General features: G+C 71.6%; 86 protein-coding genes, 2 tRNA genes and 3 pseudogenes (2 of these 91 cut by a window edge). 48 read left to right on the top strand and 43 right to left on the bottom strand.

Annotation, left to right across the window (positions count from 1 at the left end):
• The 14 genes from ACFV5H_RS13450 to ACFV5H_RS13385 all read left to right on the top strand — a co-directional run.
• A protein-coding gene (locus ACFV5H_RS13450) for a sugar ABC transporter ATP-binding protein (protein ID WP_385044676.1) crosses the window boundary here: on the top strand, positions 1 to 1,480 show its 3' portion. 38 nt of this gene lie to the left of the window's left edge; 1,480 of the gene's 1,518 nt are visible here — the last part of the coding sequence; its start codon lies off the left edge, out of view; its stop codon occupies positions 1,478 to 1,480.
• Positions 1,477 to 2,496 (top strand): ABC transporter permease, encoded by a 1,020-nt coding sequence (locus tag ACFV5H_RS13445; protein WP_385044674.1) that lies wholly within the window; start codon positions 1,477 to 1,479, stop codon positions 2,494 to 2,496. Before ACFV5H_RS13450 ends, ACFV5H_RS13445 begins: the two co-directional genes overlap by 4 nt.
• A 17-nt stretch (positions 2,497 to 2,513) precedes the next feature.
• A complete protein-coding gene (locus tag ACFV5H_RS13440) occupies positions 2,514 to 3,560 on the top strand; it encodes a substrate-binding domain-containing protein (protein WP_385044671.1) in 1,047 nt (348 codons plus the stop codon).
• 80 nt (positions 3,561 to 3,640) lie between these two features.
• Positions 3,641 to 4,849 carry a Gfo/Idh/MocA family protein gene (locus ACFV5H_RS13435; protein ID WP_385194692.1) on the top strand — a complete coding sequence of 403 codons (1,209 nt, stop codon included), beginning with the start codon at positions 3,641 to 3,643 and terminating at the stop codon, positions 4,847 to 4,849.
• Between the two features lie 14 nt (positions 4,850 to 4,863).
• Positions 4,864 to 5,862, top strand: coding sequence for a sugar phosphate isomerase/epimerase family protein (locus ACFV5H_RS13430; protein WP_385044666.1), 999 nt, complete (start codon positions 4,864 to 4,866; stop codon positions 5,860 to 5,862).
• A gap of 267 nt (positions 5,863 to 6,129) precedes the next feature.
• Positions 6,130 to 9,843, top strand: a complete 3,714-nt coding sequence (locus tag ACFV5H_RS13425) for a ThuA domain-containing protein (RefSeq protein ID WP_385194690.1) — start codon at positions 6,130 to 6,132, stop codon at positions 9,841 to 9,843.
• Positions 9,844 to 9,999: 156 nt separating this feature from the next.
• Complete coding sequence (locus tag ACFV5H_RS13420; protein ID WP_385194687.1) at positions 10,000 to 11,160, top strand: inositol-3-phosphate synthase; 1,161 nt, start codon at positions 10,000 to 10,002, stop codon at positions 11,158 to 11,160.
• A 149-nt stretch (positions 11,161 to 11,309) separates the two neighbouring features.
• Positions 11,310 to 12,341: an SCO3242 family prenyltransferase gene (locus ACFV5H_RS13415; protein ID WP_385194685.1), complete on the top strand. Its 1,032-nt coding sequence runs from the start codon at positions 11,310 to 11,312 to the stop codon at positions 12,339 to 12,341.
• A gap of 239 nt (positions 12,342 to 12,580) precedes the next feature.
• Positions 12,581 to 13,591: a sugar phosphate isomerase/epimerase family protein gene (locus ACFV5H_RS13410; protein ID WP_385194682.1), complete on the top strand. Its 1,011-nt coding sequence runs from the start codon at positions 12,581 to 12,583 to the stop codon at positions 13,589 to 13,591.
• Positions 13,588 to 14,328: an EboA domain-containing protein gene (locus ACFV5H_RS13405; RefSeq protein WP_385194679.1), complete on the top strand. Its 741-nt coding sequence runs from the start codon at positions 13,588 to 13,590 to the stop codon at positions 14,326 to 14,328. The genes ACFV5H_RS13410 and ACFV5H_RS13405 overlap by 4 nt, the downstream gene beginning before the upstream one ends.
• Entirely contained in the window at positions 14,328 to 15,218 is an 891-nt protein-coding gene (locus tag ACFV5H_RS13400) for a TatD family hydrolase (protein WP_385059465.1), read from the top strand. The genes ACFV5H_RS13405 and ACFV5H_RS13400 overlap by 1 nt, the downstream gene beginning before the upstream one ends.
• 3 nt (positions 15,219 to 15,221) lie before the next feature.
• Positions 15,222 to 16,391: a metabolite traffic protein EboE gene (eboE, locus tag ACFV5H_RS13395; protein ID WP_385194677.1), complete on the top strand. Its 1,170-nt coding sequence runs from the start codon at positions 15,222 to 15,224 to the stop codon at positions 16,389 to 16,391.
• On the top strand, positions 16,388 to 17,767 hold the full coding sequence (locus ACFV5H_RS13390) for an alkaline phosphatase family protein (RefSeq protein ID WP_385044329.1): 1,380 nt from the start codon (positions 16,388 to 16,390) through the stop codon (positions 17,765 to 17,767). The genes eboE and ACFV5H_RS13390 overlap by 4 nt, the downstream gene beginning before the upstream one ends.
• A 115-nt stretch (positions 17,768 to 17,882) precedes the next feature.
• The gene (locus ACFV5H_RS13385) at positions 17,883 to 19,070 is read left to right on the top strand and encodes a sugar phosphate isomerase/epimerase family protein (RefSeq protein ID WP_385044332.1); all 1,188 of its coding nucleotides are present in this window, start codon (positions 17,883 to 17,885) and stop codon (positions 19,068 to 19,070) included.
• Positions 19,071 to 19,148: 78 nt separating this feature from the next.
• Here the strand turns inward: ACFV5H_RS13385 and ACFV5H_RS13380 are convergent, their stop codons facing one another.
• The 4 genes from ACFV5H_RS13380 to ACFV5H_RS13365 form a co-directional block, all read right to left on the bottom strand.
• Complete coding sequence (locus tag ACFV5H_RS13380; protein WP_385044335.1) at positions 19,149 to 20,528, bottom strand: OFA family MFS transporter; 1,380 nt, start codon at positions 20,526 to 20,528, stop codon at positions 19,149 to 19,151.
• A 117-nt stretch (positions 20,529 to 20,645) separates the two neighbouring features.
• On the bottom strand, positions 20,646 to 22,847 hold the full coding sequence (locus ACFV5H_RS13375) for an acetate--CoA ligase family protein (protein WP_385194675.1): 2,202 nt from the start codon (positions 22,845 to 22,847) through the stop codon (positions 20,646 to 20,648).
• Positions 22,848 to 22,851: 4 nt separating this feature from the next.
• Positions 22,852 to 24,084, bottom strand: a complete 1,233-nt coding sequence (gene frc / locus ACFV5H_RS13370; RefSeq protein ID WP_385194673.1) for a formyl-CoA transferase — start codon at positions 24,082 to 24,084, stop codon at positions 22,852 to 22,854.
• An 11-nt stretch (positions 24,085 to 24,095) separates the two neighbouring features.
• The gene (locus tag ACFV5H_RS13365) at positions 24,096 to 25,778 is read right to left on the bottom strand and encodes a thiamine pyrophosphate-binding protein (RefSeq protein ID WP_385044345.1); all 1,683 of its coding nucleotides are present in this window, start codon (positions 25,776 to 25,778) and stop codon (positions 24,096 to 24,098) included.
• Positions 25,779 to 25,969: 191 nt separating this feature from the next.
• Here ACFV5H_RS13365 and sucC point away from each other — a divergent pair, with 191 nt between their 5' ends.
• The 6 genes from sucC to ACFV5H_RS13335 all read left to right on the top strand — a co-directional run bounded on the left by sucC (position 25,970) and on the right by ACFV5H_RS13335 (position 35,782).
• On the top strand, positions 25,970 to 27,100 hold the full coding sequence (sucC, locus tag ACFV5H_RS13360) for an ADP-forming succinate--CoA ligase subunit beta (protein WP_385194671.1): 1,131 nt from the start codon (positions 25,970 to 25,972) through the stop codon (positions 27,098 to 27,100).
• Positions 27,101 to 27,114: 14 nt separating this feature from the next.
• A complete protein-coding gene (gene sucD, locus ACFV5H_RS13355; protein WP_385044351.1) occupies positions 27,115 to 28,032 on the top strand; it encodes a succinate--CoA ligase subunit alpha in 918 nt (305 codons plus the stop codon).
• Positions 28,033 to 28,089: 57 nt separating this feature from the next.
• Positions 28,090 to 29,631 (top strand): aldehyde dehydrogenase family protein, encoded by a 1,542-nt coding sequence (locus ACFV5H_RS13350; RefSeq protein WP_385194668.1) that lies wholly within the window; start codon positions 28,090 to 28,092, stop codon positions 29,629 to 29,631.
• Between the two features lie 147 nt (positions 29,632 to 29,778).
• Positions 29,779 to 29,863 (top strand) — tRNA-Leu (locus ACFV5H_RS13345).
• Between the two features lie 491 nt (positions 29,864 to 30,354).
• Entirely contained in the window at positions 30,355 to 35,022 is a 4,668-nt protein-coding gene (locus tag ACFV5H_RS13340) for an RHS repeat-associated core domain-containing protein (protein ID WP_385194666.1), read from the top strand.
• Between the two features lie 28 nt (positions 35,023 to 35,050).
• Positions 35,051 to 35,782: a hypothetical protein gene (locus tag ACFV5H_RS13335; RefSeq protein ID WP_385044362.1), complete on the top strand. Its 732-nt coding sequence runs from the start codon at positions 35,051 to 35,053 to the stop codon at positions 35,780 to 35,782.
• 128 nt (positions 35,783 to 35,910) lie between these two features.
• Here the strand turns inward: ACFV5H_RS13335 and ACFV5H_RS13330 are convergent, their stop codons facing one another.
• Together ACFV5H_RS13330 and ACFV5H_RS13325 are read right to left on the bottom strand one after the other, a co-directional pair.
• Complete coding sequence (locus tag ACFV5H_RS13330) at positions 35,911 to 36,744, bottom strand: SAM-dependent methyltransferase (RefSeq protein ID WP_385194664.1); 834 nt, start codon at positions 36,742 to 36,744, stop codon at positions 35,911 to 35,913.
• A gap of 352 nt (positions 36,745 to 37,096) precedes the next feature.
• Positions 37,097 to 37,465 (bottom strand): VOC family protein, encoded by a 369-nt coding sequence (locus ACFV5H_RS13325; protein WP_385044368.1) that lies wholly within the window; start codon positions 37,463 to 37,465, stop codon positions 37,097 to 37,099.
• 63 nt (positions 37,466 to 37,528) lie between these two features.
• Here ACFV5H_RS13325 and ACFV5H_RS13320 point away from each other — a divergent pair, with 63 nt between their 5' ends.
• Entirely contained in the window at positions 37,529 to 37,987 is a 459-nt protein-coding gene (locus ACFV5H_RS13320) for a MarR family winged helix-turn-helix transcriptional regulator (RefSeq protein ID WP_385194661.1), read from the top strand.
• 5 nt (positions 37,988 to 37,992) lie between these two features.
• Here ACFV5H_RS13320 and ACFV5H_RS13315 read toward each other — a convergent pair.
• Positions 37,993 to 38,229: pseudogene (locus ACFV5H_RS13315) on the bottom strand (SAM-dependent methyltransferase); the annotation flags it as partial.
• A gap of 91 nt (positions 38,230 to 38,320) precedes the next feature.
• Between ACFV5H_RS13315 and ACFV5H_RS13310 the strand changes: the two are divergent.
• Positions 38,321 to 39,847 carry a hypothetical protein gene (locus tag ACFV5H_RS13310; protein WP_385194659.1) on the top strand — a complete coding sequence of 509 codons (1,527 nt, stop codon included), beginning with the start codon at positions 38,321 to 38,323 and terminating at the stop codon, positions 39,845 to 39,847.
• Positions 39,848 to 39,961: 114 nt separating this feature from the next.
• Here the strand turns inward: ACFV5H_RS13310 and ACFV5H_RS13305 are convergent, their stop codons facing one another.
• The 4 genes from ACFV5H_RS13305 to ACFV5H_RS13290 all read right to left on the bottom strand — a co-directional run bounded on the left by ACFV5H_RS13305 (position 39,962) and on the right by ACFV5H_RS13290 (position 46,598).
• Positions 39,962 to 40,141 carry a hypothetical protein gene (locus tag ACFV5H_RS13305; RefSeq protein ID WP_385044379.1) on the bottom strand — a complete coding sequence of 60 codons (180 nt, stop codon included), beginning with the start codon at positions 40,139 to 40,141 and terminating at the stop codon, positions 39,962 to 39,964.
• Complete coding sequence (locus tag ACFV5H_RS13300; protein ID WP_385044381.1) at positions 40,138 to 42,438, bottom strand: protein kinase; 2,301 nt, start codon at positions 42,436 to 42,438, stop codon at positions 40,138 to 40,140. The genes ACFV5H_RS13305 and ACFV5H_RS13300 overlap by 4 nt, the downstream gene beginning before the upstream one ends.
• Positions 42,435 to 44,864 (bottom strand): protein kinase, encoded by a 2,430-nt coding sequence (locus ACFV5H_RS13295; RefSeq protein WP_385194657.1) that lies wholly within the window; start codon positions 44,862 to 44,864, stop codon positions 42,435 to 42,437. The genes ACFV5H_RS13300 and ACFV5H_RS13295 overlap by 4 nt, the downstream gene beginning before the upstream one ends.
• A 327-nt stretch (positions 44,865 to 45,191) precedes the next feature.
• Entirely contained in the window at positions 45,192 to 46,598 is a 1,407-nt protein-coding gene (locus tag ACFV5H_RS13290; protein ID WP_385044387.1) for an MFS transporter, read from the bottom strand.
• Between the two features lie 369 nt (positions 46,599 to 46,967).
• Between ACFV5H_RS13290 and ACFV5H_RS13285 the strand changes: the two genes are divergently transcribed.
• Positions 46,968 to 47,951 carry a ParB N-terminal domain-containing protein gene (locus ACFV5H_RS13285; RefSeq protein ID WP_385194654.1) on the top strand — a complete coding sequence of 328 codons (984 nt, stop codon included), beginning with the start codon at positions 46,968 to 46,970 and terminating at the stop codon, positions 47,949 to 47,951.
• A gap of 109 nt (positions 47,952 to 48,060) precedes the next feature.
• Here the strand turns inward: ACFV5H_RS13285 and ACFV5H_RS13280 are convergent, their stop codons facing one another.
• A complete protein-coding gene (locus tag ACFV5H_RS13280) occupies positions 48,061 to 48,591 on the bottom strand; it encodes a peptidoglycan-binding protein (RefSeq protein WP_385194651.1) in 531 nt (176 codons plus the stop codon).
• A gap of 428 nt (positions 48,592 to 49,019) precedes the next feature.
• Between ACFV5H_RS13280 and ACFV5H_RS13275 the strand changes: the two genes are divergently transcribed.
• Together ACFV5H_RS13275 and ACFV5H_RS13270 are read left to right on the top strand one after the other, a co-directional pair.
• A complete protein-coding gene (locus ACFV5H_RS13275) occupies positions 49,020 to 49,481 on the top strand; it encodes a peptidoglycan-binding domain-containing protein (RefSeq protein WP_385194649.1) in 462 nt (153 codons plus the stop codon).
• A 192-nt stretch (positions 49,482 to 49,673) separates the two neighbouring features.
• Entirely contained in the window at positions 49,674 to 49,892 is a 219-nt protein-coding gene (locus ACFV5H_RS13270) for a hypothetical protein (RefSeq protein WP_385044398.1), read from the top strand.
• A gap of 37 nt (positions 49,893 to 49,929) precedes the next feature.
• Here ACFV5H_RS13270 and ACFV5H_RS13265 read toward each other — a convergent pair whose 3' ends face one another.
• The gene (locus ACFV5H_RS13265) at positions 49,930 to 50,925 is read right to left on the bottom strand and encodes a helix-turn-helix transcriptional regulator (protein WP_385044400.1); all 996 of its coding nucleotides are present in this window, start codon (positions 50,923 to 50,925) and stop codon (positions 49,930 to 49,932) included.
• A gap of 489 nt (positions 50,926 to 51,414) precedes the next feature.
• On the opposite strand from ACFV5H_RS13265, the gene fusA reads away from it, so the two are divergent.
• Complete coding sequence (gene fusA / locus ACFV5H_RS13260) at positions 51,415 to 53,466, top strand: elongation factor G (protein WP_385044402.1); 2,052 nt, start codon at positions 51,415 to 51,417, stop codon at positions 53,464 to 53,466.
• Positions 53,467 to 53,584: 118 nt separating this feature from the next.
• Here fusA and ACFV5H_RS13255 read toward each other — a convergent pair whose 3' ends face one another.
• Complete coding sequence (locus ACFV5H_RS13255; protein ID WP_385194646.1) at positions 53,585 to 55,378, bottom strand: coagulation factor 5/8 type domain-containing protein; 1,794 nt, start codon at positions 55,376 to 55,378, stop codon at positions 53,585 to 53,587.
• 261 nt (positions 55,379 to 55,639) lie between these two features.
• Here ACFV5H_RS13255 and ACFV5H_RS13250 point away from each other — a divergent pair, with 261 nt between their 5' ends.
• Genes ACFV5H_RS13250 through ACFV5H_RS13235 form a run of 4 tightly spaced genes read left to right on the top strand, consistent with a single transcriptional unit; the run spans position 55,640 to position 60,205 of the window.
• Positions 55,640 to 56,956, top strand: a complete 1,317-nt coding sequence (locus tag ACFV5H_RS13250; RefSeq protein ID WP_385044407.1) for an ABC transporter substrate-binding protein — start codon at positions 55,640 to 55,642, stop codon at positions 56,954 to 56,956.
• Between the two features lie 14 nt (positions 56,957 to 56,970).
• Positions 56,971 to 57,960 (top strand): carbohydrate ABC transporter permease, encoded by a 990-nt coding sequence (locus ACFV5H_RS13245; protein ID WP_385194644.1) that lies wholly within the window; start codon positions 56,971 to 56,973, stop codon positions 57,958 to 57,960.
• A 17-nt stretch (positions 57,961 to 57,977) separates the two neighbouring features.
• Positions 57,978 to 58,817, top strand: coding sequence for a carbohydrate ABC transporter permease (locus ACFV5H_RS13240; protein WP_385194738.1), 840 nt, complete (start codon positions 57,978 to 57,980; stop codon positions 58,815 to 58,817).
• Positions 58,818 to 58,846: 29 nt separating this feature from the next.
• Positions 58,847 to 60,205, top strand: coding sequence for a GH1 family beta-glucosidase (locus ACFV5H_RS13235; protein WP_385194642.1), 1,359 nt, complete (start codon positions 58,847 to 58,849; stop codon positions 60,203 to 60,205).
• Between the two features lie 217 nt (positions 60,206 to 60,422).
• Here ACFV5H_RS13235 and ACFV5H_RS13230 read toward each other — a convergent pair whose 3' ends face one another.
• On the bottom strand, positions 60,423 to 61,046 hold the full coding sequence (locus tag ACFV5H_RS13230) for a TetR/AcrR family transcriptional regulator (protein ID WP_385044415.1): 624 nt from the start codon (positions 61,044 to 61,046) through the stop codon (positions 60,423 to 60,425).
• A gap of 96 nt (positions 61,047 to 61,142) precedes the next feature.
• On the opposite strand from ACFV5H_RS13230, the gene ACFV5H_RS13225 reads away from it, so the two are divergent.
• The 8 genes from ACFV5H_RS13225 to ACFV5H_RS13190 all read left to right on the top strand — a co-directional run bounded on the left by ACFV5H_RS13225 (position 61,143) and on the right by ACFV5H_RS13190 (position 69,683).
• Positions 61,143 to 61,763 carry an NADPH-dependent FMN reductase gene (locus ACFV5H_RS13225; protein WP_385044417.1) on the top strand — a complete coding sequence of 207 codons (621 nt, stop codon included), beginning with the start codon at positions 61,143 to 61,145 and terminating at the stop codon, positions 61,761 to 61,763.
• Positions 61,760 to 63,163 carry a DHA2 family efflux MFS transporter permease subunit gene (locus ACFV5H_RS13220; RefSeq protein ID WP_385044420.1) on the top strand — a complete coding sequence of 468 codons (1,404 nt, stop codon included), beginning with the start codon at positions 61,760 to 61,762 and terminating at the stop codon, positions 63,161 to 63,163. The genes ACFV5H_RS13225 and ACFV5H_RS13220 overlap by 4 nt, the downstream gene beginning before the upstream one ends.
• A 279-nt stretch (positions 63,164 to 63,442) precedes the next feature.
• A complete protein-coding gene (locus tag ACFV5H_RS13215; RefSeq protein ID WP_385044422.1) occupies positions 63,443 to 64,411 on the top strand; it encodes an ABC transporter ATP-binding protein in 969 nt (322 codons plus the stop codon).
• A gap of 32 nt (positions 64,412 to 64,443) precedes the next feature.
• Positions 64,444 to 65,262 carry an ABC transporter permease gene (locus ACFV5H_RS13210; RefSeq protein WP_385194735.1) on the top strand — a complete coding sequence of 273 codons (819 nt, stop codon included), beginning with the start codon at positions 64,444 to 64,446 and terminating at the stop codon, positions 65,260 to 65,262.
• Positions 65,263 to 65,431: 169 nt separating this feature from the next.
• Positions 65,432 to 65,596, top strand: coding sequence for a hypothetical protein (locus ACFV5H_RS13205; protein WP_385044425.1), 165 nt, complete (start codon positions 65,432 to 65,434; stop codon positions 65,594 to 65,596).
• 323 nt (positions 65,597 to 65,919) lie between these two features.
• Positions 65,920 to 66,390 (top strand): MarR family winged helix-turn-helix transcriptional regulator, encoded by a 471-nt coding sequence (locus ACFV5H_RS13200; protein WP_385044427.1) that lies wholly within the window; start codon positions 65,920 to 65,922, stop codon positions 66,388 to 66,390.
• An 82-nt stretch (positions 66,391 to 66,472) separates the two neighbouring features.
• Positions 66,473 to 68,062 carry an MFS transporter gene (locus ACFV5H_RS13195; protein WP_385044430.1) on the top strand — a complete coding sequence of 530 codons (1,590 nt, stop codon included), beginning with the start codon at positions 66,473 to 66,475 and terminating at the stop codon, positions 68,060 to 68,062.
• A gap of 349 nt (positions 68,063 to 68,411) precedes the next feature.
• The gene (locus ACFV5H_RS13190) at positions 68,412 to 69,683 is read left to right on the top strand and encodes an MFS transporter (RefSeq protein WP_385194639.1); all 1,272 of its coding nucleotides are present in this window, start codon (positions 68,412 to 68,414) and stop codon (positions 69,681 to 69,683) included.
• A 98-nt stretch (positions 69,684 to 69,781) separates the two neighbouring features.
• Here the strand turns inward: ACFV5H_RS13190 and ACFV5H_RS13185 are convergent, their stop codons facing one another.
• The 6 genes from ACFV5H_RS13185 to ACFV5H_RS13160 form a co-directional block, all read right to left on the bottom strand.
• Complete coding sequence (locus ACFV5H_RS13185) at positions 69,782 to 70,000, bottom strand: hypothetical protein (protein WP_385194637.1); 219 nt, start codon at positions 69,998 to 70,000, stop codon at positions 69,782 to 69,784.
• Positions 70,001 to 70,465: 465 nt separating this feature from the next.
• Positions 70,466 to 73,363, bottom strand: coding sequence for a hypothetical protein (locus tag ACFV5H_RS13180; RefSeq protein WP_385194634.1), 2,898 nt, complete (start codon positions 73,361 to 73,363; stop codon positions 70,466 to 70,468).
• The gene (locus ACFV5H_RS13175; RefSeq protein ID WP_385194631.1) at positions 73,360 to 74,484 is read right to left on the bottom strand and encodes an AAA family ATPase; all 1,125 of its coding nucleotides are present in this window, start codon (positions 74,482 to 74,484) and stop codon (positions 73,360 to 73,362) included. The genes ACFV5H_RS13180 and ACFV5H_RS13175 overlap by 4 nt, the downstream gene beginning before the upstream one ends.
• Before the next feature lie 51 nt (positions 74,485 to 74,535).
• On the bottom strand, positions 74,536 to 75,960 hold the full coding sequence (locus ACFV5H_RS13170) for a VWA domain-containing protein (RefSeq protein ID WP_385194629.1): 1,425 nt from the start codon (positions 75,958 to 75,960) through the stop codon (positions 74,536 to 74,538).
• Positions 75,957 to 77,351 (bottom strand): hypothetical protein, encoded by a 1,395-nt coding sequence (locus ACFV5H_RS13165; RefSeq protein WP_385194626.1) that lies wholly within the window; start codon positions 77,349 to 77,351, stop codon positions 75,957 to 75,959. The genes ACFV5H_RS13170 and ACFV5H_RS13165 overlap by 4 nt, the downstream gene beginning before the upstream one ends.
• A complete protein-coding gene (locus tag ACFV5H_RS13160) occupies positions 77,351 to 77,869 on the bottom strand; it encodes a hypothetical protein (protein ID WP_385194623.1) in 519 nt (172 codons plus the stop codon). The genes ACFV5H_RS13165 and ACFV5H_RS13160 overlap by 1 nt, the downstream gene beginning before the upstream one ends.
• A 360-nt stretch (positions 77,870 to 78,229) precedes the next feature.
• Here ACFV5H_RS13160 and ACFV5H_RS13155 point away from each other — a divergent pair, with 360 nt between their 5' ends.
• The 4 genes from ACFV5H_RS13155 to ACFV5H_RS13140 all read left to right on the top strand — a co-directional run bounded on the left by ACFV5H_RS13155 (position 78,230) and on the right by ACFV5H_RS13140 (position 81,949).
• Entirely contained in the window at positions 78,230 to 78,406 is a 177-nt protein-coding gene (locus ACFV5H_RS13155) for a hypothetical protein (protein ID WP_385194620.1), read from the top strand.
• A gap of 107 nt (positions 78,407 to 78,513) precedes the next feature.
• A complete protein-coding gene (locus ACFV5H_RS13150) occupies positions 78,514 to 80,172 on the top strand; it encodes an N-6 DNA methylase (protein ID WP_385044454.1) in 1,659 nt (552 codons plus the stop codon).
• Positions 80,173 to 80,278: 106 nt separating this feature from the next.
• Positions 80,279 to 80,677 (top strand): hypothetical protein, encoded by a 399-nt coding sequence (locus tag ACFV5H_RS13145; RefSeq protein ID WP_385044457.1) that lies wholly within the window; start codon positions 80,279 to 80,281, stop codon positions 80,675 to 80,677.
• Positions 80,678 to 80,926: 249 nt separating this feature from the next.
• The gene (locus ACFV5H_RS13140; RefSeq protein WP_385044646.1) at positions 80,927 to 81,949 is read left to right on the top strand and encodes an alpha/beta hydrolase; all 1,023 of its coding nucleotides are present in this window, start codon (positions 80,927 to 80,929) and stop codon (positions 81,947 to 81,949) included.
• A 122-nt stretch (positions 81,950 to 82,071) separates the two neighbouring features.
• Here the strand turns inward: ACFV5H_RS13140 and ACFV5H_RS13135 are convergent, their stop codons facing one another.
• From ACFV5H_RS13135 to ACFV5H_RS13090, 10 genes and pseudogenes are all read right to left on the bottom strand, one after another.
• Positions 82,072 to 82,725, bottom strand: a complete 654-nt coding sequence (locus ACFV5H_RS13135) for a class I SAM-dependent methyltransferase (RefSeq protein WP_385194618.1) — start codon at positions 82,723 to 82,725, stop codon at positions 82,072 to 82,074.
• Between the two features lie 65 nt (positions 82,726 to 82,790).
• Entirely contained in the window at positions 82,791 to 83,576 is a 786-nt protein-coding gene (locus ACFV5H_RS13130) for a hypothetical protein (protein WP_385194615.1), read from the bottom strand.
• Positions 83,577 to 83,651: 75 nt separating this feature from the next.
• Entirely contained in the window at positions 83,652 to 84,824 is a 1,173-nt protein-coding gene (locus tag ACFV5H_RS13125; protein WP_385194732.1) for a prenyltransferase/squalene oxidase repeat-containing protein, read from the bottom strand.
• Positions 84,825 to 85,325: 501 nt separating this feature from the next.
• Positions 85,326 to 85,546 (bottom strand): annotated as a pseudogene (locus tag ACFV5H_RS13120) (transposase); the annotation flags it as partial.
• A 74-nt stretch (positions 85,547 to 85,620) separates the two neighbouring features.
• Positions 85,621 to 85,694 (bottom strand) — tRNA-Met (locus ACFV5H_RS13115).
• A gap of 46 nt (positions 85,695 to 85,740) precedes the next feature.
• On the bottom strand, positions 85,741 to 85,944 hold the full coding sequence (locus ACFV5H_RS13110) for a cold-shock protein (protein WP_009192932.1): 204 nt from the start codon (positions 85,942 to 85,944) through the stop codon (positions 85,741 to 85,743).
• 373 nt (positions 85,945 to 86,317) lie between these two features.
• Entirely contained in the window at positions 86,318 to 86,818 is a 501-nt protein-coding gene (locus ACFV5H_RS13105) for a hypothetical protein (protein ID WP_385044468.1), read from the bottom strand.
• A 140-nt stretch (positions 86,819 to 86,958) separates the two neighbouring features.
• Complete coding sequence (locus ACFV5H_RS13100; RefSeq protein WP_385194612.1) at positions 86,959 to 87,333, bottom strand: hypothetical protein; 375 nt, start codon at positions 87,331 to 87,333, stop codon at positions 86,959 to 86,961.
• Positions 87,334 to 87,549: 216 nt separating this feature from the next.
• Positions 87,550 to 88,617, bottom strand: coding sequence for a hypothetical protein (locus ACFV5H_RS13095; protein ID WP_385194610.1), 1,068 nt, complete (start codon positions 88,615 to 88,617; stop codon positions 87,550 to 87,552).
• 323 nt (positions 88,618 to 88,940) lie between these two features.
• Positions 88,941 to 89,912: a helix-turn-helix transcriptional regulator gene (locus tag ACFV5H_RS13090; RefSeq protein WP_385194608.1), complete on the bottom strand. Its 972-nt coding sequence runs from the start codon at positions 89,910 to 89,912 to the stop codon at positions 88,941 to 88,943.
• Positions 89,913 to 90,044: 132 nt separating this feature from the next.
• On the opposite strand from ACFV5H_RS13090, the gene ACFV5H_RS13085 reads away from it, so the two are divergent.
• The gene (locus ACFV5H_RS13085) at positions 90,045 to 90,440 is read left to right on the top strand and encodes a RidA family protein (RefSeq protein ID WP_385044649.1); all 396 of its coding nucleotides are present in this window, start codon (positions 90,045 to 90,047) and stop codon (positions 90,438 to 90,440) included.
• A 71-nt stretch (positions 90,441 to 90,511) separates the two neighbouring features.
• Here the strand turns inward: ACFV5H_RS13085 and ACFV5H_RS13080 are convergent, their stop codons facing one another.
• Positions 90,512 to 93,289, bottom strand: coding sequence for a glycosyl hydrolase (locus ACFV5H_RS13080; protein WP_385194606.1), 2,778 nt, complete (start codon positions 93,287 to 93,289; stop codon positions 90,512 to 90,514).
• Between the two features lie 356 nt (positions 93,290 to 93,645).
• On the opposite strand from ACFV5H_RS13080, the gene ACFV5H_RS13075 reads away from it, so the two are divergent.
• The 4 genes from ACFV5H_RS13075 to ACFV5H_RS13060 all read left to right on the top strand — a co-directional run bounded on the left by ACFV5H_RS13075 (position 93,646) and on the right by ACFV5H_RS13060 (position 100,246).
• Positions 93,646 to 94,566, top strand: a complete 921-nt coding sequence (locus tag ACFV5H_RS13075; protein WP_385194604.1) for a hypothetical protein — start codon at positions 93,646 to 93,648, stop codon at positions 94,564 to 94,566.
• A gap of 98 nt (positions 94,567 to 94,664) precedes the next feature.
• Positions 94,665 to 95,114, top strand: a complete 450-nt coding sequence (locus ACFV5H_RS13070; RefSeq protein ID WP_385044483.1) for a peptidase inhibitor family I36 protein — start codon at positions 94,665 to 94,667, stop codon at positions 95,112 to 95,114.
• 179 nt (positions 95,115 to 95,293) lie between these two features.
• The gene (locus ACFV5H_RS13065; RefSeq protein ID WP_385194601.1) at positions 95,294 to 99,202 is read left to right on the top strand and encodes a helix-turn-helix domain-containing protein; all 3,909 of its coding nucleotides are present in this window, start codon (positions 95,294 to 95,296) and stop codon (positions 99,200 to 99,202) included.
• A 153-nt stretch (positions 99,203 to 99,355) separates the two neighbouring features.
• Positions 99,356 to 100,246, top strand: coding sequence for a C40 family peptidase (locus ACFV5H_RS13060; RefSeq protein WP_385194598.1), 891 nt, complete (start codon positions 99,356 to 99,358; stop codon positions 100,244 to 100,246).
• Positions 100,247 to 100,374: 128 nt separating this feature from the next.
• On the opposite strand, the pseudogene ACFV5H_RS13055 reads toward ACFV5H_RS13060, so the two are convergent.
• The 8 genes and pseudogenes from ACFV5H_RS13055 to ACFV5H_RS13020 all read right to left on the bottom strand — a co-directional run.
• Positions 100,375 to 101,839: pseudogene (locus ACFV5H_RS13055) on the bottom strand (UvrD-helicase domain-containing protein); the annotation flags it as partial.
• A gap of 48 nt (positions 101,840 to 101,887) precedes the next feature.
• Positions 101,888 to 103,096 (bottom strand): McrC family protein, encoded by a 1,209-nt coding sequence (locus ACFV5H_RS13050; protein ID WP_385194596.1) that lies wholly within the window; start codon positions 103,094 to 103,096, stop codon positions 101,888 to 101,890.
• Positions 103,093 to 104,907: a DUF4357 domain-containing protein gene (locus ACFV5H_RS13045; protein WP_385194594.1), complete on the bottom strand. Its 1,815-nt coding sequence runs from the start codon at positions 104,905 to 104,907 to the stop codon at positions 103,093 to 103,095. The genes ACFV5H_RS13050 and ACFV5H_RS13045 overlap by 4 nt, the downstream gene beginning before the upstream one ends.
• A 155-nt stretch (positions 104,908 to 105,062) precedes the next feature.
• Entirely contained in the window at positions 105,063 to 106,709 is a 1,647-nt protein-coding gene (locus ACFV5H_RS13040; RefSeq protein WP_385194591.1) for a hypothetical protein, read from the bottom strand.
• 49 nt (positions 106,710 to 106,758) lie between these two features.
• Positions 106,759 to 107,136, bottom strand: a complete 378-nt coding sequence (locus tag ACFV5H_RS13035) for a hypothetical protein (protein ID WP_385044498.1) — start codon at positions 107,134 to 107,136, stop codon at positions 106,759 to 106,761.
• A complete protein-coding gene (locus tag ACFV5H_RS13030; RefSeq protein ID WP_385194589.1) occupies positions 107,133 to 109,568 on the bottom strand; it encodes an AAA family ATPase in 2,436 nt (811 codons plus the stop codon). The genes ACFV5H_RS13035 and ACFV5H_RS13030 overlap by 4 nt, the downstream gene beginning before the upstream one ends.
• Positions 109,569 to 109,798: 230 nt before the next feature.
• The gene (locus ACFV5H_RS13025; protein WP_385194586.1) at positions 109,799 to 110,995 is read right to left on the bottom strand and encodes an McrC family protein; all 1,197 of its coding nucleotides are present in this window, start codon (positions 110,993 to 110,995) and stop codon (positions 109,799 to 109,801) included.
• A gap of 40 nt (positions 110,996 to 111,035) precedes the next feature.
• Positions 111,036 to 113,156 (bottom strand): McrB family protein, encoded by a 2,121-nt coding sequence (locus tag ACFV5H_RS13020; RefSeq protein WP_385044508.1) that lies wholly within the window; start codon positions 113,154 to 113,156, stop codon positions 111,036 to 111,038.
• A 148-nt stretch (positions 113,157 to 113,304) separates the two neighbouring features.
• On the opposite strand from ACFV5H_RS13020, the gene ACFV5H_RS13015 reads away from it, so the two are divergent.
• Positions 113,305 to 113,805 (top strand): hypothetical protein, encoded by a 501-nt coding sequence (locus ACFV5H_RS13015; RefSeq protein ID WP_385044511.1) that lies wholly within the window; start codon positions 113,305 to 113,307, stop codon positions 113,803 to 113,805.
• Between the two features lie 35 nt (positions 113,806 to 113,840).
• On the opposite strand, the gene ACFV5H_RS13010 is transcribed toward ACFV5H_RS13015, so the two are convergent.
• From ACFV5H_RS13010 to ACFV5H_RS13000, 3 genes are all read right to left on the bottom strand, one after another.
• A complete protein-coding gene (locus tag ACFV5H_RS13010; RefSeq protein WP_385194583.1) occupies positions 113,841 to 114,326 on the bottom strand; it encodes a hypothetical protein in 486 nt (161 codons plus the stop codon).
• A gap of 440 nt (positions 114,327 to 114,766) precedes the next feature.
• Positions 114,767 to 115,267: a hypothetical protein gene (locus tag ACFV5H_RS13005; RefSeq protein WP_385194581.1), complete on the bottom strand. Its 501-nt coding sequence runs from the start codon at positions 115,265 to 115,267 to the stop codon at positions 114,767 to 114,769.
• A protein-coding gene (locus ACFV5H_RS13000) for an RHS repeat-associated core domain-containing protein (RefSeq protein WP_385194578.1) crosses the window boundary here: on the bottom strand, positions 115,264 to 115,343 show its 3' end. 4,585 nt of this gene lie beyond the right edge of the window; the window shows 80 of its 4,665 coding nt (coding positions 4,586–4,665); its start codon lies off the right edge, out of view; its stop codon occupies positions 115,264 to 115,266. Before ACFV5H_RS13000 ends, ACFV5H_RS13005 begins: the two co-directional genes overlap by 4 nt.

Below are 115,343 nucleotides of genomic sequence, written 5' to 3'. Positions count from 1 at the left end.
CACCAAGTCGTTCCCCGGAGTCCGGGCCCTGGACGGCGTCGACCTCGACGTCCAGGCCGGCGAGGTGCACTGCCTGCTCGGCCAGAACGGCGCCGGCAAGTCCACCCTGATCAAGGTGCTGGCCGGCGCCCACCAGCCGGACACCGGCACCATCCGCTGGCGCGGCGAGGACGTCACCCTGCGCTCGCCGATCGCCGCCATGCGCCTCGGCATCGCCACCATCTACCAGGAACTCGACCTGGTGGAACACCTGTCGGTCGCCGAGAACGTCCACCTCGGCCATGAACCCACGGCCGCCGGTTTCGTCGTGCGGGGAAGGGCCGCCAGGTCGTCGACCGCCGAACTCCTCAAGCGGCTCGGCCACCCCGAGGTCGACCCGGCCCGGCTGGTCGGCGAACTCTCGGCGGCGCAGCAGCAGATCGTGTCGATGGCGCGGGCGCTCTCCCACGACGTACGGCTCATCGTGATGGACGAGCCGTCCGCGGCCCTCGACCCGGACGAGGTCGACAACCTCTTCCGCATCGTCGGCGACCTCACCGCCGACGGCGTCGCCGTCGTCTACATCTCGCACCGCCTGGAGGAGATCCGGCGCATCGGCGACCGGGTGACCGTGCTGAAGGACGGCCGGGCCGTCGCCGGCGGGCTGCCCGCGAAGTCGACGCCGACCCGCGAGGTCGTCGCGCTGATGACGGGACGCAACGTCGAGTACGTCTTCCCGGAGCGGCCCACCACCGCCCCGCGGGGCGAACCGGTGCTCACCGTCGAAGGACTTTCCCGCAAGGGCGAGTTCGCCCCGCTCGACCTCCAGGTGCGACCCGGGGAGATCGTCGGGCTCGCCGGACTCGTCGGCTCCGGGCGCTCCGAGATCCTGGAGACCGTCTACGGCGCCCGCAAGCCGGACACCGGCCGGGTCCTCGTCGACGGGCGCCCCCTGAGGCCGGGCAGCGTACGGGCCGCCGTGCGCGCCGGACTCGGGCTCGCCCCCGAGGAACGCAAGGCGCAGGCCCTGCTGATGCTGGAGTCCGTCACCCGCAACGTGTCGGTCTCCTCCATGTCCCGCTTCGCGAAGGCCGGCTGGATCGACCGCGGCGCCGAACTGGGGGCGGCGCGCGCGGCGGTACGCGAACTGTCGCTGCGGCCCGACAACCCGGACGTGCCCGTGCGCACCCTGTCCGGCGGCAACCAGCAGAAAGCCGTGCTCGCGCGCTGGCTGCTGCGCGGCTGCCGGGTGCTGCTGCTCGACGAACCCACCCGCGGCGTCGACGTCGGCGCCCGCGCCGAGCTCTACGCGGTCGTCCGCCGGCTGGCCGACGAGGGCCTCGCCGTGCTGCTGGTCTCCAGCGAGGTGCCCGAGGTCCTCGGCCTCGCCGACCGCGTCCTGGTGCTCCGCGAGGGCAGCGTCGTCCACACGGCGCCCGCCCGCGAGCTCGACGAACACCGTGTACTCGACCTGGTCATGGAAGGAAGCCCGGCGTCATGACGCAGCCCGTCTCCCCGCCGCGGGACAGCGCCCCCAAGGCGCCGTCGGCCGGCGAAACGCCCGCCTGGCGCGCCGTGTTGTTCCGCGCCGACGTCCGCACGCTGTCGCTGCTCGGCGTGCTCGCCGTACTGATCCTCATCGGAGGCATCACCAAACCGGACCAGTTCCTGGACACCCGCAACCTCCAGCTGGTCCTCACCCAGGCATCCGTCATCGGTGTCGTCACCGTCGGCATGACCTTCGTCATCATCTCCGGCGGCATCGACCTGTCGGTCGGTGCGATCGTCGCCCTCGCCTCGGTGTGGGCGACCACGGTCGCCACCCAGGAGTTCGGCTTCGCGGGCATCCTCTTCACCGCCGTCCTCGTCGGACTGGGATGCGGACTGGTCAACGGGGTGCTCATCGCGTACGGCGGGATGGTCCCGTTCATCGCCACCCTCGCCATGCTCGCCTCGGCCCGCGGTCTCGCCCTGCAGATCACCGACGGGCGGACGCAGATCGTCACCGTCGACGGCGTCCTCGACCTCGGCGAGCGCGACTCCTACGTGCTCGGCATCCCGCCGCTGGTCCTGGTGTTCGCCGCGGTCACCGTCGTCGGCTGGCTGCTCCTCAACCGGACCACCTTCGGCCGCCGCTCCGTCGCCGTCGGCGGCAACGCGGAGGCCGCCCGGCTCGCCGGCATCGACGTACGCCGCCAGCGGCTCTACCTCTACCTGCTGTCCGGGCTGTGCTGCGGCATCGCCGCCTTCCTGCTGATCGTGCTGGCCGGATCCGGCCAGAACACCAACGGCAACCTCTACGAACTCGACGCCATCGCCGCCGCGATCATCGGCGGCACCCTGCTCACCGGAGGCCGCGGCACCATCGTCGGCTCCGTCCTCGGCGTCCTGATCTTCACCACCATCACCAACATCTTCGCCCTGAACAACCTGCAGAGCGACGTCCAGCAGATCGCCAAGGGCGCGATCATCGTCGCCGCCGTGCTGGTCCAGCGCCGTACCGCGAGCACGACCTGAGGAAAGGGTTCACCGCCATGCCAGAGACACCTTTCGCAAGCCGCAGAGGACTGCTCTTCGGAGCGGCCGCCGTATCCGCCGGCGTGTTCGTCACCGGCTGTACGAGCAACGAGTCCGGTGACGACGAGCCGGCCGCCAACGACCAGCCGGCCGCCGACGACAAGCCCGGCAAGCAGGTCACCATCGGCTTCGCCGGACCGCAGGCCGACCACGGCTGGCTCAACGCCATCAACGACAACGCCAAGAAGCGGGCGGAGAAGTACTCCGACGTCACCCTGGAGATCACCGAGGGCTCCAACGACACCGCCCAGCAGATCGGCCAGATCGAGACCCTCATCAACAAGAAGGTCGACGTCCTGGTCATCCTGCCCGCCGACGGCAAGGCCCTCACCCAGGTCGGACTGAAGGCGATGCGCGCCGGCATCCCCGTCGTCAACCTCGACCGGATCTTCAACACCCCGCAGGCGTACCGCTGCTGGGTCGGCGGGGACAACTACGGCATGGGCCTCAACGCCGGTCACTACATCGGCGAGAAGCTCAAGGACAAGCAGGGCGCCAAGGTCGTCGAGCTGGCCGGGCTGGACAACCTGGAGCTGACCAAGCAGCGCACCCAGGGCTTCGACGACGCGCTGAAGAACTACCCCAACATCCAGAAGGTGGCCCGCCAGGCCGCCGAGTTCACCGTCGAGTCCGGCCAGGCCAAGACGGCCCAGCTGCTCCAGGCGCAGTCGCAGATCGACGCGCTGTGGAACCACGACGACGACCAGGGCGTGGGCGCGCTGCGCGCCATCGAACAGGCCGGGCGCGACGAGTTCCTGATGGTGGGCGGCGCGGGCGCGCTCGCCGCGTTCGAGGCCATCAAGGCCGACAACGGTGTCCTGAAGGCCACCGTCCTGTACCCGCCGACGATGGCCGCCTCCGCGATCGACCTCGCCCGCGCCCTCGGCCAGGGCAAGGGCGTGAGCGGCCTCGCCGAGTTCGAGATCCCCTCGTCGGTGACCTGCTACTCGGCCGTCGTCGACAAGGAGAACGTGGACCAGTACATGTCCACGGGCTTCAAGTGAGGAGCCCCGCCCCACGGGCCTGACCAGCCCCCCGGGCGGGGTCCACCCCCGCCCGCCACGACGACGAGGAGGACATCCGAATGGCACAGCCGCAAGCGTCCGACGGGGCGGAGACGGGGAAGCCACCGCTGCGCATCGGCATGGTCGGTTACGCCTTCATGGGCGCCGCCCACTCCCAGGGCTGGCGCACCGCGCCACGCGTCTTCGACCTGCCGCTGAGCCCCGAGCTGGCCGTGATCTGCGGCCGGGACGCCGACGCCGTGCGCGCGGCGGCCGACCGGCACGGCTGGGCGGAGACCGAGACGGACTGGCGCGCCCTGGTCGAACGGGACGACGTCGACCTCGTCGACATCTGCACCCCCGGCGACAGCCACGCCGAGATCGCCCTCGCCGCGCTCGCCGCGGGCAAGCACGTGCTGTGCGAAAAGCCCCTCGCCAACACCGTCGCGGAGGCCGAGGCGATGACCCGCGCCGCCGAAGAGGCGGCGGCACGCGGTCAGTCGGCGATGGTCGGCTTCAACTACCGCCGGGTCCCCGCGGCCGCGCTGGCCCGGCGGACGGTGGCCGAGGGCCGGATCGGGAAACTGCGGCACGTGCGGGTCGCGTATCTGCAGGACTGGCTGGTGGACCCGGAGTTCCCGCTGACCTGGCGGCTGCGCCGCGAGCAGGCCGGCTCCGGTTCGCTCGGCGACCTCGGCGCGCACATCGTCGACCTGGCGCAGTACCTGTCCGGCGAGCGGCTCGCGGGGGTCTCCGCGCTCACCGAGACGTTCGTACGGGAGCGGCCGCTGCCCACCGCGCCCAGCAGCGGCCTGGCCGCCGTCACCGCCGCCGGCACCGGACAGGTCACCGTCGACGACGCCGCCCTGTTCACCGGCCGCTTCACCTCCGGGGCCCTCGCCTCCTTCGAGGCCACCCGGTACGCCACCGGACGCAAGAACGCCCTGCGCATCGAACTCAACGGTGAACGCGGGTCGCTGGCCTTCGACCTGGAGCGGCTCAACGAGCTGGAGTTCCACGACGGCACCGAGCCCGGGACGCACGCGGGATTCCGCCGCATCCTGGTCACCGAACCCGACCACCCCTACCTCGAGGCCTGGTGGCCGCCGGGACACGGCCTCGGCTACGAGCACACCTTCGTGCACCAGGCCCGCGACCTGGTCCACGCGGTCGCCGAGGGCCGCAGTCCCGAACCCTCCTTCGCCGACGGGCTCCAGGTGCAGCGCGTCCTGGCCGCGGTGGAGGAGAGCGCCGAGAAGAACTCCGTCTACACACCGATCGCCGCCTGAGAGGACGGATACGGATGCCGCGCAACTTCACGCTGTTCACCGGCCAGTGGGCGGACCTGCCGCTGGAGGAGGTCTGCCGACTCGCCCGCGACTTCGGCTACGACGGCCTCGAACTCGCCTGCTGGGGCGACCACTTCGAGGTGGACAAGGCGCTCGCCGACCCGTCCTACGTCGCCGGCCGCCACCAGCTCCTGGAGAAGTACGGCCTCAAGTGCTGGGCCGTCTCCAACCACCTGGTCGGGCAGGCGGTGTGCGACGCCATCATCGACGAACGCCACCAGGCGATCCTGCCCGCCCGCATCTGGGGCGACGGCGAGGCCGAGGGCGTACGGCAGCGGGCCGCCGCCGAGATCAAGGACACCGCGCGCGCCGCGGCCCTCTTCGGCGTCGACACCGTCATCGGCTTCACCGGCTCCGCCATCTGGCACCTGGTCGCCATGTTCCCGCCCGCCCCCGAGTCGATGATCGAGCGCGGCTACGAGGACTTCGCCGAGCGGTGGAACCCGATCCTGGACGTCTTCGACGCCGAGGGCGTGCGGTTCGCGCACGAGGTCCACCCCAGCGAGATCGCCTACGACTACTGGACGACCGTACGCGCCCTGGAGGCGGTCGACCGCCGGCCGGCCTTCGGCCTCAACTTCGACCCCTCCCACTTCGTGTGGCAGGACCTCGACCCGGTCGGCTTCCTCCTGGACTTCCGCGACCGGATCTACCACGTCGACTGCAAGGAGGCCCGCAGGCGCCTCGACGGCCGCAACGGCCGCCTCGGCTCCCACCTGCCGTGGGGCGACCCGCGGCGCGGCTGGGACTTCGTCTCCGCCGGCCACGGCGACGTCCCCTGGGAGGACGTCTTCCGCATGCTGCGCTCCATCGACTACCGGGGCCCCGTCTCCGTCGAGTGGGAGGACGCCGGCATGGACCGGCTCCAGGGCGCCCCCGAGGCGCTCACCCGCCTCAAGGCGTTCGACTTCGAGCCGCCCAGCGCGTCCTTCGACGCCGCGTTCAACAGCTGATCCGCGCGCCCGACGACAGGTCGGGGACGGGGACCGGAACATCCGCCGGTCCCCGGTCCGACCTGCCCGGATCCCGCTTTGTCCTGAGTTGGGAAAAAGTTCGACCGGTCCTGTTCCAAGGGGTGTTCGCCCCGGAAGAACGCGGTTACCGTCCCTGAAGTGTCCAGGACACCCACGCCTCCGGGGTGACGGCGCACCCCGGCGCCCGCACGCACCGCACGTCTTCGCACCCGTTCCGTACGGCCCACCCGTTCCCGGAGGGACTTCGTGCACAGAAGCAGACTCACATCCACCCGGACCACGAGGCGTCCCCGACTCCGCACCACCCTCGCCCTGTTCACCGGCCTGTTGCTGGCCGTGGGCACCCCGGCGACCGTCGCCGGCGCCCACCCGGGCCACCCGGAGCACGACGGGGCGGCAGCCGCCGAGGGGCAGTTCCAGCAGGTACCGCTCGCCAAGGGCGAACCCGAGATGGGCGAGCCGATGTCGCTCGCCGTGCTCCCGGACCGCAGCGTCCTGCACACCGCCCGCGACGGCACACTGCGCCTCACCGACCAGGGCGGCGTCACCAAGGTCGCCGGCAAGATCCCCGTCTACAACCACGACGAGGAGGGTCTGCAGGGCGTCGGCATCGACCCGGACTTCGAGAACAACCGGGCGATCTACCTCTACTACGCCCCGCCGCTCGACACCCCCGCCGGAGACGCCCCGGAGACCGGCACCGCCGAGGACTTCGAGAAGTTCGACGGCGTCAACCGCCTCTCCAGGTTCGTCCTCAACTCCAACGGCACGCTGGACCCGGCCAGCGAGAAGAAGGTCCTGGACGTCGCGGCCTCCCGCGGCACCTGCTGCCACGTCGGCGGCGACATCGCCTTCGACGCCGAGGGCAACCTCTACCTGTCCACCGGCGACGACACCAACCCCTTCTCCTCCGACGGCTTCACGCCGATCGACGAGCGGGCGGACCGCAACCCGGCCTTCGACGCCCGCCGCAGCTCCGGCAACACCAACGACCTGCGCGGCAAGATCCTCCGCATCAAGGTCGCCGAGGACGGCTCGTACACCGTTCCGGAGGGCAACCTCTTCGCCCCGGGCACCGAGAAGACCCGCCCCGAGATCTACGCGATGGGCTTCCGCAACCCGTTCCGGATGAACATCGACAAGAAGACCGGCACCATCTACGTGGGCGACTACGGCCCCGACGCCGGCGCCGCCGACCCGAACCGGGGTCCCGGGGGACAGGTCGAGTTCGCCAAGGTCACCGAGGCGGCCAACTTCGGCTGGCCGTTCTGCACCGGCGACAACGACGCCTACGTCGACTACGACTTCGCCACCGGCGCCTCCGGTGAGACGTTCGACTGCGCCGCTCCGAAGAACACCTCGCCGCACAACACCGGCCTGGTCGACCTGCCGCCCGCGCAGGCCGCCTGGATCCCCTACGACGGCGGTTCCGTGCCCGAGTTCGGCACCGGCTCCGAGTCCCCGATGGGCGGCCCGGTCTACCGCTACGACCCCGAGCTCGACTCCAGCGTGAAGTTCCCCGAGGCGTACGACGGCGACTTCTTCGCCGGCGAGTTCGGCCGCCGCTGGATCAAGCGGATCGAGCAGAACGAGGACGGCACGGTCGCGACGATCAACGACTTCCCGTGGACCGGCACCCAGATCATGGACATGGAGTTCGGCCCCGACGGAGCGCTCTACGTCCTCGACTACGGCGTCTCCTGGTTCCAGGGCGACGAGAACTCCGCGCTGTACCGGATCGAGAACGCCGAGGACGGCTTCTCCCCGATCGCCGGGGTCAGCGCGGACAGGACGTCCGGCGCGGCCGGTCTGAAGGTCAGGTTCACCGGCACCGCCGATGACGCCGACTCCCCGGACCTCACCTACAGCTGGGACTTCGGCGACGGCACCAAGGGCGAGGGACTCACCCCCACCCACAAGTACAAGAAGGTCGGCACCTACACCGCGACCTTCACCGCGAAGGACCCCGAGGGCAACACCGGCAGCGCCAGCACCCGGATCGTCGTCGGCAACACCGAGCCCACGGTGAAGATCACCGTGCCGGGCAACGGCAGCCTCGCGGCCTTCGGTGAGCCCGTCCCGTTCAAGGTGACCGTCACCGACCCCGAGGAGACCATCGACTGCTCCAAGGTCAAGGTCGCCTACAGCCTCGGCCACGACTCGCACGCCCACGAGCTGACCAGCGAGATGGGCTGTGAGGGCACCCTGAAGCCGCCCGCCGGCGACGGCGGTCACGACCCCAACGCCAACATCTACGGCGTCGTCGGCGCCAGCTACACCGACGGCGGGGCGAACGGCCAGGAGGCGCTGACCGGCACCGCGCGCACCGTGCTCCAGCCGCTGCACCGCCAGGCCGAGCACTTCTCCACCCAGCAGGGCGTGTCGGTGATCGACAAGACCGGCGCCAACGGCGGCAAGACCGTCGGCGACATCGACGACGGCGACTGGATCTCCTTCAGCCCCTACCTGTTCAAGGGCCAGAAGAAGATGACCGTACGGGCCTCCTCCGGCGGCGCGGGCGGCTTCATCGAGCTGCGCACCGGCTCGCCCACCGGCAAGCTGCACGGCTCGGCGTACATCCCGCCGACCGGTGGCTGGGAGACGTTCCAGGACGTCGACGTGCCGCTGCGGTCCCTGCCGAAGAAGACCACGGAGATCTACCTGGTCTTCCGGGGCGGCGACGGCGCGCTGTACGACGTGGACGACTTCGAGTTCTCCACCGAGCCGTTCAAGAAGGGCAAGAAGGTCCTGGTCTTCTCCAGGACGGCCGGCTTCCGCCACGACTCCATCCCGGAGGGCGTCGCCGCCCTGAAGGAGCTCGGCGCCCCGGCCGGCATCTCGGTCACGGCGACCGAGGAGGCCCGGCAGTTCACCACCGCCAACCTCGCCAAGTACGACGCGGTCGCCTTCCTGTCCACCACCGGTGACGTCCTGAACGCCGACCAGCAGAAGGCGTTCGAGAACTACGTCAAGAACGGCGGCGGCTACATGGGCATCCACGCCGCCGCCGACACCGAGTACGACTGGGAGTTCTACGGCGGACTCGTCGGCGCCCACTTCGACTCGCACCCGGCCATCCAGAAGGCCACCGTGCGCGTCCACGACCACGACCACCCGTCCACCGCGCACCTCGACGACACCTGGGAGCGCACCGACGAGTGGTACAACTACCGCACCAACCCGCGTGAGCAGGCCAAGGTACTCGCCACCCTCGACGAGACCACCTACGACGGCGGCACCATGAAGGGCGACCACCCGATCGCCTGGTGCCAGAGCTACGGCGGCGGCCGCTCCTTCTACACCGGCGGCGGCCACACCAAGGAGTCGTACGCCGACGAGGCCTTCCGCACCCATCTGCTCGGCGGCATGCAGTACGCCACCGGCCAGGTGAAGGCGGACTGCAAGCCGGACAAGGGCTACCGGGAGATCTTCAACGGCCAGACCCTGGACGGCTGGAAGCAGGCCGGCCCCGGCAAGTTCAACGTCAAGGACGGCACCCTGGAGTCCGAGGGCGGCATGGGCCTGCTCTGGTACCAGGCCAAGGAACTGAAGTCGTACTCCCTCACGCTCGACTGGAAGATGCGGGGCGACGACAACTCCGGGATCTTCGTGGGCTTCCCGGCCTCCGACGACCCCTGGTCCGCGGTGAACAAGGGCTACGAGATCCAGATCGACGCCACGGACGCGGCGGACCGCACCACGGGCTCCGTCTACTCCTTCAAGTCGGCGAACATCAAGGCCCGTGACCAGGTCCTGCGGCCGCCCGGCCAGTGGAACTCCTACGAGATCAAGGTCCAGGGCGAACGCCTCCAGGTGTTCCTCAACGGAGTCAAGATCAACGACTTCACCAACAAGGACCCCGGGCGGAGCCTGACCGACGGCTACATCGGTCTGCAGAACCACGGCGCCGACGACCAGGTCTCCTTCCGCGACATCCAGCTGAAGGAACTGCCCTCCTAGGGCGCCCCGCCCCCTGACGAGGGGGCGACCGGAACGGCGGCGGGCGGAGGACGCCGGACCTCCGCCCGCCGTCCCGCCGGGGCCGACGCACCCGGCACCCCGCTCGCCCCCCCTCCGGCACTCGCACCAGGTTCGCGTACGACAAGGAGGCTGCCCATGTCCGCCGAACCGTCCCTCCCCACCCCCTCCCCGGCCCCCCGCTTCGGCGTCTGGCTCATCGGCGCGCGCGGCTCCGTCGCCACCACCGCGATCGCGGGCTGCGCCGCCGTCGCCGCCGGGCTCCAGCCGCCGACCGGCATGGTCACCGAGACCGCTCCCTTCACCACATGCGGCCTGCCCTCGTTGTCGTCCCTCGTCTTCGGCGGCCACGACACCGTCGACTGCCCGCTGCCCAAGCGTGCCGAGCACCTCGCCGACGGCGGTGTCCTGCCGCACGGCCTGCCGTCCGCCGTGCACGCCGAACTCGTCGCCGCCGACCGGGAGATCAGGCCCGGCGGCCCCCCGCCCGGTGACACCGGCCGCACCCAGGACCAGTGGATCGACGTGTTCGCGGCCGACATCCGCGACTTCGTGCGCCGCCAGGACCTCGCCGGCGCCGTCGTGATCAACGTCGCCTCCACCGAGCCGGCCCCCACCGACGGCACCCTGCCGCCCAGCTCCCTCTACGCGGCGGCCGCCCTGCGCGCCGACTGCCCCTACGTCAACTTCACCCCCTCCACGGGCCTGCACCACCCGGCGCTGGCCCCGCTCGCCGCGTCCTCGGGCCTGCCGTACGCGGGCCGCGACGGCAAGACCGGGCAGACCCTGCTGCGCTCCGTCCTCGGCCCGATGTTCCTGCAGCGCGCCCTCGCCGTGCGCGCCTGGTCCGGCACCAACCTCCTGGGCGGCGGCGACGGCGCGGCCCTGGCCGACCCGGCCGCGGCGGCGGCGAAGAACGCCGGCAAGGAACGCGTCCTCGCCGACACCCTCGGCACCACCCCCGAGGGCGAGGTCCACATCGACGACGTACCGGCCCTCGGCGACTGGAAGACCGCCTGGGACCACATCGCCTTCGACGGCTTCCTCGGCGCCCGCATGATCCTCCAGACCACCTGGCAGGGCTGCGACTCGTCCCTCGCCGCCCCCCTCGTCCTCGACCTGGCCCGACTGACCGCCCGCGCCCGGCAGAAGGGCCTGACCGGCCCGCTGAGCGAGCTGGGCTTCTACTTCAAGGACCCGGTCGGCGACGGCCCGTCGTCACTGGCCGAGCAGTACACGGACCTGAGGCACTTCGCCGAACGACTGCGCGACGCCGCCGCTCCCGAGGCCCACCGATGAGCCGCCCGACGCCCGACGCCCAGGACACGCCCGCACGGGGGGAGCCCGCGCAGGACGTGTGCGGGCAGGGCGACTCCCCAGGGGCGCGGGGAACTGCGCGAACAACCACGACGGACCCGCACGGGCCCACGACGGGACGCGCCTACGACATGCCCGCGCAGGAAGTGCCCGGGCTGGGCGACTCCCCAGGGGCGCGGGGAACTGCGCGAACAACCACGACGGACCCGCACGGGCCCACGACGGCACACGCACGGGGCGGGCCCGCAACCGCGTGGGCGGAACTGCTGCGCCTGCCCGCGCTGTTCACCGTCCCCGGCGACGCCCTGGCCGGTGCGGCGGCGACCGGTGTGCGCCCCGGGCCCCGCACCCTGCTCGCCATCGGATCCTCCCTGTGCCTGTACGAGGCCGGCATGGCCCTGAACGACTGGGCGGACCGCGCCGAGGACGCCGTGGAGCGTCCGCACCGTCCGCTGCCGTCCGGCCGTATCCGTCCGGCCGCCGCCCTCACCGCCGCCGGTGCCCTCACCGGCGCCGGACTGGCGCTCGCCGCCGGTGCGGGACGCCCCGCCCTCGCGGTGGCCGCACCCCTGGCGGCGACCGTCTGGGCCTACGACCTCGCCCTGAAGCACACGCCCGCAGGTCCCGCGGCCATGGCCGCCGCCCGCGGACTCGACCTGCTCCTGGGCGCAGCGGCCACCGGCGGCGGCACCCGCGCCGCGCTGCCCTCCGCAGCGCTGCTCGGCAGCCACACCCTCGCGGTCACGGCCGTGTCCCGCCGGGAGACCACCGGCGGCTCGGCCCTGGCCCCGCTGGCGGCCCTCGCGACGACGGGGGTGCTGACCCGGCTGGTCACCCACCGCCGCACCCGACTCCCGGCAGGCCGGCGGGCAGCAGCCGCCCCCGGCCTGCCGGGCCCCGGCCCCGCCGGCGCCCTCGCCACCGCCCTGGGCGCCGCCTACGCCGCCACGGCCGCCCGCCCCTACTTCCACGCCACGCTCAACCCTTCACCTCCCCTCACCCAACGCGCCGTGGGCGGCGGCATCCGCGCCACGATCCCGCTCCAGGCCGCGCTGGCCGCCCGTTCCGGCGGGACCGTCACGTCCCTCCTGGTCGCGGCCCTGGCCCCGGCCGGCCGGATGTTCGCCAGGAGGGCCGGTATGAGGAAGGTGAGCATCACATGAGCCGGAACCCGAACCGGGGCGCGAGCCGACAGATGACCGAGGACGCTCGTGTCCCGGTCCCGGATGCGAGCCGGGGCACGAGCGGCGACCCGGCTCGGTACGTGAGCCGGGAGGGAAACGGGGACGGCCATGGCCCGGACCGGGACACGGGCCGCGACGTGAGCGGCTGCCCGGCCGGGCAGGTGAGCCAGGATGCGACCGGGGACGGTCGTGTCCCGGCCGCGGAGGCGAGTCAGGACGTGACGGGCCGCCCGGCCCGGCACGGGAGCGGCGACGGTCATGGCACGAGCCGGGGCGCGAGCCGAGCCGCACACGCGGACGGGGCACGGGACGCGAACCGGAACGCCGGCGCCCCCCTCCGTTTCGGCTACGGCACCAACGGCCTCGCCGACCTCCGCCTCGACGACGCCCTCGCCCTCCTCGCCGACCTCGGCTACGACGGCGTGGGCCTGACCCTCGACCACATGCACCTCGATCCGCTCGCCCCGGACCTCGCCGCCCGCACCCGCCGGGTCGCGCACCGTCTCGACGAGCTCGGACTCGGCGTGACCGTGGAGACCGGCGCCCGCTATGTGCTCGACCCCCGCCGCAAGCACGGCCCCTCGCTGCTGGACGCCGACCCGGACGACCGCGCCCGCCGCGTCGACCTCCTCCTGCGTGCCGTCCGCGTCGCCGCCGACCTCGGCGCGCACGCCGTGCACTGCTTCAGCGGCGTCGTCCCCGACGGCACCGACGAGGACACCGCCTGGAAACGCCTCGCCGAGACCCTCACTCCCGTCCTGGACGCCGCCGCCACCGCCGGCGTCCCCCTCGCCGTCGAACCCGAACCCGGTCACCTCCTCGCCACCCTCGCCGACTTCCACCACCTGCGCCGCACGCTCGGCGATCCCGAGCCCCTCGGCCTCACCCTGGACATCGGCCACTGCCAGTGCCTCGAACCCCTTCCTCCCGCCGACTGCGTACGCGACGCCGCCCCCTGGCTGCGGCACGTCCAGATCGAGGACATGCGCCGAGGCGTCCACGAACACCTCCCCTTCGGTGACGGCGAGATCGACTTCCCACCCGTCCTCGCGGCCCTCGCCGCCACCGGCTACCAGGGCCTGACGGTCGTCGAACTGCCCCGCCACTCCCACGCCGGCCCCCACTTCGCCGCCCACTCCCTCCCGTTCCTCCGCCACGCAGCCCCTTCCGTCCCCGTCCCGTCGCACGGCGATCCCTCCGCCACCCCCGAAGGGAGCAGAACCCCATGACCCGCCCCCGTGCCACCCCGGCCACCCCGGAGGCAGACACCACCGGCGGACCGGCGACCCCAGGTGACGGCACCACCCCCGCCCTCACCCCGCCCGCCGAACTGCGCCGCCGCCTCGCCGGCCGGCTGGACGGAGCCGCCCGCGCCTGGCTGGACCAGGCCCTGGACGAGGCCGCCGCCCACCCCGGCGCCCACGGGCCCATCTCCGTGTGGGAGCTGCGCCTGGCCGAGGCCGGCCGCCGCTGCGGTCCCGCCCACGCCGACGCCGCCCGCGTCCTCATCCTGCACGCGGCCCACGCCGACGCCGACGCCCTGACCCGGGTCTACTTCCAGGGCACCGCCGACGAGCGCCGCGCCGTACTGCACGCCCTGCCGCACCTCGTGCCCGACGGCCCCGACGCCCTCCCGCTCGTCGAGGACGCCCTGCGCACCAACGACACCCGGCTCGTCGCCGCCGCCCTCGGCCCCTACGCCGCCCGGCACCTCGACGCCCACGCCTGGCGGCACGCGGTCCTGAAGTGCCTGTTCACCGGCGTCGGCCTCGACCACGTGGCGGACCTGGCCCGGCGCGCCCGGGGCGACGGCGAACTCGCCCGCATGCTCGGCGACTACGCCGCGGAACGCACCGCCGCCGGCCGCACCGTCCCCGAGGACCTGCACCGCGTCCTGGCCCTGACCGAGTCCGCCCCCGCCACCCCGCCGCACGGCACGGACGACCCCCACGGCAAGGAGTCCTGATGCGCATCTTCGACCCCCACATCCACATGACGTCGCGCACCACCGACGACTACGAGGCCATGTACACCGCGGGCGTCCGCGCCGTCGTCGAGCCCTCCTTCTGGCTCGGCCAGCCCCGCACCTCCCCGGCCTCCTTCCTCGACTACTTCGACGCCCTCCTCGGCTGGGAACCCTTCCGCGCCGCCCAGTACGGCATCGCCCACCACTGCACCCTCGCCCTCAACCCCAAGGAGGCGAACGACCCGCGCTGCACGCCCGTCCTCGACGCGCTGCCCCGGTATCTCGTCAAGGACAACGTGGTGGCCGTCGGCGAGATCGGCTACGACTCCATGACCCCAGCCGAGGACACCGCCCTCGCCGCCCAGCTCCAGCTCGCCGCCGACCACGGCCTGCCCGCGCTGGTGCACACCCCGCACCGCGACAAGCTCGCCGGGCTGCGCCGCACCCTGGACGTGGTCCGCGAGTCCGCCCTGCCCGCCGACCGTGTCCTGGTCGACCACCTCAACGAGACCACCGTCAAGGAGGCCAAGGACAGCGGCGCCTGGCTCGGCTTCTCCGTCTATCCCGACACCAAGATGGACGAGGAGCGGATGGTCGCCATCCTGCGCGCCCACGGCCCCGAGCAGGTCCTGGTGAACTCCGCCGCCGACTGGGGCAGGAGCGACCCCCTCAAGACCCGCAAGGTCGCCGACCTGATGCTCGCCGAGGGCTTCACCGAGGACGACGTCGACCGGGTGCTGTGGCGCAACCCCGTAGCCTTCTACGGGCTCAGCGGCCGTCTGAACCTCGATGTCGACACCACCGACGCCACCCACGAGGGCAACTCCATCCTGCGCGGCGCACCGAGAGACGAGCCCCGGCCGGCCGGCGTCCCCGCCACGGAGGCGTGAGCCATGCGCTTCCGCCACCCCGACGGCTCCACCGTCCACCTCGCCTACTGCACCAACGTGCACCCCGCCGAAACCCTGGACGGTGTCCTCGCCCAGCTCCGCGACCACTGCGAACCGGTCCGCCGCCGCCTCGGCCGGGACAGACTCGGCATCGGCCTGTGGCTCGCCAAGGACGCCGCGCACGCCCTCGTCACCGACCCCGCCGCCCTGCGCGGACTGCGCTGCGAACTCGACCGGCGCGGCCTGGAGGTCGTCACCCTCAACGGCTTCCCCTACGAGGGCTTCGGCGCCGAAGAGGTCAAGTACCGCGTCTACAAACCGGACTGGGCCGACCCCGAGCGCCTGGAACACACCACCTCCCTGGCCCGTGTCCTCGCCGGACTCCTCCCCGACGACGTCACCGACGGCAGCATCTCCACCCTGCCGCTGGCCTGGCGCACCGCCTACGACGAGCAGCGCGCGCAGACGGCCCGCACCGCCCTGCGCACCCTCGCCGAACGCCTCGACGCCCTCCGGGAACTGACCGGGCGCTCCATCCGCGTCGCCCTGGAACCGGAACCCGGCTGTGTCGTCGAGACCACCCGTGACGCCATCGCCCCGCTCACCGCGATCGCCCACGACCGCGTCGGCATCTGTGTCGACACCTGCCACCTCGCCACCTCCTTCGAAGACCCGCACACCGCCCTGGACGACCTCACCCGGGCCGGTGTACCCGTGGTCAAGTCCCAGCTCTCCGCAGCCCTGCACGCCGAACAGCCCCACCTCCCCGAGGTCCGCGAGGCCCTGGCCGCCTTCGCCGAACCCCGCTTCCTGCACCAGACCCGCACTGCCACCCCCGCCGGGCTGCGCGGCACCGACGACCTCGAAGAGGCCCTGGCCGGCGACACCCTGCCCGACGCGGCGCCCTGGCGCTCCCACTTCCACGTCCCGCTGCACGCGGCCCCCACCGCGCCCCTCACCTCCACGCTGCCCGTCCTGAAATCCGTCCTGACCCGGCTCGTCGGCGGCCCGCACCCCCTCACCCGCCACCTCGAGGTCGAGACCTACACCTGGCAGGCCCTCCCGCCCGAGCTGCGCCCCCGCGGCCGCACCCAGCTCGCCGACGGCATCGCCGCCGAACTCACCCTGGCCCGCGACCTCCTGACGGACCTCGGCCTGAAGGAACTCCCATGACCGACCCCACCCCCCTGCTCGTCCTCGACGTCGTGGGCCTCACCCCCCGTCTCCTCGACCACATGCCCCACCTCAAGACGCTCGGCCGGTCCGGCTCCCGCGCCCCGCTCGGCACCGTCCTGCCCGCCGTCACCTGCGCCGCCCAGTCCACCTTCCTCACCGGCACCATGCCCTCGGAGCACGGCATCGTCGGCAACGGCTGGTACTTCCGCGAACTCGGCGACGTACTGCTGTGGCGGCAGCACAACGGCCTCGTCGCCGGCGACAGGCTCTGGGACGCCGCCCGCCGCGCCCACCCCGGCTACACCGTCGCCAACATCTGCTGGTGGTACGCCATGGGCGCCGACACCGACATCACCGTCACCCCCCGTCCCGTCTACTACGCCGACGGCCGCAAGGAACCCGACTGCTACACCCGGCCGCCCGCCCTGCACGACGAACTCACCGAGAAACTCGGCACCTTCCCCCTCTTCCACTTCTGGGGCCCCGGCGCCGACCTGGTCTCCAGCCAGTGGATCATCGACGCCACCCGCCACATCATGCGCACCCGCCACCCCGACCTGACCCTCTGCTACCTCCCTCACCTCGACTACGACCTGCAGCGCTTCGGCCCCGACGACCCGCGCTCCCTGCAAGCGGCCGCCGACCTCGACGCCGCCCTGGCCCCGCTCCTTGACGACGCCCGCGCCGAGGGCCGTACCGTCGTCGCCCTGTCCGAGTACGGCATCACCCGCGTGAACCGGCCCGTGGACATCAACCGCGCCCTGCGCCGCGCCGGCCTCCTCGAAGTGCACACCCAGGACGGCATGGAGTACCTCGACCCGATGGCCTCCCGTGCCTTCGCGGTCGCCGACCACCAGCTCGCCCATGTCTACGTGCGCCGCCCCGAGGACCTCGACGCCACCCGCGCCGCCCTCGACGGACTGCCCGGCATCGAGCAACTCCTCGACGACGAGGGCAAGAAGGCCCATCACCTCGACCATCCGCGCGCCGGCGAACTCGTCGCCGTCGCCGAGCCCGACGCCTGGTTCACGTACTACTACTGGCTCGACGACGACCGCGCGCCCGACTTCGCGCAGCTCGTCGAGATCCACCGCAAACCCGGCTACGACCCGGTCGAACTGTTCATGGATCCCCTCGACCCCTACGTCAAGGTCAAGGCGGCCACCGCGCTGGCGCGCAAGAAACTCGGCATGCGCTACCGCATGGCGGTCGTGCCCCTGGACCCCTCACCTATTCGCGGCAGCCACGGCCGCCTCCCCGCGAGCGACGACGACGGTCCGCTCCTCATCTGCTCCACCCCCCGCGCTGTCGGAGACCGCGTCGCGGCCACCGATGTCAAACAACTCCTGCTCCGGCTGGCCGGACTCGCCTGACGCACCACCCGGTACGGCCCTCGAGATCCGACTACCGAGAGTGAAACACACGGCACTGACAACGGCCGGTCCCGGCGGGACCGGAACCGGCCACGACCGAGAAGGCAGGCCACTCGTGACCCCGTACTCCGACCCTTCACGCACCGAAGCCGCCGACGCCCCGGACGAGGGGCTGCGCCGCACCCTCGGTGTGGACCGGCGCCGTTTCCTCAGCACCTGCACCGCCGTGGCGGCCGGAGCCGTCGCCGCCCCCGTCTTCGGTGCCGCTCCCGCCCTGGCCCACGACCGGGACAGAGACCACGACCACGGACACGGGCGCGGACAGGTGCTCGTCCCGCCGCACAAGCGCGGCATCATCCTCTACACCGTCCGTGACGCCACAGCCCGCGACCCGCTCGCCACGGACCTGCCCTCCGGCTTCCGCGAGGTGTTCAAGCAGCTCGCCCGCCACGGCTACCGCCAGGTGGAGTTCGCCGGTTACCGCCAGCACGCGAACGCACCCGGCGGCGCCGACCTGGAAAGCATCGAGGGCGCGAAGCTGCTGCGCCGCTGGCTCGACGACTACGGTCTGCGCGCCCAGGGCAACCACGGCTTCATCCCGGGCTCCTGGCCGCTCACCACGGCGGACAAGGACACCTTCAAGAAGCACCTGGAGATCGCCAACATCCTCGGCATGGACCACATGGGCACCGGCGGCGACCCCACCGGCAGCTCCTACCGCGCCGACTGGGACGTGGCCGCCGACAAGTGGAACGCCCTCGGCGCGATCGCCCGCCGCGAGGGCATCAAGCTCTACACCCACAACCACGACAGCGCCTACGGCTTCCTGCTCGACGGCGGCCCGCTGGACGACCAGGGCCGGCCGACCCGCAGCTCCGGCATCCGGAAGCTGGAGTACTTCCTGAAGATCACCGACCCGAGGGCGGTCTGGCTGGAGATGGACATCTTCTGGGCGCACGTCGCCCAGTACAAGTTCCACACGTACACCGCCCACGACGGTTCGACCAGGAAGAACGTCTTCGACCCGGCCGGACTGGTCGCCCGCAACAACAAGCGCTACCCGCTGTTCCACGCCAAGGACGGCGTCGTCAGCACGACCAACGGCATGGGCTACGACATGGTGCCCTTCGGAACCGGCGTCATCGACTACACGACGTTCTTCTCGCGGGTCGGCGAGCGGAACTACCACAACCCGATGGTCGAGGACGACAACTCCCCGAGCGCCACCGACCCCGCGCAGTCGCTGCGCGAGGCCAAGATCAGCTACGACAACATGGCGGCCCTGCGCAAGCGGCGCCGCTGACCCGGGACACGGACCGGGCGGCCCCTCCCGCGCGCTGGGGGAGGGGCCGCCCGGTCCGTGCGGGGGAGCTTCGCCAGGTCATCCCTCGCCGAGCGGCCGGGGGTTGGGCGTGACGCGCTTGCTCTTCGGGCGTCCCGGTGGTTGCAGGAACAGCGCCACGAACCCGGCGAAGATCGAGATGCAGCCCGCCAGGGTGAAGGCGCCGTTGTAGCCCCAGGCGCCGACGACCACGGCCCCCATGCCCGCGCCCAGACCGGAGACGAGCTTGGAGCTGTAGACCATCCCGTAGTTGGTGGCGTTGTTGTTCTCGCCGAAGTAGTCCGCCGTCAGCGCCGCGAACATCGGGAAGATGGCACCGCCGCCGAAGCCCGAGATGGCCGAGAAGATCAGGAACAGCGGCAGGTTCTTGATCTCGGCCGACCAGATGATGCCGAACTGGGCCAGTCCCAGAATGGCGCACACGTAGAGCAGGCACTGCTTGCGGCCGTAGAGGTCGGAGAGCCAGCCGATGACGCCGCGGCCGGTGCCGTTGACGATCGCCTTCAGCGACATCGCGGTGGCCACGATGCCGGCCGCGAAGCCCGCGTCCTCACCGATGTCGACCTGGAAGGCGATACCGAAGATGTTCACGCCGGAGGTACAGGCGAGACAGAACCACATCAGCGCCACCCGTCCGGTCCTCCACGCCTCCATCGGGGAGTACTGCTTGACGGCCGGGGGGTTCTTCTCCAGCGAACGCCGGGCCCGCGGGTCGTCCGGCGGGTTCAGCGGGTCGACGGCGGCCGGCCACCAGTTCTTCGGCGGGTCCCGGAAGTAGAAGCCGGCGACGGCCACCATCGCGGCGAGGAAGAGACCGCACGTGACCAGCACCCAGCGGAAGTTGGTGCCGTCCATGTAGCCGTGGAAGATGAAGACGAACGGCACCGAGCCGTAGGCGAAACCGCCGTTGACGAAGCCGGTCTTGCCGCCCCTGCGCTCCGGGTACCACTTGCCGACCATGTTGACGCAGGTCGCGTACACCATGCCCGCGCCCATGCCGCTGAACACGCCGAACCCGATGAAGGCGAACGCGACGTGCGGAGCGAACGCCAGCGACAGATAACCGAGCAGTGTGCCGGCCGAGCCCAGCATCATCGCCCACCGCGCGGGCAGTCTGCCGCTCTCCCGCAGCCGCCCCGCCGGGAAGGCGACCGCGGCCTGGCAGAACACCCAGGCGGTCATCATCCAGTAGATGCTGCCGCTGGACCACTGGTGGGCCTCGTGGAGCGTGTCCTCGGCGGACGCGAACGCGTACTCGGCGGAGGAGATGCCCATCATGCCGATCCAGGGCAGGATCACCATCCACTTGCGCTTGCGCCCCATGATGTCGACGTCGGACTCGCCCACGCGATAGACGCGTCCGTTCCTGTCGGTCACCTCCCGGTAGGCGGCGACCCGTGTGACATCGGTGGTTGTCATGTCGTTTGCACCCCTAGCGTCGAAAGTTCTGGCCAGCGCCCCCTGTCCAATGCCTTTCGTGCGCGCGCGGGTCCCCGGGGCCGGCCGGCGCGCACCCGCCGGCCGGCCCCTCGCCGCTCACCTCATGAGCCGCCCCCCGACATCCCGCCCGTCTCCCGCCACCGCCCCGGCGGAGGGGCCTTCGGCCCCCAGCTTCGATGCGGCCCGCGCCCACCGGTACTTGGCACCCAGCACGGCCACCGGCTTCTCGGTGGTGTACGGGTACGCCACGACCCCGCGTTCGAAGAGGTACTGGCAGGCCTCCTCCACCTCCACGTCGCCCGCCAGGGACGCCACCACCGGCTTCTCGATCCCGCGCTCCCGGAACTCGGCCACCACCCGCGCGGTGAGTTCGGCGAACACCATGGGAGGAGTGACGATCGTGTGCCAGTAACCGAGCACCAGCGCGTGGATGCGCGGGTCCTCGAGACCCAGCCGGATCGTCGCCTCGTACGTCGACGGCGGCTCCCCGCCGGTGATGTCCACGGGGTTGCCCGCGGCCCCGAACGGCGGGATGAACTCCCGGAACGCCGCGTCCAGATCGGACGGGATCTCCATCAGCGACAGCCCGTTGTCCGTCACCGCGTCCGACAGCAGCACCCCGCTGCCGCCGGCCCCGGTGATGATCACCACGTTGTCGCCCCGCGGCGTGGGCAGCACCGGCAACGCGCGCGCGTACTCCAGCATGTCGTTCAGACCCGGCGCCCGGATGACGCCCGCCTGCCGCAGGATGTCGTCGTACACCGCGTCGTCGCCCGCCAGCGCGCCGGTGTGCGAGCCCGCGGCCTTCGCGCCCGCCGCCGTACGCCCCGCCTTCAGCACCACGACCGGTTTCTTCGGCACGGTCTCCCGCGCGGCCTCGACGAACGCGCGCCCGTCCTTGAGGTCCTCCAGGTGCATCGCGATGCACTCGGTGTGCGGATCCTCCCCGAACCAGGTCAGCAGGTCGTCCTCGTCCAGGTCCGACTTGTTGCCGAGGCCGACGATCGCCGACACACCCGTCCTCGTGGTCCGCGCGAAGCCCAGGACGGCCATCCCGATGCCGCCCGACTGGCTGGTCAGCGCCACCCCGCCCTTGACGTCGTACGGCGTGCAGAACGTGGCGCACAGGTCCTGCCAGGTCGAGTAGTAGCCGTAGATGTTGGGCCCGAGCAGCCGGATGCCGTGCCGCTCGGCGACCGCCACGATCTCGTCCTGGAGTTCGTGCTCACCCGTCTCCGCGAACCCGGAGGGGATCAGTACGGCGTTCGGGATCCGCTTGCGCCCCACCTCCTCCAGCGCCGAGGCCACGAACCTGGCGGGGATCGCGAAGACCGCCACATCCACCTCACCGGGAACGTCGGTGACACTCTTGTACGCCTTGCGGCCGAGAATGTCATCGGCCTTGGGGTTCACCGGATGGATCTCCCCGGCGAAGCCGCCGTCGACGAGGTTGCGCATCACCGAGTTGCCGATCTTGCCCGGCTCGTTGGAGGCCCCGATCACGGCCACCGAACGCGGCTGCATCAGCCGGCGCATGGAGGTGAGGATCTCCCCGCGCGAGTAGCGGCGCCGCTCCTTCGGCTGCCCGGTGGCGAGGATCACGCGGATGTCGGCGGCGACCGCTCCGTCCGCGGTGGCGATCACCGGGTTGAGGTCCACCTCGGCGATCTCCGGGAAGTCCGCCACCAGTTGCGACACCCGCCGGATCTGCTCGGCGACCGCCCACCGGTCCACCCCCTCCTGGCCCCGCACCCCGCGCAGGATCTCCGCCGACCGGATCGAGTCCAGCATCGACAGCGCCTCGTCGGAGTCCACCGGCGCCAGCCGGAACGTGACGTCCTTCAGCACCTCGACGAGCACCCCGCCGAGCCCGAACGCCACCACCTTCCCGAACGTCGGATCGGTGACCGCGCCGACGATGACCTCCTGCCCCTTCGGCAGCAGCTCCTGCACCTGCACGCCCTCGATGCGCGCATCCGGGGCGTACGCCCGCGCGTTCTCGACGATCCGGCAGAACGCCGCCCGTACGTCCGCCGCCCCCTCCACCCCGACGATCACACCGCCGGCGTCGGTCTTGTGCAGGATGTCCGGTGACACGATCTTCATCACGACGGGCCCGCCGAACCGCGCCGCGCACGCCACGGCCTCGTCGACATCGGCGGCCAGCTCCTCGCCGGGTACGGCGATCCCGTACGCGTCGGCGATCACCTTGCCCTCGGGCGCGGTGAGCGCGGTACGGCCCTCGGCGCGCACCGAGTCCAGCAGCGCTCGGACCCTCGTCGCCCGGTCCTCGGCCATCACGTCAGATCACCCCGTTCGACTTGAGCAGGTGCAGCTCCTCGTCCCCGAGGCCCAGTTCACCGACGTAGACCTCCGCGTTGTGCTCGCCGAGCAGCGGGGAGGCGACCACGTCCACGGGGGAGTCGGAGAGCTTCAGCGGGCTGCCGACGGTGACGAACTCGCCGCGCTCGGGGTGCGGGACGGTGACGACCATCTCGTTGGCGACCAGTGAGCGGTCCTCGATGATCTCCCTGGTGGACAGGATCGGCCCGCACGGGATGTTGTGCGTGTTCAGCCGTTCCAGCACCTCCCACTTGGGCAGAGTCGAGGACCACTCCTCGATCAGCTGGAACATCTTGTTCAGCTTGGGCAGCCGGGCCTCCGGCGTCGCCCACTCGGGGTCGTCGGCCAGCTCGGGCCGGCCGATGAGCTCGCTGAGCGGTTTCCAGCCGACGGGCTGCACGATGACGTACACGTAGTCGTTCGGGCCGCCCGGAGCGCACTTCACCGCCCAGCCCGGCTGCCCGCCGCCGGACGCGTTCCCGGAGCGGGGAACCTCGTCGCCGAAGTCCTCGTTGGGATATTCGGCGAGTGGACCATGGGCCAGGCGCTGCTGATCGCGCAGCTTCACCCGGCAGAGGTTGAGCACCGCGTGCTGCATGGCCACGTTCACCCGCTGCCCGCGCCCGGTGCGCTCCCGCTGGAACAGCGCGGCGAGGATGCCGGCCACCGCGTGCACACCCGTGCCCGAGTCCCCGATCTGGGCCCCCGTCGCCAGCGGCGGCCCGTCCTCGAAACCGGTGGTCGACATCGACCCGCCCATGGCCTGGGCGACGACCTCGTACGCCTTGAAGTTGGTGTACGGGCCGTCCCCGAACCCCTTGATGGAGGCATAGACGATCCGTGGATTGATCTCCTTGATGCGGTCCCAGGTGAACCCCATCCGGTCGATCGCGCCCGGCCCGAAGTTCTCGACCATGACGTCCGAGCGACGGATCAGCTCGGTGAGGATCTCCTTGCCGCGCTCGGTCTTGGTGTTGAGCGTGATGCTCCGTTTGTTGCAGTTGAGCATCGTGAAGTAGAGGGAGTCGACGTCCGGCAGATCGCGCAGCTGCTTGCGCGTGATGTCGCCGGTCGGCGCCTCCAGCTTGACGACGTCCGCGCCGAGCCAGGCCAGCAGCTGGGTCGCGGAGGGACCGGACTGGACATGCGTCATGTCGAGGACGCGGATGCCCTCAAGTGCCTTGGGGGTCATGGGCGTGCACCTCACTTGTACATGGTCTGGTTCATGGTTCCGGGGGCGTACGCGTCGGGGTCCACCCAGACGTTGATCAGCGACGGCTTGCCGGACTCACGGGCCCGGCGCAGCGCGGGACCGATGTCGGCGGGGTCGCGGACCTCCTCGCCGTGACCGCCCAGCATCCGCGCGAACTCGTCGTACCGGACGTCGCCGAGGGTGTTGCCGACCCGCTCCCGGTCCTTGCCGTACTTGGCGGCCTGGCCGTAGCGGATCTGGTTCATCGAGGAGTTGTTGCCGACGATGCCGACGAAGGGGAGGTCGTAGCGGACGAGGGTCTCGAAGTCCCAGCCGGTGAGGGAGAAGGCGCCGTCGCCGAAGAGCGCGACGACCTCCTTGTCGGGCCGGGCCTGCTTGGCGGCGAGCACGAAGGGGACACCGACGCCGAGGGTGCCGAGCGGCCCCGGGTCCATCCAGTGCCCGGGTGACTTGGGCTGGACGACCTGCCCGGAGAAGGTGACGATGTCGCCGCCGTCGCCGATGTAGATCGAGTCCTCGGTGAGGAAGTCGTTGATCTCGCTGACCAGCCGGTACGGGTGGATGGGTGAGGCGTCCGACCGGAGCTGCGGCAGCCGCTTCTCCAGGGCGCTCTGCTCGGCGGCCCGCAGCTCGTCCAGCCACTCCTTGCGCCGGGACGCACCCCCGTTCACCCGCCCGGAGGCCGCTTCCGTCACCGACTTCAGCACCCGCCCCGCGTCGCCCACGATCCCGAGGTCGATGTCGCGGTTCTTGCCGACGGTGCGGTAGTCGAGGTCGATCTGCACGACCGTCGCGTCGGGGGAGAGCCGCTTGCCGTAGCCCATGCGGAAGTCGAAGGGCGTACCGACGATCACGATGACGTCGGCGTTGGAGAAGGCGTACCGCCGTGACAGCTGGAAGTGGTGCGGGTCGCCGGGCGGGAGCGTGCCGCGCCCCGCGCCGTTCATGTACGCGGGGACGTTGAGCGTGCGCACCAGCTCGACGGCCGCTTCGGTGCCCCGGGTCGTCCACACCTGGCTGCCGAGCAGGATCGCCGGCTTCTCGGCGTGCACCAGCAGATCGGCCAGCCTCTCGACCGCCTCGGGATCACCGGCCGACCGGGTCGACGCCCGGTACGCGCCCTGCCGCGGCACGCGCGCCTTGGACACCGGCACCTTGGCGTCCAGCACATCGCGCGGGATCTCCAGGAAGGAGGGGCCGGGGGCGCCGTGGTAGCACTCGCGGAAGGCCATCGACACCATGTCCGCCGCACGCGCCGTGTCGGGCACGGCCGCCGCGAACTTGGTGATGGGGTTCATCATGTCGACGTGCGGCAGGTCCTGCAGCGACCCCATCTTGTGCTGGGTGAGCGCCCCCTGACCGCCGATCAGCAGCATCGGGGACTCCGCGCGGAAGGCGTTGGCGACCCCGGTGACGGCGTCGGTCGTCCCCGGGCCTGCGGTGACGACCGCGCAGCCGGGCTTGCCGGTGACGCGCGCGTAGCCGTCGGCGGCATGGGCGGCCACCTGCTCGTGCCGTACGTCGACGACCTCGATGCCCTCGTCGACGCAGCCGTCGTAGATGTCGATGATGTGGCCGCCGCACAGCGTGTAGATGCGGTCGACGCCCTCGGCCTTGAGGGCCTTGGCGACGAGATGACCGCCTGAGATGACGTCCTGGGTGTCGTCGGGCATGGCGAAGTCCTTGTCCCTTCCTAGGGGGCGGGGAGCACTCTCGCGGTACATTGCATACAGTCGACGAATACTGTATGAAGCTTGTTATCCCGCATCCGATGGGTGGTGTCCAGGGGGTGCGCGGCACTTTTCGGTCGCCGGTCCCCGGCCCCTCCCCGGACCTTCCGGCGACCTCGCAGACAGGAGCCGAGATGGACCTGTACGAACACCAGGCAAGGGAACTCTTCGCGGAACACGGCATCGTGGTGCCGTCGGCCGAGGTCACCGACTCGCCCAAGCGGGCCCGCGAGATCGCGCGCCGACTGGGCGGTCGAGTGGTCGTCAAGGCGCAGGTCAAGACCGGCGGACGGGGCAAGGCGGGCGGCGTCAGGCTCGCCGCCGACCCGGCCGCCGCCGAACTCACGGCACGACAGATCCTCGGCATGGACATCAAGGGCCACACCGTCGGCACGGTGATGCTGGCCCGGCCCGTCGACATCGCCGAGGAGTTCTACGTCTCCTACGTCCTCGACCGCGCCGCCGGGCGCTTCCTCGCCATCGCCTCCGCCGAGGGCGGCACGGACATCGAGGAGGTCGCCGCGACCCGCCCCGAGGCGGTCGCCCGCATCCCCGTCGACCCGGCCGAGGGAGTCACCCCGGCGACGGCGTCCCGTATCGCCGAGGCGGCCGGACTGCCACCGCAGACCGTCGACGCCCTCGTCCGGCTCTGGGACGTCCTCGTCCGCGAGGACGCCCTGCTCGTCGAGGTCAACCCGCTCGTCCGTACCACCGACGGCCGCATCATGGCGCTCGACGGCAAGGTCACCCTCGACGACAACGCCGTCTTCCGCCAGGCCCGCTGGGGCGCCGACGACGCGGAGCACCACGACGCGCTGGAGGCCGCGGCGGCCGCCAAGGGCCTCAACTACGTCAAGCTCGACGGCGAGGTCGGCATCATCGGCAACGGCGCCGGACTCGTCATGTCCACCCTCGACGTGGTGGCCGGCTGCGGAGCCCGCCCCGCCAACTTCCTCGACATCGGCGGCGGCGCCTCCGCGCAGATCATGGCGGACGGACTGTCGGTCGTCCTCTCCGACCCGTCCGTGAAGTCCGTCCTCGTCAACGTCTTCGGCGGCATCACCGCCTGCGACGCGGTCGCCGACGGCATCGTCCGCGCCCTGGACACCGTACGGCTGACCAAGCCGCTCGTCGTACGGCTCGACGGCAACAACGCGGCCCGGGGACGGGCCGTTCTCGACGAGCACCGGCACCCGCTCGTCGAACAGGTCACCACCATGGACGGCGCCGCGAACCGGGCCGCCCACCTCGCCACCACACCCTGAGGAGACCGGACGACATGGCGATCCACCTCACCAAGGAGAGCAAGGTCCTCGTCCAGGGCATGACCGGCGGCGAAGGCATGAAGCACACCCGGCGGATGCTCGCCGCCGGCACGAACGTCGTCGGCGGCGTCAACCCGCGCAAGGCCGGCCGCAGCGTCGACTTCGACGTCCCCCGGAGCCCGAACGGCCCGGGAGGTGCCCCCGGCGCCGTCCCCGTCTTCGGCTCGGTCGCCGAGGGCATGGACGCGACGGGAGCCGACGTCACCGTCGTCTTCGTACCGCCCGCCTTCGCCAAGTACGCCGTCACCGAGGCCGCCGACGCCGGCATCGGCCTCGCGGTCGTCATCACCGAGGGCATCCCCGTCCACGACTCCGTCGCCTTCCTCGACCGTGCCCGGCACAAGGGCACCCGCGTCATCGGCCCCAACTGCCCCGGCCTGATCACCCCCGGCCAGTCCAACGCCGGCATCATCCCGGCCGACATCACCAAGCCGGGCCGTGTCGGACTGGTCTCCAAGTCCGGCACGCTCACCTACCAGCTCATGTACGAACTGCGGGACACCGGCTTCTCCACCTGTGTCGGCATCGGCGGCGACCCCGTCGTCGGCACCACCCACATCGACTGTCTCGCCGCCTTCCAGGACGACCCCGACACCGACCTGATCGTCCTCATCGGCGAGATCGGCGGCGACGCGGAGGAACGCGCGGCGGCCTACATCCGCGACCACGTCACCAAGCCCGTCGTCGGCTACATCGCCGGCTTCACCGCACCCGAGGGCCGCACCATGGGCCACGCCGGCGCGATCGTCTCCGGATCGTCCGGTACGGCGCGGGCGAAGAAGGAAGCGCTGGAGGCGGCCGGAGTCAGGGTGGGCGCCACGCCCACGGAGACGGCACAGCAGGTGCTCGCCGCCCTGAACACCGACAGCTGAGGCCCCTCGAGGTCCTCCCCTTTCTCTCGACCGTGCACCGAGAGCGGAGCGAACCGCATGCCACCCACCCTCACCCTCAAGTCCGGCACCTCCTGGACCGACGCCTGGCAGCGCTGCCTCACCGTCGCCCCCGAGGCCTTCCGGGACGACCGCGTCCTCAACCTCTGGAACGCCTCCTGGCAGGCCGACGGCCGGGCGCTGCCCGCCGTCAGCCCCGTCGACGGCAGTCCCGTCGCGGGCCCGCCGCGCCTGGACCGGGTCACCGCCCGGCAGGCCGTGCGCGCCGCGCTCGACCGGCACCGCGCCTGGCGGCACGTCCCGCTGCCGGAGCGCCGCGCCCGCGTCGCCGCCACCCTCGACGCCCTCACCCAGCACCGCGAACTCCTCGCGCTCCTGCTCGTCTGGGAGATCGGCAAGCCCTGGCGACTCGCCCGGGCGGACGTCGACCGCGCCATCGACGGCGTGCGCTGGTACGTCGACGGCATCGACGGCATGCTCGCCGGCCGGACCCCGCTCGACGGGCCCGTCTCCAACATCGCGAGCTGGAACTACCCGATGAGCGTGCTCGTTCACGCATTGCTGGTACAGGCACTGGCGGGCAACGCGGTCATCGCCAAGACCCCGACCGACGGCGGCGTCGCCTGTCTCACCCTGGCCTCGGCGCTCGCCGCCCGCGAGGGGATACCCGTCACCCTCGTCAGCGGCAGCGGAGGCGAGCTGTCCGAGGCGCTGGTGCGGGCGCCCGAGGTCGGCTGCGTCTCCTTCGTCGGCGGCCGCGACACCGGCGCCGCGGTCGCCACGGCCGTCGCCGACCTCGGCAAGCGGCACATCCTCGAACAGGAAGGACTCAACACCTGGGGCATCTGGAACCACTCGGACTGGGACACCCTGAGCGCGGTGATCCCCGGACTCTTCGACTACGGCAAGCAGCGCTGCACGGCCTACCCGCGCTTCGTCGTCCAGCGGCGGCTCTTCGACGACTTCCTGGCCGCCTACCTCCCCGCGGTCCGCACGCTCAGGGTCGGCCACCCGCTCGCCGTCGAACACCCCACCGACCCCCACCCGCGCCTGGACTTCGGGCCGGTGATCAACGCGGCCAAGGCGAAGGAGCTCCACGACCAGGTCGCCGAGGCCGTCGACCGCGGCGCCGTCCCGCTGCACCGGGGCACGCCGTCCGACGCCCGCTTCCTGCCCGGCCAGGACACCTCGGCGTACGTCCAGCCGGTCACGCTGCTGAACCCGCCCCGGTCCTCCCCGCTGCACCACGCGGAGCCGTTCGGCCCGGTCGACACCATCGTCCTGGTCGACACGGAGGCGGAACTGCTGGCCGCCATGAACGCGTCCAACGGCGCGCTGGTGGCCACGCTCTCCACGGACGACCGGTCCACCTACGACCGGCTGGCCCCGCACATCCGCGCCTTCAAGGTCGGCCACGGCGTCCCGCGCTCCCGCGGCGACCGCGACGAACTGTTCGGCGGCTTCGGCGCGTCCTGGCGCGGCGCGTTCGTCGGCGGAGACCTCCTGGTCCGCGCCGTGACCCGGGGCCCGACCGGGGAGCGCCTGCCCGGCAACTTCCCGGAGTACCAGCTCATGCCCTGACCCACGTGACCACCCGGACACACAGCGTGCACCCCGCCCACCACCGCCCGGAGGCACGGAAAACGCAGGTGAAAGGCGCTGCGAAACCTTGGTATGGTTGTCCATGTCGCCGCGGGGGGAACACCCCGCCGGGGCGGCGGACACCTTGTCCGGGTGGCGGAATGGCAGACGCGCTAGCTTGAGGTGCTAGTGCCCTTTATCGGGCGTGGGGGTTCAAGTCCCCCCTCGGACACATCGCTCAATCGATGGCCCCGACCGAAACGGTCGGGGCCATCGATCTTTCTCGTCTCGTCGAGGGTGAAGCGTGATCTCCCGGAGGGGGTGTGTCCGGGGCGCCGGCGACCGGATCGTTCCGGATCTCCTCGCGGCCACTGAGGTGGATCAGGAAACCGGCCGGGTTCCCGGCGTGCGACGAGAGGGTGCCGAAGTCCGTGGCGCGCGGCCGGGCCCCTCGCGGGGGCGCGGTGAAGGCCATGGCGGAGTCGGCCTCAAGCGGTGAGGCCTTGACCGGTGTTGCCCCCCGCCATCGGCCGAACGGGACAGGCCCGGCACGTGTACGGCCCGCTTCGGTGCACGGTACAGCCGTGACAGTGGGCGGGCCGTTCAAGGGTGGTTGTCGGCTTGCAATCCTGTTCGATGATGTCTGTTTTCTTTCATGCGCATGCCACGGTAGCTTCGCTCATGCTTGGTTGCCGGTGAGGCGGATGTGACGGGGGCAGTGGGGTGACGGGGTATCGGCCGACGGACTGGCACGTCCTGGACCTGGAGAAGGATCCGACGCCGGGGGACCCGGACCGGGTGCGGTCGCTGGCGAAGCAGCTGCACGACTTCGCCGACGACGTCTCCGACGCGCTGCGTCTGGTGAAAGGGATGGCGGCCGAGCAGGCCGTCCTGACGTGGGCGGGGAAGACCGCCGAGGTGTTCCAGGACGAGTTCTCCGGGGTGCCGAAGAACCTCAAGAAGCTGGAGAAGTCGTACGGTCTGGCGGGGGACGCCCTCGCCGCCTACTGGCCCGAACTGGAGCGCGCCCAGGCCCTGGCGGACAGGGCTCTGGCGAAGGGCCGCGAAGCGCAGGCCGACCTCTCCTCGGCCACGTCGCGCCTCTCGTCCGCCGATTCCTGGGTCACGCGGGCGAACAGGGAAGCCGAGAAGTACAAGGACGATCCCACCGGCGGCAAGGACGTCGAGAAACCGGACGAGGCGAAGGTACGCGCGGCGACCCGGGACGCGCAGAAGGCCAAGACGGCCCATACCGCCGCCCAGTCGGACGTCACGGCCGCCCGGAGCGCGCTGGACGCCGCCAAGAAGATGGCCGAGGACGCGCGCAGGATGCGTGAGGACGCCGCGGGGAAGGCGAAGCGGAAGCTGGAGGAGGCGTCCGACGCGGGCATCCAGAACCGCAAGTGGTACGAGGAGGTCGGGGACTGGTTCGTCGACAACTGGGACACCATCGTCGCGGTCTGCAAAGTGGTGGTCGCCGTGGTCGGCATCGTCGCGATGATCATCGGCGGGCCGATCCTGGGCGCGATCGTGGTCATCGCCGCGCTGGTCGTGCTGGCCGACACCCTCAACAAATACCGCAAGGGCCAAGCATCCCTGTGGGACGTGGGACTGGCGGCCCTGGACTGCATACCGGGAGGCAAGGGTCTCACCTCCCTCGGTGCGCTGGCCAAGGGCATGAAGGGCATGGGCGCGGCCGTGCGGGGCGGCCTGAAGTCACTGCGCTCCGGTGCCGGGGACCTTCTGGCGAAAGCCAAGCCGTACAAGGGGCGCTGCAGGGGCGGCGACCCGATCGACATGGTGTCCGGCGAGATGCTGATGGAGCAGGTCGACCTGGAACTCGCCGGGATCCTGCCACTGGTGATCCGGCGCACCCACGTCTCCACCTACCGTTGGGGGCGCTGCTTCGGGGCGAGCTGGGCCTCCACGCTGGATCAGCGGCTGGAGATCGACGACCAGGGGGTGGTGTACGCCACCGAGGACGGCATGCTCCTCGTCTACCCCGTCCCGTCACCCCGTACCGAGACCGTGCCCCTCGAGGGCCCCCGACGGTCCCTGCGGTGGAGCGGTGACGACCGCGGCATGATCACCGTGCACGACGAGGAGTCCGGCCGGACGCACCACTTCGCCCCGGGAAAGCGACGCGGCGGGGACGATTCCGCCTACACCCTGCCTCTCGTCGCCGTCACCGACCGCAACGGGCACCGGATCGACTTCGTCCGCGACGCGGAGGGCACCCTCGCCGAGATCCGCCACTCGGGCGGGTACCACGTGGCCGTCGGCACCGTGCAGGGCCGCGTGACGGACTTGCGGGTCCTCAGTTCGCCGGAGGACGGGTACGGCACGGACGCGGACTCGTCGTGGACGGTCGTACGACGCTACGGCTATGACACCGAGGGGAATCTCCGAAGCGTCTCCGACGCGGAGGGGAGGGACTTCCTGCTCACTTACGACGCCGAGTCCCGCATCACGGGCTGGACCGACCGCAACGGCGGCTGGTACCGCTACACCTACGACGAACGGCACCGGGTCACGGCGGGCAGGGGTGCGCAGGGCTTCCTGGACTGCTCGCTGGCCTATGACGACGAGGCGCGCGTCAACACCTATCTCAATTCCCTCGGCCGGGCCACCACCTACCGGTTCGACGAACGTCTGCAACTCGTGGCGGTCACCGACCCCCTGGGAGCCTCGACACACCGGCAATGGGACGAGCGGGGACGGCTGGTCTCCTGGACCGATCCGCTCGGCCGCACCACGCGGCAGGTCTTCGACGCGGCCGGGCACCTGGTCGAGGTGGTGCGACCCGACCGGAGTTCGATCCGTGCCGAGTACGACGAGGCGGGCCGCACCCGCCGGCTCGTCGACCCGGACGGCTCGGCCTGGACCTACACGTACGACGACCGTGGCAACCGTCTGTCCGTCACGGACCCGACGGGTGCCACGACCCGTTACGCGTACGACGGCGAGGGACGGCCCGTGACGGTCACCGACGCACTGGGACAGGTCCGCCGCATCGAGACGGACCGGGCGGGCCTTCCTGTCGCCCTGACCGATCCGCAGGGCCGGACCGTCAGGGCGCGGCGCGACTCCTTCGGCCGCGTGACCGCGGTGACCGACGGAGCGGGCGTCACCGACCGGTTCGGCTGGACCGTGGAGGGACTGGCTTCCTGGCGTTCCTTCCCCGAAGGCGCCACCGAGTCCTGGCGCTGGGACGGTGAGGGAAACCTCGTCTCCCACACGGGCCGGGACGGTGCGGTCACCGACTTCGAGTTCACGCAGTTCCACCAGCCGGTCTCCCGCACGACACCGGACGGCGGGCGCCACACGTTCGCGTACGACACGGAACTGAACCTGACCCGCGTCCACGGCGCGGACGACCGTACCTGGGACTACGTCTACGACGAGGCCAACCGACTGATCCGGGAGACGGACTTCAACGGCCGCACCCTCACCTACGCCCACGACGCGGCCGGGCAGCGGGTGTCGTGGACGAACGGCGCCGGACAGACCACGGAGATCACCGTGGACCTGCTGGGCCGGCCACAGCGGTACCGGACGGCCGACGACGTCACCACCTACGTGTACGACAGCTCCGGTTCCCTGCTGCGCGCGGCCAACCGCGACACGACGGTCGAACGCACCTACGACGCCCTCGGCCGCACCCTGACCGAGACCGTCAACGGCCGGACCACCACGTACACCTACGACGTCCTCGGCCGACGCGTCAGCCGACGCACCCCTTCGGGCATCGTCTCCACCTGGACGTACGAGGCGGCGGGCCGCCCGCGGACACTCAGCGGCTCCGGCGGTGAGCTGCGCTTCGACTACGACGACGCCCACCGGGAGATCCGCAGGACCATGGGCACGGCGGCGGTGCTCCACCAGAGCTGGGACGGTGCGGGCAGGCTGGCCGAGCAGTCGCTGAGCCGGCCGGGCGGCGACAGCGGCGACCTGTTGCAGCACCGCACCTACGCGTACGACGTCGACGGTGCGCTTCGGGAGATCGACGAACTCCTCGGTGAGAGCCGCCGGTTCGACCTGGATCCAGTCGGCCGGCCGACCGCGGTCAGGTCCGCCGACCGTGAGGAGACCTACGGGTACGACCGGGCGGGCAACCTCGTCACGGCCTCCCCGCATACCGGCGCGCCGGACCCGCAGCCCCGGGAGTTCGACGGAACCAGACTGCGCCGGGCCGGACGTACCTCCTACGCCTACGACAGCCAGGGACGCCTGGTCCGCAAGACCGTCCGTCTCCTCAGTGGTGGACGACGAACCTCCCACTACGGGTGGAGCCCGGAGGACCGCCTGGTGAGAGCGGTGACCCCGGACGGATCCGAGTGGCACTACACCTACGACCCGGACGGCCGGCGCGTCGGCAAACGCCGTCTGGGACCGTGCGGCAGCGTGCTGGAGGAGACGACGTTCGTCTGGGACGGAACACGCCTGGCCGAGCAGACCGAGACCGACGGCACGGTCACCACGTGGGACTACGCTCCCGGCTCCTACCGGCCCCTCGCCCAGACGGTGACCGACGGCCCGGCCCGGCAGGCGGCGGACGGGACCGGGACCGGCGGCGGGCGGGCGGACGTCGACGCCCGTTTCTACGCCATCGTCACCGACCTCGTCGGGGCACCGACGGAACTCGTCGCGGCGGACGGCAGGATCGTCTGGCACCGTAGATTCACCGCCTGGGGCATGCCGGCGGACGCACCGCACACCACGCCGGAAGCCGACTGCCCCCTGCGGTTCGCCGGACAGTACGCGGACGCCGAGACCGGCTGGCACTACAACTACTTCCGCTACTACGACCCCGAGACCGCGCGTTACACCAGCGCCGACCCGCTGGGACTGGGCCCCGACCCGAACGACTACGCCTACGTGGGCAACCCGTTCCTCCTGATCGACCCGCTGGGCCTCGCCCGGGTCCGCGGCGAGCGCGGCCGGTGGGAGAGGGACCCGGACACGCCCGCGCAGACCCACAACCGGGACACCGAGTATCCCGGCAGCTACCGCCAGTCGACCCACGACGCCATGGCCGCGACGTGGACCGACGAGGGCATCGCGCAGGGCCGTACACCGATGCGGTCCACCGGACGGGTCGACGCCCAGGGCCGTCAGATCATGGAGCGCATCCCGAGATCCGACCTGACCTGGCGCAACTCCGCAGGTGAGATCATTCCGTTCGACCAGCTGACGTACGAGCACCTGACACCGGTGGTCGATCACTGGAACGAGACGGGTTACCGTTCCGACCGGGCCGTGCGCAACGACTTCTACAACGACCCGGACAACATGGAACCCATGACGCGAAGTGAGAACTCACGCGGTGGTGCGCTCATGGACGCCACCTACCGCCAGGATGTCCACCCCAACCTCTACTCATGCAGCTAGGGCCCCACCCCGGCACAGGAGCCACCCCATGAACCCTGCATCCGTCCTGCCCGCCATGCCCGGCGCGACGCCCGTCTCCGGCCTGGAATCGGCGTGGCGCTGGTCGCCGAACCCGATGTTCACCTTCACCGCCGCGCTCTCCACCGACGGAGAGCACAACCTGCAGGTCAACGTGCGGGGCCCCTACGACGAGGGGCTCGTCACGGCGCTGCTCGCCCACGCGAGGGCACACGACGGCGAGTTCGTCGGACAAGGGCGGCCCTTGGTGGGGATCGGAGGCTTCCGGCATCCCGGGTCCGTGTTCGACACCGTGGGCGTGGCGGCGGCCGAGGTGCACGGCTACCACGCCACGGAGAACCGCGAACTCTCGGCCGTCACCTACGCGGTCTTCCCCGCCTACGCCAGTGAGATCTCCGGCCGGGAGAACGAGGAGGAGGCCTGGGGCCGGTTCCGCAAGATGCTCCAGCCGAACAAGCTGGACCGCGCCCCCGTGCCGTTCGTCAAGATGCGCTACGACAACACCCGCACCGGCAGCGCGAGCAAGGGCGACGCCCGCGGTTTCGCTCCCCTGGCCACTCTCGTACGGGAACTGGGGCTGCTCGAGGACGCCTCCGGCAGTTTCGTCGAGTGGGAGAACCGGCACGGCGACCTCTGGCGCGCGGACAGCACCGGCGACGGCGTCGTGCTGACGCACGGCGGCACCCGGGAGCCGGTGGACACCGGGCGACTGCAGGACGTGGGCCGCAGCAGCGTGCGGTGAGCTTTTCCGGCCCGCCCTCCTGCCCGGGCGGTGGCCGTGGGGCGCGACGTACGGGGCTCTCGGCGGGGTGCGGTCGGGTGCGGCGGGGGCGGGGCGCGTGCGGCGGGCAGGCGTCGCCTGCCCGGGCCTCACGCCTTCCGGGCCAGTCCGGCGGCAATGAGGCGTTCCCAGACGGTGAGCTCCCGTTCCGTGCCGCCGGCGCCCCACGGGTTGCTGCCGACCGGGTCGGGACGCCACAGGGGTGCGGGGACGATTCCGGGGTCGAGGATCTCCAGGCCGTCCAGCAGGGAGGCGATCTCCTCGTCGGTGCGCCACCGGCCGCGGCCGAAGGTCTGCTGAAGGACCCGCTCGGCCTCCGCGGTCTCCGGGTTGTCGCCGGAACGGAAGTGGCTGACGAAGAAGTGGCTCCCGGAGGGCACGTGGTCGCGCCAGTGGCGGACGATCCCGGCCGGGTCCTCCGCGTCGTTGACGTGGTGGAGGATGGCGCTGAAGATGACGGCGACGGGGTGGTCGAAGTCGATGAGTTCCAGGGTGTCCGGGTGGGTGCGGACGCCTTCGGGGTCGCGTACGTCGGCCCGGACGACCCGGGTCCGGTCGTTCTGCTCCAGCAGCGCACAGCCGTGGACCAGCACCTGGGGGTCGTTGTCGACGTACACGATCCGGGACTCCGGGGCGTGCCGCTGTGCGACCTGGTGGACGTTGTCGGCGGTCGGCAGACCGCTGCCCAGGTCGATGAACTGCCGCACGCCGGTGGTCGTCACGATCTGCGCGATCGCCCGCGTCAGGGCGGCGCGGTTGGCGAAGGCGATGGCCACCGAACCGGGCAGGTCCCGGAAGAACACGTCGCCGACCTCCCGGTCCACGGCGTAGTTGTCCTTGCCGCCGAGCAGGTAGTCGTAGACGCGGGCGATGCTGGGCCTGGTGGAGTCGATGGAGGAGCCTTCAACCGTCATGACGGCCATCCTCCCCCGTGACGCCGCCCGCCCACCGGCGTTCCGCGATCCCCGGGCGGACGGATTCCGCGGGAGGGTGCCGCCCAGTCCACCACCCGTGCCTGCGTCTTCACCGACAAGGTGACCAGCGGTACTCCAGCGGTGAGGGAGCGAAGGGGACACGCGTCCACGGCCGGGCCGCGGCGAAACCGCCGGCCGTCCACGAGTTCGACGGCGACCACCCCGCGCACGGCCGGTGGGTACCGGCCCGCCGCGGCCCGGCCCGCCCGGAAGGGATCGCCTGCCACCTCGCCGCCGGTACCGGCACGTCACCCTCGCCGTACGAGCCCGCGCGTTCCTTGCGGCCGTGTCCGCTGGTCGATCAAGCGCGGTCGTGGAGCGTGACCTGGTAGCCGTCGGGGTCGGCGAAGGTGAAGGTCCGACCGAAGGGGCCGTCGACCGGTGCGGAGACGATGGTGTGACCGTCGGCGACGAGCGCATCGTGGATGGCCTGGACGTCGGTGGCGTGGAGCCAGATCGCGGCACCGATGCCGGGCTGAGCGACGGATGCGAGGTCGGTTCCGGGAACGATGTCGCGGACTGCGAACGCGATCGGCTTCGTTTCGAAGACGACGGCGTGCGGAGGGCCGGCCGGCGAGCGGACGAGGCCCAGGTACTGCTCGTAGAACGTCTGTGAAGCGTCGAGGTCGCGCACTTGGAGCGAGATGAAGTCGGGGCCGGTGGCGGGCATGATGATACTCCTTCCTTTCATGTCAGTTTTCTGACACGCGTCAACTTATGTCAGAATACTGACATGAGTCAAAAAGGTGTCGGCGTCGACCTGGAGACGTCACTGGGCTACCTGCTCAAAGAAGCGTCGAGCGCTCTCCGTGCGGCCATGGAGGAAGTGCTGCGGCCGCTCGGCATGAGCGTGACGCACTACTCCTGCCTCGAACTGCTGGCGCAACGACCGGGCTTGTCGAACTCCGAGCTCGCGCGGGGCGCGTTCGTGACACGGCAGACGATGAACGTGCTGCTCCAGGCCCTGGAACGGGACGGCTACGTGACCAGGCCCGCGGAGGCGTCCGTCGGGAAGGTGCTTCCCGCGCGACTCACGCCTCGCGGCCGACGGAGCCTCGAGAAGGCGAGCGCGGCCGTCCGGTCCGTCGAGGCCGGAATGCTGGCCGACCTGACCGAGACCGAGCAGTCGGACGCGTTCCGCATCCTGCAGAGGATGATCCGTTCCCTGCGCGATGACGACGGGGACGCATAGCTCGTTTACGCCTTCCGGGCCAGTCCGGCGGCGATGAGGCGTTCCCGGACGGTGAGCTCCCGTTCCGTGCCGCCGGCGCCCCACGGGTTGCTGCCGACCGGGTCGGGGCGCCACAGGGGTGCGGGGACGATCCCGGCCGGGTCCTCCGCGTCGTTGACGTGGTGGAGGACGGCGCTGAGGACGACGGCGACGGGGCGGTCGAAGTCGATCAGTTCCCGGGTGTCCGGGTGGGCGCGGACGCCCGAATCGCCGACGATGACCGTACCCCTGTCCGCGTGGTCTCCCGCGGGGGCCGCGAGTCCGCGGTCGGTGGGCGGTGTTACTTTCCGCGACATGACCGATCACGCGCTACGGCTGCTGCGGCAGGACCGCCGCCTGGCGGAACTGGCCGCCTTTCCCTTCGGCTTCGACCTGGACCGCGCCGCCCACGGCCATGTCGAGGAGGTCCGCCTCGCCTCGGGCGGGCCGCTGGAGACGGTGGCCGGGGACGACACCGGCGGCACGTACTTCGTGTGCGCGGACGGCTCGGTGCTCTACGCCGACTCGGAGGGCGCCGCGGGGATCATCGGCTCCAGTGCCGACGAGGCCCTGGAGCTCGTGATCGGTCTGCCCGGCTGGCGCGACTGCCTGCTTCTGTCGCCGGACGACGGCGAGGAGAAGATCCTGGCGTGCGTCGCGGAGACCGAGGACGAGATCCGTGAGTACTACGGAATCGACGAGGAGCGGGCCGGACTCCGTGCGGCGCTGGGCTTCCCGGAACGCTCCCCGGTCGAGCTGGTGGGCAGACTGCGTGCGGCCCTGCTGCGCACCGAGCCGGACTTCGTGCTGCTCAACGCGGACGAGGGTTGCGCCTACGACCGGTTGGGTCCGGCCGGCCCTCCGCTGTGGGAGCCCGTGCTCGCGGCGGGCCGCGCCGACCTCGCCCGCCTGCGGGAGGGCGACCCCACGGCATGGCGTGAGGTCGCCGAGGACCCGGTCCGGCGCCGGATCACCCTGCGGGCCGCGCAGTTCGACCGCACCGAGGGCGATCCGGAGCTGCTACGGCATCTGCTGCGGCACGAGACACGGTCATCGATGACGGACGAACTGCGGCTCGCGGCCGTGCTGGTCGGGCTTCACGGGGACACCGGAGATCTGCCGCTGCTGCTCGAGGTCCGGGAGACGGACTTCGACACGGCGTGCGGCCTGGGCGGTGTGCCGGAACCGGGTGCGAGCGCGGACGAGTTGCGGCGGTGGGCGCGGGAGCTCGACGAGTCGATGTTCGGGACGGACCCGTCGGACGAGCCGGTCTCCACCTGGACCGACCTGGCGCGGGACCAGGGGATGACGGAACTCGCGCGGGTGACGCTGATCCGCGAACTCGACACCATCGTCATGGACCAGAGCAGACTCCGCCGCCCCGGGGCGCCCCGCACCCTGGCCACGGCTCCGCTGAGCGGGCTCGCCCAGGACTTCGAGGAACTCGGCGACCTTCCCCAGGCGCTGCGCGCCCGGCGCCTGTACGCCGCCCTCCAGGAGACGGCGTGGGACCGGGCCTCGGCCCGGCACACCCTCGCCCGCCTGGAGCGGGAGGCGGGCCGGCTGCCGCAGGCGGTGGACAGCCTGGCCGCCGTGCGCGACGCCCTGGCCACTCCGGGTGACGACTCACTGCGCCACTGGCAGCGGGTCAACCTCGGCCGCTTCATCGCCGAGGAGCACTACCGGCTCACCCTCGCCCTGGCCGACGCGGGCCGCCCCGAGGAGGCCCGTGCCCTCCTCACCGCGGCCGACGCCGTACTCGGCGAGCTCTCGGAGAACGCCGCCAAGGGCGTCCGCGAGCTCGCCGAACGGACCGCTGCACGAGTGCGGGAGGTCGACTGAGGACGGGCACGGCGGGCGGTCGGCCCACCGGGAAGCAGGGGCTGCCGAAGCAGCCTCCTCGCCCGCTGCTCCGAGCGACGCCCGGGGAAGCCCGCGGCCGTTGTCGCTCGGTTCTCAGGGCTCCACGCCACAGCGTCGCGCGATTGCTTCGAGGCGTTCGAGTTCCCGCCGCGCTGCTGTCGGGTGGGCGAGGTCGAGGGCCATGCCGGCGCGGGCCGTGGCGTAGAGGATGTCCTGGCGGGTGGCGGTGTCCAGGCCGGGGGCGGTCCGGAGGCGGCGGCCCGCGACGCTCACTGACCGCCGCCCGGCGAGGTGTCGAAGGCCGCGAGGCCGTAGTCGTCGGACGAGTTGACCTGGACGAGGAGGCCACCGGAGGCGAGCAGCCGGTCGGGGTGGTTCCGCTGGTAGGCGGTGGGAAGCCTGCTGGTCCCGGTCACGGTGCCGTCGGCCAGGGAGCGGCGCCGTACGGTGAACAGCCAGTCGCCGAGGCCCTCCGTGTCCTCGCCCTCCACTGCGTACAGCGAGTCGCCCTGGATCCGCAGCGGGTCGAGTTCGAGGACCTCCTCCCGCGGGGAGGTGTGCCAGCGGACCTTTCCCGTGCCGAGGTCGATCGCCGCCAGCCCCCGGGCGGTACCGCCCGGGCCCGACTGCGCCTCCATCACCAGCACGTCCCGTCCGACGAGGGCGCCGGAGCGCCGCAGGGTGCCGAAGGACTGCTTGACCGGCAGGTCGAGCGGCTTCCCGCCCGCGGATCCGAGGATGCTCAGGTACACGTCGCCGGACGGGTCGGCGTAACGGGCCACGAGGGGCTCGGCCGCCACGACCTCCACGGGGGTGGCCCCGCTCCGTTCGACCTCGTGGGTGGCGCGGGCCTCGCCGGTGACGATGTCGAGTTCGACGACGCGTCTGGTGTCGAGGTCCTCCCGGTCGCACGTGTCGGACACGGCGATCGTGCGCACGCCGGGGACCACGTCGTCCACTTCGCAGTCCCCCCGGCTCCAGGGGTACGTCCAGACCGTCTTGCCGGTGGCCCGGTCGAGCCCGAGGAGGCCCCTCTCACCGGACACCACCATCACGTCGCCGGAGACCGAGGCGACGTGCCGCGGGGCCTCACCGACCCGCCGGTGCCACAGCAGTCTGCCGGTGCCGCTGTCCAGGGCCGCGGCGACGTCGCAGGCGGCGGGCGAGGTGTAGGCCCTGCCGAACCTGACGAGTCCCACGCCGCCGCTGGTCGCCGTCCCGGCGTCCGAGGCCCCGCAGGGAACGAGGCCCTTGACGGGCGGTGGGACGGTCCACTCGGAGGTTCCGGTGCGTGGGGCGAAGCCCCGGATGCCGGAGGCGTCGATGCGTACCAGTGCCCTGGGTGTCAGCCAGGCGCCCATGACTTCCGAGTCGACCTCGGAGACCCCCGGCTGTGCGGTCCACGCGACCCGGCGGTCGCCCTTCGCGGTGACGTCGGGGAGCGGGTCGACGCCGTCGGCGGCGGGACCGATGCCGGACGGCTCGCCGGTCGTGCCGTCCGTGCTCCGGTCCTCCTCGGCCAGGTCCGGCAGGTAGATGACGCCCGCGACGGCCAGCGCGACGACGGCCGCCGCGGCCGTCGCGCCGGTGAGCGCCCGGCGACGGCGCCGCGCACGCGCCCCTGCGGCCGTCCCCGGAGCCGGGCGGGAGCCGGCGGCGGCCGGGGACGGGGGCGCGGGCGGGGCGATGCGGTACGACGTGGGCTCCTCGGCCGTACGGGCGGGAACCGGGCCGGTGCCGACGCGTATGCGCGACTGCGCGGCACGGGCGGCGGCGATCACCTCGCGCGGAGCGGGCCTCAGCGCCGGGTCCTTGGCCATGCAGCGCCGTACGAGCGCGGTCAGCTCCTCGGGCAGGCCGTCGAGTTCCGGTTCCTCGTACACGGTCCGGTACGCCAGCACGGCCGGCGGGCCCTCGCCGAAGGGGTCACGGCCGGTCGCCGCGTACAGCAGCACGCCGCCGAGGGAGAAGACGTCACCCGCCGGCCCGACCGGCTCCTCCGCGACGATCTGCTCGGGAGGCGCGTAGCCGAAGGTGCCCAGCGCATGGCCCGTGCCCGTCAGCTCCTCCGAGTCCACCGCCCTGGCGATGCCGAAGTCGATCACCCGGGGGCCGTCGTCGGCCAGCAGCACGTTGGACGGTTTGAGGTCGCGGTGCACGATGCCCGCCGCGTGGATGACGATGAGCGCCTCGCCGAGTGCGGCGGCGAGCGAGCACAGCCGCTCCACGGGCAGCGGCCCGTCGCGGCGCACGGCGGCGCTCAGCGAGGGGCCGGGGACGTACTGCGTGGCGAGCCACGGCGTCTCCGCGTCGGCGCCGGAGTCCACCAGCGGCACGGTGAAGAAGCTCAGCACCTTCCCCGCCGCCTCCACCTCGCGGCTGAAGCGCCTGCGGAACTCCGGATCGGCCGTGAACTCCTCGTGGACCAGTTTGAGCGCGACCCGGTGGCCCTCGGCGTCCTCGGCGAGGAACACCCGGCCCATGCCGCCCTGTCCGAGCAGGCCGAGGATCCGGTAACCGCCCATCCGCTCCGGGTCCGCCGGCGCCGGCGGGGTCGTCCCCTCGTTCACGACCGGCTCCCCGAGGCTTTGAACATCATGATCCCCTTGGTCAGCAGGTTGTGTTCACCGGTCATCAGCGCGAGCCGGTCTCCGTACAGGCGGACGCCGTCGAACTCCGCGCGGTCCGGCAGCCGGGGGAGTTCCCCGGCCGCCGTCGGCGTGCCGTCGTCCAGCGCGTACCGGACCAGGGCGGTGGTTCCCGGCTCCGTCACGTGGACCACCAGGACTCCCCGGTCGTCGACGCCCGCGATCACCGGGGAGGAACCGTCGGGTGCCTGACGGTGCCAGCGGATCTTCCCGGTGCGGGAGTCGAGGGCCGCGACCCCGTCCATGCCGGTCTGCCGGAGGCCGTCCTGCTGGGTGAGGGTGACGGCGGTGTCGCGCCATCCGAAGAAGGCGGGGGTGAGCTGGAAACGGTTGCGGGCCCAGGCGCCGAGGGTGCCCTGGGGCTGGGTCTCGCGGAGCTGCGGACCCGGCTTCCCCTCGTTGCTGAAGACCATCATGGGGCCCTCGGTGTCGCCGATCGGTCCCGGCAGGCTGACGACCGGGGGTTCGGCCGTCTCGACGCGCGCCACGGGGACGTCGTCCGGGACGGTGGAGGTCCAGCGGACCCGGCCGTCGGCGATGTTCACCGAACGGACCGTCGTGGGACGGTCGTCGAGCCGGGAGTCCTCGGTGACGGGACAGGTCAGCGCCTCGACGACACTGGACTGCCCGACCGCCATCCCGTTGATCGCGCACCTGTCGTGGCTGCCCTCGTGCGACCAGGCGGGGGCGCCGTCGCGTAGGTGCCACGCGGTCACCAGGTCGCCGGTCATGACCACCACGCGGTCTCCGCCGATGTCCAGGACGTCCGAGTCGATGCCGGAGTTCGTGTACGGGTCGCCCGGCCGGCGGTGCTCCCACAGGGAGGTGCCGGAGGCCAGGTCCACCGCGACGACGCGGTCGCAGCCGAAGGTCCCGTGCCGCTCGCCGTCCTCGTCCGCCGCGCCGAAGAGCACGGCGCCGATGCCGTCCGGCGCGGTGCGGGAGGCGGCGCAGGGGACCATCCCGGGAGCCGGTGGCTTCAGCGTCCACAGGACCCGGCCCGTGTCGGGGGACAGCCCTTGGACGGAGCGGTGTCCGACACGGGCGAGCACACGGTCGGTGAGCCACGCCTCGACGGCGTAGTCGTGGCCCTTCTCCGTCGCCTTCTCGTACTCCGCCTTGTTCGTGCCGTAGTGGATGATGGTGTCCTGCCAGGTCCGCGACCAGCCGCCCCGGGGAACGGCCGGGCCGAGGGCGCTGACCGGTTCGGCGAGCGCCGGGACCGAGGGCGACGGCCGGGTCGACGCCCGGTCCTCGGCACCGCCGCCGTCGGACGGGCTGTCCTCGCCGCGCAGTGTCAGGAGGCCCGCGGCCAGGGTGCCCGCGAGAAAGACGGCCAGGGCGCCGGCGACGAGCGGGAGCCGGCGGCGGCCGGCGGGCCGACGAGCACGGGGGGACGCGGGCGCGGAAACGGGAGAGGGGCGGGGCGGCCGGCTCGGGTCCGGTGCCTGCGAGGACGGCGACGGTCCCGGGCCCAGCGGCACCGTCCGGGCCGGACCGGGCCCCGGTAACGAGGCGGACCCGTCGAGCGCGAACCTGATCCGGTGCGGAGTGGGCCGCCGCGCCGGATCCTTGGCGAGGCAGGAGACCAGCAGCGGCAGCAGCGCGGCGGGCACCCCGTCGAGGTCCGCCTCCCCGGTCAGCGTCCGGTGGCCGATCCGGTGCGCGGGCCCGCCGCCGAACGGGGGTCTGCCGGTCGCCGCGTACGCGAGCACCGCGCCCAGCGCGAACACGTCGCCGGCCGGACCCGCGCCGTCACCCGTCAGCTGTTCGGGTGCCATGAAGCCGGCCGAGCCGACCATGAGACCGGTCGCCGTCAGCCGCGTCCCGTCCACGGCACGCGCGATGCCCAGGTCGATCACCTGGGCCCCCCGGTCGGGATGCAGCAGCACGTTGGACGGCTTCAGGTCACGGTGCACCAGGCCCGCGGCGTGGATGTCCGTCAGCGCGCCGGCCAGCGCACGGCCGAGCTCCCGCAGCCGGTCCTCCGGCAGCGGACCGGAGGACCGGACCTCGTCGGAGAGTGTCGGACCGGGTACGAAGACGGTCGCCAGCCAGGGCCGGGCGGCCTCGGTGTCGGCGTCGACCAGCGGCACGACGAACGGGCTGTCGACCTTGCGCGCGGCCGCCACCTCGCGCCGGAACCGGGCCCGGAAGTCGGGGTCGTGGGCGAACCGGGCGCGTACGACCTTCAACGCCACCGGGAGGCCGTCGCCCGAGTCGGCCCTCCGGGCGAGGTGGACCTCCCCCATCCCCCCTTCGCCGAGCAGCCGTTCCAGGACGTACGGCCCGACACGGCGCGGCGTGGCGTCGTCCCCGCCACGCCGCTCCCTCTCTCCCTCACGCACGGCTCAGGCTCCCCCCGTCGCTCGTCGACGGGTGATCGTAGCCGCTTCCGTGCCGTCCGGGGGAGGTACGGAAGCCCGGTGGTACGGGGCGTACGGTCCCGCGACCACCGCAACGAGCGACCGCCGGTTCCCGCGGGCCTGTCGGGGTTCTCCGGACCGCACGGGGCTCGGGTCGCCCGACGCATGACCGACAACGCGATCCCGGGCGGAACCGCGTGGCCGACCGGCCCCGGACCATGCCCCTCTCCGCCGTGTGCGGCCGGACGCACCGAGGCCCTCCGCGCCCGGTGCACGGGTACGGAGGGCCTCGGCGGGGCGTCGGACGGCTCAGGGGGCCGTGGCGGCGGCGGGGACCTCGTCCTGGTCGAGGGCGACGGGGGCTTCGCCCTCGTCGAGCGTGACGTCCTTCGTCTCCTTGCCCAGCAGCAGCGCGACCAGGGTCAGCAGCGCCATCGAGGAGAGGTAGACGCCGACCAGCCACGGTGAGCCGTCGCCGGCCTCCCACAGGGCGACCGCTATGAACGGGGCGACGGCCGCGCCGAGGATCGAGCTGACGTTGTAGGAGATCCCGGAGCCCGTGTAGCGCACGCTCGTCGGGAAGAGCTCCGGCAGCAGCGCGCCCATCGGGCCGAACGTCATGCCCATCAGCGTGAAGCCGAGCACCAGCCACAGCACCACGCCCAGCGTGCCCAGGCCGATCAGCGGCACCCACACCAGTCCGAAGACCAGGATCCCGGCGGTGACCGCGATCAGCGTGGAGCGCCGGCCGTACCTGTCCGCGAGCGGACCGGAGACCAGGGTGAACACGGCGAAGAACAGCACCCCGAAGATCATCATCAGGACGAAGGTGGTGTAGCCGTACCCCAGGCCGGGCACGGCGGCGTCCTCCGGCGTACGGCCGTAGCTCAGCGAGAACGTGGTCATCAGGTAGAAGAGCACGTACGTCGCCAGCATGAAGAAGGTGCCGAGGACCAGCTGCTTCCAGTGGCTGCGGAAGACGGTGGCCAGCGGCAGCTTGCGCACCAGCCCCGCCTCGCGGGTCTTGGCGAAGACCGGGGCCTCCACCAGGCGCATGCGCACCCACAGGCCGATCGCGACCATCACCGCGGAGAACAGGAACGGGATGCGCCAGCCCCAGTTCAGGAAGGCGTCCGAGGGCTGGGACGGGTCGGCGCCCGCCGACGACGGCAGCAGCGCACCGATGATCAGGAAGAGCCCGTTGCCGATGATGAAGCCGAGCGGGGCGCCCAGCTGCGGGAACGTGCCGTAGAGGGCGCGCTTGTGTTTCGGGGCGTTCTCGGTGGCGACCAGGGCCGCGCCGCTCCACTCGCCGCCGAGCGCGAAGCCCTGCGCGAGCCGCATCAGCACCAGCAGCGCGGTGGCGGCCCAGCCGGCCTGCGCGTAGGTGGGCAGCACGCCGATGAGGAAGGTGGCGATGCCCATGGTGAGGAGGGAGGCCACCAGTGTGCCCTTGCGGCCGAGCCGGTCGCCGAGGTGTCCGAAGACCACGGCGCCGATCGGGCGGGCGACCATCGCGGCGCCGAACACCGCGAAGGACGACAGCAGCGCCGTCGTCGGGTCGCTGCTCGGGAAGAAGAGCTTGGGGAAGACCAGGACGGCGGCGGTCGCGTAGATGTAGAAGTCGTAGAACTCGATCGTCGTGCCGATGAGGCTCGCGATGAGGACCCGGGACCGAGAGTTGACGGGGGCCGGGCCGGTGGTTGGTGCGGGCATTTCACGGTCTTTCCGGGGAGGAACGGTCACCGGCGGCGTACACCGGCGGCCCGCACCGCGTCACGCGTCCACCTCGCGGGAGGCCGCACGAACAGTGTGGGCTATACAACGATCTCAGACATCTCACTGGCCAGAAACGCTGTATCAGTATATGAGACGCGGGCGGGTGTTCCACGGGACGGGCGGGCCGGCGTGGCAAGAGGGTGTCGGCGGGTGGCCGCAAGTTGCCACGTCCGCCGCTCCAGCCGGGCACCGGCCACTGGCAGGGTTCCTACCGGCGGCGCGTGGGCGCGCCGGTCCGCGCCGCGGCGTGTGCGGGATCCGACCGCACGCCCGCGTGGGCGGCCGAGGTTTCCCGGGAGGGGCCCGATGACGACGCGCGACATCCGTGAGCCGCACCGAGACGCCGGGGACCCCCGCGATGCCCGTGGTGCCGGCGACGCTTCGGCGACGACGGACGAGGGCGCGGCGACGGTCGCGATCGCCGCGCTGGCCGAGGGGGACTCCCCGCGGCTGGGCGGCCTGGACATGGTCCACGTCCGGTTGCTCGCCGAACGGGTGGACGCGATGCCGCCCCTTCTGGTCCGCAGGGCGACCATGCGGGTGATCGACGGGCACCACCGTGTGGCCGCGGCACGGTTGCGCGGCCTGGACCGGGTGCCCGTGCGGTGGTTCGAGGGATCCGACGACGAGGCCTTCGTGGTCGCCGTACGCCTCAACGCCTCGCACGGACTCCCCCTGACCCCGCAGGAGCGCGCCGCCGCCGTGTGCCGCCTCCTCGCCTCGCATCCGGAGCGGTCCGACCGGTGGACGGCGTCGGTGTGCGGAGTCGCGCCGCGCACCGTCGCCGCACTGCGCGCGCGTACCGCGCCGGACGGGGAGACCGCCGTCCACCGCGTCGGTCGGGACGGACGGCGTCGTCCGCTCTCCGCCCGGGAGGGGCGGGAGCGCGCCCGGGAGATCATGACGCGCGAGCCGCAGGCGAGCCTGCGGGCCGTGGCCCGCAGGGCCGGAATCTCCGTGGGGACGGCACTCGACGTGCGCCGCCGGCTCGCGGCGGGGCCCGAGGACACGCCGGCCGCCGCGTCGGCCGACTCCCTGCGCCCCCGGTTGGAGCAGCTGCTGCGGGATCCGTCGCTGCGGTACAACGACCAGGGACGGACACTGCTGCGCCTGGTGACGTCGACCCTGGCCTTCATGGAACAGCCCGACTCCGTCGCGCAGGCGGCCGCGAGTCACTCCCGGGAGGCGCTCCAGCTGGTGGCCCTTGCCTGTGCGGAGGGCTGGCAGCGCTTCGGGGCACAGGTCGCCGACGGGGAGCCCCGGCAGGACGGTCCGGGGGGCGCCGTGTGACGAGCGGGAGCGGACGGTTCGGCGGGGTCCGTACGTCCGCGCGCGTACGACACCGCGCCGCCGGAGCCACCCGGCGGCGCGGTGTCGTGCGGACGGCCTGACGGGTGGCTCAGGAGCAGGTCCGGCTGGTGTAGGAGGCGACGTGGGTCGCGGCGCCCTCCGAGAACGCGTACCGTCCGCTGGAGTTGCGGACGACCGTGATGTCGTACCGGGACCCGGCGTAGGTGTCCACCTTGCCGTCCCCCGTCTGGTCGCGGAGCCGGTTGCCCGCCCTGGTGAACGTCTTCTTCCCGACGATGCCGTCGGCCTCCAGGCCGCGGTCGTACTGCCAGGTGTACGTGGCCGCGTGGGTGGTGCTGCCGAAGACCCCGTCGACCTCGGCGGTGGACAGGTAGCCGTCGGCGTACAGGACCTTCTGCCACAGGCAGGTGGCGTTGGAGTACGTCCCCGGGTACCCCTGGGCCAGGGTGCCTTCGTCGTCCCAGTCGTCCGCGAAGGCGCCCGACCCCGAGACGTAGCCGTCGTTGATGTTGGCCGAGGCGGACGTGGCCGCGGAGATGTCGAGGCCGAGGGCCGTCACGGCGGCCAGCGCCACGGGGACGGTTCCGCGCAGGACGCGCCTGGGTCGGTCGAGGAACATGGAGCTCTCCCGGTGCAGAGAAGGAAGGTCGGGGAACTGCTCGCGGCGGACGGGCCGGTGACGGTGCGCCGGCCGGCCGCTGCCTCCAGGAGTGTGCTCCCTCGCGGTCGGCGGGACGCCGGTCGTCCGAGGCAGGAGGGTGCAGGGCGGTGGCCGCATCCTGCCAGTCCGGACGTCGCGGTCCGGGTGGCGCGCCTGATGCCCGCCGAGGTGCGGGTCCCGTACACACCGTCCGGTTCCAGGCCGGCGGCGGAGTGCTTCCGGCCTCTCGGGCGTGTCAGGGATGCCCGGGGCCCGTCGACGGTCCGACTGCCGCTCGTCCGCACTTGAACGGATTCCACCCCGCGCCGGATCGATGGCACTGTTCCGGCCGGAGCGGCAGCCACCAGGCTTCCCGGTCGACTCCCCACCGTCGAAAGGACCGACGCATGCGACCCCGTGTCATGACGAGAACCCTCCTCATCGCCACTGCGGTGCTCGGACTCACCGGCACAGGCGCGGGCGGTGTGGGCTTCGCGGCGACGGCACAGCCCGTCACCGTGTCGTCCACGGCCTCGGGGACGGAGGCCGCCCCGCTCGCCGTGGTGAACCTCGGTCTGAGCGTCACGCAGGGCAAGAGATTGCAGTGCTTCCTCGAACGCCACTGGGAGTACGAAGGTCTCCGGGACGGATTGCTGGGCACCGAGAGCTGGCAGGCGATGCAGCGGTATCTCGTGCGATGGGGCTACGAGGGCCGGATCGACGGTGTCGTCGGCACGGGCACCGTGATGGCGCTGCAGCGGGTGCTGCAGCGGGCGTGGGACTACGACGGCCTGATCGACGGCATACCGGGGGACGGGACCAAGGCCGCCTTCAAGCGTTTCGCCGACGACGCGGTCGTCTACTGCTGACTCACGGCACCGTTCCCCGGGCCGGGGCGGACCGGCAGGATGCTGCCGCGCGGCTGGCAGGAGGCTGCCCGGTGCGACGGCGTCGGCCGGGCCCGCCGCGTGCCAGACTTCCTGCTGCCGCTACGGCGCGACCGGGCAACCGGACCACGACGTGACCGGAGTGAGCAGCGGTTCGGACGACAGGGGGACAATGTGAGGATCAAAGCCGTAGTGGTGCGCTCGGCGCTCGCGGGAGCAGCCGTGGCGGCCCTGGCGGTGACCGGGGTGGCGTGGGGAGCGGGGCAGGCCGGCGGTCCGGCCGGGACGCCGCTCACCGCGGACGGCCCGCCGAAGGAGACCTGCCGGGGCCCGGCGAACGGCTGGCAGGGCGGCATGCAGTGGCCGGCCGACCCGGAGGAGTGCGAGGAGTAGGCGGGGCGCCGGCCCGCGCCCGAGCCGCGCGGGGGAGTCAGATCCAGCCGCGTTCGCGTGCCAGGAGGGCGGCGTGTGCGCGGCTCTCCGCACCCAGGAGCTGCATCAGAGCGGAAATGTGCCGCCGGTAGGTGCGCAGGGCCATCCCGCTGGCACGGGCGCCGGCCTCGTCCGTGCCGACCGAGCACATGGCCACGAGCACTTTCCGCTGGGCCTCCGACAGTCCGGTGTCCGTGGACTCGACGAGACCGGTCAGGGGACTGAACACGTCGGCGCTGTCCCACAGCCGCTCGAAGTGTCTGATGATGTTGGTGACGATCCCCGATTCCCGGGCGCACAGCGCGCCCTTCGACGTGTCCTGGGGATCGATCGGCACCAGCGCCGTGTGGTGGTCGTACACCAGCATCAGCTCGGTGAGCTCGCCCGAGACCCGGATCTGGGCACCGGCCAGGGCGAGTTCCGTCAGATACGTGACGGTCGGCGGGTCCTCCAGCGCCTCGGGGCGCACCAGATTGCGGATGACGACACCGCGTCGCAGACAGCGCATGTCCAAGGGCCGTGCGTGCTCGATGTTCTCGACGCTCAGCGCGTCGTAGGGCTCGGCGGAGAGCACCTCGGTGCGGGCGAAGAAGGAGAGCTCGTCGAGGCGGGTGCGTATCTCCTTCACGTCGGTGATCCGCTCGACGGTGGGGACGGTCGCCGGAGCCGCCGCGGCGGGCATGTCACGCGTCAGGACGTCGATGAGCGGGCCGAGATGAGTGAGGACGCGTATCTCCCCGTAGAGATCCTCCAGACGCTGCTCCGCGAGCCGGGCGACGACGAGCTGCGGCTCGGCGGCCCGAGCCGCCCCTCCGTCCTCGCGGATGATCCGCAGGGTGCGCAGACGGTCCACGGCGGCCCGCACGGTGTCCGCGCTGTGTCTCAACAGGATGTGCACGTCGTCCAGTTGGGCACCCGGATTGCGCAGCAGATGCCGGTAGACGTGTTCCTCGGCGGCGGACAGCCCGAGGACCCCCATTTCGCGCGCTTCCACGAACACCACTCCTGGTCATGTCATGGGAGAACGACCACCCACGCCTCTGCCGCAGTGTAAGGACATCTTGACGTTCCGGAGAGCAAGTCGCCGGGTTTCGTTGACCGTTGATCCATCCAGGCGCGCGCGACGGCGGGGAGCCGCGGCCGTGGCGCCGTGCGGGCCCGGGGTGAAAATACGTGGCCCTGCCGCCGCGGCCCTCCCTACACTCACCGAGCAGACGCCGCCCGTCACCGGGTGGCGCATCCATGACCAGTGAGGGGAGACCGGCCGTGCGCGACCACGCCACCGCTGCCGCTCCCCGTTCCCGGTCCCGCCGGTCCGTGGTGATCCTGGTGTCTCCCGCCCTCCGGTGCCCGCCGCGCGGCCGGTACCGGATGCCCGCGACGCACGTCTGAGCCTCGTACGCCCCCCAGACGAGGGGCGCACGACGCCGTGCGCCGGGAAATCGCGCTGCCCTTCCCCGGAACGTCCGAAAGGCCACGGGCCATGCGCACCAACCCCCTCGCCACCGTCCGCAACCTGGGCATCCTCGCCCATGTCGACGCCGGCAAGACCACCGTCACCGAGCGGATCCTGTTCGCCACCGGCACCACGCACAAGCGCGGTGAGGTGCACGACGGCACCACCGTCACCGACTTCGACCCGCAGGAACGCGACCGGGGCATCACCATCTTCGCCGCCGCCGTCAGCTGCGCCTGGGACGGTCACCGGATCAACCTCATCGACACCCCGGGCCACGTCGACTTCGCCGACGAGGTGGAGCGCGCGCTGCGCGTCCTCGACGGCGCGGTCGCCGTGTTCGACGCGGTCGCCGGCGTGGAGCCGCAGAGCGAGTCGGTGTGGCGGCAGGCGGACCGGCACGGTGTGCCGCGCATCGCGTTCGTCAACAAGATGGACCGGGCCGGCGCCGACCTGGACACCGCCGTCGCCTCCGTCCGGGAGCGGCTGCACCCCGCACCCCTGGCGGTGCAGTTGCCGATCGGCGCGGAGGACACCTTCACCGGCGTCGTCGACCTGCTGCACATGCGCGCCCTGACCTGGACCGACGAGGGCCGGGCCCGCGATGCGGCACCGGTGCCGGACGAACTGCGCGAGGAGGCGCGCAGACGGCGCCGGCTGCTGGAGGAGGCCGTCGCCGAGCTGCATCCGGGCGCGCTGGAGGAGTTCTGCGACACCGGCGCGCTCGGCACCGGCACGCTCACCGGAGCCCTGCGGGACCTGACCCGCACCGGTGACGCCGTCGTCGTCCTGTGCGGCTCCGCCTACCGCAACCGCGGCATCGAACCCCTGCTGGACGCCGTACTCGCCTACCTGCCGTCGCCCCTCGACGTGCCGCCGGTACGCGGTAGGCACGAGGGCGACGGCACCGGACAGCGACGGGCCGCCGACCCGGCGGCACCGCTGGCCGCCCTCGCGTTCAAGGTGAACGCCACCGCCACCGGGCGGCTGACCTACCTGCGGGTGTACTCGGGAACGATCGAGAAGGGAGACACGGTGTGGGACGCCACCGCGCGGCGCTCCGAACGCATCGGGCGCATCCTGCGCGTACAGGCCGACCGGCACGCCCCACTGGACCGGGCGGTCGCCGGGGACATCGTCGCCGTGGTCGGGCTCAAGTCCGCCCGCGCCGGCTCCACGCTGTGCGCACCGGACGCCCCGCTCGTCCTGGAGCCTCCGGGGGTCGCCGAGCCGGTCGTCTCCGTGGCCGTCGAGGCACTGAAGGGCACCGACACCGGTCGTCTGGCGTCGGCGCTCGCGCGGCTCGCCGAGGAGGACCCCTCGCTGGTCGTGCGCACCGACCCGGAGACCGGTCAGACGGTGCTCTCCGGCATGGGCGAACTGCACCTGGAGGTCGCGGTGGAGAAGATCCGGCGTGAGCAGGGACTGGGCGTCAACGTCGGCCGTCCCCGGGTGAGTTACCGGGAGACCGTCGGCCGGGGTGTGTCCGGGTTCGTGTACCGGCACGTCAAACAGGACGGCGGGGCTGGGCAGTTCGCCCATGTGGTCCTCGACGTCGAACCGCTGGACTCCCCGGAGTCCGGCTTCGAGTTCCGCTCCACCGTCGTCGGCGGGCGCGTGCCGCAGGAGTACGTCCGTGCCGTCGAGGCCGGCTGCCGGGACGCCCTGGCCGAGGGGCCGTCGGGCGGGCACCCGGTGACCGGGCTCCGTGTCACGCTCACCGACGGGTCGACCCATGTGAAGGACTCGTCGGACACCGCGTTCCGCACCGCCGGCCGGTTCGGACTGCGGGACGCCCTGCGGGCCTGTGTGATGGTGCTCCTCGAGCCGGTCGTCGAGGTCACGGTCACCGTGCCCGAGGACGCGGTGGGCGGGGTGCTCGGCGATCTGGCCGCGCGTCGCGGCCGGGTGACCGGTTCGGTCACCCGGGCCGGCGCGACGGTCGTCACCGCCACCGTGCCGCTGGCCGAACTGTTCGGCTACGCGACCCGGTTGCGCAGCCGCACCCAGGGTCGCGGCACCTTCACCACCCGGCCCACCGGTTACGCCCCCGCGCCGGCCCCCGCGCCCGCGCGGTAAGCGGTAAGGCGTGAACGGCGGCCCCTCCCGCAACTCAGCCGGGAGGGGCCGCCACCGCCGCCGTACGAACACACCCGGACCGTCGGCGTCGGTCATGGGCGTGCCCCCGGCGCCGGGGTCAGGGGTACGACACCACCGTGGACGGCACGGTGTCGCTGCCCGAGGTCGGAGCGCCGGTGTCGTTGATGACGCACTCGTACTGGCCGTTGCCGCTCAGTGACACCACCAGCAGATCGTGGAAGCGCACGCCGGGACGGTCCGGGGCGGCGAAGCCGTGGTGCTGGACGATGCCCGGGTTCACGTTGTAGTAGCAGTAGCTGCCCATGCCCCAGCCCTCGTGGGTGGTGACGTGATCGCCGACCTTGTAGGCCGCGTAGCCCTTGAGCGGGCCGTTCTGGACGGCGGCCTGGTCGGGTGCGTCGTACGCCTTCTCGTTCTGGAAGAAGATCGTGCGGCCGCGTTCGCCGTTCCACTGGACGTCGTACTTGTTGAAGTGCTCGACGAACAGACCGGTGGCGAGGACGTCGTGACCGTTGACGACGACGCCGTAGTCACAGCGGTTGGTCTCCCAGCCGACGCCGTCGCCGTGGTCGGCGCGCCAGACCCAGGTGTGGTCGACGATGGTGTGCCGGGCGTTGATCACCATGCCGGTGGTCGCCCTGCCGGGGCCGGCCCCGCCGATCCGGATGAAGACGTCCTGCACGGTGATGGGGTTCGCGGAGTGGTTCCGGGCGGCGCCCTTCGGGCCGACCTCCAGCAGGACGGGCGAGTCGACCGGCCCGGCGTCGATCAGGAAGCCCGCGAGGCGTACGCCGTCGACGTCGGCGACCTTCAGGGCGGTGACGCCGCGGTCGGGGATCAGGGTGGCGTAGCCGAGGCCCAGGACGACCGTGTTGGGGCGGTTCACCCGGACCGGCCGGTCGACGTGGTAGACGCCCGGTGTGAGCAGCAGGTCGAGGCCCTGGTCGAGCGCCTGGTTGAGGGTGGCCGCCGAGTCGCCGGGCCTGGCGACGTAGAAGCGGTCCAGCGGCAGGGAGGTGCCGCGCGGGGTGCCGTTGCCCCAGGTGACACCGCGTGCGTCGGTCCGCAGCGCGGGCAGGAAGACGCGGTACCGGTCGCCGTCGAGGTACAGGAAGGGCTTCTCGCGGGAGCGGGGTGTCCTGTCGAGCGTGGTGTACGGCGGGTCCGGGAAGCTCTGCGCGGGGGCGCCCTCGACGCCCGAGAACACCATGTTCCAGACGGCGTTGGTCCAGCCGCCGACCGAGCTGTCCCGGGTGTACCACTGCTGCTGCGAGTAAGGGCCGACCGTACCGTCGATGCGGCTGTCCGCGATGTAGCCGCCGCTCGCCCAGCCGTAGCCGGACGGCGCGAGGTCGAGCCCGCCGCGTACGTGCATCCGGCGGAACGGCGCGGCCTGCGCGACCGCCCACCGGTTGGTGCCGCTGACCGGGACGAGGGCCAGGTTCTCCGCCGAACGCCAGAAGTTCTGTGTGGCGTTGCCGTCGAACCAGCCGGCGTCGACCGTCACGTCACCGTTGATGGTGGTGTCGTCGGGGGAGAGGCCGAGCCCGGAGATCGAGGTGTAGAAGCCGATCTGCGCGTTGAGCCCGTTGTACGTGCCCGGCTTGAACAGGAGCTGGTAGCGGCCGGTGCCGAACTGCGCCGACTCCTGCCGGGCGAACACCTCGTCGAGCCTGGCCTGGATGCCCGGCGTGGACGGGTCGAAGACGATCACGTTGGGGCCGAGGTCGCCACCGCCCTTCAGCCGGCGCGGTTTCCGGCGTCTCGCCGCGGGCGCGGCGGAGGCCGCCGAGGGCAGTCCGGCCAGGACCGGGGCGGCGGCCGCGGCGCCGAGCACGGTGCGGCGGCCGATGGCCGGTGGCCGGGAGGACGACGGGGAGTCGGACGTCATGGGGCGGCTCTCCTGGTTCAGGAAGTGAACGGCATGGGGTGCTGGGAGCGCTCTCTCGCCGCTGAATGGTTCATCCTCGGAACAGATGAGTCAAGGGGTACGGCGGGAGTGGGGTGAGTCCGTCGAAACCCTTGACGTCCTGTCTCCGGAGGGTTTAACTCACGTCCTAAATTAAGCTGTGAGGCGCTTCCTTCGTGTGGAGGCCGCCGCCTTCGTGCAAGGGCATCGCCCCCTGCACCCCGGAAAGGGACACCAGGAGCCATGCGCAGTATCCGAGCCGCGGCCACAGGCGCCGTCATCCTGTCTCTCGCACTCGCCGCCTCGGCCTGCGGAGGCGGGTCGAGCACGGGCGGCGGGTCCAACGACTCGCCGAAGGAACTGACTTACTGGGCCTCCAACCAGGGCGCCAGCATCGAGATCGACAAGAAGGTCCTCCAGCCCGAGCTCGACAGGTTCGAGAAGGAGACCGGCATCAAGGTGAAGCTGGAGGTGGTGCCCTGGTCCGACCTGCTCAACCGGATCCTCACCGCCACCACCTCCGGCCAGGGCCCGGACGTGCTGAACATCGGCAACAGCTGGTCCGCCTCCCTCCAGGCCACCGGCGCCCTGCTGCCCTGGGACGCGAAGAACTTCGACAGGATCGGCGGCAGGGACCGCTTCGTCGACTCCGCGCTCGGCTCCACCGGCGTCGAGGGCCAGGACCCGGCGGCGGTCCCGCTGTACTCGATGGCGTACGCGCTCTACTACAACAAGCAGATGTTCGCCGACGCCGGCATCGACGGCCCGCCGGCCACCTGGGACGAGCTGGTCGCCGCGGGCAGGAAGCTGTCCGAGGACGGCAAGTGGGGCATGGGCATGGAGGGTTCGAACCCCTCCGAGAACGTCCACCACGCCTTCGTCTTCGCCAAGCAGCACGGCGCCGACTTCTTCACCGCCGACGGCAAGGCCGACTTCACCAACGACGGCGCGGTCACCGCGGTCAAGCAGTACGTCGACCTCATGGCCAAGGACAAGGTCATCGCCCCGGGCAACGCCGAGTACGCCCAGAACCAGTCGGTCAGCGACTTCGCCAAGGGCAGGACGGGCATGCTGCTGTGGCAGTCCGCCTCCGCCAACCTCAAGTCCCAGGGCATGAGCGAGGACGCCTACGGCATCGCCCCCGTGCCGGTGCAGTCCGGCACCCCCGGCCCCGGCAAGCAGGTCAACTCGATGGTCGCCGGCATCAACCTCGCCGTCTTCAAGAACACCGACAACCTCGACGGCGCCACCGAGTTCGTGAAGTTCATGACCAGTGACGCCGAGCAGAAGGTCCTCAACACGGCGTACAGCTCCATCCCGCCGGTCAAGGCCGCCCAGGAGGACGCCGCCTTCAACTCCCCGGCCAACGCCGTACTGAAGGACACCCTCGCCAAGAGCGCCGTCGCCCTGCCGCAGGTGCCGGACGAGTCGCAGTTCGAGACCACCGTCGGTACGGCCATCAAGGAACTGTTCGCCGACGCCGCGGGCGGACGCGAGGTGACCACCGGCTCGGTGAAGGCCGCGCTCACCAAGGCGCAGCAGCAGATGCCCAAGAAGTGAGTCCCGACACCGCCATGACTGCCACTGCCCCCGCAGCGGAGGCCACCGTGCGGAAGAGCTCCCCCGGTGCGGCGCGCGGCCCCCGCCGCCGCCCCGGGCGGATCCGCCGCATCGGACTGCCCTACCTGCTCCTCCTGCCCGCCCTGCTCCTCGAACTCCTCGTCCACCTGGTGCCGATGGCCATCGGCATCGTGATGAGCTTCAAGGAACTCACCCAGTTCTACATCCGCGACTGGGGCACCGCCCCCTGGGCCGGCTTCGACAACTACTCGGTGTCGGTGGACTTCGACGCCCCCGTCGGCAAGGCCCTGCTCCACTCCTTCCTCGTCACCATCGCCTTCACCCTGCTGTCCGTCGGCCTGTGCTGGCTGATCGGCACGGCGGCGGCCATTTTCATGCAGGACACCTTCCGCGGCCGCGGCCTGCTGCGCGCCCTGTTCCTGGTCCCGTACGCCCTGCCGGTCTACGCGGCCGTCATCACCTGGGTGTTCATGTTCCAGCACGACAACGGCCTGGTGAACCACGTCCTGCACGACCAGCTCGGCATCACCGACAAGCCGTCGTTCTGGCTGATCGGCGACAACAGCTTCATCGCCCTGCTGGTCGTCTCGGTGTGGAAGGGCTGGCCGTTCGCCTTCCTCATCGTGATGGCCGGCCTGCAGAACATCCCGCGCGAGCTGTACGAGGCCGCCGCCCTCGACGGCGCCGGAATGCTCCAGCAGGTCCGCCGCATCACCCTGCCCTCGCTCCGCCCGGTCAACCAGGTCCTGGTCCTGGTGCTGTTCCTGTGGACGTTCAACGACTTCAACACCCCGTACGTCCTCTTCGGCAAGACCGCTCCCGAGGCGGCGGACCTCATCTCGGTCCACATCTACCAGGCGTCCTTCGTCACCTGGAACTTCGGCACCGGCTCCGCGATGTCGGTCCTGCTCCTGTTCTTCCTGCTCGTCGTCACGGGCGTCTACCTCGCACTCACCTCGCGCGGACGGAGGACCGCCCCATGAGCCCGCCCCGGTCACCGATGGCCCCGCCGCGCTCGTTCCTGTGGTCCCGGAGGGTCTTCCTGACCCTGCTCACCGGCTTCGTGCTGGTCCCGGTCTACGTGATGGTCTCCAGCTCGCTGAAGCCGCTCGCCGATGTCACCGGCGAGTTCCGCTGGCTGCCCACCGAGTTGACGATCCGCCCGTACATCGACATCTGGTCCACGGTCCCGCTCGGCCGCTACTTCGTGAACTCGCTGATCGTGGCGGGCGCGGCGACCGTCTGCTCGGTGGTGATCGCGGTGTTCTCCGCGTACGCCGTCAGCCGTTACGAATTCCGCGGCAAACGCGTCTTCACGGTGACCGTGCTGTCGACGCAGATGTTCCCGGGCATCCTGTTCCTCCTCCCGTTGTTCCTCATCTACGTCAACATCGGCAACGCCACCGGCATCGCCCTGTTCGGCTCGCGCGGCGGTCTGATCCTGACGTATCTGACCTTCTCGCTCCCGTTCTCCATCTGGATGCTGATCGGCTACTTCGACTCGGTCCCGCGCGACCTGGACGAGGCGGCGACGGTGGACGGCTGCGGCCCGCTCGGCGCGCTGTTCCGCGTCGTCGTCCCGGCGGCCGTCCCCGGCATCGTCGCGGTCGCCGTCTACGCCTTCATGACCGCCTGGGGCGAAGTCCTCTTCGCGTCCGTGATGACGAACGACACCACCCGCACCCTGGCGGTCGGCCTCCAGGGCTACTCCACCCTCAACGACGTGTACTGGAACCAGATCATGGCCGCCTCGCTCGTGGTGAGCGTGCCCGTGGTCGCCGGCTTCCTGCTGCTGCAGCGCTACCTCGTCGCCGGCCTGACGGCGGGAGCCGTCAAGTGACCGACTCGCCTTGTACCGAAGGGACTTCCGTGACCATCGACTACGCCGCCCTCCCCGACGACTTCCTGTGGGGCACGGCCACCTCGGCGTACCAGATCGAGGGGGCCGTGGCGGAGGACGGCCGTTCCCCGTCGATCTGGGACACCTTCTCGCACACCCCGGGCAAGGTCGCGGGCGGCGACCACGGCGACGTGGCCTGCGACCACTACCACCGCTGGCGCGAGGACATCGGCCTGATGCGCCGCCTCGGCACCAACGCCTACCGCCTGTCCATCGCCTGGCCGCGCGTCGTGCCGGGCGGTGACGGCCCGGTGAACGAGAAGGGCCTGGCCTTCTACGACCGGCTGGTCGACGGCCTGCTCGAGGCCGGCATCACCCCGTCGGTCACCCTCTACCACTGGGACCTGCCGCAGACCCTCCAGGACCGCGGCGGCTGGCCCGAGCGCGACACCGCCGAGCACTTCGCCGCGTACGCCTCCGCGGTCGCCGAACGCCTCGGCGACCGCGTGAGCCACTGGGCGACCCTCAACGAGCCCCTGTGCTCGGCCTGGATCGGCCACCTCGAGGGCAAGATGGCCCCGGGCTGGACGGACCTCACGGCGGCGGTCCGCGCCTCCTACCACCTCCTGCTCGGCCACGGCCTGGCCGCCCGCGCCGTCCGCGCCGCGGCCCCGGGCGCCCAGGTCGGCATCGTCAACAACCTCTCCACGATCCACGCCGCGAGCGACAGCCCCGAGGACCGGGCGGCGGCGGTCCGCATGGACGGCCACACCAACCGCTGGTGGCTGGACCCCGTGCACGGCCGCGGCTTCCCGGAGGACATGCGCGAGGTCTACGGCGTCGAACTCCCGGAGAAGCAGGGCGACCTGGAGACCATCGCGGCCCCGCTCGACTGGCTCGGCCTGAACTACTACTTCCCGCAGGTGGTGGCCGCCGACCCGGACGGCCCCGCCCCCCACGCCGCGTTCGTGCGCCGGGACGGCGTACCGCGCACCGGCATGGACTGGGAGATCGACGCGAGCGGCATCGAGGACCTGCTGCTGCGCCTGACGAACGAGTACGGCGCCCGCAAGCTCTACGTCACCGAGAACGGCTCCGCCTTCCCGGACGTCGTCCGCCCCGACGGCACCGTCGACGACCCGGAGCGCCAGGACTACCTGACCCGGCACCTGGCCGCCTGCGCGTCCGCCGCCCGCAAGGGCGCCCCGCTGGCCGGTTACTTCGCCTGGTCGCTGCTGGACAACTTCGAGTGGGCGTACGGCTACGACAAGCGCTTCGGCCTCGTCCACGTCGACTACGACACCCAGGTCCGCACCATCAAGGGCACCGGTCACCAGTACGCGGACATCATCCGCGGACACGCGAACCGTGCACGGCGAGCGGCCTGACCGTCGTCGCCCCGGGCGGGTGCGGATGGTGGCCCGCACCCGCCCGGGCCAGGGAGCCGTGACGGAAGCCGGCGAGCGGTCGTCGTGCGGCCGGTGCGGGCCGGCCCACGGGGACGCCGCCGGGGACCGTTCCGGGGCTCCTCCACGATCCCGGCGGTGAGACCGGCACCCGTCCGGTTCGGCGTCGCGGGCCCGGCGACGCCGTACGCGTGCGGTCTCAGCGCCGTTCGTATCCCCGCAGGAACGCGCGCACCCCGGACGCGATCAGTTCGTCCCGTTCCTCGTCCGGAAGGGGCAGACCGCCCTGGTAGGTGCGGTCACTGATCTCGCCGGCGGTCAGCTGCAGGAAGTGGCGCGCGGCGCGCTCCGGGTCCGGGGCGTCGAGCAGCCCGTCCTCGGCCAGTTCGCGGAAGCGGTCCGCCACTCCCTTGAGGGCGCGGTCGGGACCGGCGGCACGCCAGGCGTCCAGGAACTCCCGCGGGATGTGGCCGACCTCGGCCCGTAGCTGCCGTACGACGGCGAAGTGGTCGTGGTGCCGGTACATCGGCGACATCCAGGCGTGCGCGAAGCCGATGAGGTCGGCCTCCAGGTCCGTGACCTTGTGGAGCCGCCGGTCGACGGCGTCGAGATGGGACCGTACGACCTCCTCCGAACCCTCCACCACGACGACGCGGAAGAGCTGCGCCTTCCCCTCCGGGAAGTGGTTGTAGATCGTGCGGGTGGAGACCCCGGCCTCCTTGGCGATGGAGTCCATGCCGGCGCGGGTGTAGCCGTCGCGCCCGAAGACGAGGCGCGCTCCCCGCACGATCGCCTGCCGCTTCTCCGCCAGCCCTTGTCTCACGCGTCCTGCCCCTTCCTGTCGCCGGTCACGGTATCCGGACCGAAGGAATTACAACGAACGTTGCACTTATTGCCATGAGCGTTGTACTTTCCCGGTGTGACCAACTCATCGGACTCCTCTACGCGTTCGCACGTCTCCACCACGACCGATGCCCCCCTGCGGGTCGTCGTCCTGATCGGCTCGACCCGCGAGGGCCGCTTCGCCCCGGTCGTCGCCGACTGGTTCCTGCGGTTCGCCGCCCAGTACGACGACCTCGAACTGGACCCCGTCGACCTGGCCGAGCACCCCCTGCCCGACGTCGTCTCCCCCGCGGCCCACCCGGAGGCCGCCGAGGTCACGGGGCGCCTGGCGGCGGCCGACGCCTTCGTCGTGATCACCCCCGAGTACAACCACAGCTTCCCCGCGCCCCTGAAGAACGCCATCGACCTGCACTACACCCAGTGGCAGGCCAAGCCGGTCGGCTTCGTGTCCTACGGGGGCCTGGCCGGCGGCCTGCGCGCGGTCGAGCAACTGCGGCTGGTCTTCGCCGAACTGCACGCCGTCACGGTCCGGGACACGGTGAGCTTCCACAACGCGTGGGAGAACTTCGCCGAGGACGGCTCGCCGCTGCGGCCCGGGGTACCCGAAGGGGCGGGCAAGGCGATGCTGGACCAGTTGAGCTGGTGGGGGCGGACGCTGAGGGCCGGGCGCGACCGTGCCCCGTACGGGGAGCGATGAGCACCGCCCTCCCGGCGCGGACCGGGGGAAGCGGCGGAAGCGGGCGACCGTCCCTGCCCGCCGTCCCCCGGCACGTCCTGGCCCTCGCGGGCGTCATGGTGCTCGGTTCGTTCATGACGGTGCTCGACATGACCATCGTCAACGTCGCCCTGGACCACCTGGCGCACGCCTTCGACGCGCCCCTGTCCGTCGTCCAGTGGACGGTGACCGGCTACTCGCTGGCGCTGGCGACCGTCATCCCGGTCACCGCGTGGGCGGTGGGCCGGTACGGCGCCAAGCGGGTCTTCCTCGCCGCCGTCGCGCTCTTCACCCTCGGCTCGGGGTTCACCGGGCTGGCCTGGAACGCGGGTTCACTGGTCGCGTTCCGCGTGGTGCAGGGACTCGGAGGCGGCATGATCGTGCCCGTCGCGATGACGGTCGTCCTGCGCGCCGCCCCGCCGGAACGCAAGGGCACGATGATGGGCGTCCTCGGCATCCCGGTCCTCGTCGGCCCGATGGCGGGTCCGGTCCTCGGCGGCGTCCTCACCGACGCGCTGTCCTGGCGCTGGATCTTCTTCGTCAACGTTCCGGTCGGCGTCCTCGCCCTGCTGCTCGGCGTCCGGGTCATGCGCGACGACGACGAGCGGACCGGCCGGCCGCTGGACCTGGCCGGACTGCTGACCCTCTCCCCGGGCCTGGCCGCCCTGCTGTACGGGCTGACGCTGGGCGGCGAACGCGGCGGCTTCGGCACTCCGGGGGCGGCCGTCCCGGTCGTCGCCGGTACGGCGCTGGTGGCCGCCTTCGCGGTGCGGGCACTGCGGGTGGACCACCCCCTGCTCGACCTGCGACTGCTGCGGAGGGTGCCGGTCGGCCGTGCGGTGGCGACCATGGTGCCGTTCTCGGCCGCGTACTTCGGCTCGATGATGCTCGTACCGCTGTACTGGCAGCAGGAGCGCGGCCTGTCCGCCACACAGGCCGGACTGCTGATGGTTCCTCAGTTCCTCTGCAGTGGAACGGTGATGCAGATCTCCAGCCGGATCTCGGACCGTGTGGCACCGCGCGCGATTGTCGTCCCCGGCGTTCTGGTCGCCGTCGCGGGCTTCCTCGCCTTCGCCGTCCAGGCCGGTTCCGACGCCCCTCACTGGCGCCTGGTCGCCTCCCTCGCCGTCATGGGCACCGGGGTCGGCATGACGAACATGCCCGTCATGGCCTCCGCCACGCGTGGCCTCGCGGGCACCGAAGTGGCGGCCGGCAGCACGGCGCTGAACATCGTCTCCCAGACGGCGGCGTCCACCGGCACGGCGCTGGCGGCTTCGCTGCTGACGGCGACGGACGGATTCCGTACGACGCTGCTGTGCGGGGCGGGCCTGATGGCGCTGGCGCTGCCGATGGCGGCGCGCCTGCCGAAGCACCGGCCGTGAACGCGGGCGCCGGTCTCCGGGCGCGCGGAGTGCCGGGGGGCCGCCTTCCGGGGCGAGGGCTCGAACCAGTGAGGTGACCGGGAGGGTTCGCCGGGCCGATGGAGCGGCGCGGGAAGTCCGAACCGTTCAGTAGTGTGTTCGCCCAGGGAAGGGGTGAACGACTGTTGCTGACGGGCAACGGCGACCACAGCCGTGACGCGTCCCACGACCAAGGACATCGGCACACCCTTCGTCCTCCGGGCCCGGGGGACGGTTCACGAGACGGACGGGGGAACACCGATGACGACCGCTCACGCTTCGTCCGGGGCGGGGAGCAGTCCGCCGCCGGAGAGCGACACGGTCATCGACGTACGGGACCTGCGGATGCGCTACCGCGACCAAGAGGTGCTGAAGGGCGTGGACTTCACGGCCCGGAGGGGCGAAGTCCTCGTGCTGCTCGGCCCGAACGGCGCGGGCAAGACGACCACGATCGAGGTCCTGGAGGGCTTCCGGATGCGATCGGCCGGTGACGTGACCGTCCTCGGCGCCGATCCGGCCCGCGGGGACGAGCGGTGGCGCGCACGCCTGGGCATCGTGCTGCAGTCCTGGCGCGACCACGGCAAGTGGCGGGTGCGGGAGCTGCTGGCCCACCTCGGCGCGTACTACGCGCCGTACTCCACAGCCCTCGTCCGGCGGCCGTGGGACACCGACGAGCTCATCGCGGCGGTGGGACTGACCGCGCAGGCCGACAAGCGGGTCGGGACCCTGTCGGGTGGCCAGCGCAGGCGTCTCGACGTGGCCGTCGGCATCGTGGGCAAGCCCGAGACGCTGTTCCTGGACGAGCCGACCGCCGGTCTGGACCCGGAGGCCAGGAACGAGTTCCACGGCCTGGTGCGCGGGCTCGCGGACGAGAGGACCACCGTCCTGCTCACCACGCACGACCTCGCCGAGGCGGAGAAGCTCGCCGACCGGATCCTCATCCTGGCCGGCGGCCGGATCGTCGCCGACGGATCGGCCGAGGAGCTGTCCCGGCAGGTGTCGGGGGAGGCCACCGTGCGCTGGACCCGGGACGGGCGGCCCTTCGAGCGGGCGACGGCCGAACCCACCCGGTTCGTCCGCGGGCTGTTCGAGGAGCACGGTGAGGCGATCGGCGGTCTCGAGGTGCGCCGGGCGAGCCTGGAGGACACCTACCTGACGATGGTGCGGGAGCTGGAGACGGGAAGCGGCCCCGGCGAGCGGGCGGCACGCGCTTTCGGGGAGGGACCGTGACGAGTCCGGTGTGGTACGCGGCGAGGCTGGGGGTGCGGCGCGGCCGGACGGAACTCCGGCAGACCTTCACCTCGGGCCAGGACGTGTTCGGGTACGTGCTCTGGACGGTCCTGCTCATGGTGCCGCTGTTCCTGGTCAGGGACGAGCGGTTGAAGGGCGCGGGCATCTCGGCCGGCGCGTTCATGCTGCCGAGCATGGTGGGCATGACGCTCGCGTTCACCGGGATGATGACCACGGCGCAACTGCTCGCGACCGAGCGCGAGGACGGCACGCTGCTGCGGGCCAAGGCCGTGCCCCACGGCATGGTCGGCCACCTGGTCGGCAAGATCGTCATGGTGTCGGGCACGGCCCTCGTCTCCATGGCGCTCCCCTTCGTCGTCGGCGTGTTCCTGGTGGACGGGGTCGCCCGGCAGGGCGGCGGAGCGCTGCTGACGCTGGTGTGGGTGGTGCCGCTGGGCCTCCTGGCGACCCTGCCCATGGGCGCCGTCATCGGCTCGCTCGTCGACAGCCCGCGCACCGTCGGCCTGCTGATGCTTCCGGTGATGGGACTGATCGTGATCTCCGGGATCTACTTCCCGCTGTCGAAGCTGCCCGAGTGGCTGCAGATCGTGGGACAGGTCTTCCCCGTGTACTGGCTCGGCCTCGGCCTGCGGGCCGCACTGCTGCCGGCCGGGGCGGTCGCCGCCGAGGTCGGCGCGTCCTGGCGGCACCTGGAGACGGCGGGCGTACTGGGCGCCTGGGCGGCCGCCGGGCTGCTCCTCGCACCGTCCGTCCTGCGGAGAATGGCCCGCCGGGAGTCCGGGGCCGCGATGGCGGAACGGCACCGGAAGGCGATGCAGCGGGTCGGTTGACGCCGCGCCGGGGACGTCCGCCCGCCTCCCGGCCGGACCGCCGGACCGCGCATGTGGGCGCCGACGGCGTGGTGCGTCCGGAGCCGCCGCCACGGAGGCCCGCGTCACCCGGCCCCGGAACCGGAGGCGGTACGGCATGTTCCGCCGCGTGGGGCGGAACAACGCAGACATGTCAAAGGGAACACGTTCGACGCTTGTCGTCGTCCTTCTGGTCTGGAGCCTGTTCGCCTTCCCCTGGTTCGACAAGGGCTGCGACATCGCGGAGGCGTACACGGCGGTCATCAAGTACGGGGTGCCGGAGGGCCTGGAGCCCTTGCCCGCCTGTTACGGCTGAGGGCTTGCCGAGTGGATCACCGGCCGTCGCCCGTTCCGGTGCGGGCGCGGCCGGGTCCCGCTGAGCCCGGAACCCGGCCGCGGCTGTCATCCGGCCACGAGCAGGTGCTCCAGGGCCCTGGCCGTCTCCGGGTGCCGGATCGTCGGCGCGGTACCCGACGAGGAAGGGGCGGCAGTCCCCTCCCACCCCCAGCTGTGCCCGCGTCAGCACGGCACCCATGCCCCGAAGAGCTGACGCGTGCCGGTCCAGGCCGGGGCACCGTCCGCTCGGGCGGACCGGAAAGGTATTTGGCCATAGGTATGAAGGCGTACTAAGGTGGGGGGATGCCCGGTTCCCACGCGTCCGACCAGGACCTCAGCCACGTAGCCCGTGCGCTGACGGCGATCCTGCCGACGCTGAACCGGGCGGTGGACCGGCGCCTCGCCCAGGACGTCGCGGTCCCCAGGCCCCCCGAGGGGCAGCTGGCGCTGCTGCGGCTCGTCGCGGAGCGGGACGGCATCGCCGTACGCGAAGCCGCCGACGTGATGCTGATGAAGCCGAACAACGTCAGTGCCCTGGTCTCCCAGATGACCCGGCAGGGACTGCTGGAACGCCGGCAGGACACCCGCGACAAGCGAGTGGCGCACCTGCACCTGACGGCGCGCGCACGGCAGGACCTGACCCGGGTGGACGACCTCAGGCACGGTTACGTCATCGAGGCGCTGCACACCCTCACCGACGGGGATCTCGACGCCATCGGATCGGCCCTCGCCGCGCTGAGCAGCCTCGCGCGGCGTCTCCACTCCGCCCACTGACGGCAACACCGCGGAACCCGCCCGGCCGATCCGGCCCGGCGGGCGCCGCCCCCTGTTCTCTTAGCACCCGGGAATCACCTTCATGTCCTCCACTGCCGTGGATCACTCACCCCTGTCCGCCGACGCCCCCGAGGGAGTCCGGCGCGGCCGCCGGAGCAATCCGTGGCTGACCCTGATCGCTGTCGCCTTCGGCCTGTTCATGGTCGGGCTCGACGGCAGCGTCGTGTCCATCGCCAACCCCGAGATCGGACGCGACCTCGACGCGTCCACCGCCGATCTGCAGTGGGTCACCAACTCCTACCTCCTCGCCCTGGCCGCCGCGTTGATCCTCGGCGGCAAGCTGGGCGACCGGTTCGGCCGGCGGACGTACTACCTGATAGGTGTCGCCGGTTTCACGGCGGCCTCCGTGGCGATCGGCCTGGCCGGCTCGATCGAGGGTGTCATCGCCTTCCGCGCCCTGCAGGGCTTCTTCGGAGCCCTGCTCATGCCCAACACCCTGGGAATGCTGCGGGCGGTCTTCCCGCCGAAGAAGTTCGGCATGGCCGTGGGCATCTGGGCGATGGTGTCGTCCGTGTCGACCGCGCTCGGCCCCATCGTCGGCGGCCTGCTCGTCGAACACGTCAACTGGGAGTCGGTCTTCTACATCAACGCCCCCATCGGCGTCGTCGCGCTCGTGTTCAGCGCGCTCGTCCTGCCGCAGAGCAAGAACCCCACCGGTCACCACCGCTTCGACATCCCCGGCGTCGTCCTGCTGGCGCTCGGACTGCTCGCGGTCGTCTTCGGCGTGGTCAAGGGCGAGACCTGGGGCTGGACCTCCGCCGGCACCCTGGGCACCGTCGCCGCGGGCATCGTGATCCTGCTGGCCTTCGGCTGGTACGAGACGCGCGTCGAGCACCCGCTGCTCCCCATGCGCATGTTCCGCAGCCCCGCGCTGACGATCGGCACGATCATCACCGCCGTCAACTTCTTCGTCCTGCTCGGCGTGATCTTCTTCGTCATGCTGTACCTGCAGAACGTCCGCGGCTTCACCCCCGTCGAGGCCGGTGTGCGCACCCTGCCGCTCAGTCTCGCCTCCGTCGTCGCCTCGCCGGTCGGCGCCGCGCTCACCGAACGCTTCGGCGCGCGGCTGTCGATGCCGCTGGGCATGGCCCTCCAGGCCGCCGCGTCCTTCTGGATGCTCACCTGGGACGCGCACTCCTCCTACGGCGTGCTGTGGCCGCCCTTCATCGCCCTCGGTCTGGGCGTCGGCATGGTGATGGCGGCCTCCTCCGACGCCATCGTCGGCAACGCCCCCGTCGAGGACGCCGGTGTCGCCGGCGGTCTGCAGGCCACCTCGCTGCAGATCGGCGGCGCGCTCGGCACCTCCGTCCTCGTATCGCTGATCAGCAGCCGTGTCGGTTCGACGCTCCACGGGGAACTGACCGCCGGCGGAGTGCCCGTCCCCGTGGCGCAGGGCCTGGCGGAGGCCAAGGACGCGGTGGCGATGGGCGTCTCCCCGGTCTCCGGTGACATGCCCGACCGGCTGAGGGCCGCGGTCGTCGAGGGCAGCGGCCAGGCCTTCATGAACGGGGTGCACAGCGCCGTGCTCGTCACCGGTGTGCTGTGCGTGGTGGGTGCCGTGCTCGCCGCCGTCGGGGTACGGCGCACCGCGCAGGCCCCCGCCCGTCACTGAGGGACGGGGACCGGGTGACGTGCCCGGCCGGATCGCGGGGCTCCCAGGGAGACGACGGCCCGTACGACCGGCCGGGCCGTCCCGCGGCGGGCGGTGACGCGCGGTGGCCGGTGGCACGTGGCGGGCCGGTCGGGGTGCCGCGCCGAACCGCCATCCACCGGGCGGATGAACCCCATCCGGAATACCGATCACGGGGCCCCTGGGCAGCGTCGGTGACCTGCTTCATAGTCGTGCTCAGTTCCTGAAGCCCGGCTTTCCCGGGCCGTTCCCCTCCGGGCGCGACGAGGCTCCCTTCCGCACGGCGGACGTGTGCGCTCGTCACCCGTGACCGCCACGTGGAGTGACCCGCATGACCGGATCCGCCCCTCCGCCCCCGCCCGTCACCCTCGAGGCCGCCGCCTCCGACGGCGAAGCCCCGGACAGCCTGCCCGCCACCGGAGCCGCGCACCGGCTGCGGATAACGCTCCTGATGGCCGGCAGCTGCCTGCCCATCCTGGGCGCCGTCCTCATCGCCCCGGTACTGCCGAAGATGCAGGACCACTTCGCGACGGTGCCCGGAGCCGAGAGCCTGGTACCGGTCGCACTCACCGTTCCCGCCCTCTCGCTCGCCCTGCTCGCCCCCTTCGCGGGCGTGATCGTCGACCGGCTCGGCCGCAAGCGCCTGCTGCTGGTCGCCACGGTGCTGTACGCCCTCTTCGGCACCGCCCCGCTGTGGCTGGACTCGTTGCCCGCCATCGTCGTCAGCCGCGCCCTGGTCGGCGTCGTCGAAGCCGCGATCATGATCTGCTGCACCACACTGATCGGCGACTACTACAGCGGTCGCCTGCGCGACCGCTACCTCGCCCTGCAGACCATGTGCTCCGCCGCCTCCGCGACCGTCTTCTTCGTGATCGGCGGAGCGGCGGGTTCGGCCGGCTGGCGGGCCCCGTTCTGGATCTACGCCGTCAGTCTGCTGATCGCCCCCGCCATGGCCGCCGCCCTGCCCACCCCCCGCACCGGCGGTACGGGCACCACCGCGCGCGCCGAGGAGGACAGGCGCCCCTTCCCGGTGCGGCCGCTGGCCGGGATCTGCGCCCTCACCGTGTTCGGCGCCCTGGTCTTCTACACCGTCCCGGTCGAGATGGCCTACCTGCTGGACGACCTGGGCGTGGGCTCCACCGGCGTCATCGGCCTGGCCACCGCGATCGCCAGCGCCGCCACCGTCGCCGGCTCGATCGCCTTCACCCGGCTGCCCGGCGACCCGGTACGCCGGCTGCCCGCGGTGCTCGCGCTGTGCGCGGCCGGATTCGCGGTGATGTCCCTGGCCGGCAACACCACCGTCCTGATCACCGGAGCCGTCCTCAACTGCCTGGGCACCGGAGTCCTGCTGCCCTCCCTGCTGACCACCGCGATGTCCCGGCTCGACTACGCAGACCGCGGCCGGGGGACCGGACTGTGGATGGCGGCCTTCTTCGGCGGCGAGTTCCTCTGCCCCTTGGCGCTGATCGCCGCCGAGTCCGCCGTCGGCACGCTGGCCGCCGCCGTGGGCCTGCTCGCCCTGGTGACCGCAGCCGTCGCCGTGGCCCTCCTCGCGGGCACCCGCCGCTCCCGGGCGGTCGGGACGGGGCCCGCGGCAGGGTGACCCAGGGGTGCCGAAACCCGCTCGCGGCAGCAGCGCGGCGGACACGTGCCTCCGGAACACCGAGCCGTACCGGGATCCGTGGGTCTCCCTTCCCGGGGTCACGGCCCTGGGGACAACCGGCCGCCGGTGCTCGACGCCACCCCGCCGACCACCGGCGGCAGGCGGTCCCGCCAGTACGCCCTCACCGCGCCCGTCCAGCACGCCGGCATGCCCGTACCCGGGGAGACGGCTTCGCCGCCGTCCTGTGGCAACTGCTCGACCACGACGGCGTACAGGCCCTGGAGACCCTGCTGGACAGCCGCACTCCGCGGCTCCACGAGGCGCTGCCACGCGAGCAGTTCGCCCTCGGAGCGGGCTGACGGAACGACTCGGGGTGCCTCGTACCTTGGTTCTGAGACACCCCGACTGGTCCGTCGTCAGACGGTCCCGAGTGTCCGAGCAGGGATCGCCCGGAGATCCGGACAGGGGCGGCCTCCCCGTGCGCCGCCCCTGCGGACGCCTCCGGGGGCGGAGGACCGTGGGCATGACCGGCAGCCGCATGAGGCTGAGTGGCGTCGCCCGGATGGGCCCGCAGGGTACCCCGCACACGGTGTCGGCTCGGGCACATGGGAGGTGCACCGCCTTTCCCGGCGTCCGGGCCGCATCGGTTCCCGGTACCGCTCGGGGCCTTCGTGCGCCGCTGGGGAGACGCCCGGTACGACGAGGGGAACCGCTACGAGCCGGTGGCCGTTCCGGTGCGGGCGCGGCCGGGTCCCGGTGAGCCCGGAGCCCGGCCGCGGCTGTCATCCGGCTGCGAGCAGGTGCTCCAGGGCCCTGGCCGTTTCCGGATGGCCGGCCGTGAGCGCGGCGCCTCCCGACGAGGGCGGACCGGCCGCCGCCCACCCACTGTCGCAGCCCAGCAGTTCCGCCACCGCGTCGCACGCCGCCGGATGCGCGGTCAGCAACGCCGTGCCCGACGGAGTCGGGGCGTCGGGCCGCGTCCACCCGTCGTCGCAGCCCAGCAACTCCGCGACCGCGTCGCACGTCGCCGGGTGTGCCGTGAGCAGTGCCGCGCCACGACGGACCTCGGCCACGGGCTTCGCGGCGAACGGGTCCGTCTCCGGCATCCGCCACGGCGGCACCCACGCGTCCAGCTCCGCCAGCCGGCCCGGGAAGACCCGCCCCGCCTCGCGGACCATCAGCGGGGCGAGGTCCGCCGCGCCGGAGCGCAGGGTGGTGATCAACAGCGGCAGCCACGGCAGCAGCACCGTGTCCGGCAGCCGCCCGAACGCGTTCGACACCGCCTCCACGACCACGTCCGCCAGCCCCGGCACGGGCTCCAGCGCGTGCACGAAGCCGCTGAGGTAGCGCGGGTAGGAGGGCACCACCAGCGGGTTGTCCAGCAGTTCGTCGCACCGCGCCCGCAGCTCGGTCCGGGACAGGGTGCCCAGATGCACCTGCGCCGCCCACAGCAGTGCCGTCTTCGCCGGGTCGTCGGGGTGCGACTGGGCGACCGCGAGCTCCAGCTGGTTCCGGTCGCAGCCCAGTGACAGCGCGAGGCTCTCCATGGAGAACAGGAAGCCGAGCATCGCCGCGACCTGTCCCACCGTCGCGTCCTCGTCCCGGAACGCCGTCGGCAGCAGCGTGCAGTAGTGGGCGTAACCGGTCTTGACGAACGACTCGATCCACGCCGGCAGCACCGGCTCACTGGTGCGGTAGTACGCCAGCAGCGCACGCACCCGGCGCAGCACCTCCGGCGCCCCGTCGACACCGCGCTCGGCGGCGAGCACCTTCAGCGCGTGCGTGCCGAGCTCGTCGGCGAGCCGGCGGCCGCCCAGGTACAGGAGTGTGTCCTCGACGGCCGCCAGCACCGTCGCCGTGGTCGCCTGCGGCCCGTACGCGTCGCGCCTCAGCCGCTGCTCCAGGACCTGCTCCAGGCTGACACCCTCGTAGCCCAGCTCGATCAGGGCCCGCTGGTGTGTCCCGAGCGCCAGGTCCCACGACTCCTGGATCGACCGCTCACCGAGCCGCCGCTCACCCATGATCGGCCGTGCCGCGCCCTGCGGCAGCAGGCGCCGCAGCATCCACAGCACGTCGGAACACGCCCGTAGTTCCGGCCGGGAGGCCATGTCCAGCAGCGCCCGGCGCACCCCGCGCTGCTCGAGCCTCAGCTCCAGCGGCGCGAGCCGGTCGTACACGTCACGGGCGAGCGGCGGCAGCGAGTCGTACCCGACCCGACCGATCCGGTCACCGCCCATCATGATCTCGACGAGGCGCCGCACGTCCCGCCGCCCCGGGACGCTGTCCTTCTCGATGCAGGTGACCGCCGCGTCCTGGAAGTCGTACGGCGTCGGCTTGGCCCGGTCCCGCATGCCGGCGAGCAGGATCGACGTCTCGAAGACGGCGATGGCGTCGGCGGTGGAGGCGAGATAGCCGTTGCGCCGGGCCGCGCGCACGATCTCCACCGACCAGCCGAGCAGCTCGGCCTCGTCGAGCCCGTCGAGCACGGGCGGCCTGCGCAGGAAGCCCGACAGCTTGTCCGTGGCGACCTCGGACCGTGGAGCGGGGACGACGGCCGCCTTCTTGGCCGCGGACTTCCTCTTCCCGGCCTGGCCCTCCAGCACGTACGGCTTCACACGGGTCCGCTTCAGGCCCTTCGCCCACTCCGTCGCCGCGATCGACACCGAGCCCGCGGCGAGGCCGAACTGCGCCTCGATCGCCGCGTGGCTGGACGGGATCAGACCGTACTGCCAGGTGGTGGCGGTGCGCGGGGAGATCGTGAAGGTGTCCGAGGCGCCGTGCACGCCGAACTCCTCGACGCGGCTGGCCGCGTGGAACGCCCCGCACACGTACAGACAGTCCTCCGGGTCCGTGCCGCTCGCCGCCAGGTGCTCGCGCATCCGGGTCCACATGTACCGTTCGCGGTCCTCGTCCACCCGGAGCCGGGACCCCTCTCCGGGGGCGAGCCGCCGGAACAGGCTGCCGATGAGGAACATCACCTGGCGGTAGGTGTCGTGGTCGCTGTCCCCGAGCGGGACCTCGACGTACTGGTGCCACCACTCCGACCAGTGCCGCACCTTGCCGTGGCGCAGCAGATGCTCCTCCAGCTCGGCGAAGCGCGGCCGCAGGTCGCCGATCTCGACGCCGACGGCCTCACCGTGCAGCGCGGCCTCCGTCTCCTGCGGAGTCCCGGTCTCCTCCTGGGCCGGCTCGTCCCTCCTGTCCCACTGGAAGACGTGGTCCGAGGACCGGTCGACGAGCACCAGCTCGACGCCCGGCGTGTCCAGGGCGTACGCGATCGCCTGGTACTCGGCGGACGCCTCCGTGACCGGTGCCACCACCGACAGCGGGGCCCAGTCGGCCGGGAAGCCGTCGACGTCGCCCGCGAAGGCCTGCACCGCCACCGGCAGCCGGCAGTTGCGCAGCTCGGTCAGGAGCGGCGCCATGTCCTCGCACAGCTCCAGGTACACCACCTTGGGCTGCTTCTCGCGCAGCCGGCGGGCCATGGCGAGCGCCGAGGCGGGGGAGTGGTGACAGACGGGGAAGATCTCCAGCGGCTCGCGCACCGCCCGGTCGACGTCGTCGACCATGCCGAGGAGGATGCCCTCCAGGGCGTCCGGGCCGCCCGCGAACTCGGTCGCCGCCTCCTGCAGTTGTCCGCGCAGCGCGGCGAACGACGTGCTCTCGTGGGATCCGCTCATGACAGGGTGGCGATCGCGTCGCGGCCGCCCTCGAGGAACTCGGGCCAGGAGCCGCCCTCCTCCTTGCTGCGCGGCTCGACGACACCGTGCAGGTACTTGTTGAGGATGGCCAGGTCCTCGGGCTCGCGCCGGGTGAGCGAGCCGACCAGCGAGGAGGCGAGGGCTCGGGCGGTCAGGGTGCGCTCACCGAAGAAGTTGCCGTGCAGGACGGCGTCCTCCAGCACACCGATCTGCTCGGCCGTCGACAGCGCGGACTCCAGCTTCTCGTCGTCGCTGCCGGCCGCGGCGGCGGACGCCCGCAGGTCGGCGAAGCTCTGCAGCAGCACGTCCAGCAGGGTCGGCGGCACGTCCAGGTCGATCGAGTGCCGGCGCAGCAGCTCCTCGGTGCGGAAGCGGACGATCTCCGCCTCGCTCTTCTTGTTCGTCACGACCGGGATGCGGACGAAGTTGAAGCGCCGCTTGAGCGCGGAGGACAGGTCGTTGACGCCCCGGTCGCGGCTGTTGGCCGTGGCGATGACGGAGAAGCCGGGCTTGGCGAAGACGATGTTGTCGTCACCGCCGCCGCTCTCCAGCTCGGGAACCGAGATGTACTTCTCGGAGAGGATCGAGATCAGCGCGTCCTGGACGTCACTCGTGGACCGGGTCAGCTCCTCGAAACGGCCGATGGCACCCGCCTCCATCGCGGTCATGATCGGCGAGGGGATCATCGACTCCCGCGACTGGCCCTTGGCGATGACCATCGACACGTTCCACGAGTACTTGATGTGGTCCTCGGTGGTGCCGGCCGTGCCCTGCACCACCAGCGTGGAGTTGCGGCTGATCGCCGCGGACAGCAGCTCCGCCAGCCAGCTCTTGCCCGTGCCGGGGTCACCGATGAGCAGCAGACCGCGGTCGGAGGCGAGCGTGACGATCGACCGCTCCACGAAGCTGCGGTCGCCGAACCACTTCTGCGACACCTCCCGGTCCAGGCCGTCGGCACGCTTGGAGCCGAGGATGAACAGACGGACCATCTTCGGGGACAGGCGCCACGAGAACGGCTTGGGGTTGTCGTCGATCGACTCCAGCCAGTCGAGCTCCTCGGCGTACTTGATCTCGGCAGGGGCGCGCAGCAGGTCGGACATGAGGGGAAGGCCTTTCCGTACGGTGATCACAGCGAGGTGTGCGGACGCTGATCAGGTGAGGAACGTCTTGAGTTCGTGCACGAGCTTCTTGATGTGGCCGGAGATCACCGGCGTACCGAGGTCCTTGAACTTCTCCCGGAACCACGGGTTGACGCTGCCGCGCCCGGAGCTGGTCACCGAACCCACCGGGATGAACTTCGCCCCCGAGCGGTGAACGGCGGCCATGCTCTCGAACAGCTCGTCGGTGCGCCATTCGTAGAAGTCGGAGATCCACACCACGACGGTGTTGCGCGGCTCGGCGATCTTCGGCTGGGCGAGCGCCATGGCGACGGTGCCGTCGGTGCCACCGCCGAGCTTGGTCCGCAGCAGCGTCTCGAACGGGTCGTGCGCCCAGGGAGTGAGGTCCAGCGCCTGTGTGTCGTACGCGATCAGGTGGACGTCCACCTTCGGCAGCCCGGCGAAGATGGACGCCAGGATGGTGCAGTTGACCATCGAGTCGACCATCGAACCCGACTGGTCCACGACCACGATCAGCCGCTGGGGTGTCGTCTTGCGGCTGGTGTGCCGGTAGTAGAGCCGGTCGACGTAGAGCCGCTCCTCCTCCGGGTCCCAGTTGGTGAGGTTCTTCCAGATGGTGCGGTCGAGATCGAGGTTGCGGTAGACGCGCTTGGGCGGGACGGACCGGTCGAGTTCACCGACCGTGGCCTTTTCCACCTGGGTGCGCAGCACTTCGGTGACCTCGTCGACGTAACGCCGGATCAGCGCCTTGGCGTTGGCGAGGGCGACACCGGAGAGGTTGTTCTTGTCGCGCAGCAACTGCTCGATCAGGGACATGCTCGGGGTCAGCCGGGAGGCCAGCGCGGGGTCGGCCAGCACCTCGCGCAGATGCATGCGCTTGACGAGGCCGGCCTCGATGGAGCCCAGCTCCGGCCCGATCTCGGGGATCAGACGGCTGAGGTCGGGCGTGGGGCCGCCGAAGCCGGTGCCGGTCGGGCCGACGCCCTGCCCGCCTCCCGCGCGGTCGACACCGCCGCGTCCGCCGCGCAGCTCGCCGGGCCTGCAGCCCAGCGCCCGCTCCAACCAGTCCGCGTCGGACTGCCAGCGTGCCAGCTGCTCGGCGGTGACGGTGCCGGAGCCGGAGGCGAAGACGTTCAGCAGCACCTTCGACGCGAGGGCCGCGCGCCGCACCTCGGCGGCCCGGTCACGCGCACCGTCCTCGTCCGGCTCGGGCGTCATCAGCCCGTCGAACTCGGTGGCCAGCTCCGGGTGCCGCTGCACCACGGAGTCGACGGACGCCTGTGGGTCCAGCAGCGCGGACGGCAGGCCGACGTCCTCGACCACGGCCAGACTCGCCGACTCCAGGGACGCCTGCTCCTCGGGATCGAAGAGGCGGGCCAGCAGACGCCAGTACAGCACCTGCCGCCGGTTCTCGTCCGGATCGGGCGCCGGGGCGCCTCCAATGGTCGGCTCGCTCATTTCCGCAGCAGCTTTCCGGCGCGCTCGCGCAGTACCTTCACGGCATCGGTGGCGGCCTTCTCGGCGCGCACGCCGGCCTTGTCGGTCGTACCCCCGGCCCAGGCCCCGGCGTGCACGGCGACGCTCTTCTTCCGCACCGTCCTCTCCACGGCGAGCGGCTGGAGCAGGAACTCCCCGGCGTCCCACCGCAGCAGCCCGACACACGCACCGGACGAGGCGACGACCTCGGGGGTGAGCGGACCGGCGGCCGGAACCCGGTCGGTGTCGACGGCGAGCCGCTGCCCGGCGACCTGGAACGCCACCCCGTTCCCGTCCTCCTCCACGGCGTACCCCTCCAGCAGGACGGGCACGGCGATCCGGGCCGGATGCCGGTCGAGCGGAGCGGTCGCGAAGGCCGTGGCGGCGGGCAGCGCCACCCGCGCGGTGGCGAAGACCTCGGCGGGCTCGCCCGTACGGGCCCGTGCGTCGTCCCAGACCAGATCGCCCTCACCGGTGACGGGCATCGCGTCGAGCTCCATGGCACGCCCCTCGCTCACGGCGGCCAGCAGGGACAGATGCGGCCGGAGCAGCTGCCACAGCCCCGCCCCGACGACGGTGTCGGGCTTCGGCGCGGACACCGAGGCCCGCACCAGCCGCGGTGTGCCGCCGTCCGCCGGCTCGAACACCGCGTGCACCTGCGCCTGTACGGCGGTGGCGTGCTCCTGCACGTCGACACCGAGCGGCAGCAGACGGCCGGTCGCCCCGCCGACCGCGGGGGCGGACGCCGCGCCGGGCAGGGTCAGCAGCACGGCGCGTGACCACAGGTCGGCCCACCGTCGTACGGGCACGTGCTCCAGCGTCGCGCCGGGGCAGGACGCGGCGAGCTCGGCGGCGAAGCCGTCGAGCAGCGTGGCCAGGCGGCGCAGTGCCGGGTCGGGCAGCATGGCGGACACCACGGGTGCGGCACCGGCGACCACCTCGTGGTCGATACCGCGCCAGCCGGCCCGCGCGAGATCGCACAGCCAGCTCCGGGCGGCGACACACAGGTTGACCGCATGCTCCTCCCGGCCGGCCGCGGCCGTGCCGCTCTCCCCCTCCCGCGCCCGCCCGACGGCCTCCTCGGCCCGCGCGACGAGCGCGTCGTGCACGGAGCCGAGCAGCGCGGTGCGCGCGGCGGCGAGTGCGACGAAGTGGTCCTCGCCGGCGGCCCCGGCGGCCGTCTTCTCGGCCGCTTCGGCGACCCGCGCGGCCAGCGGTGATCCGGCGACGGCCTCGGCGAGCCCGGCCAGCCCGACGGCCTGGGCGGGTCCTGGACGGAGAAGGCCGCCCACGAGAACCTCGTCGAACCCGTCCACGGCCGCGAGGGCCTCGTCGAGCCCGTCGACGGTGTCGTTCAGCAGATCGGCACGCATCACGCCACCGCCCTCGTCGTCGGGAACCACTGCATCTCGGGCAACGGAGCGGTGGTCGGCTCGAATTCGAGATAGGCCAGGTGCTGCAGGAACCGGCTGAACACCTGCGCCGCCGCCGAACCGTCGGCATTCACGGGCCGCGTGGCGGTCATCGCGTCGGTGACGTCGTCCCCGTCGGACGCCTCCTCGCCGACCTCGACCTTCAAGTACCGGGTCACCCGCTCGAGGCCGTACTGCAGTACGGCCTCGAAGACGAGCGCCCGTATGTGATTGCAGAACCACCCCCGCGCCCCGCCGCAGGGCCGGTTGTTGTTGGTGCTGCACGCGAACGCGTACGTCCCCGCCTCGACGGACGACACGTACACCCGCCCGATGTCCGACCCGCTGGACACCACACCCTGCAACCGCCCGTCGGCCAGCTCCACGAACGGCACCTTCGCGAGCTTCCGCGGTCGCGCGGGCGGCACCACCCGCGCCGTGCTCGACTTCTCCCGGACCGACAACGCACCATCTCCCATGCATGCGAAAGGGGACGTCAACGCCAGAACGGCGCAACGAGATCAAGCTATCGGCAGCCACTGACAACGCCCTCGGCGCGAGGGGCATCAGGGAACGCCGGTGCGGACCCGGTGACTCCGCCGGGGAACACGTGCCGTGCGTGGCCCCGGTACGACAGGCTGTCCGCAGGGAGGGGCGAGGACGCCCGCGGGACGTTCTCGCTCCTTGCCCGAAGGAGACGTCCGACCTCCGTACCGCCCCGCGGCTGGGGCTCGCCGCGTACGTCCTGCGCCCCGGCGCCGACGCCCGCCGCGCGCTCTTCGGCACCCTGGCCGGCAGCGCGTTCCGCGGTGTGTCCGAGCTGCCCGTGATGACGGACGATGGTCACGACGAGCGCGGGTCCCGCCCACGTCGTCGATCCCGGCGCCTGCTCCGGGACGGCGGCCGACACCCTCGGCATGGTCTGCAGGGCCGCGGGTGGCGGCCTGACCCGCGGGGAGTGGGAGGAGCAGGTGCCGGAGGCCGAGTTCGTGGAGAGGTGCCCGGCCGGCCCGTGAACGGCACCGACAGGTGAGCGGCCCCGGGCCGGCCACGAGGGCGCGCCGTTGACGTCGTCAACGGCGTCCATTGAAACGTGGCCGGAGCGCTGTGTACCGTAGGCGGTATGCCACAGACCCCGGCCACGCCGGCGAACCCGTCGGTCACCGGTTCCGAGATCGCCCGTATCGCGGGGGTCACCCGTGCCGCCGTGTCGAACTGGCGACGGCGGTACGACGACTTCCCGGCGCCGGTCGGAGGTGGCGCCAACAGCCCGCTCTTCGACCTGGCCGAGGTCCAGGCCTGGCTGGACAAGCAGAGCAAGGGACAGGACGTCACCGACGAGGTCCAGCTCTGGCAGGTGCTGCGGGGGGCCTACGGCGACGACATCCTCGGCGGACTCGCGGACATCGCGCACGCCCTCGCCGCTCCCGGTGAGAAGCCCGCCGCCGCGCTGCCCGACCAGGCGGTCCGGATCGCCCGCCACATGGCCGACGACGGTTCCGCCGCGGACGTGGTGAACGGCCTCGCCGAGCGTTTCACGGAGTCCGTACGGCGAGCGGGCTCGGACCAGGTGACCTCTCCCCGAGTGGTCCGGGCCGTCCGGCACTTCGTGGGTGACGTGGCGGCCGACGCGGTGCTGTTCGACCCGGCCTGCGGAATCGGTACTCTCCTGCTCACCATCGGCGCCGAACAGGGCGCGCGGCGCTACGGCCAGGAAGTGGACGTCCGTAGCGCCCGGCTCGCGCGCTCGCGCGCCGGCCTCGCCGGACTTCCCCGTACCGAGATCGAACAGGGCGACTCCCTGCGCGCGGACCGGTGGCCCGACCTCAAGGCCGACCTCGTCGTCTGCGATCCGCCGGTCAGCGACACCGACTGGGGGCGGGAGGACCTCCTCCTCGACCCCCGCTGGGAGCTCGGCACGCCCTCCCGCGCGGAGGGTGAACTCGCCTGGCTCCAGCACGCCTACGCGCACACCGCGCCCGGTGGCCGTCTCGTCATGGTCATGCCCGCCTCGGTGGCCTACCGCAAGGCCGGCCGCCGCATCCGGGCCGAGCTGGTCCGCCGCGGCATCCTCACCCAGATCACCGCGCTGGCCCCCGGCACGGCCGCCGCGCACTCCCTCCCCGTGCACCTGTGGCATCTGCGCCGCCCGCGGACCCCGGACGACGCGGCCACCGCCGTACGTATGGTGGACCTCACCTCCAACGACCCGGACGACCCCCTGGAACCGCGGCCGCAGCAGATCACCGAGGTCCCCCAGATCGATCTGCTCGACGACCTGGTCGACCTCACCCCGAGCCGTCACGTCGAGGAGTCCCACCGCGACTACGTGACCGAGTACGACACCTTGCGCCAGGAGCTGACCGAACAGGTGCGGCGCCTGGCCGAACTGCTCCCCTCCCTGATCGCCGGCGAAGGCACCGGTGCCCTGGACGGCCCGAGCGTCAGCGTCGCCGATCTGATCAGGGCCGGGCTGGTCGAGTACGCGGACCCGGAACCGGTCTCGGTCAGCGATCAGCTCGACACGGACTTCCTCCAGGGCTTCCTGCACAGCGCCGCCAACAGCCGCCGCTCCACCACCGCCAGCGGTACCTTCCGGCTCGACAGCAAGGGCGCCCGCATCCCGCAGATGGACATCACCGCGCAGCGCGGCTACGGGGCCGCGTTCCACGCGCTGAGGGAGTTCGAGGAGCGGTCGCGGAGGGTGGCGGAACTCAGCCGGCAGATCGCGGCACTGGCGCGGGACGGCCTCGGCAACGGTGCCCTGAAACCCGACGCCTGACGCCTCTGTCGAAAACGTGTACGCGCACCCCCCGGGTGTCTGGCACCATGAGTCGCTGCACCGACGTGTCTTCACGCGGGTCGAGCGTCCTACCGAAGGGGATTCCATGGCGGACTGGGTCTACATCCTCGATCCGCGCAGGGACACGCTGGACGGGGAACCGTCCGACAAGGAGACGATGCTCCAACTCGCCGAGGAGGAACCGGAGCTGGAGCTCTGGCTCAGCCGCCGCAACCGTATGGAGCCGGGCGACCGCCTCTGGTTCTTCTTCGCCCGGCCCGAGTCGGCGGTCGCCGCGGTGGCCGAGGTCGACGCGGAACCCCGCCCGGACGACGAGGACCCCGACATCCCCTACGTGGTCCCCGTGACCCTGGTGACCGAGGCGACGAAGGCGCTGTACCGCGACCCGGTGAGCCGCGAGGAACTGGGCCTGGGGCAGGTGCGGTCGGTCCAGAAGGTGAAGCCGGAGGCCCTGCCGGTCCTGCTGGCGCGGGCTGGGCTGTAGGCGGCGCGGCGGCCCCCGTCGGAGGAGTCGTACGACTCCGGCGTGAACGCGGACTCCGGGACGCCCTGGGACTCCTCACCGACGGTCACCGGTAAGGAGTCGAGCGGCGCCCGGTGTCCGGTGAGATGAACCCGGACGCATCGTCGTGACCGCCCAGGGGAAGGGCAGTTGCGACGCACTCCCGCGTCCAGCCCGGTCGAACCGTTCATACAGCGACGAACCGCACCCCAGGGAGCCGCCTTGCCAGCGATCACGACTGCCGTCCTTGCTCTCCGGTCCAGGTCCCTGCTCGTTCTCGCCGCGTTACTTCTCACCCTCGTGCCGACCGCACCGGCGCTCGCCGTCACGGAGCGGGGAGCCGACGCCTCACCCCGTTCGTCGCATCCGCGCGGCGCCGAGGTCGTCGCGGTCACACAGGTCGCCGACCGGCAGGTCGACCTGTCGGTGAAGTCGGCGGCCCTGGGCGGCCGTACGGTCGAGGTCCGCCTCCTCACCCCCGACGGCTGGAACCCCGGCGACCGGCGCAGGCACTGGCCGACCCTGTGGCTCCTGCACGGCTGCTGCGGCGACTACACCTCCTGGACCGCCATGACCGACGTCGCCGGGACGGACAGCCTGCGCGACGTCCTGGTCGTCATGCCGGAGGCCGGCTGGAACGGCTGGTACAGCGACTGGTGGAACCACGGCGAGGGCGGCGACCCCGCATGGGAGACCTTCCACACGGTGGAACTGCGCCACCTCCTCGAGCGCGACTGGGGCGCCGGCCGGAACCGTGTCGTCGCCGGCCTGTCGATGGGAGGCCAGGGCGCCCTGCTCTACGCCGCCCGGCACCCCGGCATGTTCAAGGCGACCGCCGCGTACTCCGGCTCCGCCCACCCGCTCCTGAACGACGAGTCGTCCGACCGCGTCATGGGATTCTTCGCCGGCCAGGGCGACGACCCGCTGCGGGTCTGGGGCGACCCCGTCGCACAGCGCCGTATCTGGCAGGCCCACGACCCGTTCCACCTGGCCGAGCGCCTCAAGTCGCTCCCCGTGTATCTGTCCTGCGGCGACGGCACCACCGGCCCCCTGGACGCCCCGGGCGGCACCAGCGCCCTCGAGGCCGACTTCAACCGGCAGAACCACGCCCTGGCCGCCGAACTGAAGCGTGTGGGCGCGAAGCACCTGACCACCCACTTCTACGGCCCGGGAACCCACGGCTGGGCTTACTGGGAACGCGAACTGCACGCGTCCCTGCCGATGCTGCTCGGCGCCCTCGGCGTCAACGGCTGACAGGACAGGAGGAGCCGCGGTTCCGTCAGAAGGCACGGTCCCTTCCCGGCGTCCCGGGGACAACGGGGAGGGCGGAAGACCGGCGACAGCGCTGCGGGCCCATGAGAAGAAGGGCGAAGGAGTCAGCCGGTGTGCGCCCGGGCGAAGCAGTGCAGCCAGCGGGACTCCGCGCTGCGGGATGTCATCCGGACGGGGGTCAGCCTCGCGTCCCGCAGGAATTCGGCAAGCATGACGCCCGAAATGCGGGCGTAGTAGCGCACGAAGTCCTGCCCCTTGGTCTGCCAGCCGGACGAGTCGTCGAGATGAACGCTGACGAAGAGCAGGCCCGAGGGTTTCAGCACGCGGTGGCATTCGGTCAGCGCCTGGAGCATGTGCGGAGGGATCAGGTGGTGCAGGACCGCATTCATCCAGAGGCCGTCGAACGAGCGGTCCCGGAAGGGGAGCGAACGGATGTCACCTTCGACGAAGTACGACTTGGGCACCCGCTCGCGTGCCATGCGCAGGAGCTTTTCGGAGCGGTCGATCCCGTGCACCGTGTGCCCGAGCGAGCTCAGGTATTCGGCGTCACGGCCGTGTCCGCATCCCGCGTCGAGCAGGGACGCGGCGCAGGGAATTTCCTTGTCGAAGAACGTGAGGAGATCTTTCACTTCGCTGATCGAGTCGTTCTGTGCCGCGTAACGGGCGGCACAACGATCGTAGGAGGAGATCGTTCCGCTATAGAACCACTCCGCCTCCTGTTCTTCGTCCAATAAGCTGATGGGCATGATATCGATCACCTTCTCTGTGTGAATCTGTTGTCGCAGAGTAGCAATCAGACTCGATGATCGCCGTGTCATCGCTCTTATTCATGCCTGTGGGTGGGCGCCAGCGTGCTTGTGCGATCGGTCTCGTCCCGTCGTGCGATATCGCGGCTCCCGCGTACGCTCAGGCCCTCCCGCCACTCGTCCGCCTCCAGGAACAGCGCTGTCGCCGTGATGTCGTGCAGCACTGCGTCATCGGCGAAAACCACCTCGTCCCGCCAGTCGGAGCGCACCGAGAAAGCTTCGGCGGAACCCTGGGAGAAGTGCGCGACGAATCGCCGGAAATACTGTGACGGCAAGGCGCCGTCCGGCGGCCGGAAAAACATTCCGCGTTCCCCTTCGTGTGTTCCGACCGTGAAGGAATGGTAGGAGGAACCCGGCTCCTCCAACGCCGTCCGGCGAGTGTTCCAGTCCGCCGGGTTCAGGGGGCTTCCCACGTATCCGTCCGCCTTCGTGTACTGATCCAGCAGATCCAGGGCCCCCGGTCCGACGCAGTTCGGCAGGACGTGCACGTGGGCGTGCTCGGTGGGGGCGCATTTCACCCGGTGGGGCAACAGCGCTCCGGCTCGGCCCGTTCCGTGCTCGAAGGCCAGGTACGAGTCACGGCCGAAGTGTTCGGCCAGCCGGAGGCCCACCTCGCGACAGACCTCCTCGAAGCGCACCCTCTCGGCGGGCGGCAGGAGGGCGGCGGCGAGGATGTGCAGGTCGGGAATGACCAGCACGTGTCCGGCGCTCAACGGAGCCACTTCGGCCAGCAGGACGTGGCGGTCGACGAACCAGTGCTGCCGGACGGGAGGGAACGCGTGGGCGGACCGCGCCAGCTCCACGTACTCCGTCGTGGGTGCCCCTGTGGCGAGTATCCGGCAGAACGTGCACTCTAAATCGTCCAAGGGAATCCCCCCTCAGGTCGTGCGTCGATTCCTGTAGTGCTCCATGACGAACAGTCCCAGGGGGAGGACGAGCCCCAAGGTGAAATCCTGCCAGGAGAACCTGTCCAGTCCCACCAGCAGGATTCCGAGAAGCGCGGACAGGGAGAGCAGGGCCACGGACCAGTGGCGGCCGAAGGCACGGGCGAGCCGGGACCGGCGCTGCGCCCGGATGATGGCGGTCAGCGATTGGTCGCCGGCGTCGGCACGCTGGATCACGACGAGGGACGGCGACCAGAGGATGTGATCGGACGGCATCGCGGGGGAGACGCGCCGCAGGTCGCACAGCGCGCTCACGAACGGCGCCACGGACCAGATCGACTCCCCCGATCCACCGTGCACGTTGGGCCAGGCACCGCTCGGCAACTGTCCCGACGTGATGGTTTCGAACGCGCCGGTGATCAGCTCGGCGGGCGCGCCCCTGGGGTGCCGCAGAAGGGCGGACGCGGCGAACGCGAGACCGTAGTGCGGCATGATCGTCTGCCACACCACCGGCGTGCCGCTCTCGTCGAGGACCGAGGTGTTGTAGCTCTCCACCCGTGCGTCCCGGTCGTCGAGCCTGGTGGTGTCGAGATGGGCGGTGAGCCATTCGAAGGCGGGAAGCGTGCGGCTGTCGTTCCACTGGGGACGGAGTTCGAGAATCGTCACCAGGGCGAACGAGGTGTGGGTCACCGTGGGGGACCGCCCGGGTATTTCGCCCCAGCCGCCGGACTCGCTGCGGGCCGCCATCAGCCATTCGAGGCCCGTGGTGATGGCGGCCGCGTAAGGATTGAGCTGGTGCAGCGCGCGCAGTCCCAGGCATGTCAGCCACACACGTGACGGGCATCCGGCCAGGGAACCCCAACCCCCGTCGGTGTTCTGGTTGTTGACCAGCCATGCGTACGCCGCTCGGGCGTCCGGCCCGTCGGCGATCAGGCCGGTCCGGGCCGTTCCGATGGCGTAGGCGACCCAGCCGGTGGCTTCCATGACCGGATGACCGAGGCTGGTGTTGGTCGACCAGCCGCCGTTCATCCGGGGATCCGCCGACCGGACCTGACGCTCGCGGAGAAAGCCCAGGCAGTCGTCGAAGTGGTCGAAGGGCTCCCCGACGTGGTGGAACATCTCGAGGCCGACGGCCGTCGCCGTGGGGCCGGGGACGGGCGCGTCCAATTGGTGGTACCACCCGCCGACCCCGGGAACCCGTCCTTGTCGAAAACGGTTGCGCATAAAGGACAGGGCATTTTCCAATGCCTGTTCCGTACGGGCCAGATCGATACTGACGCCGATCGCCGTCACCATGAGGCGGGCCCCCGTCCACCTGCCGTTCCCCCGGATTCTTCGGAGCGTACTACGCCATACACCGAGAAGGTAGCGATTGGTCATTCTTCCCGCGGGGCCGACCGTCCACCGCCGACGGGAACTGAACTGCAGTTCGACATGGGATTCGGTGTGCTGAAGAAACTGAGAAGGGTGCGTTCCTTGATATCCCGTGGAGCGCGGGTTGCCGGGAGAGAGGGCGACGCCGAAAAGCGAAATCGACTGCCCGGGCCCGCAACAGCGACCACGACAGGAGCCCGTGACGGGGCCTTGTCGAAGATCCGCCGGCCGAGCGTGACCGGCGTCCAGGACCGCGGTCCAGGACATGGCGCCCGGCTCCAGCACGGCCGGCACCGTCCGCAGCCGATCGACGTCGATCCGGCCGTGGTCCGGACCGCCGTACATCGCTCCGTGCCCGCGGTGGCGCTCGGGCAACAGGGCCAGGTCCACCGGGGACACAGCGCCGCGTCCATCAGATCGAACAACTCGTCGCGCCGAGCGGTCGGACACTCGAAGAACAAGCTGAGATCGCCGAGGCGGCCGTGCCGGTTCAGGTGGTAGGCCGTGTCCTTCACGCGGAGCGGAGCATCGGCCGGTCCCTGGACGTGAACACGAGAGGGGCCCGGCTGATGCCGGGCCCCTCTTTTCGTAGCGGGGACAGGATTTGAACCTGCGACCTCTGGGTTATGAGCCCAGCGAGCTACCGAGCTGCTCCACCCCGCGTCGGTGAGGCCACTCTACACAAGATCCCAGAGGCCGGCGGAGGGTGTCAGCCGCGGACGATGTTCTCGGCCTGGGGGCCCTTCTGGCCCTGGGTGACGTCGAACGTGACCGGCTCTCCCTCGACCAGCTCGCGGTACCCGTTGCCGGAGATGTTGGAGTAGTGGGCGAAGACGTCCGGGCCGCCGCCGTCCTGGGCGATGAAACCGAAGCCCTTCTCGGAGTTGAACCACTTCACGGTGCCGCTGGCCATACTGCGTCCTTCGATCTTGCCGGGGGTGCCGGCCGGGATGAATGGCGGGGTCTCCCGCTGCGGGAAGACGCCCGGCATCCGTTCTACCCAGGCCAGGGCTTGGTCATTCGATCATCCGTCCGCGAGTCGGATGCGATCTGGACCGGCGGTGGTGCTGCCCCGCGAAGCCGGCTTCTCGATGACGCCGCCCACCCACCGCACCCGGGCAGAGCGCGGGCACACGCCCGCGATCCGAGTACGGGGGCGCTCCCAGGCCCGTCCTTCACGGTGGGGCGTGAAGGACGGGCGCGCTTCGTGGGGTCCGTCACCGGGGTGTGACCTGTGTCCCGGTGGCTGCCCTGGCGCGGACACCGCCGGGACCTGGTTTGCCGGCTCAGTTGGCCAGTGCGACGCGCTCGACGTAGGCGACCTTCACGGACGCGATGTCGGACAGCTCGCGCTTGTCCTCGAACTCGCTGTACTCGTTGAACTCACTCTTGTCGGCGTCGGTCCTGCCGGCGGCCAGGTGGGTCGATCCGATGTAGGTCTGGCCGATGAAGTCGCCGTCCTCGTCGAAGGCGTTGACGATGACCGAGTAGTTGGCGGGCCCGTCTCCCTCGTTCGTGATCTTGTACACGAACTCGTAGGTCTCGTCGGTGTCCGAGTCGCAGTCGTTGTACGTGTACTCGTCGGTGTCGTCGCAGTCCTCGTACGCGTCGCTGTCATCGGTGACGAGCTTGCCGCCCGAGACCTCGACGTGGTCGATGGCGTCCCCCTCATCGGTCAGCGCCCACCAGGTGACGCCGCCACCGGCGAGGAGCAACGCGACGACGGCGGCGACTATGAGGGCGCGCTTGGCCGGACGGCGTCCTGTCGGGGCTGCCGGGACAGGCATGGGGTGGGCCTGGGTAACGGTGGGCGGTGCCGCTGGGGGCGGCGGGGGCGTGGTGTCCGGTCTCTCGGGCGTGCTCTCGGTCATACGGCGGCTCCGTTTCGGGACGGTGTGTGCGGGCGGTGGCACCGGTGAACGGTTGGTCAGTCCGATTCGGCGGGGTTCTCGCCGGTGCGGTCGTCTGCCTCAACAATGCGGCTAACGGTCCCCGCCAGGAAGAGCACTGCGGCAAGGACTGATACGACGCGGGCGGCCCCGAGGACGTCGGACTTCTCGTCCTCGGACATGCCGCCCGCGGTCAGGGCGAGGAACACCCCGGAGGTCTGCCGGCCGGTTCCGTCGGGCATCGGGCCCGCGGTCCGCGCGCGTATGCGGGGCAGCCACAGGCGCAGCAGCTCGGCGGTGAGCCGGGCGGCCTCGCCTGCGGCGGTGGTGAGCAGGTCAAGGGCCTCGGTGTGCGGTTGCACGGCTTCTGCGCATGCCGTTTCGGCTTCCTGCGGGATCTCCGCCGACTTCACGCGGAGGCGAACGCGTTCGGCGTCGATGATCCCGGCGATGCGGTGCCGTTCGTCCGGGGGCAGCTTGTGCGGGGCGCGGGCCTCCGCGCGGGCGAGGGTGGTCCGACGCCATTCCGGCAGAGGGCGGCCACGGTGCTCGCCGATGCCGTCCGTGCACGGCGGTGGGACGCGCCGACGTGAGGGGACGTGCCGGTACTGGCCCGATGCGGGAGGAGATCAGCAGGTCAGGTCGCCGGTGTCCGTGGGTTCGTTCCTCCCCGAGGCCAGGGAGATCTGCTTGACCTTGCCGGTGTAGGGGCCGACGGCGCCGTCGGTGGTGGCTCCGTCGGAGTAGTACACGGCGTGCGCCCACGGCTCGGCGTCCTTCTCGAGGCCGGCGACGACGTCCTTGAAGCGTTGAGTCTGAATGTTGACGTTGAGGCAGGCGCCCTCGAGGTACGACCAGTCGGGGTTGGTCCCTTCCGTCTCGTCCTCCGCCACCGCGTCGATGGGGAGCAGGGAGAGCGCGGCGTCCAGTGCCCGTTCCTCACCAACGGGTTCGGCGAACACGACGTCCACGTGGATGAGGTGCTCCTTCAACTGCTCGGCCGGTGGCACGGTGGCGCAGACGACGGCGTCGTCCGACAGGCGGTAGGCGACCGGGTCCCCGATGGGCTGTCCCGTCTGGGCCGCGCACTCCTCGGACCACGAGACGCGTCGGTACCGTGTGTCCCACCAGGACATCGGCGAGGCCAGGCCCCGTCCTTCCTTGGCGTCCTCCTCGGGCCCTCCGAGGGACTGTTCCGGCAACGGCGCCTCCTTGTAGGGCGCGACGTGCGGGCAGAACTCCTTGCGCAGGAAGTCCGCCATCGCTCCGGCCTGTTCCTCGGTCGCGCCCGAACTCACGTCCGAGGCCTGGATCCCCTCCCACGTGTGGTGCCCGACGGCCACATCACGGCACGTGCCGACCTGTACGGTCGCCAGCCGCTGCCGTTCCTCCAGGCTCGTCTCGACGCCCTCGCCCAGGCCGTAGCCGTTGGCGTCGCCCACCTCGCCGAGACGGTTCACGAGTGTGTCGTCGACCTTCGCCGAGCGGAGGAAGTCGGCGAGCGAGGTGTCGTCCTCCGCCGACGCGGTGGCGGTCGCCGTGGGCGCGTCGTCCGGTTCGGGCGTCTTCCGTTCCGGCTCGGCAGCCGAAACGGAGGACGGTGACCCGGACGCTTCATCGTCCGAGCCGCATCCCGCGAGGGTGAGGGCCGAGACGACCAGCAGGGCGAGGGAGGTGAGGTGACGGGACTTGGACATGGTGCTGAGCTCCGGGACGCGGGGACGGGACGGAGGGACAGGCGAGGACGGCGGTGCTGCCGGCGCGGTCACCTATTGCCGACGAGAGCATGACGCACGCGTGTTAGCGATGTCAACAAAGTTGTATTTCGCTCATGTTTGCCTGTGTGTACTATCAGGGCGCGGTGGGGCGCCTGCTGCACCACCTGCTCACCGGCCCCCTCCCTCCCGCGGCCGGGGCGCCGCCGAGACGGTGACCCGGCACCTCACCGCGCTCCCGCCCCCGCCTCGCCGACGGCGCCCCGGCCGCCCTCCAGGACCTGGCCGCGCGCCTTGACCGGCTCTCAGGACGAGCCTCCGTAGCCGGTGACCATCGCGGCGGCGCGGTTGCGCAGGGAGGTGCGCAACGACTCCGGGGCGAGGGCTTCCGCGTCCGTGCCGAGCCGCCACAGTGCCCACTCGGCGTGTCGTAGATCCTGGAACGTCACCTCCAGTCGCAGCCGGCCGTCCGCGTCGGGTTCTGCGGCGCGGACGGCCACCACGGTGCTCAGCAGGTCCTCCCGCCGCTCCGGGGTCACCCGTATCAGCACGACGATGTGGTCACTGGACAGAAACCGCGTGCAGCGCTCCCGCCAGACCCGGTCCAGATCGACCCGGTCGGGTCGCTGTGCCGGTTCGGGGAGTTCCTCGGCGGCCGAGATCCGCGACAGCCGGTAGGTGCGGTCCGCGCCGGACCTGGTGGCCAGCAGGTAGCCCCGGTCGCGTACGGTGACCAGGCCGATCGGGTCCACCGTGCGCCACCGCGGTGCCTGGTCCGTGGCCGCGTAGCGGATGCGCAGTCTGTGTCCGGTGAGCACCGCGCGCCGGATCTCGGTCATTGTCGTGCCGGACACCCCTTCGGTGACCGGCCGGCGTGGGAGCAGGTCGGTATCGGGCTCGACGAGAATGCGCCGGGCCGCGTCGCTCGCGATGGCCCGATGGTCTTCGGGCAGCGCGTCGACCACTTTGCGTACGGCCGAAGCGAGTGCCGGGCCGAGGCCGAACGCCCGCTCGCCGCGCCCCGATCCGGTGGTCAGCAGGGCAAGGACCTCGTCGTGGTTCAGTCCGGTGAGCTCGGTCCGGAAGCCGGGCAACAGCGCGAACCCGCCGTGTCGGCCGCGTTCGGAGTAGACCGGCACGCCGGCTGCGGACAGCGCCTCGATGTCGCGCAGCACGGTACGGGTGGACACCTCCAGCTCGCGGGCCAGCGTGTCCGCGGTCGTCCGACCGCGCTGACGCAGCAGCAGCACCAGTGAGACCAGCCGATCGGCGCGCATGCGGGAACCGTATCGAATACATGACCAAGGATGTCGTGATTCGTTGAAAGGCTCGTGAGCAGCGGCATCGACGTGGGCGGTCGCCGCGCCGATGGACGTGTTTCCCATGAACCGAATGGAGCCGATGTGGCAGTGGAACGAACGGCGGTCAACCCCGTGACCTGGTCGGTGGAGATGGGGTTCAACCAGGGTGAGGTCGTCTCCGGGCACACCCGGACCCTGTACTGCTCCGGACAGACCGCGATGAGCGGCGACGGCAAGCCCCGGCACGACGGTGACATGGCCGCACAGTTGGCGCTGAGCCTCGACAACCTGGAGGCCGTGCTCGGCGAGGCCGGCATGTCCCTCGCGAACCTCGTCCGGCTCAACGTCTACACCACCGACGTCGATCTGCTGTTCCCGCACTACGGCGTGCTGGCGTCGCGGTTGGGCACCGCCGGGGTGGCGCCGACCACCACGATGCTCGGGGTGACACGGCTGGCGGTTCCCGGCCAGATGGTCGAACTGGAGGGGACCGCCGTCGCGTGAGGCGACCCCTCCCCTTGCCGGTGCGGCGGGCATCGGCCGGACGCCGATGCCCGCCGCCGGCCTTCGCCGGTTCAGTTGTAGGGAATCACCAGCACGGACCTGTCCGTGCCCGTCCGGAGCTTCGAGGTGCCGTTGCCGATGGCGCTCCACACCTCGAGGCGCACGGTGCCGCCGGCGAGATCGCCCGGTGCGCCCGTGGACGCCTGGAGACCGCGTGCCTGCGTGTACTCCTCCCATCCGGCGACCGGGTCGGTCGCGAAGTAGTGGTACGTCTCGGTCCGGTCGAAGCTGCCGTCGCCGGTGAAGTCGTAGCTGATCCGGGCCTGCTGGCCCAGCCCGACCGCGGTGCCCGCGTCCACCTGGAGCCGGAAGGCGGTCTGTGCGCCCGGGGTGAGCGTGCCGTTGACGCCGCGTACCTCGTAGACGAGGGGCTGGTACGGGGTGCCGTCGTGGTTGGCGCCGCCGGCGGAGGCGATGGTGTCGCTGCCCTCCGTGCCGTCGGTCGCCGTGGTCAGGGCGCCACCACTGCGCAGCCGGAAGGTGTTGCCGGTCGGCGGCTCGGGGTCGGGGTCGGGTTCCCCTGAGCCGGTTCCGGTGCCGGTCGCGGTGGAACGGGCCGGCACGGAGAGGGTCTTGCCGTCCGAGAAGGTGACGGTGCGGGCCGTCGCCCCGTGGTTGTGGGCCGCGTAGGTCCGGGTCGTTCCCTTGGTGAAGACGGCGGAGGTGGGGATGTCACCGGTCACGGTGGCGTCCGGGGCGCCGAGGGTGTCGAGGGTGTCGATCCAGTGGTAGGTGTGCGCCTTCGACTCCCCCTGCTCCGGGGTGTAGCCGGAGTGGCCCGCGTCCCACTTCGCCTTGGCCGTACCCGGGTCGGCGAAGGACTGGAACTCCCAGAGGATGTCGCGCCATTCGACGGCCGGGCCGCCGTTCTCCCGTTCCATCTCGGCGATGTTGCGCCGGATCGCGGCCTTCTCGCCGCCGAGGTGGAGCGAACCGCCGGTCACGGGCAGGACGTTGATGCCGTGGATCTCCTCGGGGTTGGCGGTCCACCAGGTGGAGTAGGCGGCGCCGCTGCCCCACACCATGCCGGCCGTGTCGTGACCGAAGGAGGACGGGAAGACCTGCTCGTCGGCGTCGAACCAGTACTGGGCGATCGACTCCGACTCGGTGGTCAGCAGGAAGGTGCCGAGGTCACGCAGCGAGGTGTCGCCGGTGGCGGAGCCCCACAGGACGAGGGCCGCGCTGAGGTTGGTGGACTCGGAGGAGGACTCCTGGTTGTTGCCGGCGGCGAAACCCTGGTGCCCGGAGGCCCAGCTGTGGCCCGCGTAGACGTCGAAGCCGCGCAGGAAGGGGAAGGCGGTGTCGGTGCGGCTGGGGTTGGCGGTGTCCCGTACGAGGGTCTCGACCATGCCGCCCCAGGCGGAGTCGGCGGCCCACGCCTGGTCGTACTGGGCGACGATCGCCGCCGCGTAGACGTAGTAGCCGTAGTGGAAGTGGTGGTCGTTCAGCTCGGTGTCGCTGCCGTAGGAGGCGGGGTAACCGGTGAGGGTCTTCCAGTCCTTGTCGTAGCTGAACTCGTTCGCGCCTCCCGCCGTGAACCAGTCCTGGAGCTTGCCCTTCATCAGGCCGAGCATCCGGTCGCGGGTGCCGGTCTCGCCGATCTGGTCGGCCACCGGGACGAGTTGGGCGAGGCGGCCGAGGGCCTTGCCGGTCCAGTAGGTGTCCGAGGCCCCGGAGAAGGGGTCGGCGGCGTTCACGACCTCGTTCAGGTAACCGCGCAGCCGGGCGGCGTCCACACCGCTCGACTTGGGCAGCGCGGGCAGCACCGCCGACGCCTTCTGGCTCGTGGTGAAGGAGGCCGACTCGCGGACCTTCATGGTGCCGCGCGGTGAGACGTAGGTGTAGGAGGTGAGGGGGTCCGTGGTGTGCAGCCACTGGTGGCGGTAGAGGGCCTGGAGCGTGCCGCGCTCGGTGCCTTCCTTCGCTTCGGTGGTGAGCGTGTAGGTGGCGCCGACGGTGCCCCCGGTGTAGTTCCAGGTGACCTTGGAACCGGTGACGAAGCTGTAGGCGTACTTCTTGAACGTCGCCAGCGCTCCGGTGGACGGCAGTACGGCGACGGAGAAGTAGTCCTTGGAACCGAGGCCCGCGGTGACGGTGGAGCCGGCGACGTTCCAGTCGCTGCCGGTCGGCGCGAAGAGGGCGTAGTGGTGCCCGGCGACGGTGATGCCGAGGACGTTGCCCTGGTCGGCGAAGACGGCGGGCGTGCCGGCGGTGGTGATCTGGGCGTTGCCGCCGGAGCCCTTGGCGTACACGAACGGGGAGCCGTGGCCGATGGTGGTGCGCAGGGTGCGGGCGCCGTCGGACCAGTAGGGGGTGACCGTCCAGTCGGACCAGTCGTCGGCTTTGGTGTCGGGGGAGTTGAGGCCGGTCAGTCCGATGGTGAGGTCGCGCTTGTGGGCGTACTCGTACTGGCGGCCGTCACCGACGATCGCGGGGGTCGTCGGGTAGCCGACGTCGAGCCCGCCCGCCGTGGCCTGGTAGGTGAGGGGGTGCCCGTACATGGGGGTCGAGTACGGGTTGTCGCCGTAGCGCTGGAAGGCGAGGGAGGACCACCAGTCGTTGGTGGGCACGGGCCGGTCCTTGGCGGCGGCGGTCACCTTGGGCGTGACCGGCGTTCCCGTGTTGGTGGTGGGGCCCGACGTACCGGAGGGCCGGGTGTCGGAGTAACTGCCGGAGCCTACGGGAACGGTGGCGGCGGCCGCCGGTGCGGCGGCCGGGCCCAGACCGACGACGGCGAGGGCTGAGGCCAGCAGCAGAACGGTTGCGGGTCTGGTGCGTGGGGATGGCATGCGTCACCTCAAGTCGTGACAGGAAGAGGTCCTGAGAGCGCTCTCAGATGGCCGGAACGTAAAGCCCATGTAATGCACGTGTCAATGCATTGAACGCAACGGATGGCCGGCGGGCCTGTGATCCGTCATGTCTTCACGTCTTGGCGGTGTGGGCGTCCTGCGGCCGGTTCCGATGGCGGGGGGCGCATGTACGGGTACTCTCCCCCCACAGCGTTGCCTCCCTCCCCGCGTTCCCCCTGCTCACGCCTTGTTTCCCGGCCGGCCGTCCCGGCGGGCAACAGGAAACCCGTCGACCTCTGCCGGCAGTGGGGCAACTCTGGGTCCGTCAGCAGGCGGCAGCGAAGGGGGCCGGGTTCATGAGACGTGTACTCGTGTCTTTGTACGCGGTCGTGGCGGTCGTGGCGGCCGTCACGACCGGATGCGCAGACGGCGGCGACGGCCGGGCACCACAGGATCCGCGTCCGCGTCCCCAGGCACTGACCTGGCAACAGGAACTGCGCGTCGCCGACGCGCAACAACGCCTGACCAAGCAGTGCATGAGCCGCCGGGGCTTCACCTACCGGGAGGACCGTGGCCTGACGCTCCAGGAGAGCCGCCCGGTGCGCTACGTGCAGGACGACGTGGCCTGGGCCCGTACGTACGGGTACGGCGGCCGGATCGAAGCGAAGAGCCTGCGCGTCCACGAACGCAACCCCAACGGAACCTACCGCCGGAACCTCTCCCCGTCCCGGCGCGCCGCCTTCGACACCGCGCTCGACGGCGGCGACAGCGCCCGCATGCTCACGGCACCGCTGCCGGGCGGCGGGGAGACGCGCAAACGCATCGGCGGCTGCACGGAGGAGGCCGAACGCGCCCTCTACGGCGACCCGGGCGAGTGGTACCGCACCGGCAAGATCGCCACCGGCCTCAACGCCCTCTACGGCAAGGAGCTGATGGAGGACCGCCACCTGACCGCGGCGGTACGGGCCTGGTCCCGGTGCATGAAGAGGGCGGGCCGGCCCTACGAGGACCCCCCGGCGGCCCGCGAAGCCGTCCGGGTCGACACCGGCCGGCTGGGCGCGGCCCGCGCCGACGAGGCGTTCGCCGCCGAGCGGAGGACCGCCGTCGCCGACGCGACCTGCGCCCGCGAGACCTCCCTGCGCGCCGTGGCCACGGCGCGGGAGACGTACTACCTGGACCGCCTGCGCGACCGGTTCGGCAAGGACATCGACACCTACCGGCACCTCGGTCGGCGGGCCCACGACCGGGCGGTGCGCATCGTTCCGGAGCGGGACTGACCACTCCCCGCTCCCGGACGGACACCGCCCCCGGTGCGCCGGCACCGACGCACCACCGCCAACGCACCACATCACCAGAGGAAACGAGGGGAAACAGCATGCGCAAGTTCACCGTCACGGCCGCCCTCCTCGGGCTCACCGCCCTGGGCGTCGTCGTACCCGCCACCACCTCGCAGGCGGCCGGGAACACCGTCGCCGGACCGGGCTGCGACAGCAAGTGGGGGCCGCGCAACGGCAACATGTACGCCTGGGAGAACCTGGACTGCTCGGGCGCCCAGCTGATCAGCACCGCGGGCAACAGCGACTGGTGGGTCGGCTCGCAGGACAGGGCGACGTCCGTCATGAACCGCGGCTTCACCGGTGGCCTCGACCACGTCGCGTTCTACGAGAACTCCGGCTTCGGCGGCGGCCACGCCTGCCTCGCGCCGGGCGAGCTCTACGCCGACAACCTGACCGACAACCGGTTCACCAACGGGGTCAACGCGAACGACACCATCTCCTCGCACCGTTGGGTGGCCCGCAGCGCCTGCGGGGCCTTCCTGACCTGACCCGGACCGGCCCGAACCGGCCTGTCCGCGCGTGCGACGGGAAACGAACGTCCGGAACCGCCCCACGGTTCCGGACGTTCGTGTTTTCGCCACACCGGGTGAAAGGTTCGGCTGCCCTTACCACCCCCGCAGTAGCCTGGGCTTCCACCGTCTCACGGCCGCATCGCATGGGGGACTCCGTGGGAGATCCGCAGCACGGGCATGAAGCAGACCACGGCAACGGGCGGGAACGGAACGCGCCGACCACGCACTCCTTCCCCGCACAATTGAGACGACTCAGACAGGCACGCGGCCTGTCGCTGACCGACCTGGCACGGCAGACGCATTACAGCAAGGGCTACCTCAGCAAGATCGAGACCGGCACGAAACGGGCGACCGCCGACGTCGCCCGCATCTGTGACCGAGTACTCGGCGCCGAGGGGGAGTTGCTCAGGCTCGTACAGGAGGGACCGCCCGCCGACAGCGGGAGCGGCGCCGAGGCCGCCGCTTTCGGGCGGCAGTCCGACGGGGCGTGTCCGTACCGCGGCCTGTCGCCGTTCACCCCGCAGGACGAGGACTGGTTCTTCGGCCGGGAGCGCGCGACGGCCGCACTGGTGGAACGGGCCTTCGAACGGGTGGGAAACGGCCCGCTGATGCTCGTCGCCCCCTCCGGGGCGGGCAAGTCGTCCCTGCTCAACGCCGGACTGGTGCCCGCCCTGCGACGCGGCGACTTCCCCATGCCGGGCGCCGACCGGTGGCCGGTGGTGACGTTCACCCCCACCTCACGGCCCCTGGACGAACTCCTGGAACGCACCGCGAAAGCGGTCGGCGGTGACCTCGCCGTCACCGTCGAGGAGGCGCGCGGGAATCCCGGCGCGGTGCCGGCCGCCGTACGCGCGATGGTGGACGATCCACCGGCGCCGCCCGGGGAACGCCGGCCCCCGCCCTGCCGGCCGGTGCTGATCGTCGACCAGTTCGAGGAGCTCTTCACCCTCTGCGCGGACGAGGACGAGCGGCGCTCCTTCGTCCGGGTGCTCTGCGCTCTGGCGGCCCCCCGGCCCGAGGAGAGCGGACACGGCCCCGCCGTCGTGGTGCTCGGCGTCCGGGCCGACTTCACCGGCGACTGTCTGGACCTTCCCGAACTGGCCCCGGTCCTCACCGACGGGCTGTTCGTGCTGCCGCCCATGTCCGTGGTGGAACTGCGGGAATCCATCACCCGCCCGGCGGAACTCGCCGGACTGACCCTCCAACCGGGCCTGGTGCCCCTGCTCCTGCGCGACGCGGGGCTGCGCGACGAGCAGGGCGGCCCACCGCGGGATCCCGGGACGGACGCCGGTCCCGGGGCCGACGTGACCCCCTCCGGCGTGCTCCCCCTCGTCTCCCACGCCCTGCTGGCCACCTGGCAGCGGCGCGAGGGGTCCGTGCTGACCGTCGCCGGGTACGAGCGGGCCGGCGGGATCCGGGGCGCGATCGCGCGGACCGCCGAGAACGTCTTCGCCCGGCTGTACCCGGCCGAGCAGCGGACGATCCGCCGCGTCCTGTCCCGTCTGGTGTACGTCTCGGACGGCGGAGGGGCGACCCGCCGCCGGATGCGCGGGGCCGCCCTGATGGAGCAGTTCACCGACGCGGACGGCGCGGCCGCCGCACTCGACGCCTTCGTACGGGCCCGGCTCGTCACCATGGACAGCGACACGGTCGAGATCACCCATGAGGCACTGCTGCACGCCTGGCCACGGCTGCGGGACTGGATCCACGCCGACCGCGCCGGGCTGCTCCTCCACCAGCAACTCGCGCACGCCGCCGCCGAATGGGAGCGCGAAGGCCGTGACCCGTCCGCGCTGTACCGCGGCACCCGGCTGAGCACAGTGCGCTCCTGGGCCGACGAACTGGACGGCCGGCGCCGGCTCGGCCCCGGCGAGGAGGCGTTTCTCCGGGCGAGCCTGGCCGAGCAGGAGGGGCATGAGAGGCAGGCCAGACGCCAGGTCCGGCTCCGGCAGTCGATGCTCGCCACACTCGTCGTCCTGCTGGGACTCGCCCTGACCGCCGGAGGCCTCGCCTACCAGCAGCGTGAGAGCGCCCTCGACCAGGAACGCGTCGCGCGTTCCCAGGCACTCGCCGTGCGGTCCGCGTCGCTCGCCGGAGGCCGGCCGGAGGCGTCGATGCTGCTGGCCGGGGAGGCCTACCGGGCCCACACCACCGCCGAGGCGCGCGGCGCGCTGCTGAGCACGCAGTCCCAGCCCTTCCTGGGCCGGCTGGGCGGTCACCGGGGGCCGGTCAACGCGGTGGTCTTCGCACCGGACGACCGGTCCCTGGCGACGGCCAGTTCCGACGGGACGGTGACCCTGCGACGGGTGTCGGACCGCCGTACGACCGCCACGTTCACCATGTCCGGGCCCGTCCGCTCGATCGCCTTCAGCCCCGACGGCCGTACCCTCGCGGCGACGTCGACGCGCGGGCCCGTGAGCCTCTGGGACATCGCCGAGCGCCGCAGGAAGGCCGTGCTCGCCGACAGCACGAAGGGCGCCCGGGCACTGTCCTTCGACCCCCGCGGGCACCGGCTCGCCGTCGCGACCGCGCGGGGGCCGGTCCAGCTGTGGGACACCGCGCGCACGCCCCGCGCCACCGCCTCCCTCAGCGGGCACAAGGGGACGGTCAACGCCCTCGCCCACGCCCGCGACGGCCGGGCCCTGGTCTCCGCCGGAGCCGACCGGACCGTGCGGCTGTGGGACACCGACCGGGCCCGGCCCCTCGCCGTGCTCAGGGGGCACACCGACGAAGTGCTGGGCGTGGCGTTCTCCCCGGACGGCCGGGAGGTGGCCTCCGGGGGCGTCGACCGGACCGTACGGCTGTGGGACGTGCGCGGAGGCCGGCTCGACGCGACGCTGTCCGGGAACAACGACGACATCAACGCCGTCGCGTACACGCACGACGGCGCCACGGTCGTCGGCGCGGTCGGCGACGGGACGACCAGGCTGTGGGACGCCCGCGGCGGCCGGCAGACCGCCGTGCTCGCCGGCCACACCGACTACGTGATGGGGGCGGCCGTGACCTCCGACGGCACCCTGCTCGCCACGGCCGGTTTCGACCGGTCCGTGGTCCTGTGGGACCTCGACGGCCCGGTACTGACGGCCCGTCCGTTCACACAGGTCTGGCAGGCCCGGTACAGCCCCGACGGGCGGCTGCTGGCCACCGCCGACGCCGACCACACGGTACGCCTGTGGGAGGTGGGCCGACGCCGGCTCCTGGCGACGCTCCGGGGACACACCGAGGCGGTCTTCTCGGTGTCCTTCGCGCCCGACGGGCGGACCCTGGCGTCGGCGGGCTCCGACGGCACGATCCGGCTGTGGGACGTGGCCGCACGGGAACCGCTGGCGACCCTGACCGGCCACACCGGGCAGGTCTTCTCCCTCGACTTCGCCCCCGACGGCCGGAGTCTCGCCTCGGCCGGCGCCGACCGTACGGTGCGCCTGTGGGACGTGACGGAGCGCGCGCCGCTGGCGACGCTGACCGGCCACCGGGACTTCGTCAACGCCGTCGCCTTCGGCCCCGACGGCCGGGTCCTGGCCAGCGCCGCCGACGACCTGACCGTACGGCTCTGGGACGTCTCCTCGCACCGCCCGCTCGGCACGCTGAAGGGGCACACCGGCGCGGTGCGCAGCGTGACCTTCACCCCTGACGGGCGGTCGCTGGCCAGCAGCGGCAACGACGGCACCGTACGGCTGTGGAACGTCCGCGAACGCCGCTCGGAGGCCGTCCTGACCGGTCACATCGGCTCCACCCGGGGCATCGCCTTCGCCCCCGACGGCCGCACGCTCGCCAGCAGCGGCAACGACCGTACGGTGCGCCTGTGGGACGTCGCCGGACGGCGCCCGTGGGCGACGCTGGCGGGCCACACCGACGCGGTGTGGAGCGTGACCTTCGCTCCCGACGGGGGCACGGTGGCCAGCGCCGGCACGGACGGCACCGTACGGCTGTGGGACCTCGATCCCGGGGCCCGGCTGGCGCGGATCTGCCGGCTGGGCGCGAGCATCGACGAGGACGCACGTGCGAAGCTCCTGCCCGGTGTCCGCCTCACCGACGACAAGGCGGCCTGCGACGGGCGGGGGTGACGGCGACTCACCTGCTCGCAGGGGGTTTCCCGGGTGTTTCCCGTTGCCCGTCGCAAGGAGGCGACACCCGGTTCCTCGACAAGCGCGAGGCGCGGCCAGCAGGCTCCTGTGCGACCACTTCTTTCGACGACCACGGGAAACGGGGGTCCTGGCATGCACCGCCGGACCGGTCTCATCCGCACGCTGATCGCGTTACTCGCCTTCCTCTTCTGGGCGCCGGTGTCCGCCGCCGCCGCGAACACCACGACGCCCGTACAGCGCGTGTCCGCCGACGCGTGCGGCGTCCTCGCACCCGGAGCCTCCGCGGCGGCCGAACGCGCGATCGCCGCCGCCTGCGCCGAGGTGGCGGCCGGCACCTGGTACACGTGGGGCGGCGGGCACGGCGCCCGGCCGGGCCCCACGTACGGCCAGGTCGACCCGACCGACCCGGACAGCGAACACGACCCCGAACGGCTCGGCTTCGACTGCTCGGGCCTGGTCCGCCACGCGTACGCCGAGGCGGCGGGCTCCGACATCCTCAATGGCATCGCCAGCCAGCAGTACTACACGCACCGCGCCGCCGCCCGCTTCACCGCCGCCCAGGGCCTGGCCCCGCTGGCCCCGGGCGACCTGCTCGCCTGGGGCACCTCGCGGGACCTGCACCACATCGCCATCTACCTGGGCGCGGGCAGGATGGTCGAGGCCAAGGAGTCCGGCACCAGGCTCATGGTCAGCGACGTCCGCCTGGGCGGCGACTACTTCGGCGCCGTCCGCGTCAACACCGGGCAGGTCACCGGTCACATCCACCAGACCTGGGGCACCGACGTGTGGACCAAGGCGGAGCCCTCCCTCGGCGCCGCCCGCGTCTACGCCTTCCCCTACTCCACCACCATCCGCGTCCAGTGCCAGAAGCACGCCGAAGAGGTCACCTCCGACGGCTACACCAACGACGTGTGGTCGTACCTGCCGGACTACAAGGCGTGGGTGACCAACATCTACATCAAGGGGGCGGCCTGGCTCGACGGGGTGCCCGAGTGCGGGACGACGGTGCCGGCGACACGGTGACGGGCCGGCGCCGGGGGCCGTTCTGAAGCGGACGGTGCCCGGAGCACGGACGACACGAGTGCGACCGCTGCCTCGCGGGAGGCGGCGGTCTTCTCGTACCGGGGCGACGTGCGCGTCCGTACCGGGGCGCGCTGGTGCGGGTCGCCCGTGATGAACAGGTCGTCGCTGCCGGGAGCCACCGCGCCCCGCAGCACCCGCCACTGGGCGGGATGCAGATCCTGCGCCTCGTCCACCACCACGTGGTCGTGCGTGGGCGACGACGCCGCCAGCAACTCGGCCGCCCGCGCGCACACCTTCAGATACGTCGTTCCCTTCCGCTCACGCAGCATCGTCTCGAACAGCTCGACCGCGGGCCACAGTCGCTCCCGCCTGCTCGGGGACAGCGCGCTGCCCCGACCGCGCCGCGAAGCCGCGAGATAGTCGTCCACCGTACGCAGATCCTGTGCGAGGACGACGTGCCGGTACTCCTGGGCGAGAAACTGCTCGGTCCACGGCAGCCCGAGCTTCTTGACCACCCGCTGCCACACCTGCCGCTCCTCGCGGTCGCCGACGGGCGAGGGGGGCTTGCCGTCGAGACGGGTCACGACGCCGTGCGCGTAGGCGTTGACCGTGGTCACGTCCACCCGCTCCAGCAGCTCCTCGTCGCCGTCCAGGAGCAGCGACAGATTCTCGCGCAGCGCCGCCGCCAGTGCGTTGGTGTACGTCGTGAGCAGGACCCGGGTGCCCGCGGAGCGGCCGAGCAGATGCTTGACGCGGTGCAGGGCGGCGACCGTCTTCCCGGTCCCGGGACCTCCGGTGACCTGCACCGGGCCGCCGTGGGACACCCGGTAGGCGACCCGCCGTTGCGAAGGGTGCGGGAAGACCCGCCAGGCCGCGAAGGGCTTCTCCAGGAGGTCGGAGAGTTCCTCCGGGCCGGTGACCGGCGTGATCCGGCTGGTGGTGTTGGCGATCGCGGCCGCGAGGCTCTCGTCCGGATCGGGGCCGGCGGCCACCGGCCGGCGCACGGCGACGACGTCCCGGTAGACCTCATCGGGGCCGAACCCCTCCGCGAGGTACTGCAGCACCTCGAACTGGTCCTCCGGCAACAGGGTGCCGAACGCCTCGAGCTGGGGTTTGTCGATGATGGTCCGCACCGCGCGGACCACCTGGTCGTCGAGGCCGAGCTCACGCAGCACGGTGTCCGAATACCGTGCGAACAGCGACGAGGGCGGCGGCGGCCTTCTCCAGCTGGGGCGTCAGCTGCTCGATGGCCACCACGTTGCGGACCTCGAGTGCCCGCGTCGCCGAGTTCGCGGTGCAGAGCCGTTTGGCGGCCCAGGTGCAGGCGTCGTCGTGCGGTACGACGTTGAGGAGCAGGAACACGTCGCTGCCGTCGTCGGGAGCGAGTACGACACCGCGCCAGAAGTCGTTGATCCGGATGGTCCGCATCCGCGGATCACGGGCCTTCTCGACGGACTCCAGGTGCAGCCCCTTGTCCGCCTGCAGTTCGGGAACGGTGAGCTGCTGGAACTTCTGCGTCGCCTTGCGCACACCGGCCCGCACGGGTTTCTCCAGGAGGTCGTAGCTCTCCCAGGAACTGTTGGCGAACGCCAGCTACGGCACGACGTGCTCTCCCCACCCCGGACGGTCACTGCAAGCTGATCATATGCGCGGCGTGTCCACCAGCCGGGCGGCCACCTCCGCGACGTCCGCGAGCAGCCCCACCGGGTCCTGGTCGAGGTCCAGGGCGTGCTGGTGGAGGACGATGCCGGCGTGCCGCACCCGGTGAGCGGCATGGCCGGCGTTGCCCTTCGCGTACACCAGGTGCCCCTCGCCCAGCCCGAGGGCGGTGCAGTAGGCGAGCATCTGGTACAGGTCGGCGTCCGGGTAGCCGCCCGGTCTCTCCACCTTGTACTTGGCGTCGGCCACCGCGCACGGCACGCGGTCGGGCCCGTGGAGGACGAGGTCCGGCCTCATCCGGATGGCCCGTGCCTCGTCCAGGTGGAGCGGGTCCTGGAACCGCGCGACATGCCCGGAACCGCGCAGCGCCTCCCGCAGGGCGACGGTCACGAAGTCCTCGAAGAGCTTGTTCATGTCGAACAGGAACCCCTCGATGCGCAGCCCGCCGGGCCCGTGCTCCGGGGAGGCGTCCTCCAGCACGGCCCGTGCCAGCCGCAGGGCGTGGTGGTACCGGGCGTTGAGGCGGCTCGGCCGCCACTCGGGCAGGGGCCGGCCGCGCACGAGCACCGTGACGTCCGCCAGCCGCCCCCGTTGGTGCAGCAGCCGCCGGCGCACCTCGCGCGGCACGCCGGGCAGCCGCAGCAGTCGCTCGACGGCCGCCCGCAGGATCCGGTTCTCCGCGATGTCCGTCGTGAAGTCGTCGTACACCACCTCCACCGGCAGCGTCGTCCCGAACCGGCGCCGTATCTGCTCGGCCTCCCGGATCCGCCCCCGCACGACCGGTGAGGTCTCCTCCGTCACCCGGTAGCCCTGCAACAGCCCCTGCCGCAGGGCCCGGTCCACCTGCCGCTCCACGGCGTGGGCGAGCGCGGGCAGCACCTCCCGGTGCTCGGCCACGCCGACCTCACCGTCCCGCCAGGCACCGGCGGGGTCGAGGCTGTAGCCGAGCAGGAGGAAGAGACGGCCGATCGGTACCTTGGGCACGATCCGGACCGTGAGGTCGCCGTGCCCCGGTACGGCGACCGTGACGGCCCCGACCTTGCTGCCCGCCCGCAGCGACCAGCGCCCGGGGGAGTAAGGATCCGGTGCGGCGTCCACGATCCGCAGCGCGGCGAGCGCCCGCCCCACATCGTCGGGCAGCGCGACGCCGACCGCCGGCGCGTGCTCGACGAGCTCGACGACCGGCGTCACCCCAGCGACTCCCGCAGCGCCGCCAGCCCGTACCGCTGCTCGACGTCCACGCCCTCGCCGTAGTGGTGCTCCTCCAGCAGCGGCAGGATCTTCGTCCGCCAGGTCCGCTCCAGACCGCCCTCCCGGTACACGCCCTTCTTCATCAGGTACGAGGGACCGATGCGGAAGTCCGGGTCGTCGATCCGTACGTTGAGCGCGTCGAGCAGGTCCGCGGGTTCGGCGTCCCTGCCCTCCCGCTCCAGCCACCGGCGCAGCAGCCCGCTCGTCGGCTCGGTGCGCGGGGACAGCTCGACGAACGCGAAGCGCCGGCGCATCGCCGCGTCCACGAGGGCGATGGACCGGTCGGCGGTGTTCATCGTCCCGATCACGAACAGGTTCGGCGGCAGCGCGAAGTCGTCACCGGAGTACGTCAGCCGCACCGACTTGTTGCGGTACTCCAGCAGGAAGTACAGCTCGCCGAAGACCTTCGCGAGGTTGGCCCGGTTGATCTCGTCGATGATCAGGAAGTGCGGGATGTGCCGGTTGCCCTCGCGGGACGCCAGATCGGCGAGCTCGCGCAGCGGCCCGGCGGTGAGCCGGAACGCCACCTCACGGGTCTCCGGGTCCTCCTGCGGCCGGAACCCCTCGAAGAAGTCCTCGTAGGAGTAGGAGGGGTGGAACTGCACGAGCTTGACCTGCTCGGGGCCGCCGCCCAGGAACTCGGCGAGCTTGAGGGCGAGGTAGGTCTTGCCGGTGCCGGGCGGACCGTAGAACACGAGCTGCCGCTCGTCCCAGAGGAGATCGCGCACCTCCCGCAGCCATTCGGTCCCGTGCACGAGCAACTCGGCGGCCAGCTCGTCCGTGGGCTCGGGCAGCTCCAGCTCCCGCCGGGCGGCGAGCGCGGGGATCTCCACGCTCGGGTCCCGCTCCGTCCCCCCTGCCTCCTCGGCCAGTTCCTGGTCGGTGAGACCGAGTCCCTCGACATGGGCCTGGACGGCGGAGAGGTCGACGACGTCGTGCTGGACGGACAGCTTCTGCTGGAGCTCCTCGGGCAGGTCGTCGTAGGGAAAACCGGCCGGCTGCCACTCCGCGGGCCGGCGCAGGTTGGACCGGCGGTCCTCGGACTCCGTCCGCTCGGCCTCACCGGTGATCTCGCCGACGTACAGCCGGCCGCCGGAGATCGTGCACACGGTGTCACCGGGCTTCATGCGCGACAGGAAGGCGTGGAGGTCCTCGACGAGCTGCTGCCGCTGGCTGTACGTGGCGGTCGACTCGTAGTCCTCCTGGACCAGGGTGCGCAGCTCGTCCTTGCTGACGCCCTGCCGAACGCCCTGCCGCAGCCGGGAGGCAGCGAGGGTGACGCGTCCCTCGGGCAGCCACAGACGCTGGACCAGGTCCAGACCGGTGACGTTGGAGCCGCGTACGAGCCAGGTCCGGTTGGGACCCGCCCACACCCCGGACATGAAGTCGGACAGGGGCCTGTCGTCCTCGGTCCGCCACTCCTCCCACCCGTTGCGCGGCGCTCCGACCAGGACGACGGCGGCGAAGGAGGGGGAGCCGAACACCACGTCCTCGGTCAGCTCCAGCCAGCCCGGCCATCGCACCGACGGCACCAGCACGCCTTGCGCCCGGAGCTCCTCACGGCGTTTGACCTGAGCCTTGAAGTGCTTGCCCAGCGAGGGCCTCACATGATCACGCACGGGAGAGCCGGACCGTACGAGGAACTTCCGGCTGCCGTTGGTGCCCGTCTCGTCCAGGAGTACTCCGCGTGCCCGGTCGATGCCGTCACCGCTGGGCAGCCGGAGTCGGAACTCCGGATATTCGTCGGCCATAGGACCCTCTCGCACCTGCTGGTCGATCCGTCTGCAGAGTACTGGCAGACACTGACAATCCTGCTGTGACGCCGGCATCGGTGGGCCGGTCCCCGATGACGAGAGGGCCGGTCCACGGTTGACTCGCTGAACGCCTCCGGGTGGTCAGCGGTCCGTCACGTCAACGTGTTGGACAGGTGGGGCCCGATGTACCCGATGTACCCGATGTAGATGCCGTATTCGGTACAGGACCCGTCGAAGTAGTGCAGCCGCGGCGCGATCGTGTTGCCGCCGCCGACGCGTACGTGCGCGCCCATGAACACCTTCCGTGCCGGATCGACGTGCTCCGGCACGGGGAACGTACGCTGCCGGCGCCAGCTCGAGTTGCCCTTCACCGACTTGGACTCGTCCCGCACGATCTTCCGGGGTGAGATCGTGCGGACCCCGCCCGGGGCGTCGGCACACCACTGCTTGAAGTCCCGGCCGACCTGCCCGGCGGTTGCCGCCCGGGCGAAGTCTTCGAGCGCCAGCAGCGCGTCCCAGGTCATGCGCACCCAGGACGAGCCGTACGCCTGCGCGTCGAGGTCGAGCGTCACCTTCCGGGAGCCGGTGAAATGCAGGCGGGGGAGGGAGCCGATGCGGTGCAGGAGTTCCTCGAAGGACTCCGGGCCGTCCTCCGGCGCGGTGAGCGGGGTGTACGCGGCCGCGGCGGCGCCCAGTTCCACCATCTGCCTGCGCAGCACCTGCAACTGGGCCCGGACGGAGTGCAGTTCCCGGTACTGTTCGTCGTACTCGGCGATCAGCAGGGTCTCGTTGTCCTCGGCCTTGCGCAGTTCGTACTTGAGATCGCGGATCTCGTCGGCCCGTACCCGTTGTTCCCGTCCCGCCTCCTCCAGGATTTCGTGGAGGACCTCGTTCTCGACACGCAGCCGTTCCAGCTCGGGCGCGGCGGAGTCACCCGCTGTGCGGGTCCGCATGACCGGCACGGAGTCGAGCTCGGCGGGCAGGGGAGCACGGGCGGCCAGTCGCTGGGGCAGCTGGGCGATGATCCTGCGGGCCTGCGGCGGGCGGTCGGTGATCAGCCTGCGGGACATCACCCGGTGCCGTTGCCCGTCGGCGGGCCAGGCAGGGTCGACCCCCGGGAGGTAGGTGCGCACACCGCCGCCGTAGACCCGGTGGTACTCCAGCGCGCGGTTGAAGCGGGCCTCCGCCTCGGGGGTGAGCACGTAGAGGATCGCTAGACCGGCCAGGGGCCGGACCAGCGGGTCCACGGTGTCCTCCAGCCAGGCGTCGAAGCCGGTTCCGTACGGCGTGCTGGCCACGACGACCGGCAGACGCCGTGTCTCGTCGCACAACTCGTCTATCACGGCGTCGACGTCCTCCGCCTCGACCACCTGGGGTTCGGCCGTGACGTCGGCGAGGCCGTCACGTGCGTCGAGGACCTCGAGGAGACCGCGCGCGAGCCGGGGCGTCTTGGCCGGTACGGGCACGGCCTCGGGGTCGTCCGGCAGGTGCTCCACGTCCAGCTGGACCCTGGTCGGACCGTCCCCGGCCTGACGGATCACCAATGTGGTCTGCCAGGTCCCGCCGGGCAGCGTCTCGCGCAGCCGCCAGCGGCCGTACGTCCCCGAGGCGCCGGTGGCGGAGTCGTGGTCGAGGGTGACGCCGCGGGCTATCTCGTTGCGGCCCTCGGTGAAGGCGTCGACGTCGTAGCTCTTCGGAGGTTCCTTGAGCCATCGGCGCAGCCGGTCGTCGACCTGTGCGCCGGTCGTGACGTAGTCCAGTCCGCTGGTGACGACCATGCGGTATCGGCGGGTGTCCAAGGCGGGATCCTCGTGTCCGGAGACGTGCGGGGGTGTAGAGGGCGACCGCTCAGTTCTCCGCGGCGCCGAGTGCGGTCAGCAGATCGGCGACCTCCCGCAGACGGGTGTGGATCTGCGCGGGGGCCGGAGGCAGTTCGCAAGTGCGGTAGTGGCAGGCGGCACTGAGCGCGGACCAGGTGGTGTGGCAGCGGCGGGCCGTCTCATGGCCCGCGTACCAGCCCAGGCACAGCAGCCGGTGCTTGCCGACCCGGGTCATCGACGGGGTGACCCGCCGCCAGTACGCGTCAAGGGCTTCGTCCAGCGCCATCCGGAGCAGCACGGCGGCGGCGCGGGCGCGCAGGCCGGGCGCCAGGGTGTGCACGGTGCCGGGTTCGGGAAGCAGGAGGTGGCGGGCAGCGGTCACGTGGGCCTGCGGGGACGCGTTCACCGGACACCCCCTACGCTCTCGGAGTCGCCGCTGCGCCGGATGGCCGCCGCCAGCGCCTCGGTCCGGCGCACCAGTCCCCTGCGGTCCTCCACCGTCGGAAGGGGCGCGTGAGCACCGGAGTTGAAGGCTTCGACCAGCGCCCAACCGCCCGTACAGATCCGTTCGACGGCCGCACGGGCATGCTGTCGCTCGTCCCCGAGCAGCGCGAGGGACACGTACGTCTTGGTACGGTCCAGGGAGGCGACGCGCTCCTCGACGTCCCGCAGGCCGAGCCCTCGCTCGTCCCGCAGCCGGCGTCGCGCGGTCTCCAGACAGGCCGCCTCCACCGCGACCCGGCACATGGCGGGCAGTACGTGATCGGCCACACCCTGCGGAAGGTTCGGGTCCTGGGAGATGTCCCGCGCCTCCTTGAGCGCTTGCTCCACCGGGTCGGTCACCGTCTCCACGCCCACCACCGAGTCGGGCTGACGGGTGACCCGCAGGACGGTCGCCTTGATGCCGAGGTGGACGACGGCCTGCTGGAGCCGGGTGTCGTGGGTGAAGACGATCACCTGCCGGTCACGGGCGCAGGCGTCGAGGACCCGTGCCAGCCCTTCGACCTTCTCCGGGTCCATCGACTGCACGGGGTCGTCGATGACGAGGAACCCGAACGGGCTGGCCGCGTGCGTGGCGCGCGGCAGGAACAGGGACAGCGCCAGCGAGTGCAGCTCGCCCTGGCTCATCACGCTGTAGGCGGGGGCGCCCATGTCGTCCACGGAGACGCCGAGTTCGACCTTGCCGCGACCGGGGGTGCCGGCGAGGGTGACGGAGCCGAGTGTGACGCTGCTGTGCTCGCACAGCTTCTGCCACACCTCCTGCGACCGCTGCGCGAAGGGACGCAGCCGCTCGTCGCGCAGCTCGTCGATGATCGGGCGCAGCCAGCCGCGGGCCTTCCGCGCGTGCTTGCGCCGCTCCCGCGCCACCTCCGCGGCCTCCGCCGCGCCCAGCCACTCGGTGAGCCGCGCGGCTACCGGCTGCCAGGCACCGTCGTGCTCGGCGAGGCGCAGGGAGGCCTCCTCCCGTACCTGCCGGCAGGCGTTGTCCAGGGTGGCCGCGGCACGCTCGACGCGGTCCGCCAGCTCGCGGGGATGCGTGACGTCCCGGCACTGCGCCCACTCCTGCCACACCGCCGCGAGCGGGGAGGTCTCGCCGCGCAGCCACACCGGGACCGGCTGTACGAGGTCGTGGACGGCCCGTACCGCCACCGCCACGTCCTGCCGGGCGGCCTGCGCGTCGGCGGCCTCGGCCTGGAGCCGCTCGGCTTCGGCCCGCGCCTGCTCCGCCCATGCCCGGTCGAGCCGGTTCTCCGTGCCGCAGACGGGGCAGTCCGTGCTTCCGGAGCGCCGCTGGTGCTCGATGGCCGTCTCCAGCAGCCGGGCCAGGCGTCGGGCCTCCTCGGCACTGCCGTACCGGGCCTCTTCGGCTCCCTCGGCGGCCTTCCGCAGCCGGGCCACGGCTCCGCCGACCTCTGTGAGATCCGGCCCGGCCAGGCTCGCCCGCTGCCGCAGCCGGGCCAGTTCGGCCTCGGCGGCGGGGGCACGGCTGCACAGCAGCGCCCGCACCCGGTCGAGGTCGGGCCGGGTGCCCGACAGGGCTTGCGCGGCTTCGCGGGCCCTGGGGTCGTCGAGTGCGGCCAGAGTGTCACGGAGCTGGACGGTGAGCGTGTCAGCCCGTTTGACCGTCTGCTCGCATTCGCCCACCGCGTCCTTGACCCGGCCGTCGAACTCGGCGAGCAGCTCGAGACCGAGGAGCTTGAAGAAGGCGTCGTGCAGCCCGCCGAGTGTGCCGTTGATCATCGATCCGAGTTCGCTGTACGGCAGGAAGGGGCGGGCGAGCTCCAACGCCTCGGCATCGACGACTTCGTCCAGGCTCCGCTCCGAGCCGTCCGCCCCCTCGACCCCGGTCCGGGCCTCGCCGACCTTGGTCCCGAACCAGCTCCGCCGTACGGTGACGGCCTCGCCGTGCTCGCCGACGGTCAGTTCGACTCCGACCTCGGGCGTGACGTCGGGGCTGTGCAGGTTGCGCCAGCCCTTCTGCCAGTCGCCGGCCCGCCGTCCCTCCCAGCGGGAATTGAGTCCGGTGATCGCGGTCTCGGCGGCCTCAGCGAAGCTCGACTTGCCCGAGCCGTTGGGCCCCGCGACGACGACCAGGCCGGGGCCGGGCGGCAGTTCGAGGGTGGTCCGCGGACCGATACCTCGCCAGCCGGCCGCGGTGATGGACCGCAACCGCACCGGCCCCGCTCGCCCTTCGCGGCTCCGCACCCGCTCGTCCGGCAGCAGTTCGCGCAGCAAGGACCGTGCCTCGGCAGTGAGGTCCGAACCATCGAGTCGGTCGAGGAGGAGCTCCCGTACAGAGGTCGGCGAGTCGGCGGAGGTATGCGACTGGTCGGTCATGACTGTCCCTTTCGTGGGAGCGCGAGATGAGGTGCGCCTGAGAACGATGGACATGTTGTTTGCTTCAAGAGAATGACGCTTACTTGTGAGCATCGTCAACAAGTTAAGTGAAATAGGTTAATTCGAAAATGTGTACACGTGAAGGAGTGTTCGATGCGGCAATCGGTTACGTGTGTTGAACAAGGGGGTGGTGGAGAACCGCCAGGACGCGCCCGCTGGTGGCGGTCGGCTCAGAAGAGCGCGTCCCCGATCCACGCGACCGCCTGCTCGGGGTGCGCTTCGGTGTCGATGCCGATGACGTGGAGTGTGGCGAGCATGCCCTGAGGGCCGTTGACCTCCAGCAGGCGGTGGGCGCGGCCACCGGACTGCGGATGCATGATGACGGCGCTCGCCGTGGTGCAGGAGCTGTAGCCGGTTCCGTAGGTGAGCAGTTGGTGGACGTCCGCAGCGCTGACGCCGTGGCGGTCGTAGCGCTTGTACTTGGCGTCCACGGGCAGCAGTGAGCGGGCGGAGCCGTTCCGGCCGGGGAGTTCGAACAGTACGTCGGGCCGGAAGGCGGAGGGGTTGCCCAGGTCCCCGCGGACGGTGATTCCGGCACCACCGTTTCCGGGGAGGACCCGGCCGCCGTGCCGGGCGGCGACCTCGGTCATGAGGCGCCGGACGACGGCTTCCCAGAGAGTGGGCATGCGCAGGAGCAGTCCGTCGGCCGCGATGCCACGGTCGGTGAGGAGATCGCTCACGCCACCGCCGCGCAGGATGAGGCGGGCCCAGACATGGGCGGCGCGGTAGCGCGCGTTGAGCCTGGTGTAGTGGATGCGGTCCAGGGCGTGGAGCGCAGCGGCGGGGGAAGCGGCCGTGGGAAAGGCCTCGGCGGCACCGTGCAGGTCGCGGGCGAGCCCGGGATGGAGCGTCAGCCGTAGCGCGGCTCGCAGCGCGGTTCCCAGGACGCGGTTGTCCCAGACGTCGGTCTCCCGGTCGAATGCGCGGATGTGCAGCCTGTCCAACTGTCCGTAACGGCGCGTGGCCTGTGCTGCCACGTCGAGACGTCCGCGGAGTACCGGTTCGACGGTCTCGCGACGGACGTAGTCGCGCCGCAGACCGTCGTGCACGAGGTGTTCGCACTGCTCCAGCAGCGCCGTCGCGACGAGGTCGGCGTAACCGTCCGGCTGAGTGGCCCAGCGCCGGGTGGGCGACCGCAGCGGGCGTGGCGCGTCCAGGGCGTAGCCGAGCCAGCTCATCAGCCGCTCACCCGGGATGGCGAACTTCGGCTCGATGACCAGCCGCAGGCGGTCGAGCACCAGGAGCCCGACGGTCGCCTCGGCCCTGAGCCGCCAACCGGAGTGGTCAGCGCCCAGGGTCACGCAGCCGTGGGCCTGCAGGGCGTGCAACCGGTTCACGTCCCGTGGAGTGAGCCGGTCCCTGCTCAACGGAACGCTCCGGTACTCGGCGAGTCGGACGACCGGGCGGTCAGGCATCGGTGCCGGAGCCGCCGCCGGTGAACTCGGCTGTCAGCGCGTCGGCGAGGTCCTGTGGGGACATCTGCAGGAGACGCCCGGTGTCGGCATCGACCAGGCTGCCCAGGATGCGGGCCAGCAGGTCGGTCCGACCCAGACAGTAGTCCTCCAACAGGGGGACGACCTCGTGGTGGAAGGCGGCCGCCAGGTCGTCCTCCGTGGCGATCGGCTCACCGTCACGCAGTAGGTAGGCGTGCCCGATCTGGTGGTCGGCGTCGAGGTGTCGGGCGATCCGGGTGTTGAGGGCCTCGAAGAAGGCCGCCAGGTCGAGAGGACCGATCGTTCCCGACACGGCGTCCGGATCAGGGTCGACCGACAGGAAGGCGAAGCGACGACGGACCGCCGCGTCGAGGTGGCTGACGCTGCGGTCGGCGGTGTTCATCGTGCCGATGATCCTGACGTTGGGCGGCACGTGAAAGCTGCGCCCGCTGACGGGCAGGGTGACCGGTAGATCTCGCTTGTCGAGTTCGAGAAGGGTGATCAGCTCGCCGAGAACGCGGGGCAGGTCACCACGGTTGATCTCGTCGATGACCAGGAGGAACGGCTGGTCGGGGCAGTCGGAGGCCCGGCTGCACAGGTCGTGGAACAGGCCGTCCTTGAGGACGAGGGTGAGCCCGGGGCCGGTGGCGTCCAGATCCGGTTTGAAGCCCTCGACGAAGTCCTCGTAGCCGTACGAGGGATGGAAGGTGACGAGGCGAACACGGTCATCGCGCAGCAACTCGACCTGAGCCCCGGCGCGTTCGCGCGGCTCGGTGCCGAGGGCGTCGGCGCGGTCGGTCAGGGCGAGGGCCGCGCCGAGCGCGAGCCGCGTCTTGCCCGTTCCGGGCGGCCCGTGCAAGATCACTTGTCCCTTGCGCTCCAGTGCGTCCAGGACGGCCTGCACGTCGTCGGGCAACGCGACCGTCGTGTCACCCCGTCGTGTTTCACCCCGGCCGGCGAGCGCGTCGGCTCGAGGCGCGGTGAACTTGGTGAACAGAGCCGGATCCACCTTGGCGAAGGTGGACCGCCAGCCGTGCTGCGGCCTGTCCAGCCTCCGCGCGTGAGAGGTGTCCCACTCCACCGGTACGACGTGTTGGAATTCGGTGCGATCGGGGGCGAAACGGTAGCTGTCGGTGACCGTGCCCGTGGCGAGGACCTCGTCCGTTCCCCGGTTCGCGACGATCCGGTCGCCGGTCTCCAGGTCCCGGAAGGCCAGCAGCCGCCGGGCGAGCGTCAGACTGCCGCCGTTCCTCCCGGGCCAGTGCCGGTCGAGTGCTGCCTTGAGCTCGGTGTCGTTCTGGTACTGGCCCAGATCGCCCAGCGCGTCCCAGCCCACACAGATGAACCGGTTCTCGCGGCACTCGTCCCAGCGGTTTCCCCGCTCGCCGGGGGCGATCTTCCAGATGGTGCGTCGTTTTGACCCGGTGGACCGAGGGTCATGGTGCTGGTACAGGAAACGCATCACCTGTTGTCCGCTCCATCCGCCGAACTCGTCCCGCGAACGGACAAGTTCGAGTAGGCGGCGGTTGCTGCGCCAGGCGGGCGAGTCCGCCTCGGCCGTACCGCCCAGCAGGACGAGGAAGTGCCGCAGGTGCTCGGCCGAGTAGACGGGCAGGAAGTGATCGGGGAAGTAGACGGCCAGGGACTTCGTCACGAGGGCCGGGCCGAAACGCAGCAGGTCGAGTTCGTCCAACGAGTCGAAGTCCTGGCGGTCCACCGCCTCGAAGGCCTGGAGGAACTGCGTCCGCAGGCGTGCCCACGCGTCCTGCGGTTCCCTGCCCCGCAGGGGAGCCGCCATCCGCCACTCGCCGGAGTTGTGGCGGTACATGATGTGCTTGGCGGCGCTTCCTCCCCTGATGCTGCCGAGGTGCGAGGTCCCGAACTCCATCAGCCGGCAGTACCCCGTCCCCGGTGCGCGCGCGTCGGGCGCGTCCACCCCGAGGGCGTAGCGCTCCAGAGGAAGTGCCGGCCAGTCCTCCAGAGGGAACTGGGCGAGAACCTGCTCGCGCTCCGCGTCGGCCCGCACCTCGTCCTCGGCCACCGAACCCCGGTCGAAGGCGACAGCCGCCGCCCACACATCCACCGCACCGCGCATGGAGCCATCATGCCGGACACGAAGTGCGAGTTGGCGTGGGCCGGGACGAAGCGGGACTCGGACAGATGCGGTCGGTGCAGACGGCGCGTGCGGGCTCGGACCGGCAGGGCGACGATCAGGAGCCCGGGCCCTCGATAAGGTGATCGGCATGTCGTCCTCGCACCTGCTGATCATCGGAGACCGGGCCGCCCTGAGCTGGGTGGTGACCGAGCAGCGGATGGCGTTCCCGGCCGGGCGGACCAAGGTGGCGCGGACGCTGAAAGAGGGTGACGAGATCTTCCTTTACACGACGCGAGGCTGCTTCCGGAACCCGACCCGCGACCTGGGCCGTGTGATCGCCCGGGCCTCGGTCGCCACTCCCGTACGGGTGCTGGACGAGCCGGTCGTCTTCGGCGACCGCTCCTTCACGGAGGGCTGCCGTCTGAAGGTGTCCGGTCTGGCCCCCTTCCGCGATGGGCTCGTGCTGCGCGACCTGGTGCCGCGGCTGTCGGTCTTCCCGGACCCGGCGACGTGGAGCGTCCGCATGCGGCGCGCCTCGCTGACGCTGCCGCCGGGGGACGCGGACCTGATCCGCGGTGAACTGGAGCCGCTGTTGCGGCCGTACGGCGAGGCCGCCGACGCCTACCGCTGGGAGCCTGCGTCGGCGTGAGCCGGTTCCCCGGCAACCGGGGAACCGGTACTCCTCTACCGCATCGGACCTCGCAGCCTGATCGGTGTCCGGTCGCGCGCTCCGTCCAGGACCGTGTGGTCGACGGCGGCCCGGGGCGCGGCCGCGGTGAGCTTGATGACGCCGCGGTCGCCCAGCGCGGTCCGCCACTCGCCCGGCCGGGGCCGGCTGCCGCGCTCGCCGGCGGCCTGCGCGAAGAGCCTCCGCGCTCCCTCGCTCTGCCGGTCGTCGAGGCAACCGGGGACGAGTTCCAGGTCCTGGCCCGGTCTGACGTACGGCTGCCGGGCGACGACGCGCCCCGCCACCAGAGCCGTCTTGTAGGCGTCCGTGTCCACCGTCGCGTCGGTGGAGGACGCGAGCGGGTCGTTCCAGTCCGGAGTGGCGGCCTGGGCCTGGACCGCCGCGCGTCCCACCCGGCGGAAGCCGTCGCAGTCCAGGAAGTGAACGGCGGGCTCGGGGGAGAGGGACCACAGGACGTTGGCCTGCGAGATGTCGCCGATCACGAGTCCGGCGTCGTGGAACCAGCCGATGGCCTCGACACAGGCCAGCGCGAGGGCCCTGCGCTGCTCCGGTGTCGGCTGGGCTACGTCCTGCCAGGCCGCCTTGGGCGGCCTGGCAGGTACTGCAACTCAATGAGCTTCGTGGTCCCCGTCGCGGTGCGCCATGTCATGGGGGCGGGGGCACGCCTCATGAGGAAGCCGAGCGTCCGGCCGCCCTCGACCACACGGCACAGGGGCCAGGCGGCAAGGGCGTCGAGGCGGCTCCGGACCGCACCCGGTGCCGCGCCGCCCCGGGCTCAGGCGTGAAGGCTTGCGTCGGTGGGGTCCAAAAGTTCACCGAGGCGCGTCCCGCGTCGCTGCTCCACCCGCCGGAGAGGAGCCGGCCGTCGTCCCACTCCGCCCGTCACACCTCGCCGGCCCGGTTCCCGGACCGCGTGCCCGCGTCACAACCAGTCGTCGTACGTCTCGTCATCCGCACCGGGCTCACGAAGCACCACGACGAGTTGCACCGGAGTATCGGTGTCGTCCTGTTTCACGCCCACGAGGAGTTCTTTGCCGGTGACCCTCCACGCACGGTGCTCGATGTAGGAGTCCACGTCCGTGATCTCGTCCTCCGGTTCCTCCAGCCGCTCCCCGAGGACTCCGGACCGGAGCTGCGCCGCGACCTCCGGGATCCTCGCGACGGCGACGGCGTAGAGGTCGTCCAGGTGGGCGTCCGGGTCCGGCCTGTCGTCCTCGACCTCCTGGAACCACAGGGTGAACTCCACCTCGACCGGATTCTCGCCCTGAATCCATGCGCGGGCGTCATCACGCTGCCACGTGGTGGCCCAGCTCTTCGACGGGTTCCTGCGCTCGCCCGACCAGCCCGCCGCTGCGAGGACCGATTCCACCGCGGGGCCGTTGAGTTCCTCGATCTCGACCAGTCGGGAGATTTCCGCACTCACGTCAACCATTTACTCATCCCACTCATTCCATTTCCTGGCACGTGGAAGACGGCCAGCTTACCACTCGCGATAGCCT

Origin of the sequence: Streptomyces sp. NPDC059787, assembly GCF_042732315.1 — a bacterium.
Classification (GTDB): Bacteria; Actinomycetota; Actinomycetes; order Streptomycetales; family Streptomycetaceae; genus Streptomyces; species Streptomyces atrovirens.
This window is presented reverse-complemented; position numbering and strand designations above follow the sequence as displayed.

Bases quoted from the DNA above. Each gene is read 5' to 3' on its own strand.
- ACFV5H_RS13445 (WP_385044674.1), top strand. From the start codon at position 1,477: ATGACGCAGCCCGTCTCCCCGCCGCGGGACAGCGCCCCCAAGGCGCCG.
- ACFV5H_RS13440 (WP_385044671.1), top strand. From the start codon at position 2,514: ATGCCAGAGACACCTTTCGCAAGCCGCAGAGGACTGCTCTTCGGAGCG.
- ACFV5H_RS13435 (WP_385194692.1), top strand. From the start codon at position 3,641: ATGGCACAGCCGCAAGCGTCCGACGGGGCGGAGACGGGGAAGCCACCG.
- ACFV5H_RS13430 (WP_385044666.1), top strand. From the start codon at position 4,864: ATGCCGCGCAACTTCACGCTGTTCACCGGCCAGTGGGCGGACCTGCCG.
- ACFV5H_RS13420 (WP_385194687.1), top strand. From the start codon at position 10,000: ATGTCCGCCGAACCGTCCCTCCCCACCCCCTCCCCGGCCCCCCGCTTC.
- ACFV5H_RS13415 (WP_385194685.1), top strand. From the start codon at position 11,310: ATGCCCGCGCAGGAAGTGCCCGGGCTGGGCGACTCCCCAGGGGCGCGG.
- ACFV5H_RS13405 (WP_385194679.1), top strand. From the start codon at position 13,588: ATGACCCGCCCCCGTGCCACCCCGGCCACCCCGGAGGCAGACACCACC.
- ACFV5H_RS13400 (WP_385059465.1), top strand. From the start codon at position 14,328: ATGCGCATCTTCGACCCCCACATCCACATGACGTCGCGCACCACCGAC.
- eboE (WP_385194677.1), top strand. From the start codon at position 15,222: ATGCGCTTCCGCCACCCCGACGGCTCCACCGTCCACCTCGCCTACTGC.
- ACFV5H_RS13390 (WP_385044329.1), top strand. From the start codon at position 16,388: ATGACCGACCCCACCCCCCTGCTCGTCCTCGACGTCGTGGGCCTCACC.
- ACFV5H_RS13380 (WP_385044335.1), bottom strand. From the start codon at position 20,528: ATGACAACCACCGATGTCACACGGGTCGCCGCCTACCGGGAGGTGACC.
- ACFV5H_RS13375 (WP_385194675.1), bottom strand. From the start codon at position 22,847: ATGGCCGAGGACCGGGCGACGAGGGTCCGAGCGCTGCTGGACTCGGTG.
- frc (WP_385194673.1), bottom strand. From the start codon at position 24,084: ATGACCCCCAAGGCACTTGAGGGCATCCGCGTCCTCGACATGACGCAT.
- ACFV5H_RS13365 (WP_385044345.1), bottom strand. From the start codon at position 25,778: ATGCCCGACGACACCCAGGACGTCATCTCAGGCGGTCATCTCGTCGCC.
- sucC (WP_385194671.1), top strand. From the start codon at position 25,970: ATGGACCTGTACGAACACCAGGCAAGGGAACTCTTCGCGGAACACGGC.
- sucD (WP_385044351.1), top strand. From the start codon at position 27,115: ATGGCGATCCACCTCACCAAGGAGAGCAAGGTCCTCGTCCAGGGCATG.
- ACFV5H_RS13350 (WP_385194668.1), top strand. From the start codon at position 28,090: ATGCCACCCACCCTCACCCTCAAGTCCGGCACCTCCTGGACCGACGCC.
- ACFV5H_RS13335 (WP_385044362.1), top strand. From the start codon at position 35,051: ATGAACCCTGCATCCGTCCTGCCCGCCATGCCCGGCGCGACGCCCGTC.
- ACFV5H_RS13330 (WP_385194664.1), bottom strand. From the start codon at position 36,744: ATGGCCGTCATGACGGTTGAAGGCTCCTCCATCGACTCCACCAGGCCC.
- ACFV5H_RS13325 (WP_385044368.1), bottom strand. From the start codon at position 37,465: ATGCCCGCCACCGGCCCCGACTTCATCTCGCTCCAAGTGCGCGACCTC.
- ACFV5H_RS13320 (WP_385194661.1), top strand. From the start codon at position 37,529: ATGAGTCAAAAAGGTGTCGGCGTCGACCTGGAGACGTCACTGGGCTAC.
- ACFV5H_RS13310 (WP_385194659.1), top strand. From the start codon at position 38,321: ATGACCGATCACGCGCTACGGCTGCTGCGGCAGGACCGCCGCCTGGCG.
- ACFV5H_RS13290 (WP_385044387.1), bottom strand. From the start codon at position 46,598: ATGCCCGCACCAACCACCGGCCCGGCCCCCGTCAACTCTCGGTCCCGG.
- ACFV5H_RS13285 (WP_385194654.1), top strand. From the start codon at position 46,968: ATGACGACGCGCGACATCCGTGAGCCGCACCGAGACGCCGGGGACCCC.
- ACFV5H_RS13280 (WP_385194651.1), bottom strand. From the start codon at position 48,591: ATGTTCCTCGACCGACCCAGGCGCGTCCTGCGCGGAACCGTCCCCGTG.
- ACFV5H_RS13275 (WP_385194649.1), top strand. From the start codon at position 49,020: ATGCGACCCCGTGTCATGACGAGAACCCTCCTCATCGCCACTGCGGTG.
- fusA (WP_385044402.1), top strand. From the start codon at position 51,415: ATGCGCACCAACCCCCTCGCCACCGTCCGCAACCTGGGCATCCTCGCC.
- ACFV5H_RS13255 (WP_385194646.1), bottom strand. From the start codon at position 55,378: ATGACGTCCGACTCCCCGTCGTCCTCCCGGCCACCGGCCATCGGCCGC.
- ACFV5H_RS13250 (WP_385044407.1), top strand. From the start codon at position 55,640: ATGCGCAGTATCCGAGCCGCGGCCACAGGCGCCGTCATCCTGTCTCTC.
- ACFV5H_RS13245 (WP_385194644.1), top strand. From the start codon at position 56,971: ATGACTGCCACTGCCCCCGCAGCGGAGGCCACCGTGCGGAAGAGCTCC.
- ACFV5H_RS13240 (WP_385194738.1), top strand. From the start codon at position 57,978: ATGGCCCCGCCGCGCTCGTTCCTGTGGTCCCGGAGGGTCTTCCTGACC.
- ACFV5H_RS13220 (WP_385044420.1), top strand. From the start codon at position 61,760: ATGAGCACCGCCCTCCCGGCGCGGACCGGGGGAAGCGGCGGAAGCGGG.
- ACFV5H_RS13215 (WP_385044422.1), top strand. From the start codon at position 63,443: ATGACGACCGCTCACGCTTCGTCCGGGGCGGGGAGCAGTCCGCCGCCG.
- ACFV5H_RS13205 (WP_385044425.1), top strand. From the start codon at position 65,432: ATGTCAAAGGGAACACGTTCGACGCTTGTCGTCGTCCTTCTGGTCTGG.
- ACFV5H_RS13200 (WP_385044427.1), top strand. From the start codon at position 65,920: ATGCCCGGTTCCCACGCGTCCGACCAGGACCTCAGCCACGTAGCCCGT.
- ACFV5H_RS13195 (WP_385044430.1), top strand. From the start codon at position 66,473: ATGTCCTCCACTGCCGTGGATCACTCACCCCTGTCCGCCGACGCCCCC.
- ACFV5H_RS13190 (WP_385194639.1), top strand. From the start codon at position 68,412: ATGACCGGATCCGCCCCTCCGCCCCCGCCCGTCACCCTCGAGGCCGCC.
- ACFV5H_RS13180 (WP_385194634.1), bottom strand. From the start codon at position 73,363: ATGAGCGGATCCCACGAGAGCACGTCGTTCGCCGCGCTGCGCGGACAA.
- ACFV5H_RS13175 (WP_385194631.1), bottom strand. From the start codon at position 74,484: ATGTCCGACCTGCTGCGCGCCCCTGCCGAGATCAAGTACGCCGAGGAG.
- ACFV5H_RS13170 (WP_385194629.1), bottom strand. From the start codon at position 75,960: ATGAGCGAGCCGACCATTGGAGGCGCCCCGGCGCCCGATCCGGACGAG.
- ACFV5H_RS13165 (WP_385194626.1), bottom strand. From the start codon at position 77,351: ATGCGTGCCGATCTGCTGAACGACACCGTCGACGGGCTCGACGAGGCC.
- ACFV5H_RS13160 (WP_385194623.1), bottom strand. From the start codon at position 77,869: ATGGGAGATGGTGCGTTGTCGGTCCGGGAGAAGTCGAGCACGGCGCGG.
- ACFV5H_RS13155 (WP_385194620.1), top strand. From the start codon at position 78,230: ATGGTCACGACGAGCGCGGGTCCCGCCCACGTCGTCGATCCCGGCGCC.
- ACFV5H_RS13150 (WP_385044454.1), top strand. From the start codon at position 78,514: ATGCCACAGACCCCGGCCACGCCGGCGAACCCGTCGGTCACCGGTTCC.
- ACFV5H_RS13145 (WP_385044457.1), top strand. From the start codon at position 80,279: ATGGCGGACTGGGTCTACATCCTCGATCCGCGCAGGGACACGCTGGAC.
- ACFV5H_RS13110 (WP_009192932.1), bottom strand. From the start codon at position 85,944: ATGGCCAGCGGCACCGTGAAGTGGTTCAACTCCGAGAAGGGCTTCGGT.
- ACFV5H_RS13105 (WP_385044468.1), bottom strand. From the start codon at position 86,818: ATGCCTGTCCCGGCAGCCCCGACAGGACGCCGTCCGGCCAAGCGCGCC.
- ACFV5H_RS13095 (WP_385194610.1), bottom strand. From the start codon at position 88,617: ATGTCCAAGTCCCGTCACCTCACCTCCCTCGCCCTGCTGGTCGTCTCG.
- ACFV5H_RS13090 (WP_385194608.1), bottom strand. From the start codon at position 89,912: ATGCGCGCCGATCGGCTGGTCTCACTGGTGCTGCTGCTGCGTCAGCGC.
- ACFV5H_RS13080 (WP_385194606.1), bottom strand. From the start codon at position 93,289: ATGCCATCCCCACGCACCAGACCCGCAACCGTTCTGCTGCTGGCCTCA.
- ACFV5H_RS13075 (WP_385194604.1), top strand. From the start codon at position 93,646: ATGAGACGTGTACTCGTGTCTTTGTACGCGGTCGTGGCGGTCGTGGCG.
- ACFV5H_RS13070 (WP_385044483.1), top strand. From the start codon at position 94,665: ATGCGCAAGTTCACCGTCACGGCCGCCCTCCTCGGGCTCACCGCCCTG.
- ACFV5H_RS13060 (WP_385194598.1), top strand. From the start codon at position 99,356: ATGCACCGCCGGACCGGTCTCATCCGCACGCTGATCGCGTTACTCGCC.
- ACFV5H_RS13045 (WP_385194594.1), bottom strand. From the start codon at position 104,907: ATGGCCGACGAATATCCGGAGTTCCGACTCCGGCTGCCCAGCGGTGAC.
- ACFV5H_RS13030 (WP_385194589.1), bottom strand. From the start codon at position 109,568: ATGACCGACCAGTCGCATACCTCCGCCGACTCGCCGACCTCTGTACGG.
- ACFV5H_RS13020 (WP_385044508.1), bottom strand. From the start codon at position 113,156: ATGCGCGGTGCGGTGGATGTGTGGGCGGCGGCTGTCGCCTTCGACCGG.
- ACFV5H_RS13015 (WP_385044511.1), top strand. From the start codon at position 113,305: ATGTCGTCCTCGCACCTGCTGATCATCGGAGACCGGGCCGCCCTGAGC.